The 115,343-nt window shown below is 40.8% G+C and carries 124 protein-coding genes and 1 other RNA gene (2 of these 125 running past the window's edge); 107 read left to right on the top strand and 18 right to left on the bottom strand.

Translation table 11 applies throughout. The features are described 5' to 3' along the window. From LF817_RS04935 to LF817_RS05075, 29 genes are all read left to right on the top strand, one after another. On the top strand, positions 1-168 hold the 3' end of the coding sequence (locus LF817_RS04935; RefSeq protein WP_253934664.1) for a YphA family membrane protein. The gene continues 429 nt to the left of window position 1, outside the view; the window shows 168 of its 597 coding nt (coding positions 430-597); its start codon lies off the left edge, out of view; it ends in the stop codon at positions 166-168. A 341-nt stretch (positions 169-509) separates the two neighbouring features. After that, entirely contained in the window at positions 510-1,820 is a 1,311-nt protein-coding gene (der, locus tag LF817_RS04940) for a ribosome biogenesis GTPase Der (protein ID WP_253934665.1), read from the top strand. Between the two features lie 22 nt (positions 1,821-1,842). Continuing rightward, a complete protein-coding gene (locus tag LF817_RS04945) occupies positions 1,843-2,883 on the top strand; it encodes an NAD(P)H-dependent glycerol-3-phosphate dehydrogenase (protein WP_253934666.1) in 1,041 nt (346 codons plus the stop codon). A gap of 60 nt (positions 2,884-2,943) precedes the next feature. Then, the gene (locus tag LF817_RS04950) at positions 2,944-3,204 is read left to right on the top strand and encodes a stage VI sporulation protein F (RefSeq protein WP_253934667.1); all 261 of its coding nucleotides are present in this window, start codon (positions 2,944-2,946) and stop codon (positions 3,202-3,204) included. Between the two features lie 199 nt (positions 3,205-3,403). Next, a complete protein-coding gene (locus LF817_RS04955) occupies positions 3,404-3,601 on the top strand; it encodes a DUF2768 domain-containing protein (RefSeq protein WP_253934668.1) in 198 nt (65 codons plus the stop codon). Between the two features lie 16 nt (positions 3,602-3,617). Further along, positions 3,618-4,343, top strand: coding sequence for a hypothetical protein (locus tag LF817_RS04960; RefSeq protein ID WP_253934669.1), 726 nt, complete (start codon positions 3,618-3,620; stop codon positions 4,341-4,343). A gap of 428 nt (positions 4,344-4,771) precedes the next feature. Further along, on the top strand, positions 4,772-6,250 hold the full coding sequence (gene spoIVA, locus LF817_RS04965) for a stage IV sporulation protein A (RefSeq protein WP_253934670.1): 1,479 nt from the start codon (positions 4,772-4,774) through the stop codon (positions 6,248-6,250). A 357-nt stretch (positions 6,251-6,607) separates the two neighbouring features. Next, entirely contained in the window at positions 6,608-6,880 is a 273-nt protein-coding gene (locus LF817_RS04970) for an HU family DNA-binding protein (RefSeq protein WP_082233987.1), read from the top strand. A 122-nt stretch (positions 6,881-7,002) separates the two neighbouring features. After that, positions 7,003-7,227 (top strand): trp RNA-binding attenuation protein MtrB, encoded by a 225-nt coding sequence (gene mtrB, locus LF817_RS04975; RefSeq protein WP_253934671.1) that lies wholly within the window; start codon positions 7,003-7,005, stop codon positions 7,225-7,227. A 90-nt stretch (positions 7,228-7,317) separates the two neighbouring features. Further along, on the top strand, positions 7,318-8,118 hold the full coding sequence (locus tag LF817_RS04980) for a heptaprenyl diphosphate synthase component 1 (protein ID WP_253934672.1): 801 nt from the start codon (positions 7,318-7,320) through the stop codon (positions 8,116-8,118). Positions 8,119-8,121: 3 nt separating this feature from the next. Beyond that, positions 8,122-8,835, top strand: a complete 714-nt coding sequence (gene menG / locus LF817_RS04985; RefSeq protein WP_253934673.1) for a demethylmenaquinone methyltransferase — start codon at positions 8,122-8,124, stop codon at positions 8,833-8,835. A 15-nt stretch (positions 8,836-8,850) separates the two neighbouring features. After that, positions 8,851-9,819 (top strand): heptaprenyl diphosphate synthase component II, encoded by a 969-nt coding sequence (hepT, locus tag LF817_RS04990; protein WP_253934674.1) that lies wholly within the window; start codon positions 8,851-8,853, stop codon positions 9,817-9,819. A gap of 92 nt (positions 9,820-9,911) precedes the next feature. Then, complete coding sequence (ndk, locus tag LF817_RS04995) at positions 9,912-10,358, top strand: nucleoside-diphosphate kinase (protein WP_253934675.1); 447 nt, start codon at positions 9,912-9,914, stop codon at positions 10,356-10,358. Positions 10,359-10,496: 138 nt separating this feature from the next. After that, positions 10,497-11,276, top strand: coding sequence for a CheR family methyltransferase (locus LF817_RS05000; RefSeq protein ID WP_253934676.1), 780 nt, complete (start codon positions 10,497-10,499; stop codon positions 11,274-11,276). Between the two features lie 221 nt (positions 11,277-11,497). Beyond that, a complete protein-coding gene (aroC, locus tag LF817_RS05005) occupies positions 11,498-12,664 on the top strand; it encodes a chorismate synthase (RefSeq protein WP_253934677.1) in 1,167 nt (388 codons plus the stop codon). Further along, positions 12,664-13,755 carry a 3-dehydroquinate synthase gene (gene aroB, locus LF817_RS05010; RefSeq protein ID WP_253934678.1) on the top strand — a complete coding sequence of 364 codons (1,092 nt, stop codon included), beginning with the start codon at positions 12,664-12,666 and terminating at the stop codon, positions 13,753-13,755. Before aroC ends, aroB begins: the two co-directional genes overlap by 1 nt. Beyond that, positions 13,739-14,101, top strand: coding sequence for a chorismate mutase (gene aroH / locus LF817_RS05015; protein ID WP_253934679.1), 363 nt, complete (start codon positions 13,739-13,741; stop codon positions 14,099-14,101). Before aroB ends, aroH begins: the two co-directional genes overlap by 17 nt. Before the next feature lie 14 nt (positions 14,102-14,115). Beyond that, positions 14,116-15,210 (top strand): histidinol-phosphate transaminase, encoded by a 1,095-nt coding sequence (gene hisC, locus LF817_RS05020; RefSeq protein ID WP_253934680.1) that lies wholly within the window; start codon positions 14,116-14,118, stop codon positions 15,208-15,210. Continuing rightward, the gene (locus tag LF817_RS05025) at positions 15,207-16,307 is read left to right on the top strand and encodes a prephenate dehydrogenase (RefSeq protein WP_253934681.1); all 1,101 of its coding nucleotides are present in this window, start codon (positions 15,207-15,209) and stop codon (positions 16,305-16,307) included. The genes hisC and LF817_RS05025 overlap by 4 nt, the downstream gene beginning before the upstream one ends. Before the next feature lie 11 nt (positions 16,308-16,318). After that, positions 16,319-17,608 carry a 3-phosphoshikimate 1-carboxyvinyltransferase gene (aroA, locus tag LF817_RS05030; protein ID WP_253934682.1) on the top strand — a complete coding sequence of 430 codons (1,290 nt, stop codon included), beginning with the start codon at positions 16,319-16,321 and terminating at the stop codon, positions 17,606-17,608. A 799-nt stretch (positions 17,609-18,407) separates the two neighbouring features. After that, positions 18,408-19,661: a tetratricopeptide repeat protein gene (locus tag LF817_RS05035; protein WP_253934683.1), complete on the top strand. Its 1,254-nt coding sequence runs from the start codon at positions 18,408-18,410 to the stop codon at positions 19,659-19,661. Between the two features lie 19 nt (positions 19,662-19,680). Continuing rightward, positions 19,681-20,247, top strand: coding sequence for a ReoY family proteolytic degradation factor (locus LF817_RS05040; protein ID WP_253934684.1), 567 nt, complete (start codon positions 19,681-19,683; stop codon positions 20,245-20,247). A gap of 82 nt (positions 20,248-20,329) precedes the next feature. Then, entirely contained in the window at positions 20,330-20,785 is a 456-nt protein-coding gene (locus LF817_RS05045; RefSeq protein ID WP_253934685.1) for a DUF2487 family protein, read from the top strand. Positions 20,786-20,916: 131 nt separating this feature from the next. Further along, the gene (locus LF817_RS05050; protein WP_253934686.1) at positions 20,917-21,414 is read left to right on the top strand and encodes a QcrA and Rieske domain-containing protein; all 498 of its coding nucleotides are present in this window, start codon (positions 20,917-20,919) and stop codon (positions 21,412-21,414) included. Between the two features lie 12 nt (positions 21,415-21,426). Then, positions 21,427-22,101, top strand: a complete 675-nt coding sequence (qcrB, locus tag LF817_RS05055) for a menaquinol-cytochrome c reductase cytochrome b subunit (protein WP_253934687.1) — start codon at positions 21,427-21,429, stop codon at positions 22,099-22,101. Positions 22,102-22,130: 29 nt separating this feature from the next. Further along, positions 22,131-23,009 (top strand): menaquinol-cytochrome c reductase cytochrome b/c subunit, encoded by an 879-nt coding sequence (locus tag LF817_RS05060; RefSeq protein WP_253934688.1) that lies wholly within the window; start codon positions 22,131-22,133, stop codon positions 23,007-23,009. Positions 23,010-23,095: 86 nt separating this feature from the next. Further along, a complete protein-coding gene (gene lhaT, locus LF817_RS05065) occupies positions 23,096-23,671 on the top strand; it encodes a lipoprotein heptaprenylglyceryl N-acetyltransferase LhaT (RefSeq protein ID WP_483867075.1) in 576 nt (191 codons plus the stop codon). Between the two features lie 57 nt (positions 23,672-23,728). Next, a complete protein-coding gene (locus LF817_RS05070) occupies positions 23,729-24,427 on the top strand; it encodes a sporulation protein YpjB (RefSeq protein ID WP_253934690.1) in 699 nt (232 codons plus the stop codon). Between the two features lie 67 nt (positions 24,428-24,494). Then, positions 24,495-25,163: a zinc metallopeptidase gene (locus LF817_RS05075; protein ID WP_253934691.1), complete on the top strand. Its 669-nt coding sequence runs from the start codon at positions 24,495-24,497 to the stop codon at positions 25,161-25,163. 204 nt (positions 25,164-25,367) lie between these two features. Here the strand turns inward: LF817_RS05075 and LF817_RS05080 are convergent, their stop codons facing one another. Further along, positions 25,368-26,243: a YitT family protein gene (locus LF817_RS05080; protein WP_253934692.1), complete on the bottom strand. Its 876-nt coding sequence runs from the start codon at positions 26,241-26,243 to the stop codon at positions 25,368-25,370. Between the two features lie 148 nt (positions 26,244-26,391). Between LF817_RS05080 and LF817_RS05085 the strand changes: the two genes are divergently transcribed. The 16 genes from LF817_RS05085 to nth all read left to right on the top strand — a co-directional run bounded on the left by LF817_RS05085 (position 26,392) and on the right by nth (position 41,235). After that, positions 26,392-26,739, top strand: a complete 348-nt coding sequence (locus LF817_RS05085; protein WP_253934693.1) for a nucleotide pyrophosphohydrolase — start codon at positions 26,392-26,394, stop codon at positions 26,737-26,739. Further along, positions 26,732-27,532 (top strand): 4-hydroxy-tetrahydrodipicolinate reductase, encoded by an 801-nt coding sequence (dapB, locus tag LF817_RS05090; protein ID WP_253934694.1) that lies wholly within the window; start codon positions 26,732-26,734, stop codon positions 27,530-27,532. The genes LF817_RS05085 and dapB overlap by 8 nt, the downstream gene beginning before the upstream one ends. Before the next feature lie 234 nt (positions 27,533-27,766). Next, a complete protein-coding gene (mgsA, locus tag LF817_RS05095) occupies positions 27,767-28,183 on the top strand; it encodes a methylglyoxal synthase (protein ID WP_253934695.1) in 417 nt (138 codons plus the stop codon). Positions 28,184-28,185: 2 nt separating this feature from the next. Continuing rightward, positions 28,186-29,319, top strand: coding sequence for an N-acetyl-alpha-D-glucosaminyl L-malate synthase BshA (gene bshA / locus LF817_RS05100; RefSeq protein ID WP_253934696.1), 1,134 nt, complete (start codon positions 28,186-28,188; stop codon positions 29,317-29,319). Further along, positions 29,306-30,505: a CCA tRNA nucleotidyltransferase gene (locus tag LF817_RS05105; RefSeq protein WP_253934697.1), complete on the top strand. Its 1,200-nt coding sequence runs from the start codon at positions 29,306-29,308 to the stop codon at positions 30,503-30,505. The genes bshA and LF817_RS05105 overlap by 14 nt, the downstream gene beginning before the upstream one ends. Continuing rightward, complete coding sequence (locus tag LF817_RS05110) at positions 30,478-31,473, top strand: biotin--[acetyl-CoA-carboxylase] ligase (RefSeq protein WP_253934698.1); 996 nt, start codon at positions 30,478-30,480, stop codon at positions 31,471-31,473. The genes LF817_RS05105 and LF817_RS05110 overlap by 28 nt, the downstream gene beginning before the upstream one ends. Beyond that, positions 31,463-32,281, top strand: a complete 819-nt coding sequence (gene panB, locus LF817_RS05115) for a 3-methyl-2-oxobutanoate hydroxymethyltransferase (protein ID WP_253934813.1) — start codon at positions 31,463-31,465, stop codon at positions 32,279-32,281. The genes LF817_RS05110 and panB overlap by 11 nt, the downstream gene beginning before the upstream one ends. Positions 32,282-32,297: 16 nt before the next feature. Then, positions 32,298-33,164 carry a pantoate--beta-alanine ligase gene (gene panC, locus LF817_RS05120; protein ID WP_253934699.1) on the top strand — a complete coding sequence of 289 codons (867 nt, stop codon included), beginning with the start codon at positions 32,298-32,300 and terminating at the stop codon, positions 33,162-33,164. 16 nt (positions 33,165-33,180) lie between these two features. Further along, entirely contained in the window at positions 33,181-33,570 is a 390-nt protein-coding gene (gene panD / locus LF817_RS05125; RefSeq protein WP_253934700.1) for an aspartate 1-decarboxylase, read from the top strand. Positions 33,571-33,722: 152 nt separating this feature from the next. Beyond that, a complete protein-coding gene (gene dinG, locus LF817_RS05130; RefSeq protein WP_253934701.1) occupies positions 33,723-36,518 on the top strand; it encodes an ATP-dependent DNA helicase DinG in 2,796 nt (931 codons plus the stop codon). A 96-nt stretch (positions 36,519-36,614) separates the two neighbouring features. Continuing rightward, on the top strand, positions 36,615-36,785 hold the full coding sequence (locus LF817_RS05135) for a YpmA family protein (protein ID WP_253934702.1): 171 nt from the start codon (positions 36,615-36,617) through the stop codon (positions 36,783-36,785). Next, the gene (locus tag LF817_RS05140) at positions 36,739-37,269 is read left to right on the top strand and encodes a cell wall elongation regulator TseB-like domain-containing protein (protein ID WP_253934703.1); all 531 of its coding nucleotides are present in this window, start codon (positions 36,739-36,741) and stop codon (positions 37,267-37,269) included. Before LF817_RS05135 ends, LF817_RS05140 begins: the two co-directional genes overlap by 47 nt. Positions 37,270-37,290: 21 nt before the next feature. Next, positions 37,291-38,475 (top strand): pyridoxal phosphate-dependent aminotransferase, encoded by a 1,185-nt coding sequence (locus LF817_RS05145; RefSeq protein ID WP_253934704.1) that lies wholly within the window; start codon positions 37,291-37,293, stop codon positions 38,473-38,475. 22 nt (positions 38,476-38,497) lie between these two features. Continuing rightward, entirely contained in the window at positions 38,498-39,790 is a 1,293-nt protein-coding gene (gene asnS, locus LF817_RS05150; protein WP_253934705.1) for an asparagine--tRNA ligase, read from the top strand. 114 nt (positions 39,791-39,904) lie between these two features. After that, positions 39,905-40,561, top strand: coding sequence for a DnaD domain-containing protein (locus LF817_RS05155; protein ID WP_253934706.1), 657 nt, complete (start codon positions 39,905-39,907; stop codon positions 40,559-40,561). A 14-nt stretch (positions 40,562-40,575) separates the two neighbouring features. Beyond that, on the top strand, positions 40,576-41,235 hold the full coding sequence (gene nth / locus LF817_RS05160; protein WP_253934707.1) for an endonuclease III: 660 nt from the start codon (positions 40,576-40,578) through the stop codon (positions 41,233-41,235). Between the two features lie 35 nt (positions 41,236-41,270). Here the strand turns inward: nth and LF817_RS05165 are convergent, their stop codons facing one another. Together LF817_RS05165 and recU are read right to left on the bottom strand one after the other, a co-directional pair. Next, positions 41,271-43,988 (bottom strand): PBP1A family penicillin-binding protein, encoded by a 2,718-nt coding sequence (locus LF817_RS05165; RefSeq protein WP_253934708.1) that lies wholly within the window; start codon positions 43,986-43,988, stop codon positions 41,271-41,273. A 16-nt stretch (positions 43,989-44,004) separates the two neighbouring features. Further along, the gene (gene recU, locus LF817_RS05170; protein WP_253934709.1) at positions 44,005-44,589 is read right to left on the bottom strand and encodes a Holliday junction resolvase RecU; all 585 of its coding nucleotides are present in this window, start codon (positions 44,587-44,589) and stop codon (positions 44,005-44,007) included. Between the two features lie 510 nt (positions 44,590-45,099). Between recU and LF817_RS05175 the strand changes: the two genes are divergently transcribed. Together LF817_RS05175 and LF817_RS05180 are read left to right on the top strand one after the other, a co-directional pair. Beyond that, positions 45,100-45,366, top strand: a complete 267-nt coding sequence (locus tag LF817_RS05175) for a hypothetical protein (protein WP_253934710.1) — start codon at positions 45,100-45,102, stop codon at positions 45,364-45,366. A 60-nt stretch (positions 45,367-45,426) separates the two neighbouring features. Beyond that, on the top strand, positions 45,427-45,795 hold the full coding sequence (locus tag LF817_RS05180; RefSeq protein WP_253934711.1) for a YppE family protein: 369 nt from the start codon (positions 45,427-45,429) through the stop codon (positions 45,793-45,795). 316 nt (positions 45,796-46,111) lie between these two features. Here the strand turns inward: LF817_RS05180 and LF817_RS05185 are convergent, their stop codons facing one another. Continuing rightward, positions 46,112-49,180 (bottom strand): efflux RND transporter permease subunit, encoded by a 3,069-nt coding sequence (locus tag LF817_RS05185; protein WP_253934712.1) that lies wholly within the window; start codon positions 49,178-49,180, stop codon positions 46,112-46,114. A gap of 187 nt (positions 49,181-49,367) precedes the next feature. On the opposite strand from LF817_RS05185, the gene LF817_RS05190 reads away from it, so the two are divergent. The 6 genes from LF817_RS05190 to LF817_RS05215 all read left to right on the top strand — a co-directional run bounded on the left by LF817_RS05190 (position 49,368) and on the right by LF817_RS05215 (position 54,066). Beyond that, positions 49,368-49,769, top strand: a complete 402-nt coding sequence (locus tag LF817_RS05190; protein ID WP_253934713.1) for a cytidine deaminase — start codon at positions 49,368-49,370, stop codon at positions 49,767-49,769. An 82-nt stretch (positions 49,770-49,851) separates the two neighbouring features. Continuing rightward, the gene (locus tag LF817_RS05195; RefSeq protein ID WP_253934714.1) at positions 49,852-50,415 is read left to right on the top strand and encodes an SLOG family protein; all 564 of its coding nucleotides are present in this window, start codon (positions 49,852-49,854) and stop codon (positions 50,413-50,415) included. A gap of 80 nt (positions 50,416-50,495) precedes the next feature. Continuing rightward, entirely contained in the window at positions 50,496-50,816 is a 321-nt protein-coding gene (gene gpsB, locus LF817_RS05200) for a cell division regulator GpsB (RefSeq protein WP_253934715.1), read from the top strand. 95 nt (positions 50,817-50,911) lie between these two features. Beyond that, positions 50,912-51,290: RNase P RNA component class B (rnpB, locus tag LF817_RS05205), an RNA gene on the top strand. A gap of 114 nt (positions 51,291-51,404) precedes the next feature. Further along, positions 51,405-52,541 carry a THUMP domain-containing class I SAM-dependent RNA methyltransferase gene (locus LF817_RS05210; protein ID WP_253934716.1) on the top strand — a complete coding sequence of 379 codons (1,137 nt, stop codon included), beginning with the start codon at positions 51,405-51,407 and terminating at the stop codon, positions 52,539-52,541. A gap of 31 nt (positions 52,542-52,572) precedes the next feature. Further along, positions 52,573-54,066, top strand: a complete 1,494-nt coding sequence (locus LF817_RS05215; RefSeq protein WP_253934717.1) for a carboxypeptidase M32 — start codon at positions 52,573-52,575, stop codon at positions 54,064-54,066. A gap of 45 nt (positions 54,067-54,111) precedes the next feature. Here the strand turns inward: LF817_RS05215 and LF817_RS05220 are convergent, their stop codons facing one another. Beyond that, complete coding sequence (locus LF817_RS05220; RefSeq protein ID WP_253934718.1) at positions 54,112-54,654, bottom strand: hypothetical protein; 543 nt, start codon at positions 54,652-54,654, stop codon at positions 54,112-54,114. Between the two features lie 264 nt (positions 54,655-54,918). Here LF817_RS05220 and LF817_RS05225 point away from each other — a divergent pair, with 264 nt between their 5' ends. The 4 genes from LF817_RS05225 (at position 54,919) to LF817_RS05240 (ending at position 57,131) form a co-directional block, all read left to right on the top strand. Continuing rightward, positions 54,919-56,004 (top strand): type III polyketide synthase, encoded by a 1,086-nt coding sequence (locus LF817_RS05225; RefSeq protein ID WP_253934719.1) that lies wholly within the window; start codon positions 54,919-54,921, stop codon positions 56,002-56,004. A gap of 1 nt (position 56,005) precedes the next feature. Continuing rightward, positions 56,006-56,500 carry an isoprenylcysteine carboxyl methyltransferase family protein gene (locus LF817_RS05230; protein ID WP_253934720.1) on the top strand — a complete coding sequence of 165 codons (495 nt, stop codon included), beginning with the start codon at positions 56,006-56,008 and terminating at the stop codon, positions 56,498-56,500. Between the two features lie 81 nt (positions 56,501-56,581). Further along, a complete protein-coding gene (locus LF817_RS05235; protein WP_253934721.1) occupies positions 56,582-56,758 on the top strand; it encodes a hypothetical protein in 177 nt (58 codons plus the stop codon). Positions 56,759-56,849: 91 nt separating this feature from the next. Beyond that, positions 56,850-57,131: a DUF6123 family protein gene (locus tag LF817_RS05240; RefSeq protein WP_253934722.1), complete on the top strand. Its 282-nt coding sequence runs from the start codon at positions 56,850-56,852 to the stop codon at positions 57,129-57,131. A 24-nt stretch (positions 57,132-57,155) separates the two neighbouring features. Here the strand turns inward: LF817_RS05240 and LF817_RS05245 are convergent, their stop codons facing one another. Both LF817_RS05245 and LF817_RS05250 read right to left on the bottom strand, forming a co-directional pair. Then, on the bottom strand, positions 57,156-57,548 hold the full coding sequence (locus LF817_RS05245; protein WP_253934723.1) for a ribonuclease HI family protein: 393 nt from the start codon (positions 57,546-57,548) through the stop codon (positions 57,156-57,158). A 126-nt stretch (positions 57,549-57,674) separates the two neighbouring features. Then, positions 57,675-58,343 carry a queuosine precursor transporter gene (locus LF817_RS05250; RefSeq protein WP_253934724.1) on the bottom strand — a complete coding sequence of 223 codons (669 nt, stop codon included), beginning with the start codon at positions 58,341-58,343 and terminating at the stop codon, positions 57,675-57,677. Between the two features lie 168 nt (positions 58,344-58,511). Between LF817_RS05250 and LF817_RS05255 the strand changes: the two genes are divergently transcribed. The 17 genes from LF817_RS05255 (at position 58,512) to LF817_RS05335 (ending at position 73,191) form a co-directional block, all read left to right on the top strand. Next, positions 58,512-60,182, top strand: coding sequence for a formate--tetrahydrofolate ligase (locus tag LF817_RS05255; RefSeq protein WP_253934725.1), 1,671 nt, complete (start codon positions 58,512-58,514; stop codon positions 60,180-60,182). 50 nt (positions 60,183-60,232) lie between these two features. Beyond that, positions 60,233-61,087, top strand: a complete 855-nt coding sequence (locus LF817_RS05260; protein ID WP_253934726.1) for a DUF72 domain-containing protein — start codon at positions 60,233-60,235, stop codon at positions 61,085-61,087. 10 nt (positions 61,088-61,097) lie between these two features. Beyond that, positions 61,098-61,697, top strand: a complete 600-nt coding sequence (locus LF817_RS05265) for an HD domain-containing protein (RefSeq protein ID WP_253934727.1) — start codon at positions 61,098-61,100, stop codon at positions 61,695-61,697. A 19-nt stretch (positions 61,698-61,716) separates the two neighbouring features. Beyond that, positions 61,717-62,673, top strand: a complete 957-nt coding sequence (locus tag LF817_RS05270; RefSeq protein ID WP_253934728.1) for a thymidylate synthase — start codon at positions 61,717-61,719, stop codon at positions 62,671-62,673. A gap of 42 nt (positions 62,674-62,715) precedes the next feature. Then, on the top strand, positions 62,716-63,210 hold the full coding sequence (locus tag LF817_RS05275) for a dihydrofolate reductase (RefSeq protein ID WP_253934729.1): 495 nt from the start codon (positions 62,716-62,718) through the stop codon (positions 63,208-63,210). Then, positions 63,207-63,839: a molybdenum cofactor guanylyltransferase gene (gene mobA, locus LF817_RS05280; protein ID WP_253934730.1), complete on the top strand. Its 633-nt coding sequence runs from the start codon at positions 63,207-63,209 to the stop codon at positions 63,837-63,839. Before LF817_RS05275 ends, mobA begins: the two co-directional genes overlap by 4 nt. Before the next feature lie 73 nt (positions 63,840-63,912). Next, on the top strand, positions 63,913-64,128 hold the full coding sequence (locus tag LF817_RS05285) for a twin-arginine translocase TatA/TatE family subunit (RefSeq protein ID WP_253934731.1): 216 nt from the start codon (positions 63,913-63,915) through the stop codon (positions 64,126-64,128). A gap of 23 nt (positions 64,129-64,151) precedes the next feature. Then, complete coding sequence (locus tag LF817_RS05290; RefSeq protein ID WP_253934732.1) at positions 64,152-64,340, top strand: twin-arginine translocase TatA/TatE family subunit; 189 nt, start codon at positions 64,152-64,154, stop codon at positions 64,338-64,340. A gap of 73 nt (positions 64,341-64,413) precedes the next feature. Then, on the top strand, positions 64,414-65,175 hold the full coding sequence (gene tatC, locus LF817_RS05295; RefSeq protein ID WP_253934733.1) for a twin-arginine translocase subunit TatC: 762 nt from the start codon (positions 64,414-64,416) through the stop codon (positions 65,173-65,175). An 85-nt stretch (positions 65,176-65,260) separates the two neighbouring features. Continuing rightward, the gene (locus LF817_RS05300; protein ID WP_253934734.1) at positions 65,261-65,479 is read left to right on the top strand and encodes a YozE family protein; all 219 of its coding nucleotides are present in this window, start codon (positions 65,261-65,263) and stop codon (positions 65,477-65,479) included. A gap of 100 nt (positions 65,480-65,579) precedes the next feature. Beyond that, positions 65,580-66,734 carry an exonuclease SbcCD subunit D gene (locus LF817_RS05305; protein WP_253934735.1) on the top strand — a complete coding sequence of 385 codons (1,155 nt, stop codon included), beginning with the start codon at positions 65,580-65,582 and terminating at the stop codon, positions 66,732-66,734. 1 nt (position 66,735) lies between these two features. Then, a complete protein-coding gene (locus LF817_RS05310) occupies positions 66,736-69,849 on the top strand; it encodes an AAA family ATPase (RefSeq protein ID WP_253934736.1) in 3,114 nt (1,037 codons plus the stop codon). A 24-nt stretch (positions 69,850-69,873) separates the two neighbouring features. Then, positions 69,874-70,122: a DUF2584 family protein gene (locus LF817_RS05315; RefSeq protein ID WP_253934737.1), complete on the top strand. Its 249-nt coding sequence runs from the start codon at positions 69,874-69,876 to the stop codon at positions 70,120-70,122. 79 nt (positions 70,123-70,201) lie between these two features. Beyond that, positions 70,202-70,873, top strand: a complete 672-nt coding sequence (locus LF817_RS05320; protein ID WP_253934738.1) for a uracil-DNA glycosylase — start codon at positions 70,202-70,204, stop codon at positions 70,871-70,873. An 80-nt stretch (positions 70,874-70,953) separates the two neighbouring features. Further along, positions 70,954-71,475: a VrrA/YqfQ family protein gene (gene vrrA, locus LF817_RS05325; protein WP_253934739.1), complete on the top strand. Its 522-nt coding sequence runs from the start codon at positions 70,954-70,956 to the stop codon at positions 71,473-71,475. Positions 71,476-71,559: 84 nt separating this feature from the next. After that, positions 71,560-72,519, top strand: coding sequence for a peptide-methionine (R)-S-oxide reductase MsrB (gene msrB / locus LF817_RS05330; protein WP_253934740.1), 960 nt, complete (start codon positions 71,560-71,562; stop codon positions 72,517-72,519). A gap of 87 nt (positions 72,520-72,606) precedes the next feature. Beyond that, the gene (locus LF817_RS05335; RefSeq protein ID WP_253934741.1) at positions 72,607-73,191 is read left to right on the top strand and encodes a TetR/AcrR family transcriptional regulator; all 585 of its coding nucleotides are present in this window, start codon (positions 72,607-72,609) and stop codon (positions 73,189-73,191) included. 32 nt (positions 73,192-73,223) lie between these two features. Here the strand turns inward: LF817_RS05335 and LF817_RS05340 are convergent, their stop codons facing one another. Continuing rightward, positions 73,224-73,886: a GNAT family N-acetyltransferase gene (locus tag LF817_RS05340; RefSeq protein WP_253934742.1), complete on the bottom strand. Its 663-nt coding sequence runs from the start codon at positions 73,884-73,886 to the stop codon at positions 73,224-73,226. Between the two features lie 180 nt (positions 73,887-74,066). Here LF817_RS05340 and LF817_RS05345 point away from each other — a divergent pair, with 180 nt between their 5' ends. The 5 genes from LF817_RS05345 to LF817_RS05365 all read left to right on the top strand — a co-directional run bounded on the left by LF817_RS05345 (position 74,067) and on the right by LF817_RS05365 (position 77,175). Continuing rightward, entirely contained in the window at positions 74,067-74,672 is a 606-nt protein-coding gene (locus LF817_RS05345; protein ID WP_253934814.1) for an alpha/beta hydrolase, read from the top strand. A 55-nt stretch (positions 74,673-74,727) separates the two neighbouring features. After that, the gene (locus LF817_RS05350) at positions 74,728-74,931 is read left to right on the top strand and encodes a DUF6501 family protein (protein ID WP_253934743.1); all 204 of its coding nucleotides are present in this window, start codon (positions 74,728-74,730) and stop codon (positions 74,929-74,931) included. Between the two features lie 450 nt (positions 74,932-75,381). Continuing rightward, positions 75,382-75,927, top strand: coding sequence for a histidine phosphatase family protein (locus LF817_RS05355; RefSeq protein WP_253934744.1), 546 nt, complete (start codon positions 75,382-75,384; stop codon positions 75,925-75,927). Positions 75,928-76,076: 149 nt separating this feature from the next. Next, positions 76,077-76,316 carry a ferredoxin family protein gene (locus LF817_RS05360; RefSeq protein WP_253934745.1) on the top strand — a complete coding sequence of 80 codons (240 nt, stop codon included), beginning with the start codon at positions 76,077-76,079 and terminating at the stop codon, positions 76,314-76,316. A 118-nt stretch (positions 76,317-76,434) separates the two neighbouring features. Next, positions 76,435-77,175, top strand: coding sequence for an SDR family oxidoreductase (locus tag LF817_RS05365; protein ID WP_253934746.1), 741 nt, complete (start codon positions 76,435-76,437; stop codon positions 77,173-77,175). 44 nt (positions 77,176-77,219) lie between these two features. On the opposite strand, the gene LF817_RS05370 is transcribed toward LF817_RS05365, so the two are convergent. Further along, entirely contained in the window at positions 77,220-77,495 is a 276-nt protein-coding gene (locus tag LF817_RS05370; RefSeq protein ID WP_253934747.1) for an acylphosphatase, read from the bottom strand. Positions 77,496-77,560: 65 nt separating this feature from the next. Between LF817_RS05370 and LF817_RS05375 the strand changes: the two genes are divergently transcribed. The 4 genes from LF817_RS05375 to LF817_RS05390 all read left to right on the top strand — a co-directional run bounded on the left by LF817_RS05375 (position 77,561) and on the right by LF817_RS05390 (position 83,963). Beyond that, positions 77,561-78,535 carry a P1 family peptidase gene (locus LF817_RS05375; RefSeq protein WP_253934748.1) on the top strand — a complete coding sequence of 325 codons (975 nt, stop codon included), beginning with the start codon at positions 77,561-77,563 and terminating at the stop codon, positions 78,533-78,535. A 6-nt stretch (positions 78,536-78,541) separates the two neighbouring features. Next, the gene (locus LF817_RS05380; RefSeq protein WP_253934749.1) at positions 78,542-79,441 is read left to right on the top strand and encodes a gamma-glutamylcyclotransferase family protein; all 900 of its coding nucleotides are present in this window, start codon (positions 78,542-78,544) and stop codon (positions 79,439-79,441) included. Further along, a complete protein-coding gene (locus tag LF817_RS05385; protein WP_253934750.1) occupies positions 79,431-80,270 on the top strand; it encodes an alpha/beta hydrolase in 840 nt (279 codons plus the stop codon). The genes LF817_RS05380 and LF817_RS05385 overlap by 11 nt, the downstream gene beginning before the upstream one ends. A 75-nt stretch (positions 80,271-80,345) precedes the next feature. Next, the gene (locus tag LF817_RS05390; protein ID WP_253934751.1) at positions 80,346-83,963 is read left to right on the top strand and encodes a dynamin family protein; all 3,618 of its coding nucleotides are present in this window, start codon (positions 80,346-80,348) and stop codon (positions 83,961-83,963) included. 589 nt (positions 83,964-84,552) lie between these two features. Here the strand turns inward: LF817_RS05390 and LF817_RS05395 are convergent. Then, positions 84,553-85,260: a SurA N-terminal domain-containing protein gene (locus tag LF817_RS05395; protein ID WP_253934752.1), complete on the bottom strand. Its 708-nt coding sequence runs from the start codon at positions 85,258-85,260 to the stop codon at positions 84,553-84,555. 126 nt (positions 85,261-85,386) lie between these two features. On the opposite strand from LF817_RS05395, the gene LF817_RS05400 reads away from it, so the two are divergent. The 10 genes from LF817_RS05400 to LF817_RS05445 all read left to right on the top strand — a co-directional run bounded on the left by LF817_RS05400 (position 85,387) and on the right by LF817_RS05445 (position 94,405). Continuing rightward, entirely contained in the window at positions 85,387-85,878 is a 492-nt protein-coding gene (locus tag LF817_RS05400; protein ID WP_371924999.1) for a superoxide dismutase family protein, read from the top strand. Positions 85,879-86,117: 239 nt separating this feature from the next. After that, positions 86,118-86,318 carry a cold-shock protein gene (locus LF817_RS05405; protein WP_188375937.1) on the top strand — a complete coding sequence of 67 codons (201 nt, stop codon included), beginning with the start codon at positions 86,118-86,120 and terminating at the stop codon, positions 86,316-86,318. A 79-nt stretch (positions 86,319-86,397) separates the two neighbouring features. Then, the gene (locus LF817_RS05410) at positions 86,398-86,607 is read left to right on the top strand and encodes a cold-shock protein (protein ID WP_253934753.1); all 210 of its coding nucleotides are present in this window, start codon (positions 86,398-86,400) and stop codon (positions 86,605-86,607) included. A gap of 207 nt (positions 86,608-86,814) precedes the next feature. Next, positions 86,815-88,425 (top strand): ABC-F family ATP-binding cassette domain-containing protein, encoded by a 1,611-nt coding sequence (locus LF817_RS05415; protein WP_253934754.1) that lies wholly within the window; start codon positions 86,815-86,817, stop codon positions 88,423-88,425. Between the two features lie 674 nt (positions 88,426-89,099). Next, a complete protein-coding gene (locus LF817_RS05420; protein WP_253934755.1) occupies positions 89,100-89,933 on the top strand; it encodes a 3D domain-containing protein in 834 nt (277 codons plus the stop codon). Positions 89,934-90,107: 174 nt separating this feature from the next. Further along, positions 90,108-90,620, top strand: a complete 513-nt coding sequence (locus tag LF817_RS05425; RefSeq protein ID WP_253934756.1) for a P-loop NTPase family protein — start codon at positions 90,108-90,110, stop codon at positions 90,618-90,620. Between the two features lie 124 nt (positions 90,621-90,744). After that, positions 90,745-91,125: a helix-turn-helix domain-containing protein gene (locus LF817_RS05430; RefSeq protein WP_253934757.1), complete on the top strand. Its 381-nt coding sequence runs from the start codon at positions 90,745-90,747 to the stop codon at positions 91,123-91,125. A 25-nt stretch (positions 91,126-91,150) separates the two neighbouring features. Continuing rightward, entirely contained in the window at positions 91,151-92,176 is a 1,026-nt protein-coding gene (locus LF817_RS05435; RefSeq protein ID WP_253934758.1) for an LLM class flavin-dependent oxidoreductase, read from the top strand. Then, the gene (locus LF817_RS05440; RefSeq protein ID WP_253934759.1) at positions 92,173-93,045 is read left to right on the top strand and encodes a CvfB family protein; all 873 of its coding nucleotides are present in this window, start codon (positions 92,173-92,175) and stop codon (positions 93,043-93,045) included. The genes LF817_RS05435 and LF817_RS05440 overlap by 4 nt, the downstream gene beginning before the upstream one ends. Before the next feature lie 118 nt (positions 93,046-93,163). Further along, the gene (locus LF817_RS05445; RefSeq protein WP_253934760.1) at positions 93,164-94,405 is read left to right on the top strand and encodes an MFS transporter; all 1,242 of its coding nucleotides are present in this window, start codon (positions 93,164-93,166) and stop codon (positions 94,403-94,405) included. A gap of 18 nt (positions 94,406-94,423) precedes the next feature. Here LF817_RS05445 and LF817_RS05450 read toward each other — a convergent pair whose 3' ends face one another. Then, on the bottom strand, positions 94,424-94,984 hold the full coding sequence (locus LF817_RS05450; protein ID WP_253934761.1) for a C40 family peptidase: 561 nt from the start codon (positions 94,982-94,984) through the stop codon (positions 94,424-94,426). Between the two features lie 317 nt (positions 94,985-95,301). Here LF817_RS05450 and LF817_RS05455 point away from each other — a divergent pair, with 317 nt between their 5' ends. After that, complete coding sequence (locus tag LF817_RS05455; protein ID WP_253934762.1) at positions 95,302-95,745, top strand: cell wall hydrolase; 444 nt, start codon at positions 95,302-95,304, stop codon at positions 95,743-95,745. 144 nt (positions 95,746-95,889) lie between these two features. Here the strand turns inward: LF817_RS05455 and metA are convergent, their stop codons facing one another. Together metA and LF817_RS05465 are read right to left on the bottom strand one after the other, a co-directional pair. After that, positions 95,890-96,795, bottom strand: a complete 906-nt coding sequence (metA, locus tag LF817_RS05460) for a homoserine O-acetyltransferase MetA (RefSeq protein ID WP_253934763.1) — start codon at positions 96,793-96,795, stop codon at positions 95,890-95,892. Positions 96,796-97,776: 981 nt separating this feature from the next. Then, complete coding sequence (locus LF817_RS05465; protein ID WP_253934764.1) at positions 97,777-98,355, bottom strand: DNA-3-methyladenine glycosylase; 579 nt, start codon at positions 98,353-98,355, stop codon at positions 97,777-97,779. Positions 98,356-98,521: 166 nt separating this feature from the next. Between LF817_RS05465 and LF817_RS05470 the strand changes: the two genes are divergently transcribed. The 4 genes from LF817_RS05470 to LF817_RS05485 all read left to right on the top strand — a co-directional run bounded on the left by LF817_RS05470 (position 98,522) and on the right by LF817_RS05485 (position 103,262). Further along, positions 98,522-99,334 carry a hypothetical protein gene (locus LF817_RS05470; protein WP_253934765.1) on the top strand — a complete coding sequence of 271 codons (813 nt, stop codon included), beginning with the start codon at positions 98,522-98,524 and terminating at the stop codon, positions 99,332-99,334. Positions 99,335-99,486: 152 nt separating this feature from the next. Beyond that, on the top strand, positions 99,487-100,236 hold the full coding sequence (locus tag LF817_RS05475) for a hypothetical protein (RefSeq protein WP_253934766.1): 750 nt from the start codon (positions 99,487-99,489) through the stop codon (positions 100,234-100,236). 264 nt (positions 100,237-100,500) lie between these two features. Next, a complete protein-coding gene (locus LF817_RS05480; protein ID WP_253934767.1) occupies positions 100,501-101,967 on the top strand; it encodes a protein adenylyltransferase SelO in 1,467 nt (488 codons plus the stop codon). A 191-nt stretch (positions 101,968-102,158) separates the two neighbouring features. Further along, on the top strand, positions 102,159-103,262 hold the full coding sequence (locus LF817_RS05485) for an NADH:flavin oxidoreductase (RefSeq protein WP_253934768.1): 1,104 nt from the start codon (positions 102,159-102,161) through the stop codon (positions 103,260-103,262). Between the two features lie 837 nt (positions 103,263-104,099). On the opposite strand, the gene LF817_RS05490 is transcribed toward LF817_RS05485, so the two are convergent. Next, a complete protein-coding gene (locus tag LF817_RS05490; RefSeq protein ID WP_253934769.1) occupies positions 104,100-104,990 on the bottom strand; it encodes an alpha/beta hydrolase in 891 nt (296 codons plus the stop codon). 218 nt (positions 104,991-105,208) lie between these two features. Here LF817_RS05490 and LF817_RS05495 point away from each other — a divergent pair, with 218 nt between their 5' ends. From LF817_RS05495 to LF817_RS05510, 4 genes are all read left to right on the top strand, one after another. Continuing rightward, on the top strand, positions 105,209-106,279 hold the full coding sequence (locus tag LF817_RS05495; RefSeq protein ID WP_253934770.1) for a glycosyltransferase family 2 protein: 1,071 nt from the start codon (positions 105,209-105,211) through the stop codon (positions 106,277-106,279). 214 nt (positions 106,280-106,493) lie between these two features. Next, entirely contained in the window at positions 106,494-106,682 is a 189-nt protein-coding gene (locus tag LF817_RS05500; RefSeq protein ID WP_253934771.1) for a hypothetical protein, read from the top strand. 43 nt (positions 106,683-106,725) lie between these two features. Further along, positions 106,726-106,941 carry a hypothetical protein gene (locus LF817_RS05505; protein ID WP_253934772.1) on the top strand — a complete coding sequence of 72 codons (216 nt, stop codon included), beginning with the start codon at positions 106,726-106,728 and terminating at the stop codon, positions 106,939-106,941. An 85-nt stretch (positions 106,942-107,026) separates the two neighbouring features. Next, positions 107,027-107,869, top strand: a complete 843-nt coding sequence (locus tag LF817_RS05510; RefSeq protein WP_253934773.1) for an aldo/keto reductase — start codon at positions 107,027-107,029, stop codon at positions 107,867-107,869. Positions 107,870-108,073: 204 nt separating this feature from the next. Here LF817_RS05510 and LF817_RS05515 read toward each other — a convergent pair whose 3' ends face one another. Further along, on the bottom strand, positions 108,074-108,589 hold the full coding sequence (locus LF817_RS05515) for a hypothetical protein (protein WP_253934774.1): 516 nt from the start codon (positions 108,587-108,589) through the stop codon (positions 108,074-108,076). 309 nt (positions 108,590-108,898) lie between these two features. On the opposite strand from LF817_RS05515, the gene LF817_RS05520 reads away from it, so the two are divergent. The 3 genes from LF817_RS05520 (at position 108,899) to LF817_RS05530 (ending at position 109,994) form a co-directional block, all read left to right on the top strand. Continuing rightward, positions 108,899-109,117: a hypothetical protein gene (locus tag LF817_RS05520; protein ID WP_253934775.1), complete on the top strand. Its 219-nt coding sequence runs from the start codon at positions 108,899-108,901 to the stop codon at positions 109,115-109,117. A 124-nt stretch (positions 109,118-109,241) separates the two neighbouring features. Next, positions 109,242-109,775 carry a GNAT family N-acetyltransferase gene (locus LF817_RS05525; RefSeq protein ID WP_253934776.1) on the top strand — a complete coding sequence of 178 codons (534 nt, stop codon included), beginning with the start codon at positions 109,242-109,244 and terminating at the stop codon, positions 109,773-109,775. A gap of 69 nt (positions 109,776-109,844) precedes the next feature. Continuing rightward, positions 109,845-109,994 (top strand): hypothetical protein, encoded by a 150-nt coding sequence (locus LF817_RS05530; RefSeq protein ID WP_253934777.1) that lies wholly within the window; start codon positions 109,845-109,847, stop codon positions 109,992-109,994. 114 nt (positions 109,995-110,108) lie between these two features. Here the strand turns inward: LF817_RS05530 and LF817_RS05535 are convergent, their stop codons facing one another. The 3 genes from LF817_RS05535 to LF817_RS05545 form a co-directional block, all read right to left on the bottom strand. Then, complete coding sequence (locus tag LF817_RS05535) at positions 110,109-110,984, bottom strand: C40 family peptidase (protein WP_253934778.1); 876 nt, start codon at positions 110,982-110,984, stop codon at positions 110,109-110,111. 321 nt (positions 110,985-111,305) lie between these two features. Further along, entirely contained in the window at positions 111,306-112,493 is a 1,188-nt protein-coding gene (locus tag LF817_RS05540) for an acyl-CoA dehydrogenase family protein (protein WP_253934779.1), read from the bottom strand. A gap of 11 nt (positions 112,494-112,504) precedes the next feature. Then, positions 112,505-113,692, bottom strand: coding sequence for a CaiB/BaiF CoA transferase family protein (locus tag LF817_RS05545; RefSeq protein ID WP_253934780.1), 1,188 nt, complete (start codon positions 113,690-113,692; stop codon positions 112,505-112,507). A 285-nt stretch (positions 113,693-113,977) separates the two neighbouring features. Here LF817_RS05545 and LF817_RS05550 point away from each other — a divergent pair, with 285 nt between their 5' ends. Both LF817_RS05550 and LF817_RS05555 read left to right on the top strand, forming a co-directional pair. Then, positions 113,978-115,153, top strand: a complete 1,176-nt coding sequence (locus LF817_RS05550) for an aminotransferase class I/II-fold pyridoxal phosphate-dependent enzyme (RefSeq protein WP_253934781.1) — start codon at positions 113,978-113,980, stop codon at positions 115,151-115,153. After that, a protein-coding gene (locus tag LF817_RS05555) for a thiamine pyrophosphate-dependent enzyme (protein WP_253934782.1) crosses the window boundary here: on the top strand, positions 115,153-115,343 show its 5' portion. It continues 1,462 nt past the right edge of the window; only the first 191 of its 1,653 coding nucleotides appear in the window; the start codon lies at positions 115,153-115,155; its stop codon lies beyond the right edge, outside the window. Before LF817_RS05550 ends, LF817_RS05555 begins: the two co-directional genes overlap by 1 nt.

Here is a 115,343-nt window from a genome sequence, read left to right on the forward strand (position 1 = left end):
TTGAGGCATCCGCTGGGGATTGATAATTTTGTCGATCTGATGTCGCTTCACACCTCTCTCATTAAAGGAATTATCATCCTCATGGTATTAGAAGGTGTACAATATGTGAGGCGCTCAACATATAAAATCAGACGTAAGAAACGCAGACAAGTATTAAGTGGTTTATAATCTTAAGTCGATAAATTAGTAATTGTATATTAGAGTCTAATTTGCTAATATAATTAAGTTAGGCTATTTCTGCTATTCTATTGGAAGCAGGGCTCTTAAAGCCTCCATAGAACAGCAGTATTTTTTTGTGTGACTCAGAAAAGTTTGGAATTGATGAGTCTGCTGTGACGGTGGGATTACCTTTACTCTACACAATAGAAGAGTGTGGATAGAAAACCGTTTGTTTTCGGTGATGGAGGAATCAAGTCTCCACGCCATAATGTAACAGAGCCTTTATATAATTATGTTTAAAAAAATCAATAACAAAAATAATTCAGGATGTAAGAAAGGATGACCCTTTCATGAGAAAATCAGTAGTAGCAATCGTAGGGCGCCCGAATGTTGGGAAGTCTACAATTTTTAATCGTTTAGTGGGTGATCGTATCTCTATCGTAGAAGATACCCCTGGGGTGACGAGGGATAGAATTTATGCGGAAGCCGAATGGTTGACGACCACTTTTAACGTGATTGATACAGGAGGTATTGAATTAGGCGATGAGCCACTGCTTGTACAAATGAGAGCCCAAGCCCAGGTGGCTATCGATGAGGCTGATGTCATCATATTCATGGTAAATGGACGCGATGGCATCACCGGGGCGGATGAAGAGGTGGCGAAGATCCTCTTCAAATCCAATAAGCCAGTTGTACTTGCCGTAAATAAAGTGGATAACCCTGAAATGAGGGAAACCATTTATGAATTCTATTCTTTAGGGTTTGGTGAACCCTATCCTATTTCAGGTACCCATGGTCTAGGGCTTGGGGACCTGCTTGACGCAGCGGTCGAATATTTTCCGGAGAAGACGACGGAGCCAATTGATGACGATACCATTCGCTTTAGTTTGATAGGAAGACCGAATGTTGGTAAATCATCTTTAGTCAACAGTCTGCTCGGTCAAGAACGAGTGATTGTCAGCAGTATTGCAGGAACTACAAGAGATGCTATCGATACACCTTTTACCAAAGACGATCGCGATTTCGTCATCATCGATACTGCTGGCATGAGAAAACGCGGTAAGGTGTATGAATCAACTGAAAGATACAGCATTATGCGAGCTTTGAAAGCTATAGAACGTTCAGATGTCGTTCTAAGCTTGATTGATGCTGAGACAGGCATTCAGGAGCAGGATAAAAAGATTGCTGGTTACGCCCATGAGGCAGGTAAAGCTGTAATTATCGTTGTTAACAAGTGGGACACGGTGGATTCTAATGAAAAGGCTATGAAAGAGTTCGAAGATGACGTGCGGTCGAACTTCCGATTCTTAGATTACGCTCCGATCGCCTTCTTATCTGCTAAAACGAAGAAACGGACGCACACCTTGCTCCCTAAAGTAATTGAAGCTAGCGAAAATCATGCAAGAAGAGTTCAATCCAGTGTTCTCAACGAAGTGATCATGGACGCTTTGGCTATGAACCCGACACCTTCAATTAAAGGACAAAAGTTAAAAATCTTCTATGCGACTCAAGTAGCGGTTAAACCTCCTACATTTGTGGTATTTGTTAATGAACCAGAGTTGATGCACTTCACGTACGAACGATTCCTTGAAAACCGAATTCGTGAAGCGTTTGGCTTTGAAGGGACACCTATCAAGATTATTGCCAGAAAACGAAGTTAAGTTTGAAAGGAGAATGACTTGTATGGAAAAAGTCGCTGTATTAGGGGCAGGGAGCTGGGGTACAGCTCTTGCTATGGTATTAGCCGATAATGGGCATGATGTACATTTATGGTCACACCGCGAAGCACTTGCAGATGATATTAATCGTACTCATAAAAATGAAAGATATTTAAAAGGAATTACGCTGCCTGAAAATATTAAGGCCAGCTCTGATATGGGTGCTGTAGTAAGTGAAGTTGAACATATAATCCTCGTCGTACCTACAAAGGCGATGCGCGAAGTTTGCGGCCAACTGGTTCAGCATTTAAATCATAAGGTGACGATTACCCACGCTTCTAAAGGCATTGAGCCTGGGTCATATAAGCGTGTTTCAGAAGTCATCGCAGAGGAAATCCCTAAAAAGTATTATCATGATATTGTTGTATTGTCAGGCCCTAGTCATGCAGAGGAAGTCAGTCTGAACCACCCGACAACAGTGACGGTTTCCTCAGAAAATCTGGACGTTGCAGCTACTGTTCAGGACCTGTTTATCAATGAGCTATTCCGCGTGTATACGTCTCCAGACCTTGTAGGTGTAGAGCTAGGAGGAGCGTTAAAGAATATTATTGCTTTAGGTGCGGGCATTTCTGATGGATTAGGATTCGGAGATAACGCTAAAGCTGCTTTAATTACCCGCGGCCTAGCTGAAATCGCCCGACTGGGTACATCTATGGGAGCGAACCCCCTTACATTTTCGGGCCTAACTGGAATCGGTGATCTCATCGTAACCTGTACAAGTTCTCACAGTCGAAATTGGAGGGCTGGTAATCAATTAGGGAAAGGCTCCCATTTAGATGAAGTTCTAGAAGAGATGGGGATGGTAGTCGAAGGAATTCGTACGACAAAAGCTGCTTATCAACTATCAAATGAACGAGGAGTCGATATGCCGATCACAGCTGGTATTTATAAAATCCTGTTTGAAAATGCAGATCCTAAAGATGTGGTCACCCAGCTGATGACAAGGATCAGACGCCGGGAAATGGAGGATTTAACTAATATTCTCGATGACCAGATGAATAACTAACACATTACCTTCCTCGTGCATATACTACGAAGAAACAATTGCACGAGGAGGTCAACAGAGATGAGTAATTTTCAGAAGAATATTTTTGATCATTTGCAGAACAAAGCAAATATAAATCCAGAGGACGTTTATAAAGTAGCGGATTCTGTAAAAAATGCGGACTTCACGGATGAAAAAGTTGTACGTAGGCTGGTGAAGCAATTAGCTTATATAGCTAACAAGCCGGTATCAAAGCAAAAAGAGGATAAAATTGTCGAGGCGATCATCAAACAAAATATACCTCTTGATATGAATACGTTAGGTAAGTATTTTAAAGGGTAACGATATGTAGGCGTTTGAAGGATACCGTCCTCCATAATTCTGCATACTATAATCCGTAGCAGTTAATAAGTATGAGCTGTAAATGGGAATTATTTAGTCGGCCGGAGCGGAGAGCTCCGGATTTTTTTTGACTGCGAAAGACCGTTGACTGTGGTATAATACCAACGAGTTTAATGGGATTTTTAGGAGGAAATACTTCATGTCTGTAGCTCTATTAAAAATGTACATATCGTTTGCTGGAATTATTTCATTATTTTTGGCCACAGGGCTTATATACTTGAGCCGCTTTAAATTAACGGGACCTATCTCTATAATTGTAGCTGTATTCGCCTATTTGTTCATGATTTTCGGAGGCCTTATCATTCTATATATTGTATTCAGCGGGCCGACAGCCTAGAAGGAGGGTGGTTTTCATGAAATGGCTTAAATTATTGATCCTTCCTTTAGCGGGGGTTATACTTACTGGGTGTTTATATCCGGATTCAGAACTCAAAAAAAATGAGCCGACAAACCAGGAGCAGTTGGACTCTGTCCAACAGGCAGTCGAGCAGTATCAAGAACAGGAATCAGGTTTGCTGCCGATAAAAACAAGGGATGAAGACACCCCTGATTTTATTAAATACCAGTTGGATTTCAATTCCTTGCGTGAACGCGGATTAATGGGTGAATCACCTGGTAATTCTTTTGAGAACGGCGGATATTATCAATACGTAATTATCCGGCCAGACGACGACCCTACAGTAAAAATAGTAGATTTAAGAATGGCAGAATCATTACGGTCTTTACAGCTTAAAGTAGACTTTTACGAAGATGAAAATAAGTACCCACCTCTAAAAGATAAGATTGCAAAAAACGTATATGATGTAAAGCATGAAGAAATGGGACTTGATTCACCTCCGACTGTAGACAGCCCTTACAGCGAGAAATCGCTGCCGGTATATATAAATGAGCGTGGTGAACTATTAGTCGACTATCGAAAAGAATTGTACGACCTGATGAGAAAAGAAGATCACTCCTATGAAGAGGGGGATGATATCCGCTACTTGCTTACAGATCATACACCTTTTGCGCCTGCGCACTCCCCAGCTTATACAATTGAAGAAGGAGAACCCGTTTTCATGACGGAACCTCCTAGTTGAACACAAATGTGTGCTTCGCGCTGCCAAAAACGTTTGGCAGCGTTTTTTATATTAATATATGGAAGTGATAAACGAACACCTAGTATTGGAGAGTAAATTCCCTTAAGCAACCGCTTAGATGTTTCCGTTATCCTCACATACAAAAGAGGGATCAGTATATTGTAAGACTTCACAGGGCATTACCAGGAGGATGCTCACTATACGCCTGAGGGAAGAGGGTAATTTCCGGACTACAGGATCCATTATTAATAACTGTCGTTTAATTGGTAACTGGAAATGATGAAGCTTACATACTCTCCTTTTCTGGACATTTTAGAAATAGTTCATGGGTGACAAATTAATTTCAAGCATAATTCTATAGGGTCATGACATAGAATGAGAGTGTCCAAGCTTGTAATTTAGTGAAATTTTACCTGGGAGGGGATCCTTTGGAGAAGGTTGATATTTTCAGTGATATTTCCAAGCGAACGAACGGAGATATTTATCTGGGAGTCGTAGGTGCTGTACGTACAGGGAAATCTACATTCATAAAGAAATTCATGGAGCTTGTGGTTATTCCGAATATGGAGGATAGTTCGGAACGAGAAAGAGCTTTGGACGAATTGCCTCAAAGCTCTGCAGGAAAAACCATAATGACCACTGAGCCTAAGTTTGTTCCTAATCAGGCGGCTTCCATAAAGTTTGATGAACATTTAGACGTTCGAGTACGAATGGTGGATTGTGTGGGATATGCTGTTGAAGGTGCTGTCGGCTACGAGGATGAGAATGGACCAAGAATGATTCATACACCTTGGTATGAAGAGGCTATTCCATTTAATGAAGCTGCTGAAATAGGCACTCAAAAAGTAATCCAGGAACACTCCACAATAGGAATCGTAGTAACGACAGACGGAACGATTGGGGAAATCCCGCGTGAGGACTATGTACAGGCGGAAGAAAAAGTGGTGGAAGAGCTAAGGGAAGTAGGAAAACCATTTATTATGGTTGTTAACTCTGCCCAGCCTCATAGTGACCGTACGGAAAGATTAAAAAATGAATTAAAAGAAAAGTATGATATTCCGGTCCTTGCACTATCCGTTGAAAGCATGCGGGAACAGGATGTCCATAACGTCTTAAGAGAAGCGTTATTTGAATTCCCTGTTTTGGAAGTCAATGTCAACCTTCCGAGCTGGGTAATGGTGCTTGACTCACGACATTGGTTAAGGAAACATCTACAGTCAGCAATAGAGGATACTGTCCAGGATATCAAAAGGTTACGTGATGTAGATTACGTGATCGGAAACTTTGATCAATACGAGCATATTACAGGCGCTCATATATCAGGAATGGATCTTGGGGAAGGCATCGCCGAAATTGATTTGCAAGCTCCAGAACAATTGTATGATCATATCTTGAAAGAAATTGTCGGAGAAGAAATACGAGGCAAGGATCACCTGCTTGAAATCATGCAAGATTTTTCTCATGCGAAAAGAGAATACGATATAGTAGCTGATGCTCTGCAAATGGTTAAGCAGACAGGGTACGGGATTGCAGCACCAAGCCTTGAGGATATGGTGTTAGATGAGCCGGAAATTATTCGACAAGGTTCCAGGTTCGGTGTCAGGCTGAAAGCTGTCGCTCCATCCATTCATATGGTCAAAGTCGACGTTCAATCCGAATTTTCGCCGATCATCGGTACAGAAAAACAAAGTGAAGAACTTGTCCGCTATTTGATGCAGGATTTTGAAGAAGACCCGCTGTCGATTTGGAATTCTGATATATTCGGCAGATCGCTAAGTTCAATCGTCAGAGAGGGCATTCAAGCCAAACTGTCTTTGATGCCGGAAAATGCTCGATATAAATTAAAAGAAACATTAGAAAGAATCATCAATGAAGGGTCTGGCGGCATGATTGCCATTATCCTCTAACGGCTCCTCATCGGGCCGTTTTAGTTTTTTTATCGAAATGAATTAAAAAATTTTACAACAAGGATCCAAGAAAGTTTTTCCTAATATAATAAAAAACCACGAATGACTACAAACCCTTTCATATCAAGGGTTCTGTGGTTTTTTTGTGTGGGGAAAATATAACCATAAATTCCAAATCAACAGAAGAATAATCCGTAGAAACCGCTAGAAATAGGCATTCTAAAAGTATTTTCTATTGAATTTCAGTACAAACTCGTTTAATATAAGGCTTGTCATCAAATGTTGGTGATAAATGAGGCACTTTAAGTGATGTAGATTCATCTTAAAGAGCAACCTTCTTGGAAGGAGGTGAATGTCATGAACAAAACAGACCTAATCAATGCAGTTTCTGAGAAAGCCGAGCTTTCCAAAAAAGATGCGACTCAAGCAGTTGATTCTGTATTCGAATCTATCATGGATTCACTTAAAGATGGTGAGAAAGTGCAACTGATCGGATTCGGTAACTTTGAAGTACGTGAGCGCGCGGCTCGTAAAGGCCGTAACCCGCAAACTGGAGAAGAGATCGAAATTTCCGCAAGTAAAGTTCCAGCTTTCAAACCTGGTAAAGCCCTAAAAGATGCTGTTAAATAATAGCTACATAGGGCTAAGAAGGGGTGCTTTTATAGCACCCTTTTTTCAATGCTGAAAAGTTAGAATGATTGACATAATAAATCGAGTAAGAGATAGTAAGTTTAAAGAAGGGAGCACGTTAGATGGCGACTTCAGAAAATGATTTTTTTGTTATCAAAGCTTTAGAAGACGGGGTAAATGTCATTGGACTTACAAGGGGTACAGACACACGGTTTCATCACTCTGAGAAATTAGACCGCAATGAAGTCATGATTGCTCAATTCACTGAACATACATCAGCTGTTAAAGTCAGAGGAAAAGCAATCATTCAAACAAGTCATGGTGAAATGACAAACGATGCAGAGTAATCGGCTCTGCTGAGTACATAATAGAGATTGAGACTAAAGATTATGCTATAATGATTATGTTTTAACCGTATCTAAGAAAGGGATAAGGTGATGAAGGTGATTCCATCCGAAATGAAGATTGACCAATTAAAGAACCAAATAGCAAACCAGGTCCGCCATCCGTTTTTGGCTAAGTTCATTGCCGACCCGGTAATTGATGAGGACAAGCTTGCTATTTTGATTTCTATCATGGATCACACGACCCTTTCGCCTTTAAAAAAAGAGAAATACATTATAACGACTATGCTCGTTCAAATAGCTCTGGATACTCATGACTTAGTAACGTTAACGGAGGACGATGATGAACAAGACACCGTGCGTACTCGCCAGCTTACAGTGTTGGCAGGGGATTACTATAGTGGATTGTATTACTATGTCCTTTCCCAGCTGAATGACATCCCGATGATCCGTACTTTGGCGGGAGCGATAAAAGAAATCAATGAGTTGAAAATGGAGTTGTACTATAAAGATGTAGATTCTTTTCAGGAATTTCTTACTTCTTTAAAGAAAATCGAGTCCTTGCTTATTCAGCGTGTAGCGACATATGTCCAGAAAACCACAATTAACGATATGGCTGGGGATTGGTTGTTAGCTAAAAGGTTACTTCAAGAAAAAAACAGTTATCAGGAGGGGCGCTTCTCACCTGTAATGGATCTGTTAGTAAAGCGGCCGGATTCTACGGAAACTGGTGGACAGCTCGTTTTCAACATTGAGCAATTGCTCCATAAGCATATCTCAAATTTGGAAACGTCAGTATCCCAGCTGCCAATACACTTTAACTGGCTGAAAGCTTACATCCATTCCGCAATCTATCAAAAATTTTATAAAACGAATATTGCAGAGGAAGGGTAATATATGCAGCCACAGTCCAAGGAAGAACGCGTACACAGCGTATTCGAAAAAATATACAGCCGCTATGATTCAATGAATTCCATTATATCCTTTCAGCAGCATCGACTCTGGAGAAGAGATGTCATGAAGCGGATGAATGTCCAAAAAGGTGATCAAACTTTAGACGTCTGCTGCGGAACAGGGGATTGGACGATGTCACTTGCTGATCAGGTCGGCTCGTCAGGGAAAGTGATCGGTCTTGATTTCAGCGTAAATATGCTTTCTGTCGGTATTAAAAAGAAACTTGCGGCAAGAATGAAGCAAGTCGAATTCGAACATGGAAACGCTATGGATCTCCCCTTTGATGATAACCAGTTCGATTACGTAACAATTGGTTTCGGACTTAGAAACGTCCCTGATTATCTTCAAGTTTTAAAAGAAATGCAACGTGTCGTTAAGCCCGGTGGAAAGGTCGTCTGTCTAGAAACTTCTCAACCCACCAACCCGGTATTTAAACGGTTATATTACTTCTACTTTGGGAAAGTCATGCCTTTGTTCGGTAAGTTCTTTGCAAAAAGTTATGAAGAATACAGCTGGCTTCATGAATCTGCCAAAGATTTTCCCGGGAAAATGGAGCTCAAAGACATGTTTGAACAAGCGGGCTTGAAAAATGTGAAAATCAAGTCTTATACAGGCGGTGCAGCCGCAATGCATATGGGAGAAAAGCCACTGTCATAATTGAGGATGAACTATATGAAATTAGCAATGATCTATTCTTTCTTAAAGCAAGATTTGGCAGTAATTGAAGATGCTGTCAACGAAACGATCCAATCTAATAATCCTGTACTCAGAGAAGCCTCAAGCCAGCTTCTAAATGCAGGAGGTAAAAGGATCAGGCCTGTCTTCGTTCTGCTAGCAGGCAAATTTGGGAATTATGATATTGAACGGATGAAGTCAGTCGCCGTTTCTCTTGAGTTGATTCATACAGCTTCGTTAGTTCACGATGATGTAATAGATGAAGCTGAAATTAGACGCGGTGAGGAAACGATTAAGTCCAGATGGGATAATCGCATAGCTATGTACACAGGGGATTACATATTTGCTAGATCGTTAGAGAATCTATCAGCATTAAACGATCCCAAAGCCCATCAAATATTAGCGGAAACTATGGTCGAACTCTGTTTAGGTGAAATTGAACAAATAAAAGATAAATATAATATTGATCAAAATGTTCGAAGCTACCTAAGAAGAATCAAGCGCAAAACGGCAATATTAATTGCAGCGAGCTGCCGTATGGGAGCTATCGCTGCAGGCGTCGGTCTAGAAGAAGAAAAGGCATTATACCGTTATGGTTACTACGTAGGGATGTCCTATCAAATCATTGATGATGTACTGGATTTCACAGCATCCGAGAAAGAACTAGGAAAACCTGCAGGTAGTGATTTAATTCAAGGGAATATCACTCTCCCTGTACTATATTCGCTTGAAGATCACGAACTCAAAGATGAATTGCTTCAAGTATTTTTAAAAGAAAAAAGTACACCTGGTGATTTCTCCTGGATTATTCAAAGGATTAAAACAAACGGATCGATAGATAAGTCCTTAGAATTGAGTGACCGATACTTGAAAAAAGCATATGAAGCTTTAGAAATACTGCCGCAAAACCGTGCCAAGCAGACATTAAAAGGTATAGCGAAGTACATTGGAAAAAGAAGAACATAAAAGGTTTGCCACAATACTCAAATTTTGGTAAAATCTTTTATGGTGCTATTTAAAAGCGCTTTCATACATTACATAAACTGAGGTGTTTATCCATGGAAAAGACATTTTTAATGATTAAGCCAGATGGAGTGCAACGTAGTTTAATTGGTGAAGTTACTGCAAGATTTGAAAGAAAGGGTTTTAAGCTTGCTGGCGCTAAGCTTATGACAATCGACAGGTCCCTCGCTGAAGAGCATTATGGGGAGCATAAAGGCAAACCTTTTTTTGAGGAACTCGTCGATTTCATTACTTCCGGACCCGTATTCGCGATGGTATGGGAAGGGGAGAACGTCATCTCCACTGCCCGGAAACTAGTGGGAGCTACTAACCCTCAGGAAGCAGCACCTGGAACGATCCGAGGAGATTATGGTTTGATCGTAGGTAAGAATGTTATTCATGGATCTGACTCGAAAGAGAGCGCAGAGCGGGAAATCGGATTGTTTTTTAACAGCGAAGAAATTCAAGATTATACAAAAGACGGTCTTTCGTGGGTATATTAAAGAATAATAGAAGCTATCTCAGAAAGGTTCATGTACAATGGACCTTGAAGAGATAGCTTTTTCTATGTAAGAAACTTTACATCACTAATTTAATGCTTTACTCTGTAAAAGATAGCTGTTATAAGGAGCTTAGCGTTCATGAACGATGATTATGGAAACTTTGTAGAGCAATTCAAAAGAAAAACCGGTATCGACCTTCTCTTATATAAAGAAGCTCAGATGAAGCGGAGGTTAACATCTCTGCGTGATAAGAGAGGATATACTAGTTTCTCCTCTTACTTTGAAGATTTCCAGGACAACTCAACGCTATTTTATGAATTGCTCGATCGAATGACGATTAATGTGTCTGAGTTTTATAGAAATCGAAAGAGATGGGAAATACTAGAGAAAAAAGTTCTTACTCATCTACTGAAAGGCCAAACAAGATTAAAGGTCTGGAGTGCAGCTTGCTCTACAGGAGAAGAACCTTACACACTGGCTATGATCCTACAGAAGCATCTTCCTGCCCGCCAAATAGAGATTGTAGCTACAGATATTGATCGAAATGTGTTAAAACGCGCTGAAATGGGAGTTTATACAGACAGCGCATTAAAGGAACTTCCAGCGGAAATGAAGAAAAAACACTTTACGTATGAAGGTAATCAGATGTACAAGATAAGTGACAACATAAAAAAATGTGTTACTTTTAAACAGCATAATCTACTAGCTGACCAATATGAAAAGAATTGTGATCTCATAGTATGCAGAAACGTGCTCATATATTTCACAGAGCCGGCGAAAAAGTATGTCTATCATCGTTTTAATGAGTCTTTAAAGAGAGAAGGGGTCTTTTTTGTAGGGAGTACCGAGCAGATCTTCTCTCCTGACCAATATAACTTTGAATATTTCGATACATTTTTTTATAAAAAGGTCATCTGATGCTTCGATAGATTCAATATACGAAGAGTAAAGCTTTAGAAGAACTAATTCGCTGTAAGCACGTAAAATGTCAAGACCTATCCGGGCTATCTTTTAGTCCATTAAAGTAATAGACAGCTATTACTTAATGAATTTTACAGCGGATTGAATAGTTGTAGAACACAAAGAGAGAACCATATGATATAGTAGTACATAAATTTTAAAACTAGGGGGACTTAAACATGCGTTATTTAACAGCAGGAGAGTCACACGGAAAGCAATTGACCACGATTATCGAAGGAGTACCATCACATTTACCTCTGGTACCTGAACAAATAAATGAATCACTGATCCGCAGACAGGGAGGATACGGTCGAGGCCGCCGTATGCAGATCGAGAAAGATTTAGTAGATATTACAAGCGGAGTCCGTCACGGTTATACGTTAGGTTCCCCAATTTCTTTAGTTGTGCATAATGATGACTTTAAACACTGGGTAAATATCATGGGAGAAGATCCTCTGCCTGAAGACGCTCAAATCAAACGAACGATTTCTCGACCGCGTCCTGGCCATGCCGATTTGAACGGCGGAATGAAGTACGGTCACCGTGACATGAGAAACGTGCTTGAGAGGTCCTCAGCTCGTGAGACGGCGGCACGTGTTGGAGCGGGTGCTGTTGCCAAGGTCCTGTTGCGGGAACTGGGAATTGAAGTAGCTGGTTATGTCCGTGAAATCGCTGGTATTGTAAGTGACGTGGATGAAAGCTTAAGTGTAACTGAGCGTGCCCGTATATCTGAAGAATCTCCTGTGAGGACTTTTGATGAGAAGGCAGCCGACAAAATGATGGAAGCTATTGATGTGGCTAAGAAGGAAGGAGACTCTATTGGCGGAGTCTGTGAAGTTTATGTAGAAGGTATGCCGGCAGGAATGGGTTCTTACGTACAATATGATCGAAAACTGGATGCTAAGATCGCTGGGGCGGTCATGAGCATCAATGCTTTTAAAGGTGTAGAGTTCGGTATCGGTTTTGATGCGGCTCGTCGTAACGGAAGTAAGGTACATGACGAGATCTTATGGGATGAACAAAGAGGTTATTACCGCCGCACGAACAACCTTGGTGGATTTGAAGGCGGGATGACGTCCGGGATGCCGATCGTAGTCAAAGGTGTTATGAAACCTATCCCTACTCTGTATAAGCCTCTTCAAAGCATCGATATCGAAACGAAAGAGCCTTTTCAAGCAAGCATAGAACGATCCGATTCTTGTGCTGTCCCGGCTGCTTCCGTTGTTATGGAGCATATCGTCGCTTTTGAATTAGCAAAGGCTATAACAGAGGAGTTCCCTTCTGATTACTTCCCTAGATTAAAGAAAGCGGTCGAAGATTACAGAGAAGAAGTGCGTGAATTTTAATGAAACAGTTGACGATACAATCTTCTTCACATGCTTATGATGTAATTATAGGTGCTGGGCTGCGGAAGAAGTTCTCGCAAAAATTAGGCAAATCTTATAAAAAAATATTGATCATTACGGACAGCAAAGTTTCTTCTTTATACCTGGAGGATATAAAAGCCGGCTTGCCTGACCATGAGGATCTTTCCCATGTCATCGTTCCAGCTGGTGAAGCCTCAAAAAGTATGGACCAATACAGCCGGCTTCTGGATAAATGTATAGAGGAACAGCTGGATAGAAGCTCTCTTATTGTTGGATTAGGCGGAGGAATGGTCGGGGACCTTGCTGGGTTTGTTGCCTCAACTTATTTAAGAGGCGTGGACTTTTTGCAGATGCCAACGACAATTCTAGCTCATGACAGCAGTGTTGGTGGAAAAGTAGCGATCAACCATGAGCAGGGAAAAAATCTGATCGGCAGTTTCTACAGCCCTGTTCAAGTGATCTACGATACTGACACTTTAAGGACGCTGCCGGATTCAGAGGTTCGCTCAGGATACGGAGAAGTCGTTAAGCATGCGTTACTGAGTGATATGGACTGGGTTAAAGAAGTTCTGTCTGAAGACCTTTCTGAACTTTCTTATTCTCAATTGGGAAATCACTTACTGGCAGGAATTAAAGTAAAAGCTTCTATCGTTGAAGAAGATGAAAAAGAGCATGGAGTACGCCAGCATTTGAATTTAGGGCATACACTTGCCCATGCTCTAGAATCAGATTTAGGATATGGGGAAATCACACATGGAGAAGCTGTGGCCATCGGTATATTTTTTGCTATGAAAGTAAGCGAAAAAGTTCTCGAATCCACTTTACCTATCGGTGCTTATTCTGCGTGGCTTAAAACGAACGAATATCCTGTAGAAAAGTTGAGTAATTTAAATCCGGAACGCTTAGTTAATCGGATGAAATGGGATAAAAAAACGATTGAAGATCGTATTCATTTTGTTTTATTGAAGGGAGTAGGAAGTCCTGCCGTCGTACCTATCCCGGAAGATGATCTAGTAAATTATTTGAAAGAATTTATTGAAGAGGTGATCCAAATTGATGAGAGGGATTAGAGGGGCGACAACAGTCCAGGAAAATAAGGCAGAAGAGATTGTTTCCCACGCTTACGAACTCGTTGCCGATATGGTTCATCAAAACAACGTTGATGCAAATGATGTAGTTTCTATTCTGTTTACTGTTACGGAAGACTTGAACGCTGCATTTCCAGCCAAAGCGGTGAGAAAGATTGAAGGGTGGACATACGTTCCTGTCATGTGTATGCAGGAAATTCCTGTGCCAGGGAGTTTAGAGAAATGCATTCGAGTGATGATGACTGTAAATACGTCCGCTAAGCAGGAAGAAGTCCATCATGTTTATCATTACGGGGCAACTGTTTTACGACCTGATCTAAAAAAGTGAGAGGAGCAACTTCCATGAAGGCAAAAGATATATTAAAACAAATGACGCCATATAAACCAGGTAAACAAATTGAAGAGGTAAAAAAAGAATATGGTTTAAACCAAATCGTGAAGCTTGCCTCCAACGAAAACCCATTCGGCTTTTCGTCTCAAGTGAAAGATCAGCTACCAAAATTGATTGCTGAATTAGAAAAATATCCGGATGGCTATGCGGCAGCGTTAAGGACGAAAATGGCTGATTTTATTAACGTTGAGGAAAGTCAACTGATTTTCGGGAATGGATCTGATGAGATTGTCCAAATCATTTGCCGCACTTTTTTAGAAAAAGGTGCCAACACAATCATGGCCGCCCCGACCTTTCCGCAGTATAAGCATAATGCATTAATTGAAGGTGCTGAAGTGAGGGAAATACCACTGATAGATGGACACCATGACCTTGATGCAATGCTTGAACAAATTGATAAGAACACACGCGTACTTTGGTTGTGTACGCCAAATAACCCTACAGGTGTACATATTCCTAAAGATAAAGTGAAGAATGTGCTGGATCGATGTCCATCCCATGTATTAGTTGTAATGGATGAAGCTTACTATGAATATATGGAGGCGGATGATACGTTCCAGTCTATTCCTGCACTCGATCAGTATAAAAACTTATTGATATTAAGGACTTTTTCCAAGGCTTATGGACTTGCAGGATTAAGAATCGGTTATGGTGTGGCATCAAGTGAGGTCATATCGACGTTAGAACCGTCAAGGGAGCCCTTTAATACCTCCACGATCGCTCAAGCAGCAGCTATTCTCGCTCTTGATGATCAGACGTTCATTGAAGAGACGACGAACGAAAATATCAAGAATAAGCATGCGTTACTCAGTTTCCTTGAAGAGAACGAGCTAGGATATTATCCGTCCGAAGCGAACTTTGTACTCGTCCATTTACCGATCAGCGGGGATGAGATGTTTGAACACCTGTTGAGTAAGGGCTTTATAGTAAGATCCGGTGAAGCGCTGGGGATTCCTCATTCGATCCGTCTGACCATCGGAAAAAAAGAAGATATGGAAATTATCCAATCCGAAATTAAAGAAAGGCTTTTAGGTATTCCAAAATGACGCAAACTGTTTTTTTTGTAGGGCTGGGACTTATTGGCGGTTCCTTGGCAATGAATGTTGCGCAGCGAGAGGATTGTCACATAATTGGAATGGACCCCGACCCTAAAACAATCGAAATGGCAAAAGTACAGGGGGTCATCCATGAAGCTGCCGATGATTTTGAAGAAGGCTGCCTCAAGGCTGATATTCTTGTACTGGCTACTCCCATATCAATCACAATCGAATATTTACAGATGTTAAATGGTATTGATCTTGAAAAACCGCTTCTCGTTACAGATGTATCTTCTGTAAAAAATAAAGTGCTGGAAGCCGCTGAGAAGATTTCAAATTCTTTTGTCACTTTTGTCGGCGGCCATCCGATGGCGGGCTCCCATAAACAAGGCTATTCTGCGGCTAAGCCGCATTTGTTCGAAAACGCCATTTATGTGCTGACGCCGTCGGAATCAGCTAATGGGACTGAGTCTCAGCGACTGCAGGAACTTTTCAGCAAAACGAAAGCTCGTTTTCTCACTTTCAGCACTCAGGAACATGATGAAATGACCGCTGTCATTTCTCATTTTCCTCATCTGATCGCTTCCTCGCTAGTTCACCAGGCGAAAGAATGGCAGAAAACCCATCCTTTCCTGGAACATTTAGCGGCAGGAGGGTTTCGTGACATTACGAGGATCGCTTCAAGTAATCCAAGGCTATGGCAGGATATTTTCTTTCAAAATAGGACGCTCCTCTTGCAAATGCTGGAAGATTGGATTGATGAGATGCAAGACATTAAATCCTTATTAGAGCAAAAAGAAAAACAGTCCACTTATGAATATTTAGTTCAAGCTAAAAATTACAGGGACGGACTGCCAATCAAAGAAAAAGGAGCTATCCCTGCATTTTATGATTTGTATGTGGATATCCATGACCAGCCTGGAGCAATCTATAAGGTCATCCAGCAATTGGCCGAGATTGAGATCAGTATTAAGAACATAGAAATATTAGAAATAAGAGAAGGAATTACAGGTGTTTTGCGCATCAGTTTCTCTACAAGCAGCGAGCAGCACCAAAGCTATCAATTGCTGAACGGCAGAGGGTATGAAGTGATGATTGAAGATTAGGGGGTACACACATGAATGAAGTAGAATTACAACCTGTTCCTAACGGGATAAGCGGCAAGATATCTGTTCCAGGAGATAAATCGATTTCCCATAGATCGGTCATATTTTCATCTCTTGCAGAGGGGACGTCTCGAATATCCAACTTTTTGACAGGAGAAGATTGTCTGCGAACTATTCAGGCATTTAGAGAGTTCGGTGTGGAAATCGAGCAGGAAGAAACGGATGTGACAGTTTACGGTAATGGGTTATCTGCCTTAAAGGCTCCGACCAATCCGATTAATTTCGGTAATTCGGGCACGACTGCCCGTCTGATGAGCGGGGTTTTGTCTGCTCTGCCTCTGTTCAGCACTGCCTATGGAGATCCATCTCTTTCTAAACGTCCTATGGACAGAGTGGTCGTCCCATTATCTGCTATGGGCGCTGAAGTTTATGGCAGAGAGGACGCAAGACTTCTTCCTTTAGCCTTTAATGGGAAGAAGCTTATGGGCACAACTATTGAAATGAATGTAAAAAGTGCCCAAGTTAAATCTGCATTGCTCCTTGCGGGAATGCTTGCGGACGGTGAAACTACGGTCATTGAAAAAGGTACGACACGCAATCACACCGAAATGCTCATGTCCCAATATGGAGTGGAGCTTAATCAATCAGGTAACAATCTGACTATTCCAGGTAACCAACAGCCAAAAGCCTCTGACCTGCGAGTACCGGGGGATATTTCTTCTGCTGCATTCTTTATTGTAGCTGCTGCTATCACACCAAATAGCGAATTAACCATTGAAAACGTTGGTTTGAACCCGACCAGAAATGGGATTTTGACGGCGCTTGAACAAATGGGGGCATCAATCGAAGTGAAGGAGACCGAAAAAATCGGTGATGAGCCTGTAGGTGAAGTGAAAATCAGCTTCAGTGCATTGAAAGCTGTAACCATCGAAGGTGACCTCGTCCCTAATTTAATTGATGAAATTCCTATTTTAGCTTTAGCGGCTACTCAAGCTGAAGGAACTACGGTGATCAAGGATGCAAAAGAGCTGAAAGTCAAGGAAACTGACCGAATAGAAGCTGTAGTAAACAATTTGAATGGAATCGGTGCTCAAGTAGAGGCGACAGAGGATGGAATGATCATTTACGGGCCTACACCATTGTCGGGCGGAGGTTTACATTCTTATGGAGATCATCGAATCGGTATGATGGGCGCTATCGCCTCCTTAATCGCCGAGGCCCCCGTAACAATCAAAGATAAGGATTGTATAAATATTTCCTACCCTAACTTTTTTGAACATTTAGAAGAAGTTTGTAAATAACGAATCATACATTAAATTGAGCTCTCATACCATGTAAAAAGCCTTTCAGGAGGTCATCGGTATGGGAGCTTATTCGTTTGCCGAAAAAATTCTTTTTAAAGATAGAAAATTTCACTGTCATCTGTTCGTGCAATTAAACAAGTTAAGCAAGAAGACAAAATCATACGAGAAGGCTGCAAAGTATAACATGGACAGGTTCATAATCATATTAGGCCATGTTATTTCAGATACGCGCTTTCCCTTAAGCCGTTCCCCAACCTCAAATTAAAAGTCTATGTTAAAGATCGTTGTTGATGTTGATAAGTGAGTTATTCAACAATATGGCAGGATTGTTGAAGGCTTGATGTCGAGATAATTAGTGGATCAGGGTGGCGGGGAGTGGCTCGCTTTCTGTTGGAGCTTGGTGAGCTTTCTAGAGCGTTCACCATTCGTCGAATACCGTTATATCTTTCTGTCTAAACAAGTAGAAATAGTGAGATGAATAACGAAAGGTTTTGGACAATCTTAAGGAACAAGTATGGTATTATTAGGTTATAAATTCAGATGGAGGACGTCTTTTTTAACTAGCGTCCGATATAAGCATTGCCTACAATTCCCCTCTATTCATATTTATGAGTAATAGGTAGGCGAGTTAGTTGATGAAGTTGGGCTTTTCTTATATCATGGGGCTAGTTCAAATGTTCCTTGAGTTGAGAACTCATTTCTACGATTGAGGAATGGGATGATCACTCATCACAGGGCTGCATAATAAAAAAGTTCCATCGATAACAATTTGTTTAGATGTTGAAAGGAAGTCATTATGGAGGAAATTCATAGAGCGATCCAAGCAATGGAAGCAGATAAAACTGAGGAAGCCTTACAAATTTTACAACAATACTTGCCAGAAGCTGATGAAGAGGAACGCTTTACGATAACAGAGCTTTACATCCAGTGGGGGATGCTGGAAGAAGCTAAAATCATACTTCTTGAGTTGATGCAGCGTTACCCTAAAGAAGCAGAGCTTAAGGTCATGATGTCTGAGATTCACATCGATTTGAATGAAGACGAAGAGGCGATTAACCTCCTCAATGAGTTTACACCAGAAGATGAAGGTTATTTAGAATCCTTACTCCAACTGGCAGATTTATATCAATCACAAGGTCTGTTCGAAGTAGCTGAGCAAAAGCTGTTGACAGCTAAACAATTGGAGCCGAATGAAGCGGTTATAGATTTCGCTCTAGGCGAATTAGCATTTTCTAACGGGGAATACAATAAGTGCATTCCATTTTACGAGAATGCATTACATCACCAACCCGTCATCGCTGATATTGAAGTGGCCACCCGACTTGCGGAGGCTTATGCTGCTCATGGAGAATTCGAAAAGTCACTGGAGTACTTTGAGAAAGTAGAAGAAGACAATGCTGATGTCATGTTCCGATATGGGTTTGTAGCTTTTCAAGCTATGCGTAATGATATAGCAATTCATGTATGGGAGCGTTTAATTGATGATGACCCGTATTACCAATCGGTTTATCCTCTGTTAGCCCAAGCATATGAATCAGAGGGGATGCCTTCTGAAGCTCTTGAAATGGCAAAAAAAGGTCTGGCTAAAGATGAATATAATAAAGAGTTGTTCCATTTAGCGGGAACTTTATCCCATAAATCAGGTGATAAGGACTCAGGATATAAGTATATGAGAGAGGCTGTCGCCTTAGATCCCGGCTATAAGGAAGCTGTACTCTTTTTAATTGAAAATTATAAAAGTGATGGCGACCAAGAATCCATCATAGAATTAATTAATCAACTTCTATCATTGGGCGAAGAAGACCCTGACTATTTGTTTGAACTCGCCAAAGCGTACGAAGAAGAGGAAGACTACAATCAAGCATTGGTTCACTATCAGAATGCCTATCCTTCCTTAAGAAATGACGATGTCTTTTTGAAAGCTTATGGATATTTCCTTGTTGAAGAAGGAAGAATGGAAGAAGGAAAGAATGTCTTGAAAGAGTACTTGGCCATCGAACCGTCCAATACAGAAGTAGAAGAGTTTATCAGCCGATTAAGTGAAAAGTAATAGCGCAGGAGGGGCGCCTATGGAAACACCGATTTCTGTTAATGAAAAAAAAGAATTTGTCCGTTGGTTCTTAAATCATTATCAACTGAAAAAAAGAGAAAGTGTCTGGATTCTTAATTACTTAATGAATCACGAATCTTTGCTTTCGTACGTGTGTTTCGTGGAAGATGTCAAGTTATGTCCAAGAGGGATGGAGATAACAGCTCAAGGTGTCAAGGATCCGCCATTCCGCTTCTACAAAGGTCAGGTCATGACAAATGATGCGGAAAAGTCGTTCCATGACTTAAGAATGAACCAGGATGAACCGATATACATTCAAATGAATTTCGAGAATGCTCATCAGTGTTCTATGTATGCTTTAGTTCTTGAAGAAAACCCCTATTTACCTAAAGATCATTATGTGAATGATAACGACCGGCAAGAAGCAGACCAATTGCTGTCATCCAGCCTTTTGCTTTTCAAAAAACAGGAACTTGAAAAGCAAATTGATGAAAGTCTCCAGTCTGGAGATCAGCACCGATTCTGTGAACTGGCGAGCTCATTAGGCGAAGTAAATGAAGCGTTGAAGTGTTATCAACTTGAATAGCTAAGAGGAATTTTTCCCTCTTAGCTTTTTTTTTCGTTCAAATCTAGTAGAATAGAACATAAGGAAGGAGGAGGAAGACATCGTGCAATGGACGAGAAAAGATTTGAGCTTATATATCAAAGAAAAAGAATATATCGATACATTAATTATACCTCTCATCCCTTTTAATCCTGCTTCAGACTCGAATGTAACTAAAGAAGCTTTTCAAAGAGAATTGAATCAATTGTTTACACACTTACTAGAAAAAGAATATCGGGGAAGAATAATAGTGTCACCAGAATACGATTACATAACAGGGTCGAACGAAACAGAAGTTCATCGTATCAATCAATGGGTGGAAAGATTTCAATCGCAGCCTCTGTCCCATGTATTTCTGTTTACTTTTGATCCAAAATGGAAAAAATGGGAGCAGGCATTGAAGGGGCAGCTCCTTTGGGTTCCTAGTATGAATGAAAGGGACTTACATTCATCTGAAACGAAGTCGTTTGTAAAAGAGCAAGTGAGTCAAATTAGTGAACTAATAAAGGCTTACTGGTGACTAGGAAAACTTTACCGAGCCTTCTATATTTTATTGACCGCGCTTTAAGATTGCGCTATCATAGTAATGTCCTAGTAAACTGTATGTAATCATTCCATGAGCATGGATTTCAGCATAGAGGGGGGAAAAGAATGAGCGATAAACAAAGAGTATCCCGTCGTCAATTTTTAAACTACACACTCACTGGTGTAGGCGGTTTCATGGCTGCAGGTATGCTGGCGCCAATGGTCAGATTTGCCATTGATCCTGTTTTAAAGCCATCCGCTGCTGGAGATTTTCAATCTGTAGCATCAGTAGATGAAATTACGAATGAACCGCAGAGATTTGAATGGATCGTCGAACAAGTGGACGGTTGGTATGAATCAGAGGTCCAAAAAACGGCATGGGTATACCGTACAGAGGATGATGAAATCGTTGCCCTTTCACCAATCTGTACGCACTTGGGCTGTACCGTTGACTGGGCTTCTCAAGAAGAGTATCCTGATCAGTTTTATTGTCCATGCCATGCTGGTCGTTATACGAAAGATGGTGTTAATGTCCCGGGAACACCACCGACAGCACCTTTACCTTTGTTCGATCACAAGGTCGAAGAAGGGATGTTATACCTTGGACAAGAACAAGATAGATAGGGGGCGTAATTCATGCTACAAAAAATTTATGATTGGGTTGATGAGCGAGTAGACATCACTCCTTTATGGCGTGATATCGCTGACCACGAAGTACCTGAGCATGTCAATCCGGCCCACCATTTCTCAGCATTCGTTTACTGTTTTGGTGGTTTGACATTCTTCGTTACAGTGATTCAGATTTTATCAGGCATGTTCTTAACGATGTATTACGTACCTGATATTGAGAACGCTTGGGAATCGGTATACTACCTGCAAAGGGAAGTTGCCTATGGTCAGATCGTCCGCGGTATGCACCACTGGGGAGCAAGTTTAGTAATCGTCATGCTGTTTCTACATACTTTACGAGTCTTTTTCCAAGGCGCCTATAAAAAGCCTAGGGAATTGAATTGGATAGTAGGCGTATTATTATTCTTTGTAATGCTTGGCCTTGGTTTCACAGGGTACTTGCTCCCTTGGGATAACAAAGCTTATTTTGCTACACAAGTAGGACTTGAAATCGCAGCTGCTACGCCGATCATTGGTGACAGTATCCGATCACTGTTAGCAGGGGATCCGACTATAGTTGGAGCTCAAACACTGACTCGTTTCTTTGCGATTCACGTGTTTTTCTTACCTGCAGCATTATTCGGTCTGATGGGTGCTCACTTCGTTTTAATCCGTAAACAAGGAATTTCCGGTCCACTATAAGACGGGATTGATGTAAAGGAGGGAAAGCTGTGCATAGGGGAAAAGGTATGAAGTTTGTCGGTGATTCAAGGATTACTGCCGAACAAAAAGCCAATTTACCAAAAGATTACTCAGAATACCCTGGTCGGACGGAAGCATTTTGGCCGAACTTCCTGCTGAAAGAATGGCTGGTCGGATCGGTTTTCCTCATTGGTTTCTTAATTTTGACGGCCGCTCACCCTTCACCACTTGAGCAGCAGGCAGATCCAACTAATGCAGGGTACATTCCATTACCAGACTGGTATTTCTTATTTCTATACGAATTTCTAAAATATCAATATGCCGGCGGTGACTTCATCGTATTCGGTGCATTGGTAGCACCAGGTATCGCATTCGGAGCTCTTTTACTTGCGCCGTTTCTCGATCGAGGACCTGATCGTCGGCCAACTAAACGTCCAATCGCTGTTGGACTAATGTTGCTCGGTTTTTTCGCAACTTTCTGGCTAACTTACGAATCTGTCTCTGAAGTGGATTATGCACAACGTGGGGAAGATTATGGAGTCAGTATGGAAGCTGAAGAAGTGGAAATCGATACAGAGGCTGCAGGTTACGAAATTTATGAACAAAACTGTGCGAGCTGTCACGGAGGTAATCTTGAAGGTACTGGAAGCTATCCAGCTTTATTGGATACTCAATTACCGGCAGATCAAATTAAACAAATTGCACAAGAAGGTATCGGCGAAATGCCAGCTGGAATTTTCGAAGGATCCGAGGAAGAACTTGATGCCTTAGCCGCATTTGTAACTAACCCTACGGGAGAAGAAGAGGGTTCTGAAGGCGGAGAAGAAGAAGGTTCTAGCGATGAAGGATCCGAGGAAGAAGGTTCTGAAGAAGGCTCAAGTGAAGAGTCTGAAGAAGAATCCGAATAAGTATAACATGGAATTTTTATAATGAGCCGTGCTCTTCCTTTTAGAGCGCGGCTCATTTATTCTAGGGAGGCCTTTTTATGAAAACAATCATCCCTTACATACTGAATCATCGCATATTTTTAACCGTGCTTTTTATCGTCAATCTATTCGGTACAATATACGGGTATATTTGGTATGAGAGCCAGCTTTCTATTACAGAACCGATTTACTTGATTTTTGTACCCGACAGTCCGACAGCGAGTTTGTTTTTTACGATATTTTTAGGGTTTTACTTATATAAGAAAAACGTTCCCTATATCGAAGCGCTAGCTATGATTACTTTGTTGAAATACGGCATATGGGCTGTCGTTATGAATGGACTGACTTTTGTAGAATACGGCCAATTACCGTGGACTGGCTATATGCTTGTAATTTCACATGGAGCGATGGCAGTGCAGGGTTTACTGTATGCGCCTTACTACAAAATTCGAATGAGGCATATCGTGGTCGCAGCTATATGGACACTGCACAATGACGTCATAGATTATGTGTTTGAGCAAATGCCCATCTACTCAGCTATTATGGATAATATGAATGAAATCGGGTATTTCACTTTTTGGCTGAGTATCTTCTGTATCGGTGTTTGTTATTACCTTACGAGGAATAACAGCCATTCGGTCTAATCTCTACCTCTTTTTCATACACTATCTATAAGATAGAATTTGAAGGAGAGAGTGACCATGGGACGAGCTATTGTTGTTATTTTCCTATTGTTATCAGGACTTTTTTTCATAAGTAATAGTTGGATATTCGCCAGTGAAAAAAACGATACGTTAGATCCCTTCATCAGTCAATATGAATATTTGCTCCAAGATCAAAAGGTTGAGCTGGCTACAAAAATGCTGAATAATCGATATAGTGAATTGGAAAGCTATTTTGAAGGGGAGTCTGAAGCCCAGCTTGAAACCCTCAACCGGCTAGTACAGAATACGATCGAAGACCCTTATCACCATGCTGATACATTTATTCTTTTTGTAGAAGCAGGGGTAGATCCTGAACCTGAAAAATACCTATTGAGCAAAGTTGATGAACTGAAAGTTTTAGTGGAAAATGCTGAAACTTCTCCTTCTTTAGTTACGGAGAAATGGGCAAACCTAGAACCCGCGATGTCCCATTATTTTAAAGGAGAGTCTGTCAATAGCATCACTTCAACAATGGATCTGTACGTTAACAATCCAACTGCAGGTACACAGCAATCTCTAGTCAGAGACTTAGACCATTTAATACTCGAAGAAGACGAATCACTTACCTATGATGCTTTTATTTGGACAGCTATAATTATTGGCAGCACTATCCTTTTGACACTGGTGTATGTAGGATATAGAAAATATAGAGCAGAAAAAGAAGAAACTCAAGTTAAACAAAAACTAAATAGTTGATTTATTTTATTTTTTTGACTAAAATTGACCTATACACGTAGTACACATCTAAGATGGAGGAATGAAAATGGAATTACTTCTGTACTTTGCGATTATTTTGATTGTGCCTATATGGGCCTCGTCAAAAGTAAAAAGTACGTATAAGAAATATTCAAAAGTGGCGACTTCTTCTGGTATGACCGGGGCAGAAGTAGCTAGAAAAATACTGAATGATAATGGAATTTATGATGTTAAAATCGAAGAAACAAAAGGTATGCTTTCAGACCACTACGACCCGAGGAAAAAAGTCATTAGACTTTCTTCTGATAACTTCCATGGCCGTTCAATGGCTGCTGCAGCTGTTTCAGCTCACGAAGTGGGTCATGCGATTCAGGATGCTGAAGAGTATGCTTTCTTAAAATTCCGCAGTGCATTAGTACCGCTGGCAAGCTTTGGTTCTAACACGTCCATCTTTTTAATTATTGGCGGTATGCTTTTACAAATGTCCGGCTTACTGCTTCTTGGTATCGTGTTCTTCGCCTTTGCGGTATTATTCCAGTTTGTAACCCTTCCAGTGGAATTTGATGCTTCGAATCGAGCAATGGGGCAGCTTGTTTCTACCGGGGTCATTCGTAATGATGAAGAACGGAAAACTAAAAAAGTACTGAATGCTGCCGCATTGACATATGTAGCAGGTGCGCTTGTCGCATTAGCAGAACTAATGAGGTTCATCTTCATTTTTACTCAACAGGATTAAATACGTAAAATCCCTCTTGATGACAATCAAGAGGGATTTTTTTATCATTTGACTCTGTTAAATTAAATTGTACTTCCATATCAGTTACCTTATCTTGAAGACTCAAATTCGAGATCGTTTTTAAATTAAAGGTTTTATATGATGATAAAAAGTGAATTGTTCACCCTGGCTTGCCAACCACCCCTGCATCTCCAACAACTCTTTCTAGTCATCTAAAGGCATTTTATTTTCATCTAATGTAAAGCCTTCTCCTACTACATCATGGACATGGCTTATGGCCACGAATGCATGAGGATCTATCTGTTCAATGATATTCTTGAGTCGTACAATTTCATTTTTAGCGATAACGCAGTAAAGGACATCACGACTGCTACCGGTAAAGGAACCCCTTCCTTGTAATACTGTTACTCCACGATCCATTTCTTTCATGATCGAAGCGGAAATTTGTTCGCTTTTTTCAGATATAACCGTCGTTCCTCTTGCTGCATAAGCTCCTTCTTGGATGAAATCAATGACACGTGCTCCAATAAATACAGCAACTAGAGTATACATTCCCTTAATGTGGTCGAGGTATGTAATGATCGAAGTGAAAATAACGAGGGCATCAAATAAAAACATGGCACGTCCCATACTCCAGCCTAAATATTTATTCATTAGACGAGCTATAATATCTACGCCTCCGGTTGTTCCGCCATACCTGAATATGATGCCGAGACCTACCCCTATAAACACCCCGGCGAATAAGGAAGCTAGCGTCAAATCCGAAGCCAAATCGATTTCTATCAAATATATTTGAGAAATACGAATAAAGACTGAAACCGCAAGAATACCGATAAGCGAATAATAAAACGTTGTGCGCCCTAAAGTCTTCCATCCGACAATTAGAACAGGTATGTTTAAGACGATGTTCATTAATGCAGGATCTAAATTGAATAAATAAAGAAGCAGCAAGGTGATTCCTGTAAAGCCGCCTTCACCTAACTCATTTTGAATGTTAAAGTGGACAAGACCGAATGAAAAAATAGCAGAACCTACAAGAATGAAAAAGATATTTTTGATTTTTAAATTAAACACTTTCAAACTTTGTCACCTCCGTAATTAATATCACGACTTCCATTATAAAGTTTCACCTATGAACCCACAATGTGTATAGTTCTAATAATTTGTCAAATAGCCGCCTTTTGGCTACCATTACAATAGGAGAAGCTAATTGCGAGGAGTTTTGATAATGAATTACAATACGAAAGACATTCAAAAAAGAGTGGATCGATACATATCACAATTTAAAGAAGGGTATTTCTCCCCTTTAAGTATGCAGGCGCGGTTAACGGAAGAGGTTGGAGAGCTAGCCAGAGAAATTAACCACAGGTACGGAGAAAAGCCTAAAAAATCCACTGAAGCGGATAAAGCTTTGGAAGAAGAATTGGGAGACGTGCTTTTTGTGCTAACCTGCTTCGCAAACTCACTAAATTTGGATTTATCAGAGGCATTTGAACAATCTATGAGTAAAATTGAAACAAGAGATAAAAATCGCTGGACACGAAAAGGAAAAGAAGGAGAGAAAGACGATGAATAAAATTAGTTGTATCGTAGCAGGACCAAGAGGGAAAATGGGAAGCGAAGCTCTTCGAATGATAGAAAAGGACGATACGCTCGAGCTCGCAGCATGTATCGATCGGAAACACGAAGGAGAACGCGTACAGGACATCGGTGGGCTGCCTTCAATGGAAGCTATAATATATACGGACGCTGAAATATGTATGCAAGAAGTTGAGGCTGATGTTTTAATTGACCTTACAACTCCGGAATATGGCTATAAGCATACTAAGCTAGCTCTTGAAAATGGAATAAGGCCAGTTGTAGGTACGACAGGTTTTTCTGATGATCAACTATCTGAGCTTAGACAGCTGGCAGAAACGAAACAGCTTGGCGCAGTTATCGCACCTAATTTTGCTGTAGGTGCCGTATTGATGATGCAATTTTCCAAATGGGCAGCCAAACATTTCCCTGACGTTGAGATCATTGAAAAACATCATGATCAGAAACTGGACGCTCCCTCAGGTACAGCTGCTAAAACCGCGCAGCTGATTCAGGAAGAGAGAGACGGACATAAGCAAGGTCATGAAAATGAAAAAGAGACTATAGAAGGCGCGAGAGGTGCTGATTATGATGGGATGAGAATCCACAGTGTTCGTCTCCCTGGTCTTGTCGCGCATCAGGAAGTGATTTTCGGTGGTCTTGGGCAGACTTTAACGATCAAACATGATTCTTATCATAGAGAGTCATTCATGTCAGGCGTGAAATTGGCTGCAACAGAAGTAATGAACCTCGACGTATTAGTATATGGACTTGAACATTTATTGGATTAGGAAGGTTATAGGGTGTTATTGAATTTTCATAAGAGAGTGACCCATTAATTTTGCAGGATTGGTAAAGACTTGATTCTAAGATGTTTTGTAAGAGGAAGCTTACCGTCTTCCTTGCGGTAAGGGAGCTTTATTCAAGACCCCATTCTCCAAGCACAATTAACGAAACCGATCTTAACGATAAGGAAGCTATGAACTTGGAAATTTAACAGAGCTATTGGATTAAGGAGGATCTCAATGAATATCGCTTTAATTGCGCACGATAAGAAAAAGCCGGAAATCATAACGTTCACGACCGCGTATCAAAATATACTGGAAAAACACCAGTTGTTTGCAACAGGAACGACAGGCAAAAAAATAGCCGATGCGACGGGACTATCGATTGTACGTTTTCAATCTGGACCTTTGGGCGGCGACCAGCAAATTGGTTCTAAAATTGCTGATGATCAAATGGATATGGTGATTTTTTTCCGTGATCCATTGACCGCTCAGCCGCATGAGCCGGATATTACAGCTTTGTTAAGGCTGTGTGATGTTCATCAAATCCCTGTTGCCACCAATTTGGCAGGTGCAGAAATCATGATCCGTGCCCTGGACCGCGGAGATTTTAATTGGAGAAAAGTTGCAAAAGATGAGAGAAATCAGGTGGAATAGGTATGGCTAAAATTGGAATCACATGTTACCCGACTGTCGGCGGTTCGGGGGTCATCGCGACAGAACTTGGAAAGCTTTTAGCTGAGAAAGGTCACGAGATACATTTTATCACCACTCAGTTACCCTTCCGGTTGAACCGGGTATATCCCAATATCTTTTATCATGAAGTAGAGGTCAGTAATTACCCAGTGTTCCAGCATCCTCCTTACGACCTCTCACTGGCTAATAAAATGGCTGAAGTGATTAATCGGGAAGAGCTAGATATCCTGCATGTGCACTATGCTATGCCCCATGCAGTATTAGCGATTCTTGCTAAACAGATGAGTGACAGGGATATAAAAATTGTCACGACTTTACATGGAACAGATATTACGGTGCTTGGAATCGATTCGAGTTTGAAGCAGATGATCAAATTCGCAATAGATCAGTCCGACCGGGTGACGGCTGTTTCTGAAAGTTTAGTGAGCCAAACAAGAGAACAGTTGGAAACGGTAAAACCAATTGACGTCATATATAATTTTGTAGACGAACGTCAATATTTTCGAAACCCCAATGCTCAATTAAAAAAGGAATATAAAATCAAAGAAGAAGAAAAAGTGATCATTCATGTGTCCAACTTCAGAAGAGTCAAACGTGTCACGGATGTCATTCAAGTGTTTGCCAAAGTCAGGGAGGAGGTACCAAGTAAACTCCTGTTGATAGGCGACGGACCTGAGTATTCTATGTGTTATCAGCTTGTAAAAACGTTGAATTTAGAAAACCACGTTCTTTTTTTAGGAAAACAAGAAAATGTCAACGAGCTTCTTGCGATATCCGATCTGAAGCTTCTTTTATCTGAGAAAGAAAGCTTTGGATTAGTGCTATTAGAAGCGATGGCCTGTGGTGTACCTTGTATCGGTACTAGAGTCGGAGGTATTCCTGAGGTCATCGATCACGGGGAGACAGGATATATAGCTGAGCTTGGAGATATCGATGAAATTTCAAACTACGCTATTTCTCTGCTCAGTGATGAAAAAGTCTTGCATCAGTTTTCTATACAAGCAGAGCAGGTCGTAAAGGAAAAATTCGCTTCACAAACGATATTACGTCAATATGAACAACTTTATGATCAGGTGATCCAATATGATGAAGCCTAATCTCAAACATGCTTTTGAAATCATCCATAATATCGAGCAAAAGGGAGGAAGAGCTCATATTGTAGGCGGTGCCGTTCGGGATTCTTTTCTAGACCGACCATTAGGGGACATTGACTTAGCTAGTTCTTTTTCTCCTGACCAAGTGATGCAAGCATTTGATAAAGTGATTCCTGTGGGAGCAGAGCATGGTACAGTGATTATCCGCTATAAAGGTGTATCCTATGAAATTACTACTTATCGTTCGGAGACTGCTTATGCCGATTATCGTCACCCTGACCAAGTGGAGTTTATAGATAGTATAGAGGATGACCTGGCGAGAAGAGACTTTACGATCAACGCTATGGCTTTTAATTCCGCTGCTGAGCTCATTGATCCATATGGCGGGAAAATGGACTTGGAGCGTAAGATCATACGTGCTGTGGGAGTTCCAGAAGAGCGTTTTGAGGAGGACCCTTTACGCATTTTGAGGGCATTACGTTTCGCGAGTCAGCTTCGGTTCAATTTAGACAATCCTCTTGTACAGGCTATCAGGGTGTGCGCTCCTTTGTTACGACATATTTCAGTTGAACGGAAGGCCGTTGAATTTGAGAAGCTGTTAGCAGGGGAGGGTTATAAGCGTATATTACCCTTGTGCCTTTCTTTGAAAATTGGCAGCTTCCTCCCCATGTTCAATAAAGAATTAAGCTTACTTAAAAAGCTACCGGCCTGTAACCTTAAAAACATGGCGGAAGTAATTACATTCTATCTAATGCAAGGATCTGCTTATACAGTGCATGATTGGGTCAAAGAATGGAAGTTATCCAATCGTGTTAAACTCGAAGCTCTTCATCTGTATGACGCTGTCAAAGCATTCAGCTTTGAGACTGAGGATTACGATTGGATTTTATACCAGCTTCCAGCGCATTTGCAGGTTCATTTAATAAACGTAGCTAAAGCGCTTGATTGTAAAATAGACGGAAAACAGCTTGCATTGCGTTACGAAAAACTTCCGATCAAGTCAAAAAAAGAATTATCGTTTCAAGCGGAAGATCTTATTCAGGCTTTTCCTGGTAGTGAAAAAGGGAGATGGATAGGGGACAGTTTACAACGTATCGAAAAGGCGGTCGTTTTAAAGAAAATCGCTAATGAATATCAAGTCATAAAGGAATGGGTACACTCATGGAATCGACAAGAAACCGACTCATAAAACTATTGAATCAGGAAGATGATTATATTTCTGGGCAGCAGCTGTCTGATCACCTGAATATTTCTCGCACTGCGGTATGGAAGCATATGAAAGAATTGGAGAAAGACGGATATGAAGTGGAAGCAGTGCAAAGGAAAGGGTACAGGATCATCGCATCTCCTGATAAAACAAGTGAAAACACTATTCACTGGGGATTGAGGACGAGTTGGATCGGCCACCAGCTGCATCATTACGAAGAAGTCGATTCGACGCAGGATATCGTCCACCAGCTGGCGAAGCAAGGCAAACCGCACGGAACCGTTGTCGTTGCAGATGAGCAGATTAAAGGTAAAGGAAGAATGTCCAGGCCGTGGCACTCCCCTAAAGGCAAAGGAATTTGGATGAGTATTTTACTGCGTCCTGAATTATCGCCTGTACAAGCACCCCAAATTACCTTACTTGCAGCTACGGTTTTGGCAAAGGTAATTGCTTCTCAATCCCAGCTGATCCCCTTTATCAAATGGCCGAATGATATTTTGATTAATCATAAAAAGGTATCCGGAATTTTGACCGAAATGCAAGCCGAGCACGATCAAATTCAATATGTCGCCATTGGTATCGGAATAAATCTCAATCAATCTGCGGAAGAGATTCCAGTGGATATAAGGCATAAAGCCTCTTCCTTAAGGGCAGAATCAAAGGAAGAATGGAATATCACTTCAACGATCCAGGAGATATTGAAGCAGTTTGAATGCACCTATGATCAATATGCTGCTGAGGGTTTCAATTATGTAAAAGAAATCTGGGAAACATACGGGTACAAAATTGGAGAAAAGGTTACCATATCAACGATGAGACGGACATGGGAGGCGACCCTTGTAGGGATCGAGCCTGATGGTGCTTTAATAGCAAGAGACAGTGAAGGGAAGAGCGAGAAATTGTATTCTGCTGAGATTCAGTGGGGAGAAGGAGGATATGATGCTAAATAAGACGAAGCTCAGCCAAATGAAAGCTGATGGGGATAAAATCACAATGCTTACCGCATATGACTACCCTTCTGCTAAAATAGCTGAACAGGCAGGTACTGAGATGATATTAGTAGGAGATAGTCTAGGGATGGTCGTCCTTGGTTATGAGTCCACGATTCCTGTTACAGTAAGCGACATGATCCATCACGGTAAGGCAGTAAGAAGAGGTGCGAAGAATACGTTTGTCGTCGTGGATATGCCTTTTATGTCTTACCATATTTCGATAGAAGAATCTTTGAAAAATGCAAGGGAGATTTTCCAAGAAACCGAAGCACAAGCTCTGAAGGTAGAAGGAGCAGGTGAAGTTTTACATACGATCGAGAAACTGACGTATGCCGGCATTCCTGTAGTTGGACACCTGGGGTTGACTCCGCAATCTGTTCATGTATTGGGAGGGTATAAAGTTCAGGGCAAAGATGAAAGAGCTGCACAGCAGATGCTTGAAGATGCCAAAAGCATAGAAGAAGCTGGAGCTGTGGCTTTAGTACTTGAATGCATCCCTAAAGAGCTGGCTCAGCTAATTTCTGAACAACTCGAAATCCCGACCATTGGAATCGGTGCTGGAGCAGAAGTCGATGGACAGGTTCTCGTCTACCATGATATTTTAAAATATGGTGTAGACAGACTTCCTAAATTTGTGAAGTCTTACATGGATAGTCATTCCAATATGTTAGAAGCGGTGGAGTCTTACGTAAGTGAAGTGAAGTCTGGAGCATTCCCTGAAACGAAGCACACTTTTACGATGAACCCTGATTTCCTTCCTAAATAATGGGGGTACATGATTTATGGATGTTTTTAATTCTATCAATGATGTGAAAGCAACAATATCAAATAAAAAACTATCTGGACAAACGGTCGGCTTTGTACCGACCATGGGTTTTTTGCATGAAGGACATTTGAAACTCATTGACAAGGCAAAGGAAGAGAACGACATTGTAGTTCTAAGTATTTTTGTTAATCCCCTTCAGTTCGGTGAAAACGAGGACTTAGATGCCTATCCGAGAGATGAAGGACGAGATTTGGCTTTAGCAGAAAAGCATGGAGTCGATTTGGTTTTTTTTCCTACAACTGAAACGATGTATCCTCAGCCTTTATCTTTAAATATTTCCGTGGTAAGAAGAGGCAATGTATTATGTGGAAAAAGCAGACCGGGACATTTTGAAGGTGTCGTTACCATCCTTACGAAACTGTTCAACATCTGTCAGCCCGACCGCGCATATTTCGGCAGAAAAGATGCTCAGCAAGTAGCAGTAGTGGACGCTTTGATCGAGGATTTCAATTTTCCGATCGAGCTAGTCGCCGTCGATACAGTGCGTGAGGCTGACGGGCTTGCTAAAAGCAGCCGTAATGTAAACTTATCGGATAAGGAAAGAGAAGAGGCGCCGTCTATTCAGGAAGCGCTGCAATATGGAAAAGAGCTAATTGAACGAGGGGAAAACCTCCCTGCTGCCGTGCTGCACGAAACTAGACAGTTTCTTGAAAATAAGACTCGTGGTAAAATAGACTATATTGAGTTATTATCTTACCCTGAACTTGAACCATTAGAGAAAATCGATCGTCAAGTTATACTTGCTATTGCTGTTTTTTATGAGAGGGCAAGGCTGATAGACAATGTTATCTTAAATGAAGCAAGTCTCGATAAGGGTAATTGATCAAGGAGGATACATCATGTTTCGAACAATGATGAAAGCTAAGATCCATCGAGCTCGCGTAACAGAGGCCAATTTAAACTACGTGGGCAGTATTACGATTGATCAAGACTTATTAGAGATGGTAGACATTTTACCTCATGAAAAAGTACAGATTGTTAATAATAATAATGGAGCACGTCTAGAGACTTATGTGATTGCAGGAGAAAGAGGCAGTGGAGTAGTATGCCTCAATGGAGCCGCAGCCCGGCTTGTCCAGCCTGACGATGTCATTATCATCGTCTCCTATGCTATGGTGAGTAAAGAAGAGTTGGGAGAATTTAAGCCAAAGATCGCAATTATGGATGAGAATAATAAAGTAAGAGAAATTATAGAAGAAGAGCCTCCGCTGACTGCGATGACTCTATAAAGAAGTGACTCGTCTTTGAATTCAAGCTGTTCAATAATAATTCATCGCCGACAGCGTTTTGAATATGGTAGTGAGCAAGAGTGAGGATCTTTGCCAATGGTTAGGGCAAGGTCCTTGCTTTATGTTGGGGAAGTGTTAAAGGAGGGGAAGGCATGGCTACTTTTGCCGTAGTAGATTTAGAAACAACCGGAAACGCATCATCTAAAAAAGATCGTATTATAGAAATAGGTATAGTAGTGCTTAAAGATAGTCGGGTGGTGAAGGAATTCTCCAGTCTGGTCTACCCTGAAAGGGATATCCCTCCGTTTATCACATCTCTGACAGGAATAGACGATGAGGACGTTTCCCATGCTCCTCTGTTTTCGGAAATAGCTGAGGAAGTCTATGGGTTATTTAAGAATGCATACATAGTTGCACATAATATAGAATTCGATTTAGGCTTCTTAAACGCAGAGTTGAATGCTTGTGGATTTTCCTCCTTAAATAATCAAATAATCGATACAGTAGAATTGGCCAGAGTTCTGATACCGACATCTCCCAGCTTCAAATTGGGCAGGATTTCTGAGGCTCTTAACTTTGGTCATGATCGTCCGCACCGTGCGTTGTCAGACGCACAAGTGACTGGCGAATTGCTCATCTACCTACTGGATTCGCTTTACAAGTTACCGGAGCGGACACTTACCCATCTTTTAAAAGTCACGTCAAAGCTGAAGAGCGGTTTTCGGGAGTTTATCGAGGAAGCTTTAAACCGAGTGAGATACCGTGCAGATCAAGAGGAAGAGTACACTCTTTGGCATGGAATTGCTGTTAGAAAATTATCTTCCGCCCATTCCGACGGTTTTGAAATACCAGAGAATTATGAGGAGTGGCTGGAAAATCTGTACGAGGGGGAGGACGGACTAAAGCGCTCCATACTCGGTTTTGAACAAAGAGAAGGCCAACGGAAAATGTCCGATCTCGTCCATCAATCATTGACAGAAGGACGCCATGCTCTGCTTGAAGCGGGAGCAGGAACTGGAAAGTCGCTGGCATACTTGGTTTCTGCCTTGTACTACTCGATCAAAAACCAGCAGAGAATAGTGGTATCGACACATACGACTTCCCTGCAGAATCAATTGCTCAACGATGAGATACCTAAAATTGCCGAGGCTTTAGGTCAACCGGTGAAGGCTGAGTTGTTCAAGGGACGCAGTCACTACATTTCACTCGTTCATTTCAGTTTTGAGCTGGAAAATTCTGTACATGATAATTACGATGAAGCTTTGGCCAAATCAATGATTCTTGTTTGGCTTACACAGACGACGACAGGTGATATAGACGAAATCCAGCTCCCTTCTAATGGGCAGCAATTTTGGCACAAGGTTTCAGCAGAACAGTCCAAAAAAGCCGTACAACTGAAATCTGAATCATCTTATTTTGAATGGGCGGAGAAGAAGGCATCTCAAGCAAACATTATCATTACGAATCATTCCATGCTTTGTTTAGATCTGATTAGTTCAGAAAAACGCCTTCCGCCTTACGACAAAATCATCATTGATGAAGGGCACCAGTTAGAGTCTGTGGCCAGTCGATATTTCGGAATTCGTTTGAATTATAAGGAACTGCAAAGACAGCTTTCTCAAATGGGCGAACAGTTCTCTGAAAGATATTTCAAAGAGGGCAGGACGGCTTTCAAGCAGCTGCTCGATCGTCATCGTCAAGCAATTGATAAAGCTAAAGATGAGTTGAATCAATTGATGAGATACCTTTACCAGGGAATAAGAAAAAGCCGTCAGGCCGGCAAATCAAAAAGTGACATAGGAAGAATCCAGTATTCTTTAGAAGATGAAAAAGATAAGCGCCTCCTAGAAACAGCAGAAGAAATGACAAATCGATTTCTTTCTAACATTTCATCTATCAAAAGGTTGATGCTATCGATGAAGGACCAGCTCCTGCCAGATGCCAGAAGTTCCAGCAGTCAAGATCCTGCGATTCTTTTGAATCGTTTAGATCACTCCATCATGATTTGTGAAAAAATTGAAAATCAGCTGCATTCTTATTTTAGTCCATTAGAAGCAAATGAGAACGAAGCGAAGTGGATTGAAATCGAGGGGGAAGGACCTAATCATTCCTTATACATGTTCAGCGAACCTGTCCAATTGAATCAGATACTGAGAGAGCGTTTATTTTCAAGCAAACAAAGTGTGATCGTTACAAGCGCCACCTTGACTACGAATCGTTCTTTTAATTTTATAAAGGGCTCGCTCGGTATCACAAACGATAACAGACTGATCGAAGAGAACATTCCATCACCCTATTCTTTTGATCAAAATGTAAAGTTAATGGTACCGAATGATTTTCCTAATGTGAGAGATAACCAGGAGGAATTTATTTATTCAGTCAGTGAGGCTATTTACTCAATGGCCCATATCACAAAAGGCAGGATGCTCGTTTTATTCACTTCTTACGATATGCTGAAGAAAACTTACTATCTACTGAAGGAATTGATTAACCCTGAAGAGTATATGATATTTGGTCAAGGAGTCTCAAGCGGCAGCAGGGACCGGTTAAAAAAGAACTTCCAGGCATTTGACCAGTCGATTCTCCTTGGAACAAGCTCTTTCTGGGAAGGGGTAGATATTCCCGGAGATGATTTATCTTGTCTGGTCATCGTAAGGCTGCCGTTTCAGCCGCCTGGACAGCCTGTGCAGGCTAAGAGGGAGCAATTAGTAAGACAGCTAGGGAAAAATCCGTTCATGGAATACTCTCTACCTGAAGCAATTATCCGTTTCAGGCAGGGGTTCGGCCGTCTCATACGTTCAAGTACAGATCGTGGTATAGTGTTTATATGTGATCAGCGGATCATTGAATCCAGCTACGGTAAATATTTCCTCTCGTCGATACCGGATATACCTGTCACACATGAATCGACGAATAAATTGATAAAACAAATGGAAGATTGGCTGTAAAAGCAAAGTGAAGGATTAAATTTCTTTTCATTCCTGTTATAATAATACAAGTATTTACCGAGTAGGAGCCAAATCAATAGTTGGGAGAAATGTGCAATGGCAAATAAAATTGAAACTCTTTCTACCGTAAGGGTTCAGAAAACAGACGATCTTTATAAAATTGTAGATACTTTGAACCGTACGCTGAAGGAAGAAAACTTAATGTTTGGAATGGCTTTAGATGAAGATGATCGAGACACAGCCGTCTTCACGATTTACCGTACCTAAGTGGGTGCGGTGGGTTCTAGTTACCCTCGGTGTATTACTAATCATATTTATAGGTGTGTTGACCTGGATGTATCTCCATATAGAAGACAGCAGGACAAGTCAATTTGCCGAAGCAAGTGATTTTGCAGAATCAGAAGGGCTGTTGACCGATGTAAAAGAGGTGACGCGCTATCATGGGGAATTCCCTGTTTATATAGCTTTTGGAGAAAATTCCGACGGTGTAGAGACCTATGTATTCATCAATCTTGCTGAAAAAGAGGAGATGACGAGCATCCCGAAGGAAGATATGATTAGTGAAAGCACGGCCGTAGCCAATGGTGCTCAGTGTGCTGGCTGTGAATTCATTGATGTTCAATTGGCTTATGAAGAAAACCGCCCGGTATGGGAAGTAACGTATACAGATGAAAGCAGCCGCTATGTTTTTGAATACTTAGATGTTGAGAATGGTGAAGAAGTTCAACGATTCGCTTTTCGACAAACATAATCATGATAAGGAGTGACGAAATTGGATTTAGCACAGCGAGTAAAATCCCTAACCCCATCAAGTACGTTAGCAATCACAGCAAAAGCGAAAGAATTAAAAGCGGAAGGTCATGATGTTATTGGCCTGGGAGCTGGTGAACCCGATTTTAATACTCCCGCTCACATAATTGAAGCTGCAAAACGATCAATGGATGAAGGGCAGACGAAGTACACACCTGCTGGAGGTATTCCAGATTTGAAACAAGCGATTATTCGTAAAATGGACAGAGATCAAGGGTTGTCTTACGGTCAAGACCAGGTAATTGTGACGACCGGAGCAAAACATGCACTCTTTACCCTGTTTCAGGTTTTACTGAACAAAGACGATGAAGTCATCGTACCTGCTCCATACTGGGTGAGTTACCCTGAGCAAATCAAACTGGCTGAAGGCCGTCCGATCATTGTTGAAACTGAGGAAGAGCAGCAATTCAAATTAACACCGGAGAAGCTGAAGCAGTCCATTACGGAAAAGACAAAAGCGGTTATTATTAATTCGCCAAGCAATCCGACAGGGATGATGTACTCTAAAGAGGAACTGCAGGCAATAGGTGAAGTCTGTGTCGAACACGATCTGTTAATCGTTTCTGATGAAATTTATGAGAAGCTGATTTACACGAGTGAACCCCATGTTTCAATTGCACAGCTCTCTGATGAACTTTATGAGCAGACCGTCGTTATCAATGGTGTTTCCAAATCCCACTCAATGACAGGCTGGAGAATCGGTTATGCACTAGGGAGAAGGGATATTATTAAAGCTATGACGAACATGGCGTCCCATTCTACTTCGAATCCTACGTCCATCGCCCAATACGGAGCCCTGGCTGCCTATGAGGGCTCTAATGAACAGGTGGAAGAAATGAGAAACGCTTTTAAAGACCGCTTAAATCAGCTGCATGGCTGGTTAGTGGATATCCCTGGTGTTTATTGTGAAAAACCTAAGGGTGCTTTTTATCTTTTCCCGAACGTGAAAGAAGCCTCATCGTCTTGTGGATTCGACGAAGTAGATGGCTTTGTCACAGCTTTATTGGATGAAGAAAAAGTGGCTCTAGTTCCGGGTTCAGGATTTGGTTCTCCTGATAATGTGCGTCTTTCGTATGCCACGTCTTTAGATCAATTAGAAGAAGCATCGAAGCGGATCAAACGTTTTATCGAAAAACATCAATCTTAACGTTAAGTTGGAGGTAGAAACATTGAAGACAACGATTGCTGAAGTATCTAAACATGTAGGAGAAGAAGTAACGATAGGAGCCTGGCTCCAGAACAAGCGTTCCAGCGGAAAGATCGCTTTTCTACAATTACGAGACGGTACAGGATTCATGCAGGGAGTAGCTGTAAAAGCAGAATTGGGCGATGAAAAGTTTCAGGAAGCAAAAGCTCTTACCCAGGAATCATCTTTGTATGTAACAGGTGTGATCGTCGAAGACACTCGGTCTTCCTTTGGATACGAGATGCAGGTAAGCGGATTTGAAATCATACAGGAAGCAAAGGACTATCCGATTACACCGAAAGAACACGGAACAGAATTCCTGATGGACCATCGTCACTTATGGCTGCGTTCAAGAAAACAACATGCAGTAATGAAAATTAGAAATGAAATCATACGTGCAACCTACGAGTTTTTCAACGTGAATGGTTATGTGAAAATTGATCCGCCAATATTAACTGGCTCTTCTGCAGAAGGTTCTACCGAGCTTTTCCATACGAAGTATTTCGATGAAGATGCATACTTGTCTCAAAGCGGCCAGCTTTATATGGAAGCGGCTGCTATGGCTTTTGGGAAAGTATTCAGCTTCGGCCCAACATTTCGAGCCGAGAAATCCAAAACCCGACGTCATTTGATTGAGTTCTGGATGATTGAGCCGGAAATGGCATTCATGAATCATGAAGACAGTTTGGAAGTTCAAGAGCAATATGTATCTCATGTCGTACAAGCTGTTTTAGATCACTGCCGATTAGATTTAGAGGCACTTGAACGGGATACTTCGGTATTAGAAAAAATCAAAGCCCCTTTCCCTCGCATCAGCTATGATGATGCAGTGTCGTTTTTGAAAGAGAAAGGCTTTGATGATATAGAGTGGGGAGAAGACTTTGGTGCTCCTCATGAAACGGCGATTGCAGAAAGCTATGATAAGCCTGTATTCATTACGAATTATCCGGCTGAAATCAAGGCTTTTTATATGAAACCGGATCCTGACCGCCCCGAGGTCGTGCTCTGTGCTGACTTAATAGCACCAGAAGGGTATGGAGAAATTATCGGAGGTTCACAACGTATCGATGACCTTGAGTTGATGCGCCAAAGATACGAGGAGCATGGTTTGACTGGAGATGCCTATCAGTGGTACCTGCAGCTGCGTGAATATGGCAGCGTCCCTCACTCAGGTTTTGGGCTAGGTTTAGAACGAACGGTTGCCTGGCTCTCTGGAGTAGAGCATGTACGCGAAACTATTCCTTTCCCAAGGCTGTTAAACCGCTTATATCCATAATCATTTGATAGCTAGAGGGAAAACACCGATTCCAATTTTTATCGGTGTTTTCCTTATTTAACAACCAAGAATGAGGTGATCATTATCGCTGACTATCAAAAGTTTCAAACAATCATGGAAGGACAGATATCCATTCCTAAAACATTGATTACTGGGTATCGAAGCTTGGGGATAGCAGAAAAAGAATTAGTGACTATTCTGCAGCTGTTCCAATTTAATTCAGAAGGGAACACGTTTCCTACACCTGATGAAATTTCAGAGCGAACTTCATTTTCTGAGGAAGAATGCTCTAAGATACTAAGAAGTTTATTACAAAAACAGCTTTTGAAAATTGAACAAAAGGATCAGGAACAGAGGGTGGGCAATGAGTGCTACTCTTTAGAGCCTTTATGGGCTAAATTGTTCCGCGCGCCTGTCACAAAAAAACAGCCGCCAGAACAAGTGGATAACTTGTTTCCCCTTTTTGAACAAGAATTCGGCCGGCCGCTGTCACCATTTGAAATAGAGAACATTAATATATGGCTTGATCAAGAAGAACAGGAACCAGCTCTGATCAAAGCAGCTCTGCGAGAAGCTGTACTCATGGGGAAGCTCAATTTCAAATATATTGACCGAATTTTAAGGGAATGGAAGAAAAAAGGAATTCAGACGGTTGATCAGGCAAGACAGCACGGAAAGAAATTCAGGCAAGGTCAATCGAAAAATAATTCTGATAAGCCGAGAACGAAACGTGATGTATCTTTATACTATAATTGGCTTGAAGAAGATTAAATGAGGTTGTATGAATGCTGAATAAAACGCAAGTTAGATATTGTTTAGATACGTTTTGGGAAATGTACCCTGATGCAGAATGCGAATTGACTCATAAGAATCCCTTCGAATTACTGATAGCGGTAGTTCTCTCCGCTCAAGCAACGGATGCTCTCGTAAACAAAGTAACACCGGGTTTGTTTGAAAAATACAAAACACCTGAAGATTACATGGATGTGCCGCTTGAAGAGCTGGAACAGGATATTAGAAGAATCGGATTATATCGAAGTAAAGCAAAGAATATTCAAAAATTATGCAGAACAATGATCGACAGGTTCGATGGAAAAGTACCTGAGACGAAAGAAGAACTCGAAAGTTTAGCAGGGGTAGGCAGGAAAACAGCTAATGTCGTTGCTTCTGTTGCTTTTAATCAACCGGCGATTGCTGTAGATACTCACGTTGAGCGAGTTTCTAAAAGGTTAGGATTGTGCCGGTATAAAGATTCTGTAAAAGAAGTAGAACGTACGCTTATGAAAAAAATACCTGAAGACGAGTGGAGTGACACTCATCACCGAATGATTTTTTTCGGAAGGTATCACTGTAAAGCGAAAAACCCCAATTGCCCTGATTGCCCATTACTTTTTTTATGCAGAGAAGGTCAAAAAAGAAAACGTAAAGAAGAAAAAATGGCATAAAAAAATTCAGAACTCCACAGGAGTTCTGAATTTTTTTATTGTTCTTCTGAAGAAGGTTCTTCACTTTCACCTTCTTGTTCAGCACTGTCGTAAGACTGATCATCTCCGGAGGCATCTTCACTGTTTTCTTCTTCTGTCGTTCCGTCTTCATCTTCTTCAGGTGGAGCTTCTTCAGTTTCTGTTTCCGTATCTCCGCCTTCATCGCCAGTATCGTTTCCTGCATCTCCGTCGTTACTATCTTCATTTTCTCCGCCATTATTATCTCCATCACTTTCAGGCGGTGTCTCTTCTTCTTCATTTCCTGTCTCTTCTTCAGGTTCTTGTTCTGGTCCTTCTTCAGTTTCTTCGTCAGTTTCTTCCTCAATTTCATCTTCTTGTTCTTCTTCAGGAGCTTCTTCTTCACCGCCTGGCACTTGTACACTAGTGGTGGATGGATCACTACTTTCAGCCTCGCCGCTGTTATCTACAGCAACTACTGTAAATTCATAAGTGGAGCCCGGCTGTATTTGTGATATTTCCATACTTCTGCTTTCAGTTGTCGTAAGATCGCGTGCGGACTCACCGTTTGTAGAAACGGTTATATCGAATGTAACATCGTCCTCATTATGATCCCACGATAGGTCGATGGCTTCCGTATCTTCATTGTAATCTGCGGATAATCCTTCAACCGAATCAAGTTTTTCGAACTGTTCCGAAGTTTCGGTAGGCTGGTTATCTACATGAAATAACTCTGATACGATTTGGCTTTCCGGGGTATTGCTGCTTGGAAGTTCAGGAGGACGGGAACCATCTTCAATATCTACCCATTCCACTGAACCCGGTTTACTGAAATCAGCAGTTTCTTTTCCTTCTGAGATATGCCCCATCACCGATTTAAACATTTGACGAGGGATTTGCTGCGTATTGTTGGATAAGTTTTTGTTATTATCTCCATAACCTGTCCATATGGACACTGAATAATCTGTAGTATATCCACTGAACCAAACATCAGGAACGATGGATTCTACATTCCCATTTTCGTCCTCAATCTCTCTGTTTGTCGTTCCTGTCTTTCCTGCTTCAGTTAAACCGGATACATTCGCTCCAGTACCGGTTCCATCAGTCATAACTGTTTCTAACATAGATGTAATCATATAAGCTGTAGAATCACTCATGGCAGTGCTTGAATCAGGAGTCAAATCAGTAGAGCCGCCTTCAGTTGATTCTACTTTCCGCACGGTATAAGGCTCCGTATACGTACCTCCATTACCGAACGCTGCATAAGCTCCACTCATTTCAAGAGGGTTGGTTAGTACACCGCCCCCAATAGCGTCGGATAGATACAGGTTACCATTGCCCGCAATTTCGAACCCAAGCCCTTCAACGAATTCTTCAGCGTTATCCGTACCCGTCTCTTCCAGCATTTTTACGGCAGGAATGTTGAGGGATTTACTTAATGCCTCACGCATACTCACCCAGCCTCTGAACTCGTTATCATAGTTATTAGGGGAGTAGACTCCATCGGGTTGTTCTATTTCTATTTTCTCGTCATTGATCTGGTGATATGTTGATAATTTCTCATTCTCAATAGCGGGACCGTAGGCTGTGATTGGTTTAAATGTCGATCCTGGCTGTCTTTTAATATCTCCGGCAAAATTTAAGTTGCCTTTAACGTAGTTGCGGCCGCCGCCAATCGCCCGGATCGCACCGCTTTCCGTGTCGGTAACGGCAACCCCCGTCTGTAAGTCTTCATCCGGCCAGTCGATGGAACTATCTTCACTGAGCATCTGTTCTACGTACTCTTGAGCGTCAGGTTCAATAGTTGTATAAATATCCAGGCCGTCATTATAAATATCTGCTCCCATTTTTTCTTCAACTTCATCTTCTACCTGATCAATGAAAGCGCGGTAAGGTGTTGATTCATCTTCTGACTGTTCCGCTAGCATATCTTCAACATTTACTTGTCTTGCTTCTTCAGCTTCTTCTTCCGTGATTTTTTCATGCTGTACCATCAAGCTGAGAACCGTATTCATCCGCTGTTGGGCCAGATCAGGATTTACAGAAGGATCGTAAGCTGAAGGCCTTTGCGGCATACCGGCAAGAAGTGCGGATTCTGCAAGCGTAAGCTCATTGAGATCTTCTTTTCCAAAATAAGTATCTGCAGCTTCTAAAACTCCGTAAGCACCTTGACCGTAATATATTTTATTCAAGTACATTTCAAGGATTTCTTCTTTCGAATATTCCTGATCGAGTTTTATGGCCAGAAATTGCTCTTGTACTTTTCTTTCTAATGTTTTATCACTCGTTAAGTATGATCGTTTAACGACCTGCTGAGTAATCGTACTAGCCCCTTCAGAACCGAATCCGTTGGTTACATTAGACAGAAGGGCAGCTCCCATTCGTCTGGGATCAATACCGATATGATCAAAAAAGCGTACATCCTCCGTAGCTAAAACCGAGTCTACAAGCTGAGGAGGGAGATCGTTGTATTCAACTCTCGTGCGGCGTTCTTCACCTGCTACGTCGGTTATTAAGTTATCATCTTTATCGTAGATTTTTGAAGCATAAGGGTCTGATAATTTCTCAGCGTCTAGTGCTGGAGCCTGTGCAATGTAGTAGGCAAATAATGCACCTATACCTAACATAAGAACGATTCCAATTGTCAACAATGTCATGAATATTGTTTTGAAGGGAGGTAAACGTTTTTTCTTACCATTTCCCTTATTTTTAAGTTGATTTCTTCTTGCTGTTCTCGACTGACTATCATTTGCCATGTCGTCATTCCTCCATTCAAAAATAGAGCTTATCTAACACCTTTATATAATCGACTCTCGCTTGGTAGTGGAAGGGGAGAGCCTCACCTTTTGATTTAATATCAAGATAAGAGATCGACTTTCGCCCGCCTGAGAATTGAGCTTCCCAATAATGAAAGAGGTTTTCAGCAGGCAGGAGATAAGTTTCATCTCTCAAAGAGAATTTGATAATCAAAAAACAAATTCCACCGTGATGATGACAATCCTTCATATGGTCGATTTGGTGTTGGTGGATGTTACTTAGGGGAAAAGACGTCTTGTTTTTCGTTTCTTTTGCCTCAAAATCAATGTAACTTCCTCGATAAATTCCGTTAAAATCTGTTGTGGAAGCTTGCTTAAAATAGGCTTCCTTAATTACCGCTGCACTTCGTTTAGGATAATGGACGTCCACTATTTGAACGGGTGTTGGTTTTTTGTGTATGTTAGCTATATTGGCTATACGATAATATTCGTTCGTAACAGCTATATCTTCTTCGAGCGTCATCCCCCTGTTACTAAAATCAGGTTTTTCTTTTTTTCTAAGAGATTGACTGGAAGATTTCTTACCATTCGGGTAATTCACAATCTTTCCCTCCTATCTTCATGAGGGTATCATACCAAAAAACAGCTTCCAGGTATAACAAAAATTTCATTCTACAATCTCCCACTATATATAAACGAATAAGTTCAGAAAAGGTTTCACTTTATTATACGCCGTAAGACATGTAACGACAAATAAAATTAAAATAGTATGATCGACAACTAAAAAGTTCGAGGGATAGGATCGATTTATGGGTATATGTTAAGAAAACGCTGCTCATAAATACAAGCAGCGTTTTCTAAAGTTTCTGTTCTATTTAAGTTGAAGGTCTATTTTCTCCAGTCAGTTTAGGATTGTCCGTTTTTGCCGGCTCGGGCTTTTGTTGCTTTGGAGATTTTTTATTTTTAGCCATTACACACGCCTCCTTTTTCACAAATCAATCGGTGGTGTCTTTCTTTGTTGCATTACTTCTAGTTTTGTCATCCTTAAAGGAGTTATTCAGTGTATATAGAATTTGTTTTACAAGCAGCAATATATTAGGAGGCGATGACTATGAATAGAGACGATTCTATCGCAAAAGCCACTTATGAAAAGCAGCTCGTCCAGTTGAAGGAAAAGTTCGCTTTGCTGGATAAGCGGTTATCTTTAAAAGCGGATGAGATCGTTTTTACTATGGCAGTTTCCCACCGGAAAGAAATCGACCAATTAAAAGATGAAGTAATTAAGCTTAGAGAGCAATTGAAAGAAGTGAAGAGAGAGAAGAAAAGAGAGAGTGGAGGACACTTCGCTTTATCTTCTCGTAAAAAGTCAGCTGGATGACGATTTGTTTGCCTGCTTCCTTAGTCTAATGGTAAGGTTGGTAAAAAAGGTGTGTCCGAAATGTCCATAAAATCATTAACAATGAACTTGAAAGAATTAATAGATGAGCGAATGGAAACATATTTAATAACAGAAGGGCCCATTGATAAAAAAGATCATAATTTTTTTGAAAAAGTGAAGGCGGAGACGGCTCCTATGTTCTCTTTGGCTAACGATTGGCTTGATGAGGCAGAGCAATTCGTCAAAAATAGAGGAGTAAGCGTCCACCCAAACCAAGTGAAGTCCACCCATGAAAATATCGAAATGCTTGTATTGCATAGTTATTATTTGGATGTTGAAAAGAAGCGCTTTAAAGAATTACATCAATCTTCCCACTATGTTCTCGATATGATCTTAGATGATATAAAGAAGAAAGAGGCTGGGTTATAAGTATAAAAATATGATCTGGCGCTGGAAATAAAAAATGCGAGGCATCAATTTTCAAATTTGATGCCTCGCATTTTTTTCATATAGGTAAAGTTTTGTCCACCTTCTTCCTACAGATTGTTTAGTTATCACCTTGAGATCTCACATGGACTTTAGCTTTTATTAAGAATGTAATCTTTAATTACTAGAAGACAGGACCTCTAAACCCACCTCAAGTCAAACCAAAGGGATGATGGTCTGGAGTGTAGGTTTCGCACCTTGCACCACTTTTAAATAGACAGAAGAAAGCCCACTCTAACTTAAGGGTGGGCTTTCTAGATCAGTTATCAGCCCATTTGGACCTGATCCGATCCAGGATAATATAAAATACGGGTACGAGAATCAAGGTCAGCAGGGAAGAGAACATGAGGCCGAATACAATAGATACAGCAAGAGGTCTGAATAATACATCCCCTGTAAATATGATTGGCGTCAAAGCTGCGATTGAAGTTAGAGATGTTAATACGATAGGACGTATTCTTGCACGGCCTGCTTCAATCACACTCTCAACTGTAGATGAGTAATTCTGCTTGTTTTGTTCAATAAATTCGATAAGAATGACAGAGTTTCTTACGACGACACCGGAAAGAGATACAATCCCCAGTACAGCAAGGAAGCTGAGTGGTTCTCTTGAAATAAACAAGCCGATGATCGCCCCTGTAATGGCAATGAATACAGAGCTTGTAATGAGTAACGGCATCGTAAGTGAATTAAATTGCAGTGCAATCGTAATGTAAATCAAAAATAGTACGATAACAAATAGTTTAGAAACTTCAACAAAAAATTCGGACTGTGCGTCGGACTGACCCGTTTCAATCACAGTGTAACCCTGAGGAAGCTCTTCAGAGATGGACTCTCGCAGTTCTTCACCTTTTGGAGTGAAGTTCTCTTCCTCTCCTTCTTTAGGATACGCTTCAAGAGTAATAGTCCGTTCTCCATCTAAATGCGGAATAGTTCCAATTTGTTCAGATTCTTCTCTATCAATTACCTCGTCCAACTGGAGTATTTCAGGAGGGCCGTTATTACCTCCATTGGAACTTGTAACGCTAAGCTCACTTAAGTTAATCCCGTCTTGTTCACCATCATCGACAATGATTCTGACAGGAAGGCGCTCTTGACCATCATCAAAAGTTCCAAGTGGTACGCCTGTATTAGCTATTTGAAGCTGAGAAGTAACCGTGTCAACGGATATTTCGTTTTCAGCCAACAGTTCCCGGTCCGGGATGTAGTTGACGATGGGCTGTAACGTACCGATATCCAACGTAACAATTTCCGTTTCAGATAGTTCTTCGAATTGAGATTTGGCTTGTTCTGCTTGATTGGCCAATTCTTCAATGTCCGGACCTTGCAGCTTCAGTTCTACAGGTGGAGAAGGCGGGGGACCGGACACGATTGTATCAAGAAAGATTTCTGCTCCTGCATACTCTTCTCTTATTGGTTCCTCCCACTCACTGATGAACTCTGTGGCACTCGTAACCTCACGATCGATACGAACGAGCAGCTGACCGGTATTATCTCCGGCTTGGGATAAGGATTGGCTGAATAAGTTAGGAAGACCTTCCCCTGCATAGACAGCCGTCTCGGTAACGGAGTCTTCGTTATCCAGGATGAATTGCTCCATATTTTCTAATTCTTCTTTTGAATCTTCGAGTGTCGTTCCTTGTGGGAATTCTACTGATATTGTTACTTCCGGACGGTCAGCGGCTGGAAAGAATTCAAAGGGAATTCTTAAAACAAGCAGGGATAAAAGGATACAGGCGACAAGCCCGATCACTCCCGTTCTGATCGGCTTTTTAGTAACAGCGGGAAGCACTCGGTCGGCATAACCTTTTTCCATTCCGTCAAAAAGGTTTCCTAATAAACCTGTTTTTGGTTTATTTTTATTCTTTTTACTCACTTTCCGGGTGTATTGTACCGTTGGAATCAATGTCAGCGAAATAAAGGTAGAAGCAATAACTGTAAAAATAAGCACGCTAGGCAGCGCTCGTATGAATTCACCATTCGTCCCTGATATAAACGTAAGAGGGAAGAAGCTGAATATGATCATCAGGGTCGAAGTTATGATGGATTTCCTCACCTCCATCACCCCATTGATCGTCCCTTCGAGCGGGCGGTCTCCAAGCTGAAACCTTCTTTGGATGTTGTCGTTAATTACAATGGCATCATCGACTAAAATCCCTATAGCTATAATGATCCCTATAACTGAAATTTGATTCAAATCCACTCCGATATATGGAAGAGGGATAAGACCTATAATAATAGAAATAGGGATGGCGAATGCGACGAGAATGGCTGATGAAAGCGGCAGCCCCAGAATCATGATTACTACAACTGCTAGCAGCGATATCACAAAGGAAGAAATGAGATTAGAGTATACCTCTTCAATAACTGTACTTTGAGTATAAAATTGTTCTACAGTAATATTTGAGGGCAGCTCTGATTCAAGGGAAGATAGTTCTTCTGTAATATTTTCTTGTAGAGAAGATATGTTTACGCCTTTCTCAGCAAGTACGGTAAGTGATAATGCATTTTTACCTTCGTAAGAAATGTCATCACTTACTTCCTGCTCTTCCAATGTTACTTCACCTAAATCACTGATCGTTACAGGATTACCATCTTCATCCGTGGATACAGCGATCTCTTCCAATTGATCCAGGTCACTGTATTTCTCAAATGATAATTGGTAAATTGTCGAGTCCCTTTGTTCTGTTCCAATAGCGGCCGGAGACAATTCCGCATTAATGGACTCTATAACCTGCGGAGCAGCGATTTGATTCTCTTCCAATGCATCATTATCCAGATTGAATGTCACTTGCTGCTCAGGCAGCCCTTTGATAAGAAGTGAATCCACTCCTGCAATGGATGTAAGCTGTTCCTCCCATTCATCGAGTGTAGACCTTAAATCCGTCAAATCCTCCTGCTGCTCCGCTAGAATGTGATAGGAAGCTACGGCAGAAGTGGAGAGGTCTGTGTTGAGGGTGGGTTCCTCTACTTGATCTGGGAAACCACGGGAAACATCAGTGATCACTTGCTGAATTTCTCCATTGATCTTATCTGTATCTACATTACTTCCAAGAGTAGCCGTGACCGTACCGAAACCGGTCGTGGAAGAAGAAGTCAGTTCCTCGATTCCGTCTAATGAAAGCAATTCTTCTTCAAGTGGGTTTGTTACTGCTCGTTCAACTTCTTCAGGATTCGCTCCAGGGAAAGCTGTTGATATCGATGCTACATTCACATTGATTTCTGGTATCTCTCTTTTAGGGAGTTGAACATATGTAAATATCCCTGTGAAAATGAGAATGGCGACGAGCACCCATACCATTTTTCTGTATTCAATTAATTTTTTCATTGCATAAAGCACCTCCAGTAAATAATTTTTAAGATTCTATACCTTTATGAATACAGTATAAACTTATTTCTGACACTTGTGTCAAAAATAATGTTCTCCAATGTGCTGACCATTATCGATGAAACCGCTTTACATTTGGTCTGGATTCTTTTATAATAATCTTCCCAGTCATAGGGGGAGGATGAAAATGAATAGACAAAAATTAATTGAAGAAGCTAAACGAATTAGAAACGAAGCTTATACTCCTTATTCTAAGTTTAAAGTTGGCGCCGCATTACTTACAAAAGACGGAAGTCTTTATACAGGGTGTAATATTGAAAATGCGGCATACCCTGTAACTTGCTGTGCCGAAAGGGTGGCTATCTTTAAAGCGATTTCTGAAGGCCACCATGAATTTCAGGAGCTGGCAGTTGTTGCGGATACCGAAAGACCGGTGCCCCCATGCGGCTCCTGCCGTCAGGTGATGAGTGAATTTTTTCATTCAGGTCTGCAGATCCACCTTACAAATTTAAAAGATTCGGTTAAAACTGTGTCAATGGACGAGCTTCTGCCTTTTTCGTTCTCACCGGATGATTTAAACAAAGAGTAATAATAAAAAACTACCTGCTTCAGGTAGTTTTTTATTATTTATTTCCATATATCCCATATAATAAGGGTGGAGTGTGATAGAGATGAAAACGATGGTTGTTTCAGGATACAAACCCATGGAGTTAGGAATATTTAAAGAAGATGACCCAAAGGTACATATTATAAAATCCGCATTAAAGAAAAGATTGATATCTTTTATTGATGAAGGTTTAGAATGGGTCCTTATTTCTGGCCAAATGGGTGTCGAGTTATGGACGGGGGAAGTGGTATTGGATTTAAAAGAAGAGTACGACATTAAATTGGGCATTCTTCCTCCATTCATAAATCAACAGACCAGATGGCCGGAAATGTTGCAGCACTCCTATGAAATGCTCTGTGAGCAAGCCGACTTTTATAAGCCGATTTATGATAAAGAGTATGAAGGTCCTTTTCAATTCAGGGCAAAAGATCAATTCTTAGTCGAACATTCGGAAGGGTGTTTACTATTATATGATGAAGAGACGGACGGCTCCCCGAAATACTTTTTGAAATTAGTTGAATCCTATAGGGAGCATCATGATTATCCAATACTTTATATCACCCCGTTTGACTTGGAAGAAACCGCTGAAGAAATACGTATGTCAGACCCTGATTTTTGGAATCAATGAAAAATTTACTAGGAGAAAAATTGACATTCTCGCAATGATTTGAAAAAATATAGGTAATGTGCTGAACAGAGGTGATAAAAATGGGTGTAGAGAAGTACAAGTTGAATGGTAAAGATATTTTAGAAAAAGATTTCAAAACGTCTATGCGTGGGTACAATCAGGAAGAAGTAGATGAATTTTTGGACTTGATCATTCAAGATTATGAAACCTTTACAAAAGAAATAGAAAACCTTCAAAATGAAAATAGCCGCCTTAAAAAATTTCCGGCCCGGGATGATGCTCCCACACAAAGAATGAGACCTATTAATAATAATCAAAATCACCAGGTGAATTACGACATCATTAAGCGGGTGTCCAACTTGGAAAAAGCGGTATTTGGCAAAAAATATGCTGAAGAATAGTTTTCCACAAAATACCTGATGACAAGAGCTAGTATTTTTGCTATTATTAGTAGACTTGCTTTAGAGTAAGATTGTTGAAAACTGATTTCATTTGAATACTCGGGTAATCGCTGTATGAGTGAAATCATGCAGAGGAAAGTCCATGCTCGCACAAACTGAGATGTTTGTAGTGTTCGTGCTTGACGAAACCATAAGTCAAGGTAGCTATTAGCTAACGGCAGGGAAAATACCTACGTTCGTAAGAATATGGTATGAATACTTTGAAAGTGCCACAGTGACGAAGCTGGAATAGAAATATTTCAGGTGGAACGAGGTAAACCCCGCGAGCGAGCAACCCAAATTAAGGTAGGGGCACTTTTGGATGGGAATACAACCTGAAGAAAGGCCGCGTAAAGCGGCAGATAGATGATTACCACCGGAGTACGAGGTTGACCACCGCTGGCAGTACTATGGAACAGAACATGGCTTACAGAGTATTCAAAGGTCATTGATTCAACATGAGAATTCCCTTCTGAAAAGCCTTATGCTTTTTAGAAGGGTTTTTTATTTCCACAGAAATTCATGTACGAATACATAGGAGGATTCAGAATGACACAAAAGGTGACATTAATTGCAACAGCAGCTATGGGTATTGAAGCTTTCGTTGCCCGGGAAGTAAAAGCGTTAGGATATGAAAATGTACAAACAGAAAATGGCAGAGTGGTATTTGAGGCTCCCGTCTCAGCTATTCCCAGAGCGAATTTATGGCTGCGGACCGCCGATCGTGTCAAGCTGCTAGTAGGAAGATTTAAAGCATATAGTTTTGATGAGCTTTTTGAACAAACGAAGGCACTTCCATGGGAGGAATTTATTACAGAGGAGGGTGAGTTTCCCGTCGTAGGGAAGTCCGTTAAATCCAAACTTTATAGTGTTCCTGATTGTCAATCCATCGTTAAAAAAGCAGTAGTTGAACGATTGAAGAAAAAATACGGGGTGGCTTCCATTCTTAAAGAAACTGGAGCTTTTCACCGTATAGAAGTCGCTATCCATAAGGATGAAGTTCTTCTCACTATGGATACGTCAGGAAGCGGCCTGCATAAACGTGGCTATCGTGTTGGTCAGGGAGAGGCTCCGCTTAAAGAAACGCTTGCAGCAGCTCTTATCCAGACGACAAACTGGTCTCCTGATCAACCTTTTGTCGACCCATTTTGCGGGTCCGGAACAATTGCGATTGAAGCAGCTTTAATCGGACAAAACATCGCACCAGGCTTCAACCGGGAGTTCTCTTCAGAGAATTGGCATTTTATCAGTTCATCAAATTGGGAACGTGCATTCGAGGAAGCGGAAGACCATGCTAATTATGACCAGCCTCTTGACATTACTGGTTCTGACATCAGCCATGACATGATACAAATAGCTAAAAGCAATGCAATGGAAGCAGGTTTGGGTGACTTGATCCAGTGGAAACAAATGCAGGTGAAAGATTTTCATCCTAAAAAAGATAACGGTTATCTTGTAGCCAATCCTCCTTATGGAGAGCGGATGGGAGATAAGCCGGAAGTAGAGGAGATGTACAGGGATTTAGGTGTGATTATGCGTGATTATCCATCATGGAGTGTCTATATCCTTACATCAAACGAGAGTTTCGAGAGTCTTTACGGAAAAGAAGCGACCAAAAAACGTAAATTGTTCAACGGCTTCATCAAAACCGATTATTATCAGTATTTCGGAAAGCATGTAAAGTGATCAAATAGCCATAAAACAAGGGGAGCTTACTGTGAGTCTATCTACTGAGCAAAAATTTTGGAGTTTGTTGAAAGAGCAGTCATCTTTTCAAGAAGCTATTGGCCTGATGGCCTGGGATATGCGAACAAAAGCGCCGAGCAAAGGGATGGATAACCGTTCAGAAGTGCTAGGGGTTCTTTCACAGAAAGTACATGAAATCCAAACCTCTGATGTGCTGAAGGAGTATATTGAGGAACTTAAGAAAAAATCTTCAAGTAATCGGTTGACAGCTTCTCTGCAAGTCGCAGAAGAAACCTATGACCGCACGACAAAGATTCCTGCTTCTATGTATAGAGAGTATGTCACTCTTCAGTCGAGGGCGGAATCAAGGTGGGCTGAAGCTAAAGAAAATAATGACTTTAAAAGTTTTCAGCCGCACTTAGAAGAGTTAGTAAAATACAATCGTGAATTCGCCAATTTGTGGGGCTATGAACAACACATATACGATGCCCTGCTTTACAATTATGAACCAGGGATCACGGTCGAGCAGCTGGATTCAGTATTTCCTAAGGTTCGTGAATCCTTAACCAGTCTACTTAATGAAATTAAAAACGCGCCTGTGCAGCCGGATCCCGAAGTTTTAAAAGGCCATTTTCCTAAACAACAGCAGGAAAAGTTCAGTGAAGAAATTTTAAAGCGTATGAGTTATGATTTCGAAGCAGGGCGTTTAGACGAGACAATTCACCCCTTTGCCATCGGGTTGAATGTAAATGATGTTCGCGTAACTACGAAATATGATGAGGAAGATTTTCGCACGGCTGTGTTCGGGACGATTCATGAAGGAGGGCATGCGCTTTATGAACAAAATATCGATCCCAACCTGTCTTTTACTCCTCTCGCTACCGGAACGTCTATGGGAATCCATGAATCTCAATCGTTGTTCTGGGAAAATTTCATAGCTCGCAGCCGGCCATTTTGGGAGACGCACTATGAAGTCTTCCAGTCCTATGCTCCTCGGCGATTCGAAAAAATACCTTTAGAGGATTTTTTCCGTGCGGTAAATGAAGTGAAACCTTCACTTATAAGGATCGAAGCGGACGAACTGACCTATCCACTTCACATAATGGTCCGTTACGAATTAGAAAAAGCATTGATTCACGGCGATATTGAGGTGAAGCACTTGCCCGCGTTGTGGAACGAAAAAATGCACAGCTATCTAGGTGTTACTCCTCGCAAGGATTCTGAAGGGGTACTCCAGGATATCCACTGGGCAGGGGGAGACTTCGGTTATTTCCCTTCTTATGCTTTAGGTTACATGTACGCTGCCCAAATCCAGCATGCAATGAAGCAGGAGATTGACATAGATGAAACGATCAAGGCTGGGGATTTTCATCAAATCAAGCAGTGGTTGACGAAGAACATTCATCAATACGGTAAAATGAAAAAGCCGCTGTCTATTCTAAATGAGGTGACAGGCGAAGGACTGAACGCTGATTATTTAATTTCTTATTTGACGGATAAATATCGTGGCATCTATCAACTCTAGTTCGTATAAAAAACCAGCTGTTTAACACAACAGCTGGTTTTTTATTTATGAGAATTCATTTTTGAGATTAGTCGGGTTAAGATCGGCATCTTCATAAATTCCATTGATGGTTTCCTGGAATTTTTCGAATTCCTCATTTGCTGAAGTCAGATCTGCATCTGTAAGGCTTTCATCAAGAGCGGATTCTACTTCTTCAAAATATGATTTTAGAGATGGTAGAGCTTCTTCATATTGTTCAATGATGTCATCAGACAGATCTGCTTCAATCTCATACTCTTCAACTTTAGCTGCCGCGTCACTAGCTGCAGATTTAGCTGCTTCTCCTGCATCGCGGATGGTATCTTCGTCAGGTTCCTCTGCTCCGACAGCTGCTTCAAAATCAGCGATCTGGGATTGTTCTGGACGGAAAGTCGTAGCCATATCCTGCTGCACGTTTAAGATTTCTTTGTTAGCTGACGTGTCTTCACTGGCAGTTTCTTCTGTTGAGTCGTTATCATTTGAGTCTCCGTTATTGCTGTCCTCTTCATTCGAACAGCCAGCCACTGTAATTACAGTAGCTATTCCTAATGTAATCAACCATTTTTTCATTCTTATGTCCTCCTATGTATATACGTTTCACTGAGTAGTCTAAATACTCTATTTGTGCGTGTAAACTATTTAAAAAATTGTTATAATATGGAGAATTTTCTGAGAAAGATTGAACAGTATAAATTGATGGTAATGAAATGCACTCTACCCGTATTGTCCTGCTCTACCATAAGTTTTCTCGCATCCATGGTAATAGAGTGGAAAAAATTTATTAAGGATAATAATAAACTTATAAGGCACTCTAATTTAAAAAGGGGTGCGTTTATGGCTTTTATTCTTTCCTGCGCTCATCACGAAGCGGATTATAATTATAAACAAGAAGAGATTCAGAACTTCATACAGGAAACATTTCCGATGGATTCTGGACACAAGGAACGGCTGCTTCCAGTTTTTCAAAATACGGAGATAAATAATAGACAATTAGCATTTCCGCTGCAATGGTATCAAACTGAAAAAACATTAGAAGAAGTCAATGAGTTGTATTGCGAAAAGGCTATTGAATATAGTGAAAAAGCGATAATGAACTGTTTGAGAAATCAAGTATTATTGAACCGTCCCATTAGTGCATCTGAAATCGATCATATTATTTTTATCTCATCTACAGGGATTTCGACCCCGACGATCGACGCTTACTTAATGGACAAATTGGATTTCTCTGAACAAACAAAGCGCACCCCTTTATTCGGTCTTGGATGCGCTGGAGGAACAAGCGGAGTAGCGAAAGGGTATGATTATCTTAAAGGGGCTCCAGATAAAAACGTTTTAGTCGTATGTGTGGAACTGTGCAGCCTTACGTTCCAACACCGCGATAGTAGTGTAAGTAATTTTGTAGGTTCAGCTTTGTTCGCTGATGGAGCTTCTGCTGTTCTTATGGCAGGGGAAGAGTCTGAATTACTGAAAGAAAAGGCTGAAAACGCACCAAGAGTCTTAGGAGCCAGTACGAGAACAAAGCCTCACAGTCAATCGGTGATGGGGTGGAAAGTTGTGAATACAGGGTTTGAAGTTATTTTCAAAAAAAGCATTCCTAAATTAGTGCGTAGTTTCTGGAAAGACCATATGAAAGATTGTTTCCTAGAATACAATGTGGAGCCTTCTGAAATACCGTTTATAGTCGCTCACCCAGGAGGTAAAAAAGTTATAGAGGCTTATATCGAATCATTGGAGATTGATTCAAAGGCTTTGGATTATACGAAAGAAGTGTTAAGTAACCACGGAAATATGTCTTCTCCAACGGTTCATTTTGTTTTAGAACGTATCATGGTAAATAATCCTCCACAAGGGACGAAATCTTTTATGACTTCTCTTGGACCTGGATTCTCTTCAGAAATCGTAAGTTTGGAGTGGGCATGACATGTGGTTGTTTATTTTTTTAGTCGTTCAACGGGTAGCCGAGCTTATCGTCGCTCATTCTAATAAAAAGTGGATGTTCAGAAGAGGCGGTGTAGAAGTCGAAAGTCGTCATTATTTTCTGTTCATCGTTCTTCATATTTCATTCTTCACCATTTTGTTGTTTGAGTGGTTTTACTTCCGAGGGATGCAGATGTGGTTTACTCCTGTACTGATCGTTACATTTGTTCTGCTTCAAATACTGCGGATCTGGTGTATCCTTTCACTAGGCAGGCGGTGGAATACTAAAATTATCGTCATACCTGACGAACATCTGGTAGAAAGAGGTCCATACCGTTATGTTAGACACCCGAATTACATCATCGTCTTTTTAGAATTACTAATTATACCACTGATTTTTCAGGCTTACTTTACAGCTATTGTCTTTCCATTACTGCATCTACTGGTACTTACCGTCCGCATTCCTGCTGAAGAGAGAGCGCTTGAAGGTGAATTTTGAATATAAAAGATTGCTGTGATTTATTTGTTTTGCTATAATCTAATCATTAATGAAAATCATTATCAATTAGGAGTGGCAGATATGATGGTTTTTCTTTTATTATTCATTGTCGGGATTTATTGTATAGTGATCGTTCGGATGATGGCTAAAGGCGGGTCAGCAGCCGCCCAGTCTGTTATTCAAATCTTGGCAGCCTCAAAAGATAAACATCAGGAAATCCCGCAAAAACCTTCCAAAAAGACATTAACAGCCAAGTGATTCACACTTGGCTTTTTTATTTGTTATAATGAATATAAGAGAAATTACTCACAAGTTGTCGTTTAAAGTTCTGTTTACCAAGGAGCGTTCCATGAAGAAAACTCACTCACTAGCTTACTATTTAGAAGATTTATGGTCGAGAGGCTTCAAGCTCTCTGATGAAGATGTTCATTTTATTTATTTTGGTAAAAACTCAACGAATGTAGAAGAATGGAAAACGATTTTAGCTTTGAAGATGACTTTGAAACTACAGAAAAAATTCGACCCAAGTTTTTACATAAGTGTTTTAGAACATATTTCTTCATCATCAATTACCACAAGAAAGCAAGCTTACGAATCTTTAGAACGAAGGGGGCTGCCTTCGAACCAATAAAAAAAGGAATCAGTAACCTTTCAGTTACTGATTCCTTTTTAGTTCTGCTCGTGCCAGCCGATCCGCGTGTTTATTCTCTTTATCAGATATCCATTTATAAAATACATAAGAAAACTTATCGTGAAGTGCAAGAATTTGATTCAATAACGGAGTATAAACCGGGTTTTTGCAATAGGTTTTTTCAACGGATTGAATGACGATTTGGGAGTCACAGCGGATGGATATAATTTCACCAGGGAAATGCTTTTGACAATATTGCAAAGCGCGAATAACCGCGTGGAACTCAGCCTCATGATTTGAACAAACGCCCAAGTGTTCACTGAATTCATAACGGTTCTTGGCTTGTTTAATGTGGACACCGATGGAGCTGGGGCCTGGGTTTCCTGCGCTCGCGGCATCTGTATAGACCTCTATCATGGTTCCTCAGCTCCTTTCATGTTTTGGTATCTGTTATGATTACGGTATCAGCTAACATTTACGAAATAAAACCGTGAGTAGATTCGAACAAATTAATTAATTAAAGCTGATCTTATCAAAAGTGATTCATTTAAACGTTTTAGCCGCGTATAAAAACGGTGTATCCATAAAAGCTACGATAAATTTGATGATATAAGTCGTCAGGAATATTTCCAGCCAAATGTCAAAGGGATATAATCCGTAAAAGGCGATTCCACAGAAAATGGCGCTGTCCAATAACTGACTGATCATTGTACTGCCATTATTCCTTACCCACAACGTCTTGTCAGAAGTAAACACGTTTTTCAGTTTGGAATAAAGCCATACATCGAAATATTGACTGACAATGTAGGCTAGAAGACTTCCTGCAGCGATTTGTACGGTTACCCCAAACAGGGACTCCAAAGCAGGCTGAGCAATATCAGAGGATGCGGGAGTGAACAACATGGCCATCTGCATCATGATCGTCATGGCAATCAATGTCGAGAAGCCCATCCACACTGCTTTTTTAGCATCGTTTTTTCCATATTTTTCATTCAAGATATCCGTTGCGAGAAATGCTGTACCATACACGATATTTCCAAGGGTGGCGGTTAAGCCGAACAGTTCAATCGTCTTAACTACTTGAATGTTCGCCACAACAGTAGCCATTCCGATCCAAACGAACAATCCTGGTTTACCGAACAGTTTATAGACTCCTAATAATAAACTGAAATTTATAATGGCGAATATGATCCATATCCACTCGTTACTCATTTTTTTCCTCCTTAGTTTTGATAACGCGGGAGTTTACGAACCGCGTGACAACAGCCATTAATTATACGGGGATTTGTATTGACTTTCAATAGAATTATATAATCATACTAGAACGATGGTCATTTAGGTACAATAGTATTAACAGGATCGCTGAAGGAGCTGTTTGCATTGAAATCTGATATTGAAATCGCCTTAGAGGCACGTATTGAACCCATTAAAAACATCGCAGAGAACCTATCATTAACTCCAGATGAATGGGAGCCGTATGGTCATGATAAGGCCAAACTTTCACAACACATTTTGAATAAATTTCCTGATAAAAATGACGGGAAAATCATATTGACTACATCAATTAACCCGACTCCGGCGGGAGAAGGAAAATCTACAGTCACTGTAGGACTGGGGCAGGCTTTGAATTTATTAGATAAAAAAGCAGTAATTGCTCTGCGCGAGCCTTCTCTTGGACCTACGATGGGACTGAAGGGGGGAGCGGCTGGAGGTGGTTATGCCCAGGTTGTTCCTATGCAAGATATTAACTTGCATTTCACCGGTGATCTTCATGCGATAACAGCAGCCAACAATGCACTGGCAGCCTTCATCGATAATCACATCCATCAGGGAAACGACTTGAAAATTGATCCGCGTCGAGTGGAATGGAAGCGCGTACTGGATATGAACGACCGGGCACTGCGTGAAGTGGTCGTCGGCCTCGGGGGACCTGCGAAGGGGGTGCCGAGGGAGGATGGCTTCACTATTACTGTAGCTTCTGAAATTATGGCAGTCCTTTGTTTAGCCAGTGATTTGCAAGATTTAAAAGTTAGATTATCGCGCATCGTCATCGGCTACACCTACAATAAAGAACAGATAACGGTCAAACAGCTGGGGTTTGAAGGTGCACTTACTTTATTGCTTCACAAGGCCATGAAGCCTAATCTTGTTCAAACTCTGGAAAATACGCCAGCCATCATCCATGGCGGACCTTTTGCGAATATCGCTCATGGCTGCAATAGTCTGATCGCAACAAAAACAGCTGCGAGATTAGGGGACTATGTAGTTACAGAAGCAGGTTTTGGAGCAGATTTAGGGGCTGAGAAGTTTTTAAATATTAAAACACGCGCCGGTCAATTCGAACCGAGTGCCGTCGTCATCGTGGCTACTATTAGAGCCTTAAAGATGCATGGAGGTGTAGAAAAGAGTCAGCTGGACAACGAGGATTTAGACTCTCTTACTCGGGGAGTGGCCAATCTTAAGAAGCATATGGAAACGATAGATCAATTCAACCTTCCATACGTCATAGCTATCAATCGTTTTCCTACTGATACTCATAAGGAAATTCAGTGGTTGAAGGATTGGTGTGACGATCAAGGCGTCGCTTCTTCCTTAACCGAAGTCTTTACTAAAGGGGGAGAAGGCGGGGTTGATCTAGCTGAAAAAGTGATGAAGTGCTGCGATTCTAAATCGGGAAGGTTTACTTATACTTATGATCTACAAGATTCTACGGAAGAAAAAATTCATAAAGTGGCCGTGAAAATATATGGAGCCGGCCATGTAGAATATACCTCAAAGGCTAAGAGACAATTGGCACTGTTGAACAAGCACGGACATGATCAATTGCCTGTCTGTATGGCAAAAACACAGTACTCTCTTTCAGATGAGCCTGGACTGTATGGACGTCCTCAAGGATTTACAGTTACAGTGAGAGAATTAAAAGTGTCTGCAGGGGCAGGTTTCATCGTTGCTTTAACGGGGGAAGTGATGACTATGCCCGGCTTGCCGAAAAAGCCGGCTGCATTAAATATGGATGTAACAGAAGATGGCACGATAACCGGATTATTCTAGCCTCGTAAGCTGCTGTTTCACATCCTTTTTTCGGGAGAGGAGGATTACCATTGAGCATTCGTATCGGGTTAACGGGTTGGGGAGATCACGCTACTCTGTACCCTGACCAAACTAAACCAGATGAAAAACTATCCGTATATGCCTCTCATTTTCCAGTCGTTGAGGTAGATACTGCATTTTATGCTATCCAGCCGGTCACCCATTATGAAAAGTGGCTGAAACAAACGCCGGATAACTTCTCTTTTGTCATCAAAGCGTTCCAAAAGCTGACCGGCCATGACCGTGAAACGAGAACAGTCCAAGAAGCGAAGGATCTTATCAAAAGATATGAAGAATCAATCCAGCCTGTGGTGGAAGCGAATAAGGTACAGGCTCTTCTGTTTCAATTCCCGCCATGGTTTGATGTGCGAAAAGAACACATTCAAAAGCTGAGGCTGATTAAAGATTGGCTTGAACCTTATCCGCTTGCCTTAGAATTCCGCAACCGGTCTTGGTTTACCGATAAATATAAAAACCAAACGTTGGATTTCATGAAGGATCAGCAATGGATTCATACGATATGTGATGAACCTCAAGCAGGGGAAAGTTCTGTCCCATTAGTGGAGGTACCTACTCACCCTGCACAGACACTGGTGCGTTTTCATGGAAGAAATGTACATGGATGGAACAAGAATGGAAGAAAAGACTGGCGTAAAGTAAGGTTCTTATACAGGTATAACGAACAAGAACTGAAAGAATGGAAGGAAAGAGTAGATAGACTGCAGGCAATAACACCTGAAGTAACGCTGCTGTTCAATAATAATTCAGGAGGAGATGCGGCAGATAACGCTAAACAAATGCAAGAACTTCTCCAAATCGAATATGAAAATTTAAACCCGAGACAAATGGATCTTTTTCAATTTTAGAGGTGATAAAATGAATCAGGAACACGTCATCCAGTCTATAAAGAAACTAGTTCATGAGCACTTTGCTGAAGACCCTACCGGCCACGACTATTATCATATGGAACGTGTCGCCAAATGGTCGCTTGCTATTGCACACGATGAAGGAGCCGATCTTTTTGTAGCAGAGGCAGCAGGCTGGCTCCACGATATAGGTGATGCGAAATTGTTCGATCATCCTGAAACCGCCTTAGAAGAACTGAGGGACTTCCTTCTCACTCTTCAATTAAACGAACAGAAGATAGATGATATATTCACTGCCATTAAAGATGTTTCCTTCGCAAAAGGCACTGTACCAGAAACGCTAGAAGGAAAGATTGTCCAGGATGCCGACCGGCTTGACGCTCTCGGTGCAATCGGGATCGCCCGGACATTTGCTTATGGAGGTAGTCATAAACAGCTGTTACACAGTGATCAAAGCTCCACATCCATTCAGCATTTTTATGATAAACTGCTCACATTATCATCCAACGTGCACACTCCTTTTGCAAAGAAGGAAGCAGACAAACGGCACAAATATATGTTAAATTATTTAGAGCAATTTTTTGAAGAATGGAACACAGAGGGAATTTAGAGAAAGCTGGTGAAGCTCGATGAACAATGAACAAACATACTTAGAATTATGTAAAGAAGTGCTGAATAAAGGGTCGGTCAAAGGTGATCGCACGGGTACAGGAACGTATTCTTTGTTCGGATATCAAATGCGCTTTGATTTACAGGAAGGATTTCCTTTATTGACGACTAAAAGAGTACCTTTTCGCTTAATTGTGAGCGAACTTTTATGGTTTATCAAAGGAGATACGAATATCCGTTACCTGTTGGAGCACAACAATAACATATGGAATGAATGGGCCTTTCAATCTTATGTCGAAAGCTCGGAATACGAAGGACCGGACATGACCGATTTTGGCAGACGTAGTCAGCAGGATGAAGAATTCAAAGCTTCCTATGATAAAGAAATGGCTGAATTCAAAGAAAAAGTGTTGAACGATGACAGTTTCTGCGAGCGTTTTGGTGACCTGGGATCAGTCTATGGCAAACAGTGGAGAGCTTGGGAGACAACACGTGGTGACACTATCGATCAGCTTAAGGATGTCATTTACAACATTAAACATAACCCTGATTCGAGAAGGCACATTGTTACAGCCTGGAATCCAGAGGATGTCCCTTCCAATATGGCTTTACCTCCGTGTCATATGATGTTCCAGTTTTATGTAGCTGATGGAAAGTTGTCCTGTCAGTTGTACCAGCGAAGTGCTGATATTTTTCTAGGCGTACCTTTTAATATTGCAAGCTATGCTCTTCTTACTCATTTGATTGCGAAGGAATGTGGTTTGGAAGTAGGCGAATTCGTTCACACGCTAGGAGATGCCCACATCTACGCAAACCATATCGAACAAATAGAAAAACAGCTGTCAAGAACACCGAAAGAAGCTCCAGAATTATTGTTGAATAAAGAAATAGAGAGCTTGTTCGATTTTGAAGTGGGAGATATTAAATTGGAAGGCTATGATCCTCATCCCGGGATTAAAGCTCCAGTAGCCGTGTAAACTTTTTATTAAAAAAATAGATATCAGCGAAGAGGTGAGGTTATGATTTCTTTTGTATTTGCAATGGATAAGAATCGTTTAATAGGAAAAGACAATGATTTGCCTTGGCACATTCCCCGGGATTTTAAATTTTTTAAAGATACGACCTGGGGGCAGACGATTATCATGGGGAGAAAAACTTTCGAGTCGTTCGGGAAGCCTCTCCCGGAGCGGAAGCATATAATTTTGACTTCTGATGAAAACTATGAAGTGGAAGGCTGCGAAATCATTCATTCGATAGATGATATTATCCGCATGAATCAAACGTACCCTGACAAAGAGTGGTTTGTCATAGGAGGCAGTGTACTATTTGAGAAAATGCAGCCTTTCGCCGATCGGATGTATATGACGTATATTGATCATGAGTTCGAAGGAGATACTTTTTTCCCTGAATATGAGGAAGCGGATTGGCATTTAGTGGAGGAGAAGAAAGGCATCAAGGATGAGAAAAATCCTTATGATTATTATTTCCGCATTTACGACCGTGTGAGATTATGAGCGTTAACGATGTGAACATTTGTGGCGCGGTCCTTGCCGGCGGCGGCTCTACAAGGATGGGAACAGATAAATCTCAAATGACTCTTGGCGGTCAGAGGGTGCTTGATAGGATATTTAACACGTTGGAGAAGGTTGTCCCTCGTGTATTTGTAAATTGTAATTACACTGTAGAACCCTATCTATGCATAAAGGATCAGTACCCTGGCAACGGACCTCTAGGAGGAATCCATGCCGTCCTCGATGCGGCCGATGAAGGTTACGTCACGATTTCAGCCTGTGACACACCTTTTATCGACCCACAAATAATAGAAGCTATAAAGCAACACATAACCCCTTATACCGATGCGGTCATCCCTGTATATGGAGGCCGGGTTCAACCGCTGTCTGGCATATATCATCAAAGCCTGGCTCCACTCTGTGAGGAGTTGATTTCCCGTGGAGAACGAAAAGTGGTCTCTCTTTTAGAAGAAGAGAGGTGTCGAGTCACGTATGTACATGATTTTACCGGTATGTCAGAGGAAACGCTTGCCTGGCATTTTTTCAATATGAATACAAAAAAAGACTTTGAAGAAGCGCTGATTCATTTGGAAAAATCCAGTATCGATAAAGACAACCGCCATCAAACGTGATATGATAGACAAAGATTGATATATGGACCATGTAAACGTTTAAGCTTATGTTTATATAAAGGAAGGTGACTCTATGTTATCTAGCATCGGTATACCAGGATTAATTTTAATTCTTGTCATTGCACTAGTGATTTTCGGACCGAAAAAGCTCCCAGAAATAGGAAAAGCTACAGGAGAGACTTTGAGGGAATTCAAAAAATCTGCACGTGATTTGACCGAAGATGGAAAAGAAGAAGTGTCGGAACCTAAAAATATCATAGACGGTAATAACTCTAGCCAGCAAAAATAATCATCATACTGGAGTGTTGAAACATGCTATCGAGTATTGGCGTGCCAGGTCTTTTACTTATATTGATTACCGCTTTAGTCGTTTTCGGTCCCGCTAAACTTCCTGAGATCGGGAAGGCGTTCGGCAGTTCCTTAAAGGAATTTAAGAAAGCTACTGGTGATTTAATGTCGGATGAGCAGTCCTCTGCTAAAGAAGACAAAAAAGGTAAATAAAGAAGATGTAAGGGGCTTCCCTTACATCTTCTTTATGTCAGGCCGCTAACTATAGCCTGGGAGGATGTAGATCATGTCAGATAACAGTAATTCCAATCACGACCTGGAAATGAATATAACCGATCATTTAACCGAACTGAGAAGACGGATCATTTGGTCGCTTGCATCATTCATCATATTTTTTATCGCAGGGTTCGTCTACATTCGTGAAATCTACAGCTTTCTTGAATCGGACATCCCTATAAAACTCAGCGTGACAAGCCCTGGTGAAATCATTTGGATTTATTTCACGCTTGCAAGCATTATAGCTCTCATTGGCTCTCTGCCTATGTTAAGTTTGCAGCTATGGTTATTTATCAAGCCGGCCCTCACTCCAAAAGAAACGAAAGTGTCACTGGCTTACATACCTGCCATATTTTTGTTGTTTGTGTCCGGGTTAGCTTTCGGTTACACCGTTTTTGTGCAGCTGATTTTACCCTTCTTACTTTCACTGAACGACGGCATGTTCAATGAACTGTTTACTGTGGAACGTTATTTCCGGTTCGTCTTTAGAGTGACCATTCCGTTTGCTCTACTCTTTGAAATCCCGATATTTGTCATGTTTCTGACAAGCCTCGGAATTCTGAATCCAGAGCTTCTTGTTAAAATACGAAAATATGCATATTTCGTATTGATCATTATTGGAACGATGATTTCACCGCCGGATTTCATTTTGCAGATCGTAGTTGCAATTCCACTCATTATCTTATACGAAGTAAGTATAATCCTTTCCCGTATCGTTTATCGTAAAAAACTTAAAGCGCACAGGGAATTCATGGAAGACAGTGAAAGCTAGATTTTATCTTGAAAGACTAACTTTTGCTATAACAACGTAAACATGTTAAAACTATACAAAAGAGACTGCAGGGAGGGGATCTGTAGTGAGATCGTTCTACCATTACATGATGAGATACAGGGGCAACAAACAAATAGATGATGAAAGACAGCTGGCGGATTGGATGTTTGAAGATCATAGTTTTCCTAAACAGGCAAAATCTTATGATGAAATCAGCAGCTATTTGGAGTGGAATGTGCCATTTCCTAATGCGCTTGCAGTATTTGATCGTTTATATGACGCTTACCAAATCGAAGAAAATTAACTATGAAGATACCTTCTCACAGGTATCTTTTATTTTTTCCAGGTGCCATAAAATCTAGTATAATGGTTAGTAAGAGTTTTATAGAGAAAGTAGGGTATTTATGAGAATTTTACATACAGCCGATTGGCACCTTGGTAAAATCGTCAATAACGTTTATATGACAGATGATCAAGCTTATATTCTGGATCAGTTTATAGATATAGTAAAAGACACACAGCCTGATGCAGTAGTGATAGCCGGTGACTTATATGACAGATCCATCCCTCCTAAGCAGGCCGTTGACTTATTGAATAAAACATTGACTAAGTTAATCAACGATTTACAAATTCCCGTTCTCGCGATTTCTGGGAATCACGACAGCCCAGACAGATTGGAGTTCGGTGCGCAGCTATTTCGCAAACAAGGGTTTTATTTGGATACGAAGCTATCTAGTAACTACGAACCCGTGACGTTTGAAGACGAATATGGTCCTGTTCACTTTCATCTAATTCCTTATGTGGAACCCGCAGAAGTCGCTTACATGCTGAAAGATGATTCTATAAAAAGTCATCAGCAGGCAGCGGAGCGGCTGATTGATTTCATTATGGAGAAATATGATAGAAACGAACGTCATATTTGGGTCGGACATGCCTTCATTGCCGGAGGAATGGAATCTGAATCTGAAGAACGTCTTTCGATGATAGGCGGAAGTCCATATGTGGATGCGTCATTGTTTGAAGACTTCTCTTATGTAGCTTTAGGTCATTTACATCAGGCCCAAAGAATCAAGAGAGAAGCCGTCAGATACAGTGGTTCAATCTTGAAATATTCCTTTTCGGAAGTGAACCATAACAAATCAGTGACTCTTGTAGAATTGAAAGATCGCGATGGTTTCACCTTCGAACAAATCCCTTTGCTGCCTAAGCGTGACTTTGAAGTGGTAGAGGGCTATTTTGATGATTTGATGTCAGGCGGCAGTGCAAAAAGTGACGAGAACTATTTGCACATACGTCTTCTAGATGATGGTCAAATCCTTGATCCAATGGGAAAACTGAGAAAAGTGTACCCTAACATCCTTCATTTGGAGAGGGCCTCTTTCACTGCATCAAATCAAAAAGAAAAGGTGCAGCAGCTTCAATCAAGACAGAAACTCAGTCCTCTCGAGTTATTTTCAGCTTTTTACGAAGATATTAAAGGAGATGAGCTGCCTGAACAAAGGAAGCAATTGATCCAGACCGCGATAGAAGATGTGCGAGCGGCAGAAAGGGGGAAATAGCATGAAAGCCATCCATTTGACGATGAATGCATTTGGCCCATACAAATATAAGCAAGTCGTGGATTTCACACAACTTGGAGAAGAATCTATATTTTTGGTGACCGGCCCTACCGGCGCTGGTAAAACTACGATTTTTGATGCGATGTGTTTTGCACTTTACGGAAGAGCAAGCGGAACCGATCGCGACCAGGATACACTGAAGAGTCATTTTGCAAAAGATGACGAGACAACTTATGTGAATTTCGTTTTTATGCTTCGCGGCAAACAATACCGTATTGAACGGATGCCGAAGCAGTGGAAGAAAAAGGAGCGGGGAGAAGGCTTGAAAGAAGAGCCGACACGTGCTCAGTTATATTTGATCCAAGACGAAGAAGAACGTCTCCTAGCTTCAAAAATCAAAGAGGTCAATGAAACGATTGAAGACCTGCTGCGCCTTGACTATGAGCAATTCAGAAAAATGATTATGATCCCTCAAGGTGAGTTTCGGAAGCTTATATCAGAGAATAGTAAGGAACGAGAAGATATTTTACAAAAAATATTTCACACTCATTTCTACTCCCAATTGACTGATCACTTCAAATCTCTAACTAAAAACTTAGAAGAACAAATGAAGCAGTTCGAATGGAAGCTGGAGCAGGAAACCGAAAAGATTCAATGGGACCGGGAAGAAGAAGTTACGGAAAACACACCTCATAAAATCGTCGAACGGTTGGAACGTACACTCACCCATCAAAGGTCTCAAAAAACAACGGAAGAAGAACAGCTTAAAGTTTTAAATAAAGCGACAGAAAAAGCCCAGGAAAATTTTCATCACTCAAAAAACATTGAAGATCTATTCGTCGAACAAGCTAAGCTTCGTGAAGAGAAACAATTATTGAATGAAGAACAAAAAACTATGGACCAAATAGATATATCAATCGAACTGGCAAAGCGCGCTGCAGAAGTCCACCCCTTCAAAAAACAAGTGGATGAACGACAGCAAGAAAAACAGCGTCTAGAGAAACAATTAGAAGCACAAAAGATACAAGTGGAACAGTCCGGAAAGAAGTTTGATAGTGCCAAACAGTTGTATGAAAAAGAAAAGTCTAATCAAGAACATAGAGAACGATTAAAAGAAGATATGAAAAGAAAACAAGAAATGCTTGATCGACTGGGGCAAGTGCTGACACTTGATCAATCGGTGCGTGAATTGGAGAACAAACAGGCAGGCCTTAAAAGGGAACAGAATGAAATAAATCATCATAAAACATCCAGTCTTGAGGAAAAAGAAAGGCTCAACAAATACGCTTCGATGGAGAGAGAAGTTACGACAACTTTATATGAGGCAAAAGAAAAAAACACAGAGATCTTTCGACAGCTTGACCACATCAATAAGTTAAGAAACGAATGGAAAAAGCTTCAGACTTTAAGAACGAAGTATCAAAATTTAAGGAATGAAACAAGAACGGTTCATACACAAAAAACAGACGCAAAGAAACATTATGATCATGCGATTGAAGAGCTGAAGCAGCACCGTGCTTACCATTTAGCTTTAGACCTCTCAGGCGATCAGCCTTGCCCTGTATGTGGGTCAAGCGAGCACCCATCGCTGGCCGAACAGCCTGAAGGTGTCAAATCAAATAAAGAAATCGATGAGTTGAAGTCGCAGTACGAAATGGCTGCACATAAGTATGAACAAAAATATGAAACAATGACAACGGCGAAAGCAGAAGGTGAGTCTCAAAAGCAGATCGTAGAAACATTGTGCAAGGAAATCTCTCACCTTAAAGTTGAGGAGCTTACGGATGAATTGATAGAAAAGTATCACCGCAAATCATTAGATGCTTCTAATGACCAAAAACGCCGGACCGAAGAAGCTGAGAAACAATTAAAGCAAGCTCAAGAAGCGGCTGACCTTCTTAAGAAAGTGGAAGAAAAGCTCCAGCGATGGCGTGAGCAGGAAGAAGCACTTATAAAACGCTCTCACCAATTGGAGCAGGAAAAGGTTCAAGTCGAAACTGAACTCCATCACCTTAAAAATACGTATGCGTTTGAAACATTTGATTCGAAAAGAATGGAAGAGCGTGCGAGCGAAGCTGCAAAAAGGTATGAACGGGTCGTCAATGAATGGGAAAAAATCCAGGAAGATTATCAAACGTTCCTTGAGCAATACCAGACGTCCATTACAAAAAAAGAAGAAACCAAGCGATACTTTATGGATTCGAAACAAGTTCTCCAGGAAAAAGAAGAGCAGTTCCACTTGAAGCTTGAACAATTTCAGTTCCAATCGGTCGAACACTATACATCAGCTTTAAAGCCGGCTGATGAAATCCAGCGCATGGAAGATCGCATTCAGTCATTTGAAAAGCGCAAGGCAATCGCAGATGAACGGTTACAGGAATTGAATACCAAATTGGCTGACCAGTCGCGCCCGGATCTTGATCAAGTACTTGAAGTTTGGGAAATGAAAAAAGCAGAAGTCGAAAAGCAACAACAAGTCGTTCACCATTTACAGGTTGTCTGCAGCCAAAACGAGACAGTCGCAGATACGATGAAAAATCTACTGGCAGAACAAGAGGATTTTTCCCGTCAATATTATGATTTAGCCGAGCTGTCCAACCTGGCAAGAGGGGATAATCCTTTAAAACTTTCCCTTGAACGATACGTTCTAGCCTCTTATCTGGATGAAATTCTGATTCAAGCCAACATTCGTCTTGATCAAATGAGCGACCACAGATACCAATTGACCCGCAGTGATGCTGTCGCAAAACGAGGAGCACAAAGCGGTCTGGACTTGGAGGTCATCGATCATCACACTGGTCAAAAACGTTCAGTCCGAACCCTGTCAGGAGGGGAGGGGTTCAAAGCAAGCTTAAGCCTGGCTTTAGGAATGTCAGACGTGGTGCAGTCTCATGCAGGGGGAGTACAGTTGGAAACGTTATTCATCGACGAAGGTTTCGGCACACTGGATGAGATTTCTCTAGAGCAAGCGATCGGATGCTTAAGAAGTCTTCAGGATGGGAATCGAATGTTAGGTATCATTTCACATGTCCCTCAATTGAAGGAAGAGATTCCTGCCAAGCTGCAAATCCACTCAGGCCCGGAAGGATCTACAGTAGAATTCACTTTTCAATGATCATTAAATAAAGGGGGAATTATTATGTCTACACCACTTTCCATGGAATGGACACTCATAACCGGTGGTAAAGAAAAGCGTGTCAATCCGGACGAAAATTTATTTGAGATCACGTTTGAAGGCTACAAGCTGTTTCCGATGAATGAAACGATTGAAATTAAGAGAAATATCCGAGCAGATCAAATCGGTTCAGGGGAAATCAAAGAACTTTTACTTAAAGATAATACAACTATTTGCAAGTATCGATTAATTTCCCTGCATTCCGTCAATTAAATAAAAAAGCTTATCACACGTCGTGTCACTTCCTGCGGTTGCCCGGGAAATAAAAACCTAGGAAATAAAGGAGATTGTTGTGCAAATATTCATCAATGATTGGGCAGAAATTTTATCTGAAGAGTTGAATAAAACATACTATCAAAAGTTGAGAGAGTTTCTAAAAAAAGAATACGCGACTGAACGAGTTTTTCCGCGAATGGAAGATATTTATGCGGCTTTCCATCATACGCCTTACGAACAGACAAAAGTTGTGATTATCGGACAGGATCCTTACCATGGCGAAGATCAAGCCCATGGGTTCAGCTTTTCTGTGCAAAAAGGAGTGGACATTCCTCCCTCTCTTCAAAACATATTCAAAGAGCTGAAAAGCGATACAGGAATAGAGCCGCCAAATCATGGCAATTTGGTATCGTGGGCTGAGCAGGGCGTCCTTTTACTGAATAGCGTGTTGACGGTACGTGCCCATCAAGCCAATTCCCATCGTAATCAGGGATGGGAAGTATTCACTGATCGAGTGATTGAAGCTCTTAATCAGAGAGAACGGCCAGCCGTATTTATTTTATGGGGGAAACCCGCACAGCGAAAAGCAGCTTCTGTCGATACGAGTAAACATCTAGTTTTGCAGGCGCCCCATCCAAGCCCATTAGCAGCCTACCGTGGTTTTTTCGGGAGTAGACCGTTTTCTAAAGCGAATGAATTCCTTGAAAGCAAAGGACAAGACCTGGTGAACTGGCGTATCCCCGATTAAATATCCATAAAGGCAAAGGCCCATACACCCTTTCTCCATCGAGCATAGGCTATGTTATGACGAGTTACGGAGGGGTCTTTATGTATCGTAATCAACCATTTTTCGGCCCTGCTAGAAATGTACCAGGCATACAACCTCAACAGTTTCAAAATATGAGAGGAATACTTCCTAATTTTTTAAGCGGGGGAGGTTCTGCTCCGGGAGCCGGAGGATTCGGACAAATGCCTTTCTTCAGTCCGCAGGCTCAAGTTCCAGCTGCCGGGGCCGGGGGGAATTGGCTTAATCAAATCCAGGGAGCCTTGAAAGCCATGCAGACTGCAGGTCCGATGATCAAACAGTATGGACCTATGGTGAAAAATATACCTGCTATGATTAATATGATGAAGCTGATGAACGAATCAGACGATGAAGAAGCTGAAGATGAGGAATCTGAAGAAAGCAGCGGAAGTAAGAAGGAAGAACCTAAAAGAAAACACACAAAAAAGGTCAATTCTAACCATAAGCAAAGGAAACGGAATAGTCCTGAAAAGGTGGAAAAGAAGAGAGAAAAGCAGAGGGAATCCTCTAATCAAGGAGTGTCGCAGCCTAAGTTATACATTTAGGCTGTGCATGTTACTTGATTTTTTCTTTTTTATTAGCAAAAATAGAAGATACGCATTGAACTTATCGATAATGGAGGTTCTCATATGAAGCAACAATATAAACAAGCAACGTTCGCTGGAGGGTGTTTCTGGTGCATGGTCGAGCCCTTTGAAGAACGCCCGGGTATCATTTCGGTGAAATCGGGTTATACGGGAGGTCACACTGACAACCCTACTTATATGTCCGTGATTACGGAAACGACAGGCCACCGTGAAGCGGTTCAAATCGTATATGATCCAAGCATATTCCCATATGAGAGGATAGTCGAGATTTTCTGGCAGCAAATCGATCCTACAGATGCTGGCGGTCAGTTTGCCGATCGAGGGGAATCGTATACGACAGCGATATACTATCATGATGATGAACAGAAAAAGATAGCTGAAGAAAGTAAGAAAAGTATTGAAGCATCTAATAAATTCAAAGGCGAGATCGTAACCGATATTTTGCCAGCGAAAACTTTTTACGAAGCTGAAGAGAAGCATCAGGAGTACCATAAAAAAAATGCCTATCATTATAAAAGATATAAAAAAGGTTCTGGCCGTGCAGATTTCATTAAGGATCACTGGCACGTAAATAAGGACCAAAAAGACCTTAAAGAGAAACTGTCTTCCATTCAATATCACGTAACGCAGGAAAACGGCACAGAGCGCCCTTTTCAGAATGAATATTATGATCATGAAGGTGAAGGAATTTACGTCGATATTGTATCTAAAGAGCCTTTATTCAGCTCAAAGGACAAGTATGACGCAGGCTGTGGATGGCCGAGCTTTACAAAACCGATTGAAAAACAACAAGTGAAAGAAAATGTCGATACCTCGCATGGCATGGTGCGTACAGAAGTGCGCAGCGATAAAGGAGACTCCCATCTCGGGCATATTTTTGAAGACGGCCCGTCAGATCGAGGAGGAATGCGCTACTGCATTAATTCGGCGGCTCTCGAGTTTATCCCTAAAGAGCAACTGGATGAGAGAGGTTACGGATTTTTGAACTACTTATTCGATTGAGTGAAAGCAGGCCGACTTAGTGCCTGCTTTTTTTACTTAGTTGGTTTGGTATACTGTATATATGCCTGACATAAGGAGATGAACGCTGTGGGTAGAAAAAAAGCACTTACAAAAGAAGAACTTTTCCAGACGACAGGACAACTGATCCGGACTGATGGCATTCATGGCGTTCATTTTAAAAAGCTGTCAGAAAAACTTGAAGTTGGCCGAAGTACACTTTACGAGTACTATCGGAACAAGGATCAGCTGTTGATCGCTTATTTGCGCGAAATTATGAATGAGATGAATGGACGCATTGAATCTATTCCTCATCATCTAAAAGCCAATGAAAAGCTTCGGAAATTTTTATTTATACTCCTAGACCATGCTCAAATCCATCAGGTCGAAAGAATGATCAGGGATATTCAAACGAGTGATCAGGAGCTTGCCGCGTATTATATGGAACAATTAGCCGAAGAACATCAAAAGGCTTATCAAATTATGATCGATTGGATTGAAGAGGCGAAGAGAGAGGGAATCTGGTCCGCGGAAGTAGATACGGGGATTATTGCCGACATTATTTTTCACGCGATTTTGTTTCCACATAAAAATAAAGTGGGGAATGAACAAATGGCAGATCAAATTTTGAATTTGATTGAACACGGTGTGGCTGCGCATAAATTGACAAAATAACCTCGCTTCCAACTCAGAAGCGAGGTTATTATTTATTTGAATGGATTTTTCCATTCAGTGAGAAGCCCGTAATTACAGGATTCCTTATCATCAATATACTCAGCGATCGGCCGCACAGGTGATCTTCCAGCTTTAAATAAAAAAGTGAGAACGGGATCATGAATTTCACTTTGAAGGATGAGGTTGACATATTCCTCCGGAGTGTATTCATTCTCGTATTTATGATAAGAAGGCATCCGTGCTCCTCCAATGAGTCGATCCAGCCCTAAGTGGACAACGGTTTCATACATAGCCTGAGTCAATTGGCTGCCTAAACCTAATGAACGATATTCAGGATCAACGCAAATATCTACAACATACAGCTCTGGACCGTTCTCATCATGTGTCCTCATAGTCCCATTTCCTGTGATTTCTTCCCACTTATGATCCTTTTGATCATCAACCGTACATCTCATAGCTGTCATTGATCCTGCGATGATTCCTTCGACTTCAATGCAAAGACATCCTTCTGGGAAAATGCTGATATGCTCTTGAAGCTGAGATTGATTCCACCACAAGTCTGAAGGGAAGGGAGGAGGGAAGGCTTTCTTTTGCACCTCAATCAGGCGTTCAAAATCGTTGTCATTGTAATTACGTATATGTAAGTGGTTCAGACGTTTACCTTTTGCATCATATCCATAAATCCATTTATCCATTATGTTTCACCTCTTCAACTGTTTGTAAATTAGTATAGCATGTCTCTTTATGAGAATGGTATTTCTCTGTTTTTGACATTATCTCGAATTAAAGATAAAATTCTAGAGTAGGTACTAATGAAGGGAACTATATTAATGTTATGTAAACTATATGATGTTCAGGAGGGGAAAGGTATGAAGATGAAACATATTTTTAAAGAAGGTCGTTCAAAAGATAGTCCCGTACTTCTTTTATTGCACGGTACTGGAGGTACAGAAGAAGATTTGATACCTCTCGCTCAAATGATCGATCCAGAAGCGGCTGTCCTATCTGTTCGGGGGAATGTGTCGGAGCAGGGGATGCCCAGGTTTTTCCGTCGGTTACGAGAAGGAGTATTTGATGAAGAGGATCTTGTATTCCGTACACAAGAATTGCATGAGTTTCTAGATGAAGCGGCTTCAGCGTACGAATTCAATAGAGATCAAGTCGTGGCGGTCGGCTATTCGAACGGTGCAAATATAGCCGGCAGCTTAATGTTCCATTATGAACAAAGCATAAAAACTGCTATATTGTTCCATCCTATGGTTCCTAGAAGAGGAAACGACCTCCCTGATTTAACTCAGACCCGTGTATTTATTGGAGCAGGGGAAAACGATCCAATTTGTCCTGCTCAAGAGACTGTGGACTTAAAGGAATTGCTCGAAAGTGCGGGAGCTGACGTTACGACCCACTGGGAACGGATGGGGCACCAATTGACAGAAGCAGAAGTGAATAAGTCTGCTGAGTGGTATGAGTCTAAATTATGAATTGAGTTGTAAGCCCATTCCTTGTATTATAGAGCTTGAAGGAGGCTGTTTTATAATGATTCATAAAACTTGGGACCAGACAGAACCGATTAAAAAAATTGAATGTGTTCATAATGAAGCGAAAAAGTTTGTCGTAAGCAATGTACTCACACCAGGAAAAGTTTACGACGTTCAAAACGAGAGTGAAGAGTTTTATTTCGTCATTGACAATTCAGGCCGTATCGGCGGTTTTTATAAAGAATATTTCAAAGAATTATAAAAACGATAGAAAGTTATAAGCTTCGCATCAGTCTGTCGAAAATTAATCGACAGACTGATTTTAAATTATATAGTTAAACCTCAGCAATCCTCACCTATCTCCCCAAGTTAGATTTATGCTTAGACCCGCCATCAACAATACTCTTTTGCTATCGAATGCTCATTTAAACTTCCTATAAAGGACAACAAAATTCTCCGGTTTAATTTTTTAAACTATCACTGGAATTTGATTTATAGTTAAATGTTCAATTCTGCAAGACATTTTTAACCTGGATGATCCATCTCATCTATTCTTTTATAAATCGGTGATGAATAGGTTGATAGAATTACGGTTACAATAGAATTGAGTATGTTTAATTTTAATTTAATGCTTTCGAAAGATCACTTCTTGTCAAGTCGTATTTCTTCATTGATAATAGAAGTAAGAGGTAAGAATAAAGGGGGAGTCATAATGGACAAACTTATTTTAGTACGCCACAGTGAGACAGAGGGTCAGCATGAAGACTCACCGTTAACAAAGTCAGGTGTCCGGCAAGCTCAAGTATTAGCCGCATTCCTGGACAATTCAGGATATGAAATCAGCCGCATCATCTCAAGTCCATTCCTGCGTGCAATCGAAACCATCAAACCGTATGCTATGGATAAAGGGATTGAAATTGAGCGGGACGAAAGACTGGAAGAACGGATTCTAAGTCACACTCCACTGGACGACTGGGAAGAAGTCCTTTATGACACATTCGAAGATCCAGAGATGAAAATGTCTGGAGGCGAATCCTCCATTGAAGCTAAGGAACGAGCGCTCTCGCTTATTGAAGAGCTTGAAGAAGAACAGGGAAATATCATTTTGGTCACTCACGGAAACCTATTAGCATTAATCATGCAAAAATATAAAAGAGAGTTCGGATTCAATGAATGGAAACGGCTATCACGCCCTGATATATTTCTAGTTCAGAAACAGGGAGGCGAATATACAGTCGAAAGGGTTTGGCAGGAATAGACGAATATCGCGGAATTTAGCTAACCGATTGCGAAATTCGTCTAAAATCGTTATCATAAGTAAAGTAGTCTTGTTTAACAATCCCGTAAATGGTGTATATGAATAGTGTGCATCCTTAATTTTTCTAGAGAAGGAAGGAGGAGATTCACGTGGCTTTTGTTATTACTTCCCCTTGTAAAGACGAGAAAGCTGGAGAATGTGTAGATGTTTGTCCAGTAGACTGTATAGAAGAGGGTAAAGATATGTTTTATATCGACCCATCAATCTGCATTGATTGTGGTGCTTGTGAAGCGGTATGTCCAGTTGAAGCAATTTATATTGAGGACGAAGTACCTGAAGAAGAAAACAAATACATCGAATTGAACCGCCAGTATTTTGAGCAGCAGTAATAGACACATATTAAAAAAGTCATCTCTATGTAGCATAGGGGTGACTTTTTTAATAGGTGAAAAGGAGTAACTTCTGTTCCGGAAGGGTATGGATTAGTTATAAAAGGGGGAAATTATCATGGGTAAACTTAAGAATAAATCAGCGATTATTACAGGTGCGAGCAGTGGTATAGGTAAAGCGATCGCCGAACACCTTGCACAAGAAGGGGCAAACGTCGTATTAGCTGCAAGACGTGCCCATAAACTGCAGCAATTGGCGGAAGATGTAGAAGATAAATATGGAGTCCGTGCAATCGTCAGTGAAACAGACGTTACGAAGCGTTCGGATGTTGAAGAATTAGTCAAACATACAACAGATAAGCTTGGCAGTGTCGATATATATGTAAATAACGCAGGTGTCATGTTATTGTCATTTCTTAAGAACGATCACGTCGATGAATGGGAGCAGATGGTCGACGTGAATATTAAGGGTGTGCTGTTTGGCATCCATGCCGCCTTGCCGCAAATGCTTAAACAAGAATCAGGGCATATCATCAATGTTGCATCTGTAGCAGGACACGAAGTTTTTCCTTCAAGTACAGTCTATAGTGCGACAAAGTACGCCGTTAAAGCTTTATCTATGGGCATGGAAAAAGAATTGTCCCGCTCTGGGGTCCGGGTTACAAATGTTTCCCCGGGAGCTGTTGATACAGAATTGACCGAACACATTACAGACGGTGATGTCATTGATATGTTCAAAGATCGAGATATGACTCCTTTGGATTCAGAGGATATTGCAAGCGCAGTGGCTTATGCTGTCACTCAGCCTGCGTCCGTAAATGTCAACGAACTTATTGTACGTCCTATGCATAAGAAATAAGAAATAAGAAAACACACCGCAGAGAACTGTGGTGTGCTGGATGATCAATAGACAATCTTAAACTTTTTATGGCCTTCTTCTTCTTCAAAAGCCCGTTCATCTATTTTATCAATTTTTATGAACGGGCTGGGGCCATCCTTGATTTCTTGAAGAAAGGCTTCGAGATCATCACCTTTTCCTTCGGCCTCAATTTCTACAGAACCATCTTCTTTATTTCTGACCCATCCGGTCAGCTCCTGTTGTCTGGCGATGGATTGCGCGGTGGCCCGAAAGCCTACTCCCTGGACTCGACCGTGAAAGACCCATTGTTTTCTTGGCATATCAACACCTCCATAGTACTTTACCTTTTTTAATGAAACTAAAAACGTAAGTGAGTTGATTTATTTTGCATGAAATCCATATACAGCAAATTGAAGGGTTTGAACTCGGGCATGCTCAGTCTACAGAAGCAGGGACAGGGTGCACTGTCATCTTATCAAAAAGCGGGACTGTTGCAGGGGTAGACGTACGAGGCGGGGCTCCCGGGACGAGAGAAACAGACCTTCTAAAATCAGAAAACCTTGTCCAGGAGGTCCACGGGGTTTTTCTTTCTGGAGGAAGTGCTTATGGGCTTGCTGTGGGCCAAGGTGTTATGAACGTGTTAGAACAGGAAGGAGCAGGTTTCAATGTTGGAGTCGCTAAAGTGCCGATCGTTCCAGGAGCTATTTTATTCGATTTGGCAGTAGGCGCTTCCGATATACGCCCGGATGAAAAGATGGGGGAGCAAGCGGCTCTGAATGCGCTCGGACACCATTTCTTTGAATCAGGAAACTACGGAGCCGGGACAGGAGCTTCGGTAGGCAAAATCCTTGGTTTTGAAAAAGCTATGAAAGGCGGATTAGGGCATTTCGCCGTGCAGGTTGGTGAGCTGAAAGTAGGGGCTGTCATAGCAGTCAACAGCTTTGGAGATATTGTTGATCCCACTTCAGGTGAAAGATTAGCCGGAGCCTATAGCAGAGTAAAGCAGGAATTTTTATATACGGAATCCATATTACTGAATAATTTGAACGGCAGCCATGCGAATCGTTTTAGTGAAAATACGACTATTGGTACAATTATTACTAATGCTTCAATGACCAAGGCTGAAGCAAATAAACTGGCGTCGATGGCACATGATGGGCTGGCCGTAACAATGAAGCCTTCCCACACGTTTGTTGACGGAGATACTTTATTTACGATGAGCACGAACGAGAAAAAAGTTGATTTAAATACATTAGGTTATTTATTTACGTATGTCGTGGAGCGGGCGGTCATTAATGCTGTACAATCGTCTGAAAGCGCCTATGGGCTCCTCTCATACAAAGAATTACAGTTGAGGTGAAAAAAAGTGCTGGTTTTTGTCTATGGTACTCTTTGTCGCGGAGAGTTGAATCACAATGTTTTGAAAAATTCTAAATTAATAAGTGAGCAAGCATGGGTGAAAGCAAAAATGTATAAAAGCCCATCGTATTATCCATTCATAAAAGAAGATGAGCATTCACTTGTTTATGGAGAGATATATGAAATCAAGGAGGAGTTATTGCCGGCTGTCGACCGCTTGGAAGGTTATCGTGAAGATGATCCTAACTCTCTCTTCCTCCGGAAAAAAGTGACGGCTTACACGGAGGCCGGTGATTATGAAGTCGAAACGTATATAGGTGGTGACCGTTTTGAGACCGAACACTTTATTGAAGGTGGAGATTGGAAAGTCGATCAAGCTTTAAAACAGAATCATTTGAATTATTTTGCGTACGGATCTTGTATGGATAATGAACGATTTATTCATGCTGGAGTCGATCATTTATTCGAAGAAGTGAAAGGACGATCGGTACTTGAAAATTATCAAATGATGTTCACTCACCATCTTGAGGACGGAGCGCGAGCAGATATTGGGGAATCGCGCGGCGAACAAGTAGAAGGTGTACTCTATAAAATAGACGCGGATGCGCTGAATTATTTGTACTACCGGGAAGGAGTATACTCCAGTTCATACAGGCCAACCGTTGTTTATCCTTATCATAATGGGGAATATGAACGAGCAATAACGTTTACTGTGATTACAAAAGAAGAGGAGATTGCTGCTCCGCTTCATTATGCAGTTGAAATTTATAGAGGAGCCAAACAATATCTATCACCAGGATATATAAACAATATCGTTACTAAATTTACTAAAAAACTTCCCGTACAGGGTTTCAGGGATTATATGGAGAGCGAAAAAAGGAAGAAGGGAAAAATGAATGAAGACTGAATGGAAGAAATATGTTACCAGGGACTTCACTCATCTTCATTACGCGCACTTCTCTAAGCCGAGTAATGCGGAGCACCGTGCTTTCATAATGATTCACGGTGTGACAGCTGAGGTCGATCATCATAAGGAGCTGGCGGCATCTTATCATGCCGGCGGTGATGTTTTCCTTCCGATCCTGAGAGGTTACGATAGTGAAAATGAACGTGGAGACCTTTCCTATCTCGGACAGTACGACGAAGACCTTATGGACTTTATCCATTACGTACGAAATAAGGGTTTTTCTGAGATTATATTGGCTGGTCATTCCATGGGGTGCGCCAACATTCTACGTTTGATTAATAATAATAAAACACTGGCTGATTTTTATGTGTTTATAGCACCGTATTTTCATCCGAGGCTTCCAGTATATCAAAACGATGCGAATGACCAATTCAAGCCGGAAACCGATGTCGATTTCGAAGTTTACTCTAAAAAGGCAACCGCCCTTGCTGTGCTTCATCGCTTAGGGTTGAACTTTTGGGATAAGAGTACAGTAGCCCTCATTCCTGATGAGTTCGGGGCAGAGGGAGGTACACTGGAATTGACCTTCCGATTAATCATGTCCAGATTTTTAGAGAAGGTACCGGAGAATCTATTGAAAGAAAAAGATAATTTTATCACATTTGTCGGGGAAAAAGATGAGGTGATCTTGCCAGAAAAACTAAAAAAATGGCATCAAGAACAATTTCAAAAAGAGGTCATTTTAATTCCAGGCGAAGATCACAACCATATCCTTCATCATTCCACTGTTCATGACAAAATAGCTTCCACGATGAATAAACAGGTTTAGCGGGTGGTCGAAATGAAGCTTTCTGATATAATATAGGCAAAAGAGGAACGAGTCAGTCAAAAGGGGAAATTGAAGATGTCTGTATCCACCAAAGAGAGTCATAGCTCAGTATTAGCTCAGATTGCTGCCCTGCATGGCGAAGTTGATAAACACAACCCTTCATCAGCAGAGAAATTATTAGAAATCATTGCGAAATTAAAAAACGAGGAAGTGATGATCGGATTTGCCGGTCATTTTTCTGCGGGTAAATCGACGATGATCAATCGTCTCTCCGAATTTGAAATTTTACCCTCAAGTCCTATACCTACTAGTGCAAATATAGTGAAGCTATTCTCAGGCGACCCTTCTACGACGGTCCATTATACTAAAGCGAATCCTGAGAAGTTCATCGGGGATATCGGGCTTGAGACCATCAAAAAACTTTGTAAAGACGGAGAAGCGATTGAGGCGATTGAAATAAGTCGTCCCCTGCCAGGCATCCCCTCCCACGTTAAACTGCTGGACACCCCGGGGGTGGATTCGACGAATGATGCCGATCGTCTGATTACGGAATCTTCTCTGCACCTCATGGATTTTATGTATTACGTCATGGACTATAACCATGTGCAGTCTGAGGTGAATTTGAGCTTCCTATTAGAAATGCAGAAAAGACAAACGCCATTTTCAATCATTATTAACCAAGTCGACAAACATAATGAAGATGAACTTACCTTTGACGAATTCAAGCAAAGCGTTCAGGAATCTTTGTCTTTATGGGGTATAGAGCCAGAGTCCATTTATTATACCTCTTTAAAAGATACAGAGCACCAATATAGTAATCTAGACATATTAAAAGAAGACTTTCAGCATAAGTTCTCCAAACAACCCATTAAAGAACAAGCACTTTTACATGCCGAAGCGATTATTCATGAAAGCCAGCAATATATCGTCGATCGATATTCAACCGATCTGGAGGATTTAGAAAACAGGCTGGAGGAAGTCAACCTGACGATACAGAAAGAAGAAGAAAGACTGCAAGGATCAGACTACACAGTCGTGACCGAAGAAGATCGAGTTTCTGCAGCTGAGAAGCAATTTCAGAATCGAATTAAAAAATTCATCACGAATGCATACCTTATGCCAAGTAGTTTGAGAGAAAGTGCACGGACATACTTAGAGTCTCAGCAATCAGGCTTCAAAGCAGGCCTATTGTTTGCGAAGAAAAAAACAGAGGAAGAAAAAAAGATTCGTCATGATAAATTTATAGAAGAACTTCAAGAAACCATTGAAAAGAACATGCTTTGGCCTTTAAGAGAGCGTTTAACTTCTTTTTTAGATACGCAAGAGATTACTGATTCTTCCTTGTTAAATGAGGCACAAAAACTTAATATCCACTATCCGGCTGCACGTGTGGAGGAGCTGATTGAGCCGGGAGCTGAAGTCACTGGAGAGTATGTACTTCGGTATACGGACCAGCTTTCAAAAGACATCCAAAAGTATTTCAATGCGGAAATGAACGAGTGGTGGAAAGAGATCGAGGGTGAGTTGAAGAATCTCGCTTATGAGGAATACAACGTCCACCGCACATTGTTTGAATCGAAAGAAGAAAAACAGGAAATTTTAGAAAAAGCAGAAAAAATCGAGGCAATAACTGACCAATTCAAAGAAATGTTAAACGAGGCGCTTTACCAGTCCCAACCTTCCAAAAAAGAAGTTGACAATCTGCTGGATACGATAGAAAAAAAGAACGAAAAGATTGCAGAGAAACAACCGGCCGAATTAAAGCTGGCTGAAGTAAATTCAACAGCGATAACAAAGGAGGAAGAGGGTTCCCCTTCCATACAAGCAGCAAGTTCACCAAAAGAGGAAATTTCTCCATCAATAGACCGAGCTGTTGAAACGATACAGGATGTTCCTGGTTTAGAAGGTTTACGAGCACAACTGCTTGATAAAAAGGAAAGGTTGCTGCACAGAGAATACACAATTGCTCTTTTCGGCGCGTTCAGTGCTGGGAAATCTTCCTTTGCAAATGCTGTACTGGGAGACCGCGTGCTGCCCGTTTCTCCTAATCCGACGACGGCTGCTATCAATAAAATTGTCCCCCCTACTGAAAAGCATCCTCACCGAACAGTGGTCGTAAAGGTGAAGTCTGAAAAAGAACTGCTGGAAGATGTGACGCACGCCTCAGAACAGAACTTGCCTTCAAGTCTCGATGACGCGTATGAACGTGTTGCAGCTTTTGATGAGAAATTCTTGAATCAGTTAGATCATAAAAAAAGAGCTTTTCTACAAGCTTTTATCGCCGGTTATGGTCGAATGAAAGGCTACGCGGGGGAACGTATGACAATTGCATGGGAGGACTTATCCTCTTACGTCTCAGAGGAGAAAATTTCCTGCTTCATCGAGTGGGCAGAAATCTACTATGATTGTGAGTGGACGAGAAAAGGAATACGCCTTGTAGATACGCCAGGAGCGGATTCAGTTAATGCAAGACATACGAATGTTTCATTTGAATATATAAAAAATGCAGATGCCATTCTTTTTGTCACTTATTATAACCATCCCTTTTCTAAAGCGGATCAATCTTTCTTAACTCAGCTTGGGAGGGTTAAGGATGCATTCTCGATGGATAAAATGTTCTTCATAATCAATGCGGCCGACTTAGCAGATTCCGAAGAAGAAAAGCTGCTCGTTGAAGAATACCTTCAAGATCAACTACAGCAATTCAAAATCCGTAACCCGAGGATATTTTCTTTGTCTAGTCTCCAAGGACTGAAAGAAAAGCAAAAGGAAGTAAACCCAGTCCATTCCGGTTTAGAACATTTTGAAACCAGGTTTGATCGTTTCTTAGAAGAAGAACTCTCAGAAATGCTCTACCATTCGATTCATCACGATATCGAAGAAGCAGAAAAAACTCTTGAATCATTTATACGAAATGCTTCCTTGGACGAACAGCAGAAAAATGATCAGTTGAATCAATTGAAAGAAGAAAAGCAAAGGTCTATAAATGTTTTACCGCGGCACTTGACGGAGAGAGAGCATGAAGCCCTTCAACAAAAGATGGATAAGCAGCTTCATTATGTCCATGAAAGATTGATGCTTAATTTTAACGATTATTTCAAAAATCATATCAACCCTGCTGTTGTAAAAGGGGATAAAGCTGAAGCGAGAGAGCGGCTATGGTTCGCTTCTAAAGAATTGCTCGCTGAGGTAGAGTATGAAATGAATCAGGAGATTAGAGCCGTAGCCATCAGAATGGAAGCTTTCGTTAAAGAAAGAATAGATCAAATGAAAAAGGAATTGACGTCGCAACTCAAACTCATCAAACCTTCGATAGAGCTGCAGCCTTTTGAATTTGGCCGGACAGAAGCGATCACGATAAACCAAACGATTTCAATTTCCTATGAGCAATTTGTAAAACCAGTTAAACTGTTCAAGGGTACACAGTCCTTTTTTGAAAATAATGAAAAAGAAAAGATGAAGGATCAAATGGCTGACCTCATCTCTCAACCATTACAAAAAGCTATTAATGATAAGAATCACCTTTTAGTGAATCATTTCACAGAGCTTATGAACATAAAGGCGCAGGAAGCATTTGACCAATGGTACAACGAAATTGAAGCCGCTTTTGACAGGCAAATGTACAGCCTGGAGAACAAAGTGGACATTACTGATTTGAAACGTCGTCATGAAACCATTAAAAGTCTGGTATAAATTGAACTGACAGTAGAAAGGTAGAAGACACCTAAAAATAGTAGGTGAGCTTCTACCTTTTTTGATGTTGTAAGTTTTAAAAAGAACTGAGAAACATAACGGGAATTTATAAGGTGGCTGCATCGTCAAGTGGATTTTAAGTATTAACTGCGACTACACGACGAACAGTGCGGAATTTTGAATTGATTGATCAATTATGTCGAAAAAAATTTAGTAAGGGTGGTGTTTAGTTAGTAAAGACACAGATGAAAGGAGATTAATAAATTGATTACTTGTCAAAGATGTAAGAATGGTCTTGCTCTTAAAGCCGCACTGAGTTTAACAACTCCATTTTTTATTGAAAAAACATCTGATTTTCATAGTTTCTGAGTTTACCGTGAAAAAGTAACGGATGTACTATATGAGAAATTGTTAGCTCTATAAAAATCAGATGTTGATGAAGCTGACGTTATTAGTACACGTATGACCTGTTAATAAAAATAAAAAGTTTGAAAAGTGTAATGAAAAAAACCTTCCTCATTGAGGAAGGTTTTTTTCATGAATATAAATCTAAATGATTATAAGCACATTTCCAATGATCAACTTATGATTAGATAAGCACTTCCACATCAGCCTCTTCACGCAGTTCATCAATTAACTTAGTAATTTGTTCATTTTCTTTCGAAGTAATAAGCTGCTGCTCGATTTGATCTCTAGATTCGTCAAGACTGGGAGCATTTTCACCTTGCTCTTCGCTGATCACTTCGTACTGTTCTTCGATTTCTTCGTCAGTCACTTCAACTTCTTCTGTATTTTCTTCGACATATTTATTAATCACTAAGCTGCGCTCGAGTTCTTCTCTTACTGTTTCTTCATCGAGGTCGTTCGCTTCGTAAGCTTCTTGCTTAGCTTCTTCACTTTCGAATTGTGATGAGAATTCTTCGTAGCGTTCGTCTACCTCGTCTGGTGAAACCTCGTGTCCTTCAGCTTCAGCTTCTTGTGATAATAATTCGAGACCGATCATTTCTTCAATTACGCTTTGCTCAATTTGTTCCTGCTGGCCTTCTACATCCATACCCATTTGCTCATATTGTTGTTTGGCACCATTGTATTGGGTATTAAAATCTTCTCTTGAAAGTTCTTCTCCATTTACAGTTGCTACTGGCCCGCTATCGTCACCCTCTTCAGACGAGGACTGTTCAGTTTGAGGATCAGCTTCGTTATTTTCACCTTCACTGCTATCATCTTCACTGGAACAAGCAGCAAGTATCATCAGAGCTAGGATGGAAATCCATATTGCTATCCATTTATCTTTCATAAGATCTCTCCTTTTCCTGTTCAATCAATATTCGGAGTGTAGCACACCCCTTTACCTCAAGTAAAACTGAATGGTTATATTTCCACATATTTCACATAAAATGAAGGTACAGGGAGGGGGATGAAGATGGATCCAGTCTTGTACTATCCTAGAAATATGTATGGTCAGTCGGCGACGGTAGAGTTCCATGCCAGTCCGTTAGCTCCGAAACTTAAAGGAATGATGAATTTTGTTCAGCAGCCATACGGTGTAGAGGTGATTGTCCAAGTAGAAGGCCTTCCTTCTTTTGAAAAAAAGAACGGCACACAAATAGGTCCTCACGGATTTCATATACATGAGAAGGGAGTTTGTGAAGTAGGAAATGGCGAAATGCCCTTTGAATCAGCCGGCGGGCATTGGAACCCCGATGACCAGCCACACGGAAATCATGCCGGGGATTTCCCCGTATTATTTTCTAACAGCGGCAGGGCGAGAATGCTCTTTTTTACTGATAGATTTACAGTTGATGAGATCATTGGCAAATCTGTCATCATCCATCAAGGTCCTGATGACTACCAAACACAGCCTACAGGTAATTCAGGACTTAGAATAGCTTGCGGTATAATAGAACAGAATTAATGGAATACGCTAAGGACTCTTAGCGTATGAAGGCGGGGTATTTCTTACAACTCTTGACACATGTAGTGAAATCGTGTATATTTATATATGTATATGAAAGGCACCAACCCATGCATAACTCCTAAATCACTTATTATAAAGGGTTATCAATTCTGTTTGGTACTTTTTGTAATATGTGATTTTTTTCATGATGCATGGAACACATATTAATTTTTAGAAATATTGGAGGACCCATTTTTATGAAAACTGGTACAGTAAAATGGTTTAACGCAGAAAAAGGATTTGGATTTATTGAAGTTGAAGGTGGAGACGATGTATTCGTACACTTCAGCGCTATTCAAGAAGAAGGATTCAAATCACTTGAAGAAGGTCAAAGTGTAGAATTTGAAATTACAGAAGGCGATCGCGGACCACAGGCTGCTAATGTAACTAAATTATAAGAAATATAAAAGAGACTGACTCCATGTAAGTCAGTCTCTTTTACATAAACTGGACATGTCCAAAGGAGGTTTCAATACGATGGCATTTGGTAAAAAGAACCAGGCTGAAATAGTTGAAGAAGAAACAAAAATTTGGGTGTGTAAATCTGAAGATTGCAACTGTTGGATGCGGGATAATTTCCGCACAGAGGAAGAAGCTATTTGTCCTATTTGCGGCAGTGAAATGGAAACTGAAAGCAAAGTGATGCAAGTAGTAGATAACAACAGTTTATACTATAAACAGAAATAAAAGAGCCCTTTACGGGTTCTTTTTTTAGGTGCCGGTTTCTCGGGGAATATAGGGCAGAAGATGAATATAGGGTTAATCATTACCGACTTCTTCCCATAAGAAGTCTTTTTTTATTCTTCAGGCTGTTTATAATACAAAAGCCTATTCTAGTAACGTAATGAATGATATAATTTGAATGCTAAACACTTATGTACGGGAGGATTTCAAATGTTAAACGTAACGGACGTCAGTCTTCGCTTCGGAGATCAGAAGCTATTTGAAGACGTCAATATAAAATTCACGCCAGGGAATTGCTACGGACTTATCGGGGCAAACGGTGCTGGTAAGTCTACTTTTCTTAAAGTATTAAGCGGGGAAATTGAACCGCAGACAGGGGACGTTTCACTTAAGAACGATCAAAGACTTGCCGTACTGAAACAGAACCAATTCGAGTACGATGAGTATCAAGTTCTTGAGACGGTCATTATGGGTCACACCAGATTATATGAAGTCATGCAGGAAAAAGACGCTATCTATATGAAAGGTGATTTCACAGAAGAAGATGGTATGAGAGCTGCTGAACTAGAAGGTGAATTCGCCGAAATGAACGGCTGGGAAGCTGAATCAGAAGCTGCCAGACTTTTAACTGGGCTGGGCGTTAGCGACGATCTTCATGATAAGAAAATGACTGAAATAGCCGGATCCGATAAAGTAAAAGTTTTGCTTGCTCAAGCTCTCTTTGGTAGTCCTGATGTGTTATTACTAGATGAGCCGACCAACCACCTGGATATTAAAGCAATACAGTGGCTTGAAGATTTCCTGATTGATTTCGAAAACACGGTTATTGTTGTTTCGCACGACCGACATTTTTTGAATAATGTTTGTACTCACATTGCCGACCTGGACTTCGGTAAAATTCAGATTTACGTGGGTAACTACGATTTCTGGTATGAATCCAGTCAGTTAGCTCAACGATTGGCTAGTGAGCAAAATAAGAAAAAAGAAGAAAAAATTAAAGATTTAAAAGAATTCGTTGCTCGGTTCAGTGCCAATGCTTCTAAATCCAAACAAGCGACCTCCAGAAAGAAACTATTGGATAAAATAACGTTAGACGATATTCAGCCGTCTTCGAGGAAATATCCTTATATTGCGTTTAAAGCAGACCGTGAAATAGGAAATGATTTGCTGACAGTTAAAAACTTATCAAAAACGATTGACGGAGTTAAAGTACTCAACAATGTCAGCTTTACAATGAATAAAGATGACAAAATTGCACTTGTAGGTAGCCATGAAGTTGCGAAGACTACACTTTTTCAAATTCTTATGGGCGAAATAGAACCAGATGAAGGAACGTTTAAGTGGGGCGTAACTACTTCACAAAGTTACTTCCCGAAAGATAACTCGAAATTCTTCAATCGCTCTGACATCAATCTGGTGGAATGGCTGCGCCAATATTCACCGGAGGATCAGACAGAAACGTTCCTAAGAAGTTTCTTAGGAAGAATGTTGTTCTCTGGCGAAGAAGCTCTGAAAAGACCTGATGTACTATCAGGGGGGGAAAAAGTACGTGGTATGCTGTCTAAGATGATGCTCTCAGGCGCTAACGTACTCTTACTGGATGAACCGACGAACCACTTGGACTTAGAATCAATCACATCATTAAATAAAGGGTTGATTAATTTTAAAGGTTCTATCATTTTCGCTTCCCATGACCACGAATTCATCCAGACTATTGCTAACCGTATCATCGAATTCACACCAAACGGCATAGTAGATAAAGAAATGTCTTATGATGAATACTTGAATGATCCAGAAGTTCAAAAGCAGGTTTCCATTTAAACTAAAACTGTAATGCTGATTTTAATTGCTTAACAAAATAAGTATGTTAAGTAATATGGAGAAACCATATAACTACAAGAGATCGAGTATGAAACCGTTAAGGTTTCATACTCGATCTTTTTATTGCTGGGATAGGAACTCTTCTATTGTCTAAAGAAATCGGTGAAACAGCGGGGTAGGTAGGCTGCCTGGCGAACCTTCGTAAAATTACAGAAAACAAGTCATTATACCGAACTCTAAATTTCTACATAACAACGAAATGAAGCTTTCAATAAAAAACCTCATAGCATACATAATGGATCGTATTATTTTGCTGTTTCTACTAAAATTGTTCTTTATTAGTTTTGCTGTTAAGATTTCTGAGCGATTTGTTAATAAATGGCCTCAATTAATAGATAAAAGTCTATAAAATTATTTTATTTTTACTATTGCATTCACTGAAAAATTACGCACAAAACGATTAATGCAAGGAAAAATATGCAAATATAGCATAAAAGTAGTCATATATACCCATTTTGTAAACTCTTTGCAATTTAAGCGTCATAGTTGCAAAGAAACTGTTAGCTGTTTGTTCTTAATTTTTATAGAGAATCTGTTAATCTTGTAATTGTGGTTAAAACAAAAGATTTTAATTAAATTAAATATTTGAAGAAATATATAGGAGGACTCTACAAATGAAAAAAACAGCTTTCTCATTAGTAGCAACAGCAGCATTAACAGGTGCATTCGCAACTGGCGTAAGTGCTGAAGAATATAAAGTAAACAAAGGTGATACACTTTGGAGCATTTCAGAAGAAAAAGGTGTATCTGTAGACAGCCTAAAAGAAAACAACAAACTTGATTCCAATGTAATTTACCCTGATCAAACTCTTTCTGTTTCTGGCGAGCAGAAATCAGAAGAAGTGAAATCTGAGAGCAGCTATACAGTGAAATCAGGCGACACTCTTTACGGGATTTCTAAAGAATATGGAGTAAGTGTTGATGACTTGAAAGGGTGGAACGATCTTTCAAACGACACGATTTATCCAGACGATAAGTTGACAGTGTCTGGTGATTCTGAGAAAGAAACTTCTGAACCTAAAGAAGAATCTTCTGAGCCTAAAGAAGAAAAAGAAGAACCAGCTGAAGAAGAAACTTCTGAACCAAAAGAAGAATCTGCCCCAGCTGAAGAATCCAGCAATGATTCAAGTGAGCAAGATAATAGTAACGATGTAGTTAAAGAAGTAGAAGCAGAAGCAACTGCTTATACTGCGAACTGCGAAGGTTGCACAGGTGTAACTGCAACAGGTATTGACTTGAATAACAATCCTGATCAAAAAGTGATCGCAGTAGACCCTGATGTTATCCCACTAGGATCTAAAGTATATGTTGAAGGATACGGAACTGCTATTGCTGGTGATACTGGCGGCGCTATCCAGGGTAACCGCATAGATCTTTATATGCAAGACCGTGGCGATGCATTAGACTTCGGTAGACAAAATGTTACTGTACAAGTTCTAGCTGAATAATTAATAGCTTATAATAAAAAGCCCACTATTGCCCCCACAATAGTGGGCTTTTTAGTGTCACAAAATAGTCTACAGCCATGGGATACAGCTTCATAAAATAGATAATTCTTTCGGAATTTGTTGAATACTGCTAAACTGTCATAGAAGCAACTAAGGTGGTAAAGGGGTCTTAAAATGAATAGAGTAGCCATTCTCGGTTCTGCGGGTTCTGGAAAATCAACATTGGCCAAACAATTAGGTGGTCGTCACCACATTGAAGTTGTACATATGGATCGTTTGTTTTGGAAGCCCGGTTGGATCATGTCCACCCAGGCAGAACTTGCTGCTAAACAAAAAGTACATTTAGGAAAACCTTCCTGGATTATTGAAGGGAATTACAGTGGAGTATGGGATGAGAGGCTTGCTCTAGCTGATACTGTGATCATGCTGGATTTGAACCGCTATTTATGCTTATTGAGGATTTTGAAACGCTGGCTTTTGAACAAAGGCAAATCAAGAGAAGATATGGCACCAGGCTGTTCAGAGAGAATGTCGTTAGAATTCATTAAATATGTTTGGAACTATCCCACCAAAAAAAGAAGCCATGTCATGTCGTCCGCTTTAGAACAAGCAAACCACGCTCAAATCGTCATCTTACCATCAAAAAAATCTGTCAAAAAATTCTTGTGTCAAAACATTTGCACTTGAAACTTAGTAGCAACTCCGAGAATTGTTTTAAAACCAATCATTAAAACCGAACAAATGTACTTATTATTAGACAAAACCACTCCCCTTTATTGTAAAATAAAAGAAAAGCAGGGGAGTGGATGATATGTCTCATAAAAATAATCCGAAACGATTTGCATTGAACATGAGTGCTGCTCAATTTACAAAATTTTATATTATGCATTTGCTTCAAGTAAGTGAACCTTTAATCAGTGAACATTTCAAAGCCGAGTTCCACAAGCTTACAAAAAATTGGATACCTGCACCTTCTACATTGCTTGATACCCTGCATGAGATGACTGAAGAAGGGTTACTCTATCGAAAAGAAGATTATAAATCACATGAAAAGAAACGTCAAAAAGTGTATTGGTACTACCTCACTGACCAGGGAAAAGAAGAATTTGACGTTCTTAAGAAGCGGTATAAGATTTTATTTGAAGAGCAGCTGAAGATACTCAACCAAATTATGAAAGATGTTTACAAATAGTTCGAAAAGGAAGGATCCTGTAATTATGATCTTAAGTGTATTAGATCAGAGCCCTATATCAAAAGGAGACTCTGCAGAGACCGCCCTTATGAATTCATTATCTTTAGCGAAATATACCGAAAAGCTAGGCTACTATAGATACTGGGTCGCAGAGCATCATAACACGAATGGACTGGCTGGCAGTTCTCCAGAAATCCTTGTGGGCAGAATTGCTTCTGTGACAACGTCCATACGAGTAGGCTCTGGAGGGGTATTGCTGCCACAATACAGCCCTTTAAAGGTTGCCGAGAACTTTAAAGTTCTGCAAGCACTGTTCCCTAATCGAATTGATCTAGGTGTAGGCAGGTCACCTGGCGGCGGCAAAAAGACGAGAGCCGCACTGACAGATGGGTATGAAAAGCCTTTAAGCTCTTTTTCGAGACAAGTCAAAGAAGTTCAGCAATTTTTGCTTGGTGATATTCCAAAAGACCACCCATACTACGGTGTAGCTGCTAAACCTAAAACGGAGTATAATCCAGAAATGTGGATTTTAGGGCTTACAGAACGGGGGGCGAAGCATGCTGCGGTTAACGGTACGGGGTTTACGTTCGGCCATTTCATTAATCCGGACAATGCTATAGAATCGATCACTACGTACAAAGATAAATTCAAACCGTCTATAAGCCTTGCTGCACCTAAGGTAAACGCATGTGTATTCGTCATATGCGCAAGCACGGATGAGGAAGCCGAAGAACTGGCGTTGAGCCAGGATAAGTGGCTTCTGCAAGTTGAAAAAGGATTGGATACTACAGTACCTTCAATAACAGAGGTCAAATCCTCTCCGTTTACAGAAAAAGAACGTGAAAAAATTAAAAACAATAGGAAGAGATGCATCATCGGCAGTCCGGAAAAGGTATATGCTCAGCTTGAAAAATTAAGCGAAGCTTACGGGACAGATGAATTTTTGCTGATCACTAATATTTTTGATTTTGAAGCAAAAAAAGAATCTTATCGGTTGATCGCCGAATATGCGAATAAAGTAAAATCAACAAAGAGAGCAGGGAATATATGATAAACTCAAGCAAGATTGGAACTATACAAACCTTACAAGTATCTAAAAAGACGGCAGATGGATTCATGTTAAGTGACGGGGAAACTGATTACCCTTTACCAGCTGATCAAATACATGAAGAAATCACCGAGATCGGCCAGACTGTATCAGCATTTATTTATAAGAACCGGGAAAAAGAAATCATCGCTACAACAGTTATTCCTGAAGTCACTCTTGACTCTTATGGCTGGGCAGAGGTGGAGGAGGTTGTACTTAACCTCGGTGTGTTCGTGAATATAGGAGTAGATAAAGCTTTCTTAGTGTCTAAAGACCATCTGCCTCTTGTAAAGGAAGTTTGGCCGGAAGAAGGAGATTGGCTGTTCGTCAGCCTTGAAAAAGATAAAAAAGACAGGGTTTTTGCGGAGCCTATTTCAGAAGGGGAAGTAATAGAAGATCTGGAACAAGCTCCTGCGTCACTTTTGCATGAGACAGTTATCGGAAGAGTTTATCGTTCGACGAAAGCGGGATCTTTTGTATTGACTGGAGAGGGCTATCGCGGATTCATTCACCCATTTGAAAGGAAAACAGAGCCGCGACTTGGAGAAACTATCGAAGGTCGCGTCATTGATGTAAAAGATGACGGAACGATTAATATCTCTCTTCGTCCTTTGAAGCAGGAAGTGATGGGAGATGACGCTGAGCAAGTCTATCAGTTCCTTAAAGACAATGATGGAGTAATGAATTTAACTGATAAGAGCAGCCCCGATGAAATTCGTGATACTTTTCACATAAGCAAAGCCGCGTTCAAACGAGCACTTGGGAAATTGTTGAAAGAAAGAAAAATTATTCAGCAAGACGGAAAAACGATAATCAATCACCAGGAAGAATAAGTATTCATCACCCGGCTCCTTAAAAACAGCCGGGATTTTTATTTGAAGCAACCCTGCATAATAATCAGCTCTTATTCGCACATTAAATTCAGATAGAAATTTGAATGAGGTGTAAAGAATGGCTGACGAGGAGAAAGAACAAAAAGTTAGCAGATGGTGTCTTGTAAGTATGGCATCCATCCCTCTAGTAATGACGTTAGGAAATTCGATGCTGATTCCCGTGCTTCCCATATTTGAAAAGAAAGTAGGGATCACTTCTTTTCAATCCAGTATGATTATAACCAGTTATTCTCTGGCTGCCATATTCCTAATCCCTGTCGCTGGCTATTTATCTGATCGGTTCGGAAGAAAAATCGTTATCCTTCCCAGCTTGATCTTAGCCTTAATTGGAGGAATTATAGCCGGGTTTGCCTCTTGGAAAATGAACGATCCCTTTACGTGGATTGTAATTGGACGTGTTCTACAAGGAGTCGGAGCTGCAGGTGCGACTCCGATCATCTTACCGTTAGTCGGAGATCTTTATAAAGACGACGATGAAAAAACGAGCAGCTGTTTAGGTATCATTGAAACCTCCAATACATTCGGCAAAGTTTTGAGTCCGATATTAGGCGCCGCATTTGCTGCTTTCTTGTGGTTTCTACCGTTCTTTTCGATATCTTTTTTCAGCTTGATTTCAATTGTACTCGTCATTTTATTTATTAAAGTACCTAAAAAGAAAGAAGATCCACCCAAGTTCAAACAATTCATCCATAAAACGAAGGATATTTTTAAAAAAGAAGGCAAGTGGCTTTACACGGTTTTTGTTATCGGTATATATTTAATGCTCATTTTATTTGGTGTATTGTTCTTCCTTTCAGACATATTTGAAAAAGTGCATGATCTATTTGGTGTGAAAAAGGGATTTGTATTAGCTATTCCATTGTTTGGCTTATGTGTCTCCTCATTCATTACAGGGAAAATGATCAAAGGCGACATCTCAACTATGAAGAAAGTTGTCATATTCAGCTTAATACTGGCTTCTTCTTCCGTTGTGTTTGTGGGATTCATTAGTGAGAAATTGTTATGGCTTCTTGTTGTCACTTCTCTTTTAGGTATTGCAATAGGAGCTATTCTACCTACTTTAGACGCGATGATTACGGAAGGTATAGAAAAAGAAGAGAGGGGTACGATCACCTCATTTTACAGTTCCTCAAGGTTTATAGGCGTAGCGCTCGGCCCTCCCGTTATGTCCATGGTTATGAAAAATTATTTGAATATCAGCTATATAGCTGCAGGTGGTGTAGGGATTATATTATTGCTGCTGGCTATGCGTTTAATTAAAACAGATAAATCTAATAAAACGGAAGAAGTACCGGTATAAGAAAAAGGATCCACTTATTCACAAAGTGGATCCTTTTTCTTGCATGATTCTCTTATCTTTTAACAGGGAGGGGTGGATCGCTTTCGCCTGGCCTTTAAGGTTGCTCAAATTCACTCCAGCACCATGGTAGTAAGCTTGCCAGACCATCTTAGTACAGTATTGTTCCTCATATATGTCATTAAGAGGAGTTAAAACCCGATAAGACGCTTCAGGATACTTAGTAAACAAAAGCTCAAGATGATGAGCGGCTTTCACACCAAGAGAGGGATTGTTAGGGCCATACACCCGTATCCCACGAAATTTACTGTAATATTCCACGACTGGATCTTGCACAAGGCCTGCAGGTACAGAATGTACGACTTGAAGGTTATTGTTAACCATCCCTACGTGTCCAACATATTTTGATTCGCTTTTTCCGATCGGCGAAAACAGTAAATCTCCAGGTTCTATTTTGACAGTGGTACCCGGATAACATTCTTCATCACTCTGTATCACTGGAGCGATAACTTTTTTGGGGCGAAGGAAGAAAACGAACACCCCTGTAAGTAAACCGAGGATAATAGACTTATTTTTCATCATGTACTACACCCTTACTGGTAAATTGACGTTACTCTCCTATCGTAGAAGATTATATTAAGAAATACAATGATATAGGCTGGTGAGTTCATTTGTTAAATTGGGGATAATTAGTATTATTAATGATTTTCACTAGAACAGATGGCTGATTGATTAAGCATACTTTCTTGCTTGAAACAGGAGGTTTTACAGACTTTAAAAGTATTTTGCTGTGAAGAACTACAGGAGAGCCAGCGATTTGAGCTACCGATGTACAATTGATTTATAAATTAATGACATCAAACTAGGCTTTTTTCATACAATATTTTTGGGGTGAAAATATGCCGAGAGTAAAATATACAGATTCAGATGTCGCCTTAATGGCCAGAATGATGAGAGCGGAAGCCGAAGGTGAAGGAAAACAAGGCATGTTATACGTCGGGAACGTAATTGTAAACCGCGCTAAAGCAGATTGTTTAGATTTCAGAGATGTGAGGACAATTCGGCAAGTCATTTTTCAAGTGCAAGGAGGCAATTATTCTTTTGAAGCTGTACAAAAGGGTAATCTTTTTTATAACAGAGCGAGATCTGTAGAGAAAAGATTAGCAAGACAGAATTTAGAATTTTGGAGAGAACATCCAGCCAAATACTCTCTCTGGTATTTCAATCCATATGCTGATTGTCCTCCTACATGGTACGGTCAACCTTTTTCCGGTCAATTTAAGAATCATTGTTATTATGAACCAGCCGCAGACACATGTGCCAGCGTATATACTGGAGGGTAAGCCTGCTAGCAGCACTAAATTTATTTAGTAATATCTGTTATCACAAGCTTAAGAAGATGACTTCTGCATAGTCATCTTCTTAGTTTTGGTTTTAAAAGCTCAATATGGCTTTAATGCAACTTTAAACCATGTTAATTACACATATTACCATGAATATGGAGTCTGCTGATAAACGTAATAATTGAGCCAGTTAGAAAACATAAGATAGGCATGCGAGCGCCACCTATTCGCTGGTTTTTGTTCTGGATCGTCAGCTGGAAAATAATCAGTAGGAATATTCGGATCAAGTCCTTTTTCCATGTCCCTGTGATACTCGAGGCCCAGAGTAGCTGCATCATATTCCAAGTGTCCTGTAATCATCACATGCTTTCGGTCTTTTGAAACGATCGTAAATGGGCCGGCATGCTCTGAACTTGATACGAGTATCAAATCCTCATGATCTTGTATTTCTTTCTCTGAGACACTCGTATAACGAGAATGGGGGGCTAAAAATTCATCATCACATCCTCTGACCAGTTCTACTTCAGCATGAACCAAATGGTGGTTGAACACCCCTGTGCTTTTTTGAGGCAGATGATACTTGTCGATACCATAATGGTAATAAAGAGCCGCCTGAGCTCCCCAGCAAATATGCATCACCGAAGTTACGTTGGTTTTTGACCATTCCATAATCTCTGTAAGCTCATTCCAGTAAGCAACATGCTCATATTGAAGCTGTTCTACAGGTGCCCCAGTAATAATCATCCCGTCGTATCGAAGATCTTTGATTTGTTGAAAACTTTTATAAAATTGATCCAGGTGAGATTTGCTTACATTTTTAGATGCATAACTTGCTGTATGAAGAAATTCCACATTCACCTGCAGCGGTGAATTACTCAAAAGTCTTAACAGCTGCGTTTCTGTACGTTGTTTTTCAGGCATTAGATTTAACACTAATATTTTTAAAGGACGAATATCCTGGGTGACAGCCTGCTGTTCGTCCATAATGAAAATTTTTTCGTTAGCTAAAATGTCTCCGGCTGGCAGATTTTTAGGAATCTTAATAGGCAAATCACTATTCCTCCTTAGAAAATGTTACTAGTTCCATTATAGAGAGGTAAATTTAACGGTGCAACGGGATAAAGGATATTGGGTTTCATTTATCATCAGTCCGTTGATTCTATGGAGATTTTCAGTCTAAATTTAATGAGGCTGAAGAGAAAAATTCTCGCTATTCTGTTACGACTACATATGGTTAAGACATCTGATTAAGTAAACCACTTTTAAACTCTTCAAGACTTCAATATTTAGTTTCAGCTGCTCGCTTCATGACAAAAAAACCAACAGAGATCACTTAAAGTCTTCAAGAACCGTCTCTTTAAACCACGTTCATGAAACTTTACCAAGACGAAAACGTTGTATCAGTAAGAAAGTGGTCAATCGGCGTACTAAAAGGACAGATTGATGGGTATGTACAGTTCAAATCGAAGAGACTTTATTAATAAATAGGGGAGAGTTGCTGATATGAAAGAAAAAATGCCATATATCATCTATTGGCTTATTTTTATAGTTGGACTGCATTCCTACGTTTATTTGACTATGAATTATGGTATTATCTATACCATTATTTTAACGTTTGTTTGTGGGTTTTTTTCGGGTTTGCTGGCGCTTGTTATGAGTAATCGAACATTCATTCTGTTGAGTACCTTACTTTTCATTAGCCCCTATATAATTTTATTTATCATTAACCTCGTTTAAAATTTTGTAAGGAAACTGCAGTGGATATATAGAGACAGAAGAATACGTGTGTCATCATGACGTCACTATAGAGGCTTATCAACTTCTTAAGTTTATCCAGAGAGGATTATTAAATATAACAGCAGCCTATCTCTAAATTTAAGGAGCTGGCTGCTGTTATTCAGATGGAGTATGGTTGTCGTCTTGCGCAGGAGTGTCTCTTTCACAGGCAACAGTTACTATTATTCTAAGTTTAACCTTCCCATTTACGGTGCTGCCTAAAGGATCAGTCGCATGTATACAACCATCGGTTTATCACCTCGAAACGAACTTATTTCCTGTTACCCAGAAGCGCCACGGATAAGTTCTGGCTTCTCCAGAGTTACCGATTCCTATCCTTTCACCTTGAGAAATCTTATCAGGTTGATAGCCACTCGTAATATACAATGGAGGGGCATCCAGAGGACGTCCGTAATCGTCTTTCATTATGCCCAGGGCCTTTGTCAGCTTTCCGGGTCCATTCGTGAGGTCTTTTTCTTTTTTATCACCTCTACGCTTATACATCAAATCAATCCCTGTTACAGGCTCGACAGCCCGAATCAACACCGCTTCCGGATCACCTGTATACCCACTCACTACATTTACTAGACAGTGGGTATGCATAACGTATGTGTAGACATATCCTGCTGGTCCGAACATGACTTCTGTCCGCTTCGTTCTGAGATTATTGAAACTGTGAGCAGCTCGATCCATGGGTCCCATATAAGCTTCTGTTTCAACTATATATCCTGAAGCAGTGCCTTCATCTGTATCTTTAACTAATTGACACCCTAATAGAGAGCGAGCCAAGTCTAACGTAGGCTGAGTGTAGAAATCTTTATGTAGTATGTTCATTTTAGTCAACACCTTTCTAGTGGCGAATATTCCTGCTGTAAAGCTTTTTAAAACTATGTTGATTTATTTTATAGAGCATTTCTACAATCTAACAGAGAAATTCCATGAAACGAAATACGTGAATGCTGCGTATGACTAGAGAGGTTCAATTTATGGAGGTGCATCTATGATAGCTGAAATGTATAAACGCAGGGAAAAGCTCGCTTATATTTATTTAACGATTCTCTTACTCGTATTCGGAGGATACATAACTTGGAATATACCCGCTGACCGAAGTGAATGGCTGGAAACATTATTTTTCCTTGGGCCAGTATTATTGATCATATTTATAGCAGTTTCTAGTCGAAACCATTATAACAAGGTAAAAGACTTATCTATACCCCATTCGAAAAAACCCATAATAGATCTTGACCATATTGTACTTAAACAAGATTCTTCTGCCATTACCCGTTTACTTGCATTTGAAAACAGCGGCGAATTCATTGGCAAATACCAACCGGTTCAACTTCCGAAATGGCTTTACCCAGTAGCGGTTTTTAAACCATCCTTATTAACCTTGTTCCCTTTCAAGACATCCTTCGTTTCAAGTGACGGGAATACGTTATTTATGTTTGAACGAAAAGGCTTTAAAAAAAGTTTGATAACCGTGTATGACCAAAAAGGTGAAGTTCTTGGAGTTTATCAACAAGAAGAATTTAAAGGCTTGTTTCACATCAAAGGGGAACTCAAAGATGAAAACGACCAACCTATACTTCCTGTTAAAGTTTCAGGTACTTCTGGGGATTTTACATTAAAAGACCATGCAAACCGACGCTGGGCTTATTTCTACAATGGCAGGTTCCCTCATGAATATACAAAAATATTTCGTGATACAGATAACGCGATTGTGGAAATTTCCAATGCAATTACTTTAAAAGAGAAGAAACTGTTACTGGCTTTGATCGGTTATTTATTTCTTGAAAGAAGCAATCGAAAATAAAAAGGGAAGTTAACTGCAAAGTTCGTATTATTAAAAATGGGTTTTGCCAACCATCCTTTGGGAATGCCTTCAACGATCAAAAAGTGTTGTAAAAACTTTTCTGAGACTCCGAAATAAATTACTAACTATACCAATTAGCAGGTGGTCAGAATATGAAACAAATATTTGCATTCGAAAATAAAAAAGACTATGAGAAGAATCAAGCTACCGTAGAGAATTTTTATGAAAAATTAAAGAATTACCAAATATTTCTGGAAGTGAAATATGCTTTGAAAAATAAACCTAAAGCTATAGTTTGGACTTCGCAGGAACTAGCTACGACTGTTTTTTCTCAAATCCCTATCCCCGCTTTTACGAATAAGAATTTAATCTACTTTTCTCCTGAGTTAACACAGTGGAGAAAGTTATTTCTACAGCAATTAGAAGGTCACCTTCACACTAAAATAGAAAGTTTTTATGAGAATTTGTCGGAAAATCATATATTGAGCATACTTGGCCACGAATTAACTCATCACTCAGATTTATTTGTAGATGAATTCGATGAGGAAAGAGTAGATAGTATTTGGTTTGAAGAAGGAATGTGTGATTATATTTCAAGAAAAAATATATTAGATGAAAAGGAATATAGCGAAATCACAAACGTAGAGACAGAATTAGTAGAAATATTTAAACATAAATATGGCGCTCATTCATTGGATGAATTCGGACAGGAATCCTATCAGAGTAATCTAACAAGTATTATGTTTGATTACTGGCGCAGCTTTCTCGCGGTGAAGCATTTAGTAGAGGTACGTGCAAATAATGACATTATGGAAATATTTAATCAATATCATCAATGGCATAGAGAAGGCAGGAAAGTACCATTAATGGACCATTTTAAAATGACAAATTTCTTTACCTGATTTTTACCCAGAGAAGATTAAAATGGAGTAACAAAGTGATGTTCAGTTTAAAACGTACAAAAGATTGAATAATAGTCAATAAATTTTCTGAAATGAATGGGAGAGCTGCGAAAGTATGAGCTTCTTACCCTGTATCGTCCGCTTAAATAGTTGAGTTCAGTAAATGGATTTGAAATAATTACAATAAGATAAACTGAAAGAATAATCATACGTTTTGTTGTAAATACAAAAGAGTAGAAGGACAAAACGATTAAAGGAGATATTATGATACAGAGTAAAACGATAGGTTGGAATTTTGACAACAGTTATGCCCGTTTGCCCGACATCTTTTTCAAGAAGACTGAACCCACCCCTGTAGCTTCTCCGGAGTTGGTCGTATTTAATTCTTCTTTGGCTGAGTCCTTAGGTCTTGACGCAGATAAACTGAAATGGGGAGAAGAGGCAGGCGTTCTTTCTGGCAACGTGATTCCAGATGGGGCTCTTCCTATATCTCAGGCATACGCAGGCCATCAGTTTGGCCAGTTCACTATGTTAGGAGATGGCCGGGCGGTGCTGATCGGTGAACAGACGACGCCTTCAGGGAAGCGTTATGACATACAGCTTAAAGGAGCGGGAAGAACACCTTTTTCACGTCGAGGGGACGGGCGGGCGAGTCTAGGTCCGATGCTTAGAGAATATATCATGAGTGAAGCTATGCATGGGCTTCATATTCCTACAAACCGAAGCCTTTCTGTTATGAGAAGCGGGCAGTCTGTCCTGCGTGAAACTGAACTTCCAGGGGCGATCCTAACCCGTGTAGCTTCCAGTCATTTACGGATAGGAACGTTTGAATATGCTGCGCAGTGGGGCAGTGAAGAAGACCTTGTTACGCTGGCTGATTATGCTATAAATCGTCATTACCCAGAATTGAAGGCTAGCGACAACAAATACCTCGAACTATTTGATAAGGTGATGGAACGCCAGGCCTTACTGATTGCCAATTGGCAGCTCGTCGGCTTCATTCACGGAGTAATGAACACGGATAATATGACAATCAGCGGGGAGACAATCGATTATGGACCTTGCGCGTTTATAGACGAATACAACCCGAAAACGGTGTTCAGTTCCATTGATGTGCAGGGAAGATATGCTTATCAGAATCAGCCGCCGATTGCCCAGTGGAACCTCGCTCGTTTTGCTGAATCGCTTCTGCCGTTATTTCATGAAGATCAAGATCGTGCTGTTGAAATAGCCCAGCAAGCACTCGCTAAATTTGAAAAATTATTCTACTCCCATTGGCTGACTGGGATGAGACAGAAACTTGGTATGCATAATGCTGAAGAGCAGGATAAGCCTTTGATTGAAGACTTTCTAAGCATATTAGAAAAGCATGAGGCTGACTTTACTAACTCTTTCCGTGCTTTAACGCTTGAGAAGCCAGAGGAGACACCTATGTATGGTGCGACAGAATTTACTCATTGGTATGAGCAATGGCAGGCCAGACTTGAGAGGCAGGAAGAATCAAAAGATTCCTCTCTTTTATTAATGAAGAAATCTAATCCGTCCGTTATTCCTCGCAATCACAGAGTTGAAGAGGCACTTGAAGCTGCGGTTGAAAAAGAAGATTATCAAGTCATGAACTCCCTGCTCCAAGTCCTATCTAACCCTTACGCTTATTCCCCTGAGCAGGAAGAATATGCTGTAATGCCTGAAGAATCATGCGGAACTTATAGAACTTATTGTGGAACGTAATGCCACCTGGAAAATGGTATGTCTAACACGAAAAAAGCGCCGAATTTAATTTCGGTGCTTTTTTCATGGGAAGCACAAAGATATTTCTGTCGTCAGCTAGTTTTTAATAACTTCCCAAAAACAGAATTCTTTTCATTTATTTCGGATTCTGAAATAATACAATTTGTGATATCGATAAAGGAGGAAGTATATTGACACAAACTAATATTTCTACTGAACCAATATTTAAATCTTTTAATAGTGAGAAATTAAGCTTATCCAACCGTACAGTTATGGCACCTATGACACGCGGGTTTTCACCTGGAGGGGTGCCTGGTGAAGACGTAGCCGCCTATTACCGTCGTCGAGCTGAAAATGAAGTTGGTTTGATTGTTACTGAAGGAACTGGAATTAACCATCCGAGTTCGGTATCAGGTGACAGTATTCCATTATTCCATGGAGAAGAATCCCTGAAAGGATGGGAAGAGGTCGTAAAACAAGTACATCAGGCTGGCGGAAAAATTGTCCCTCAGCTATGGCACGTTGGAATGACTCGCAGCGAGGGCGATCTGCCAAATGAAGAAGCTTCGCCGGTTGGCCCGTCGGGATTGACGCTAGATGGTGAAAAAGTAACAGAACCTTTGCCCGAAGAAGAAGTGGTGGCTTTGGTAGACGCTTACGCACAAGCCGCTGCAGATGCTAAACTTTTAGGTTTTGACGGAATAGAGATTCACGGTGCCCACGGTTATTTGATTGATCAATTCCTATGGGAAAACACGAACCATAGAACAGATCGTTATGGCGGTGACCTTGCAGGAAGAACACAATTTGCTGTTGAAATTGTTGAAGCTTGCAGGCGGGAAGTAGGACCGGACTTTCCAATCATCTTCCGTTTCTCCCAGTGGAAAATGAATGATTTCCAAGCCAAACTTGCTCATAATCCGGATGAATTAAATCTTATGCTGCAGCCGCTTGTTAAAGCAGGTGTTGATATTTTTCACTGCTCTACACGCCGATTCTGGGAACCGGAGTTTGAAGGCTCAGACCTGAATTTAGCCGGATGGACAAAGAAGCTGACGGGAAAACCTGTTATTTCCGTAGGCTCAGTTGGACTCGACGGCGAATTCACAAGCTTTTCTGGCGCCAATACGACTAGCCTGGATGGATTGATTAAGAAACTGGATAATGGAGAATTCGACCTGGTCGCTATCGGACGTTCACTGTTGATGGACCCTGAATGGGTTAAGAAAGTCCATGGCGGAAGAGCGGATGACTTACTCCCTTTTAATAAAGAAGCTCTTCAAAAATTATATTAAAACCCGGAAGCTTTCTCTAAAGACGGCAGGGAAGAATACGCAGAATGGCGTTTATCTTTTAAAAGATAAACGCTATTCTTAATTTATTGGCTATGTTAAAGGTGATTGTTGATATTTATAAGTGAGTTATTCAACAATATGGAAGGATTGTGGAAGACTCGAATTCGAGATAGTCTAAGTCCGTTGCCTTATTGAGAGTCAGGGGTGGTTGGAATGAACGAACCCTCTGGCACTGGAAAAGACTTCTGACCTCTCATCAAAGCTGCGTGTAAGCTCCAGCGATTAGCGACTAACGATTTTGGAAGTCAAGATCGAATCACTATGGTCTTCTTGTTTCCTTTATCTCTGGCAGCTCATTCCAGTTCATACTCCGCTAAGCGAAGCGCTTTCGCATTTAAAAAGGAGCATCGCAGTTCCCATTCCTCCATGCGAAGTAAGCGATAAAAAACGCTTTTACTCAGAAGAAGTGTTTTTCATTCCTCTGTTCTTTCGGATTATAGAAATTTATAGCAAGGTTTTGCAGCCTGAGACACTTGGATCGAGAAACTGCGTACTAACAGAAATGTTTGCTTTTGTTGAAGCGGTTTCGAGAAACTTAAATGGCAGAGGGGCGGAGGGAAACGGTGAGACTCCTGGGGGAGGAGCGGGACAGGTGAGACCCCGGAGAGCGAAGCTCGAGGAGGCTCAGCGCCCGCCCCCCGGAAAGCGATCCGTTTCCCGGAGCCCCTGGAGTCTCATTATGTCTCGAAACTGAGTCTTCCACTATAGGAAGCTTATATGAATATCAACACGGAACTTTAACAAAGTCAATTTATTATAAAATTAGCGACTGTTCGTCTAAAGAATCTCTTCATATTTGAATACCTTAGTAAGTTCCTGCTCAATCAATAACCAGGCTTGTTCTGCTTTATGCTCAGGCCCCAAATGAGTGAAGGCATGATAACATCCATCAAACTGTTCGTATATAACCTCGACTCCTGATTCTATTAATTTTTGAGCGTACTCCTTCGCCTCGGGGTTAAAGGCGTCGTGTTCCGCTACAATGAACAACGCATTGGCTATTCCGTTCGTGTTTTCTGCTAGTACGGGTGATGCGAGAGGGTCTGTCGCTTGATCTTGTTGTGGAACATAGCACTTGTTAAGAAAATTAGCAGCCTGAGGGAACTTTGCACGTCTAGGATCAGGCTCAGGTTTGTCGGCGTGAGGCGTGACAAAATCCAGCATCGGGCAGGATAGTACCTGAAGCAAAGGCTGAGGTTCACGACGTTCCTTAAGTAATAGGCAGAGGGCCGCAGCTATATTAGCACCGGAACTTTGTCCTCCGAGTGCTATCTGTTCTGCTTGAACGTTCAAAAAATCAGCGTTTTCTTTAATCCATTGCAAGATTTCATAACTCTGCTCAACGGCATTGGGAAAAGGATATTCAGGCGCTTTCGCATAATCAATATTAATAACTGCACACCCTGCTTGATTAGCGATATGGCGGCAATAGGGATCATCCATTTCTTTAGAATTCATGATAAATGCGCCCCCATGTAAGTTGATGTATACCGGGAGTTTTCTGCGCCCTGCTGTTTTCGGATAATAAATAGTGACAAGCGTAGGCTTCACTGTTGTTTCTATTAATACTTCTTTTATTTCTTTTACTGACTGTGTAGTAACCATTGATGATTTTTTTTCCTCGTTGGGTAACGTTCGTAGTAATTTTGCACCAATATGAGTAAACATGGACGGCCACCTTTTTTTACCTGTGTGTACCCGATTGATCCGTAAATTAATCGGCTTGCATAAACATGGGTCTATAATATCCTGACTAATAAAATATTAAAAAGGGTACATGAAAAATACCATTCCGAACCTGAATCATATGAATAGGCTCTAAGACGACTCTCTCTTAACTCTATTTATAATTGGATCACTAAACTGTAAAGCAAGAGGTGAATGAGATGTGGATCACGGTTATAGCTGTCGCAGTTACAGTCTTGCTGTTTTGGCAGAAGATATCTTTACCTGAAATCAACAAAAAAACGACAAGATCTTATTCAATAATTATCCCTGCTCGTAATGAAGAAAAGAACTTGAAGAAGTTACTTCCATCTATACTCACAACCAAAAGCAGTCTTAGAGAAGTCATAGTAGTGGATGATGAATCAGAGGACCGCACACGGGAAACAGCTGTTGAGTATGGGGCGAAAGTTATTAGTAATCCTCCTTTACCAGAAGGGTGGATAGGAAAATCATGGGCTTGCTATAATGGGGCGAAGGAAGCTAGGGGGAGGAAATTAATATTCCTCGACGCTGATACATGGCTTTCACCAAATGGTTCAGAAAGAATGATAAATTACTTAGAATCAAAAGGTAAAGATACATTAGTTACGGTTCATCCTTATCACTATATGCAATCCTTTTGGGAAAAGCTCTCTGCAGTGTTTCATATGGTCGTTTTTGCTTCATCGGGCACGACATCTATTTTTAAAAACAAAGCAGGCACACAAGGTGGATTTGGCCCCTGTTTACTCATTGATTCAGATACCTACTGGCATTTACAGGGGCATTATGCAATACGGAGTGAAATAGTAGAGCATCTTGCACTGGCCAGGCGAGCTGAAAAGAAAGGAGTGAAGACCTTTGCGTTCAGCGGCAAAGATGTTCTGAACATGAGGATGTATGAAGCTAACCTCAGGGCTGTGATAGAAGGTTGGTCTAAAAGTTTCGCATCAGGGGCAAAAACGGCCTCACCCTGGATGACAGTTGCAGCTGTATTATGGATTACAGCCGTTGTATCTTTTCTAATCAATATCCCCAATATAGGATGGTGGAGCGCAGCCGGTTATGTGATTTTGTCGTTTTGGCTCTACCGGACTTTAAAGGAGATGGGAAATTTCAATGTATATGATGCGTTGCTTTTCCCGCTTCATTTTCTCTTTTTTGTATTGCTCTTTGTTTATTCCCTTCTTAAAACTTTTTTGTTTAAACAGTCGTCTTGGAAAGGACGAAATATAGCGGGGAAGAAGTAAAGGGCTTATTGCTGTATTGTTGGACTCTAAACTATTTAAATGGAAGTTGGACGACGTTGTTACAAGGCAGATGAAAATGGAGGACTATGATGATTTCATCGTTTAATGTATGAAAGCTAGAAATTCAGCAGGGTAATCGGCAGCTAGAGCAGCCTTCCCTGCTGAAACCAGTCCCGGTGACGAAACGTTAAAAATGGGTAAGGGAGGGAATAAGATGAGCGCGAAATATATCAGATATTCATTCATCACAGGAAACATAGCATTTGGTCTATGCCTCATTTTATTATTGTTGATCGAGGCTCCCTCTCCCTATTTAGGCAGTCTTATTGTTGCTTTCCTCATCTTTGAAATCAGTTTCTATCATCTATTTGATAAAGAAAAACAGAAGAGTAAATGGTTGTGAGGAATTTATCTCTTTAACTGTTTATTTAACAAGGGGGGGTTAGATGATCAAAAAAGATTTGATAAAAAATAATAAGCGCTTAACTTTAGTAATTTCTCAAATTATTATGGTGGGATTAATATTTGTGGATTTGATTATAATCTTACGCAATGATGCTATCGCTGCCAAGTTGCTGGCACTCTTCTCATTTGTCCTTATCGCTTTATTTTTAGCTTTTACTTTCAAAAATCGTCCAACGTTGAAAAAGAATTATAAATAAACACTTCGGTTACCGATTCAAAAATTTGGGTTCTTCTTGATGAAAATGGTAATCTGGACATATTAATAGAGAGGAGTGGTTAGCGATGTATTCATCAATCCCGGAAATCACGCTTCATGACGGTTTAACACTGCCGGCTATAGGTTTTGGTACATATAAGTTGAATGGTAATGAAGGGGCGAATGCGATCAGCAGCGCTGTTGATGTAGGTTATCGACTGATTGATACGGCTTACAACTACGAGAATGAAGGGACTGTCGGAGAAGCTGTACGACGCAGTTCTATCCGAAGGGAGAATTTAAAAATTACTTCGAAACTCCCGGGGCGTTACCAGGCATACGATAAAGCTGTTCCGGCCATTCAAGAATCATTGTACCGAGCGGGACTGGATTATTATGATTTGTACCTTATTCATTGGCCGAACCCTGACCAGGGGAATTATTTAGAAGCATGGCAAGCACTATTAGATGCGAAAAAATGGGGATTGATCCGATCTGCCGGAGTGTGTAATTTCCTTCCTGAGCATTTAGAATACTTAGAAGAGGAAACCGGGGAAAAACCAAGTATCAATCAAATAGAATTACATCCATTTTTTAACCAGGAAAAGCAAAGAATCTGGCACGAAAATAACAATATAAAAACTCAATCATGGAGCCCGCTTGCAAGAGCTAATGAAGTTATGCAAAATGAAACGCTTAAGAAAATCGCCAGACAGCACAATAAAACAATTTCTCAAGTAATTTTACGCTGGCACTACCAGCTCGGTTCCATTCCAATTCCTAAATCCTCTTCGCCTGAACGTCAACTCGAAAATATTTCAATTTTTGATTTTACTTTACATGAAGAAGAGATGGGTATGATTGCACGTTTAACGCAATCGAATGGCAGAATCAATGATCAGGACCCTGCGACTTATGAAGAATTTTAAATAATTGCGGCGCAATTCTGAAGGGAAGAATTGCGCCATTAACATACCTTACAAACGTATGGAGAAGGTCCAGGGAAGTGCTGTTACTCCTTTAAGTATTGCTGGCACAATAGAAATTAGGTGTGATTTATACTTTATCGCAGGAATAACTTAAAAGCTTGCAAAGAATCTGCAAGCTTTATGTATTCGATAGAGGCAGTTAAATCACCTGCGCTGCGAACGAGGAATGTGCTGGTTTTGTTCAAAGTCCCTGAGAGCTGACTCTTGATCAAAAGGTACAAACTCTTCCTCTCTTCCATATTCCGAATAACTTTGACGGCCTGACGACTTGTATCTTATATGGAATTCCTCTTCATAATCAGATGGTTCTTGATCTAAAGGGTGATGTTTCATACCAGAGATCCACGTTTCAAAATTATATGTCCCTCTATTAATGATTTCACACAAATCTTCCAGGGATTGAGCCAACTCATTTAAACAATCCAGTCCATTCCTTAAAATGATGCCGCGTTTTCTTGCACTGTCAATAGAATGCTCTAAACGATAAGATTTCTCCTGATAAGTGAATTCAATAAAACAGCTGCTGCGATCCCAGTTGAAATGGAAATCATCGATATTTAGACGCTTGATTACCTTTATAAGCTTTCTTTCGCATAAAGTTTGTTCCTTGTGCGGCATCCATTTGAAAAGGACATTCTTAAACGTACTGGTTTTAAACATACGATCTACCCTCTTTCTATAGATTACGATTGTCATGCATTTCTCTTATACTGTTAATTTCTTCAAAAGGTAACCAGTTTCCTGCTGGAATCGTTTTGCAATTTCCGCGTTCCCATAACAAAATATCGGGGAATACGACTCGTTTTTGCCACTAAGTCCCTTGGTGTGCCAGCAATTGACATATAGTTTGAAATTATTACCAAAAAATAGTTTACTACCAAAAGGAGTTTGAGAGATTTGGTGGACTCCTGCTTTAATCACCTGGGCCGTCCATGTCCGCAGAAGTACTAACTATTTAGGAGGAATGAGATGATGAAGTGGTTTGCTTTCATAGTTATTTCTCTATCTATTTTTGGGCTTTTAACTGGGAGTGAACACTTACTTCCTTATGTCCTCCTAGCATCAGGTATCATTATGTTGATCACCGGCTTTAGCGACTGGATCCGGAAAGAAAAATTGATAGGACTGGTTTTAGTTGCCCATTCCCTTATAGAATTCATCTGGGCAGGTTATATCGTATTTTTGTAGAACTTCTTTCTGTAGACTTGGACTAGTGTAGATTGAAAGGGTTAAGCGTTTGAAAAGCTCATCAATGTTAAAGGCTATTGTATCATCGGGCGTAGAATAATTAGTTTTAAAAAGGAGTGTATTGATGTTTACGAGCGATAGGATTCATTTAAGAAAGATGAATGAAGATGATTTCCACATTTATCATAATTGGAGAAGTAATATAGAAGTCATGCAATACACAAATCCTGAGTTGGATGTTTATTCGCTAAGGGAAACAGAACAATTTATTAAAAGCATCTGTAATTCAAATACAACTAAAAACTATATCATTGAATTAAACGAATCGGATAAACCGATTGGAATCGCTTCATTAGTTCATATGGACCTGAAGAACCGTAATGCGGAATGTATAATCGATATTGGTCATCAAAGTTATTGGGGGAGCGGATACGGCAAAGAAGTGATGAATATTCTATTGGACTACAGTTTTTCAGAAATGAATTTACATAAGCTATATTTGAGAGTCTTTTCTTTTAATGAAAGAGCGATTAAACTGTATGAAAGTTTAGGGTTTTTAAAAGAAGGGGAGCAAAAAGAACACATATTCAGAAACGGTAAGTGGCATGGAATCATCACTATGGCAATCTTCCAATCTACTTATATACGACAACGTTAAGACTTGAAATCGAATATAGCCTGTCCAATCATGATATTTTTTAAAAAAAGCGGAGAGGATGGTTCGATAATGAAATGGATGTTTATTTTATCAGCTGCCAGCGCTCCATTATTTTCATTAGTCGATAAGGGAGCCACAGGCATTCTTTTATCGCTGATGTTCTTATTTCTCGCCGCTTTTTTCAGTAAACCAAGATTGTCAAATAAGGATAAGTTCTAGTACATGGTTGTCGCAAGGGTGGGAATAAACTTATCAATCAAATAGCTGAAGCCACTCTGTAAAATACAAAAAGCCAGTGCTTAAGCACTGGCTTACATAACTTCATACCTTTAATTATTGAAATGATTTGACCCCTAGATAATGATCCTGCCAATAGTCGATATTTAAATCAGCTACTTCAACACCATTACTTCCTGAGTGGATCATTTGGTCATCGCCAATATAAACGCCACTGTGAGAAGCACCTTCCGTATCATAAGTTCCTTCAAAGAAGACAACATCCCCTATGCTTGGTGATTCGACTCTCTCCCCGTCATATAACCACATATCGCTCTCTTTTCTATTTAAATCCACCCCGACTTCATCAAAGACGTGAAGAATAAATCCGCTGCTGTCAAAGCCTTCAGGAGTCGTTCCTCCCCATACGTAAGGCGTGCCGATCTGGTCTTCAGCAATCGATACTACGTCAGATTGAGAAGCTGATGTTTCGTTAGTTGTTTCTTCCACAGAAGAATCTTCTTCTGCGCTGGTCGTTTCTTCCTCAGAAGAAGATTCTTCTGAGCTTGTTGGCTCTTCCGTAGAAGAGGAGTCATCTGATTCTGTATCTTCAGATGACTGCTCATCGTCATTGCTAGAGTCTTCAGAAGAACCGGATAATTTATTTTCTGTATTCTGACCGACTAATCCGTCGACGGATAAACCATTATCCGCTTGGAATTCTTCGACTGCTGCTTCAGTAAGAGGACCGAAAATACCGTCCAGGCTCGATGTATAGTAACCTTTGGATTCAAGATCTGACTGCAAGGACTTTACGTCTTCTCCGCGATCTCCGTCACTTAAAATAGAAGAATCGGAAGAGCTGCTTTCATCCGCAGCTGACGGATCTGCCTTAGCAAATACACTTTCGCTTACTACAGGTGTGAATGCTAGAGATGTGACTAAAGCAGAAGAAATCACATACTTTCGCATAGACTGAGATGACTTGACCATTTAAATTCCTCCTTGAATAATTTACCCGTGTTCAATGGGTAATGACTAATCCGTTTGAAAAAAGTGAAATATTTAGTCTGACTTCTTTCGGGCTATGTATACCCTGTGTGCTGAAGGACCTATATTAAATCACAGGGTTTTTTCAAACTAGTTCTCAGTCTATCAGATATAGATACGCTGCAGGTTTCAAACTCTTTAAGCCTGGATGTTAATCGTATTACAGTACATTACACTTTTAACAAAAAATACTAAGAAGAGCACCGTCTGCCTAAGAGGATGGCGCTCTTCTCCTTAAAGAAGCTATATAGGAAGAGGTATAGGTCACTCTTTCCATGGTGGAAGCATTTTATTAAGGGGCCGATCTTTACGGTAACCGAGCACATATTCAGCCTGCATGATTGTATGAATTTCTCTTGTGCCTTCGTATATAACGGGAGCCTTTGAGTTTCGTAAATATCTTTCTACGGGATACTCATTGGAATACCCGTAAGCGCCATGAATTTGAACAGCATCATCTGCTGCTTGATTGGCAAAATCACAAGCCTGCCATTTGGCTAAAGATGTTTCTCTAGTATTACGCACACCGTTGTTTTTTAATTCGCCAGCACGGTAAACGAGGAGACGGCTCATTTGTAAGCCGGCTTCCATTTTGGCGATCATCTGCTGGACAAGCTGGTGTTTTCCGATCTCTTTACCGAAGGTTTTCCTATCATGACAATAAGAGACACTAGCCTCGAGACAGGCCATAATCTGCCCGCAAGCTCCTGCGGCAACAGTGAAGCGGCCATTGTCTAAAGCAGCCATCGCAATTTTAAACCCGTCACCTTCTTCTCCGAGTCTATTTTCTGCCGGAACGTCGATGTGGTCAAAAAATAATTCGCCAGTATTGCCGGCACGAATACCAAGCTTGCCCCTGGTAGCTTTTGAAGAGAATCCTTTCATCGTCCGTTCCACGATAAAAGCGGAAATGCCATGATGTTTTTTACTTTTATCCGTGTAGGCGAACACAAGGAAATGGTCGGCCGTATCACAAAGTGAAATCCACGTTTTCTGCCCATTGAGGATATATGAATCTCCTTTACGGACGGCGGTCGTCTGCAAAGCAGCAACGTCGGACCCTGCATTCGGTTCAGTTAAGCCGAACGCACCTAATTTTTCCCCCTTTGCCTGGGGGAGGAGGTACTTCTTTTTTTGCTGGTCGGTGCCGAACTGCAGGAGGGTCATGCTGTTTAGTCCTGTATGGACGGAAACCGCTGTACGAAACGCTGTATCTCCCCGTTCTAATTCCTCACACACGATCGCAAGTGAATTATAATCCATACCGCTCCCACCGTACTTTTCTGGTATGCATACGCCCATCAATCCTAACCGGGCAAGCTTCTGCAATACACCCTTATCGAAATGACCGTTTGCATCCCATTCTCCTATATACGGCATCACTTCTTTATCGACAAAATCCCTAACAGTTTTACGCAGCATATTCTGTTCGTCACTAAAATCAAAATTCATAGAATCCCTCCTTAAATCGTACGACTGTTCTTTAACTCTTCAATAGTTTTCTGGTCATATCCGAGAGCCTGTAAGATTTCCTCGTTATGCTCACCCGGTTCGGGGGGATGACGATTGAAACCAACAGGGGTTCTTGACAGTTTCAAAGGGCTTCCGATCATTTTTATAGTTCCTGCTTTCGGATGGTCGGCGGTCATGAACATATGACGGGCATGAAGTTGTTTATCTGATACGAGATCCTCCAAAGTTTGAATCGCGCCAAATGGCACGTTACCGTCCTGGCATTTCTCCTTCCAATATAGGGTTGTTTGTTGTTCAAATGCACACTGAAGAATCGCTGAGAGTTCCTTACGGTTGGTTACTCGATCCGCATTCGTTTGAAATCGGGGATCAGATGATAAATGCGGCTGTTCAATCAAGTGACAAAGGGAAACAAATTGATGGTTATTCCCAATGGCGATAACCATTTCGCCGTCCCGGGAACGGAATGTCTGATAGGGGACGATGTTCGCGTGATGATTGCCTAGTCTTTCAGGATTTTTTCCCGACATCAAATAGTTGCTTCCAATATTGATAAGTGAGCTCACCGCGGAATCATATAAGGATAAGTCAATTTTCTGCCCTTTACCTGATTGCGTTTTTTCCAGTAATGCCGACTGAATCGCTATGCACGCGTACAGACCCGTCAAAATATCCGAAATGGCAACACCCATCTTTTGTGGTCCTGATGACTCACTGCCTGTAATACTCATCAAACCGCTCATGGCCTGGACAATAAAATCATACCCAGGCAAATGCTTATACGGACCCGTTTCGCCAAAACCCGTAATAGAACAGTAAATGATACGTGGATTGATCTTACGTAATGCCGAGTAATCAAGACCTAACCGCTCCATCGTACCTGTCTTGAAATTGTGGAGGACGACATCACACTCAGCGGTTAATTTTTCAATAATTTCTTTACCGTTTTTCGTTTTCAAGTCAACTGTGAGGCTTCTCTTATTTCGGTTCGCACATAAGTAATAAGCACTTACCCCTTGTTGAAAGGGTGGACCCCATTGTCTCGTTTCGTCGCTGCCGCCCGGTGCTTCCACTTTAATGACGTCGGCCCCGAGATCTCCTAGAATCATCGAACAATAAGGACCGGCGAGTACTCGTGTTAAATCAAGTATCTTAATGCCATGTAAAGCTGCATTCAAATCCATCACATCCTTTCTGCATAAGGAAAAAGCCAGCCGAACCCATACTGTGTATGAATCCAACTGGCTTGGGATCAACTAGGTTTTATGAACGGTCAGAACAAAAATGAAGATGAGCACGTCTTACACTACACTGTATGTCCTTTTGGCTGAAAATATGTCTTAGAATCCATCTCCTCCATAAAAACATCTATCATGAAACGATTGTTCGCTTAATAAGATAGAACAGTGGGACAAATCGTCCGCTTATATTAGGGGGGATATTACGCAGCTGGGGGGAGAATGATGGCTTTTGGGTCAGAACGAGTAAATAGTTTGCCTCCTTATTTGTTTTCTGTGTTTCATCAAAAAAAGAAGGAATTACAAGAGCAGGGAGTAGATGTGATTGATTTAGGAATAGGTGCTCCTGATCTGCCGACGCCTGCTTTTATTATTGATGCGTTAACTATTGAAGCAAGTGATCCGAAGAACCATAGCTATTCACCGTACGGGGGTTGTACGGAATTCAAGAAAGCCGTTGCCGATTTTTATAAAAGACATTATGGCGTCGACGTAAATCCTGTATCGGAAGTCCTCGCGCTGATTGGTTCAAAGGAAGGGATTGCCCACTTGATTCAAGCAGTTGTTGATCCGGGGGATGGTGTCCTTGTACCGGATCCTGGTTATCCCGTTTATTCATCAGCTGTACACCTGGCTCAAGGGAGAGTTATTCCTCTTCCTTTGTATGAGGAAAACCATTTCGCACCTCAGTTTCATTCGCTTACTCCTGCAGATGTAGACCGGGCGAAGATGATGTTATTGAACTATCCGAGCAATCCGACAGGTGCTACGGTCGAACTCGGTACATTTGGGGAAGCAATTAGTTTCGCAGAGAATCATAATCTGTGTATCGCACATGATTCAGCTTATGACCTTGTGACATTCGACGGCTATCGTGCCCCAAGTATTCTTCAAGTCCCTGGAGCAAAGGAAAGGACTGTTGAATTTGGTTCCTTATCGAAAAGCTTCAATATGACGGGATGGAGAATCGGCTACGTCGTCGGGAACGAGGAGCTCATCCACGCTTTATCGATTGTAAAAAGCAATACAGATACTTCACAGTTTCTGCCGATTCAAAAAGCAGGAGCGGCTGCATTGAACAGTGACTTTTCCACGATAAAAACAAATAATCGAATTTATGAAAAGCGAATGGAAATCATGCTTGATGCCATTAAAGAACTTGATCTAAAAGCGGACAAGCCGAAGGGGACTTTTTTTATTTGGGCAAAGGTTCCTAAAGGGTACACCTCTCAAATGTTTGCTGAAAAAATGCTTGCGGAAGCCGGGGTGATTGTTACGCCGGGGATTGCGTTTGGCGTAAACGGAGAAGGTTTCATTCGCATCTCGCTGTCTGCGCCGGAACATCGTTTGCATGAAGCAGTGAATCGAATGAAGAAATGGAAGACAAGGGGGCTTTCCTAATGGGGGATGGACAGCACCAGTCTATGTCAAGTTCCCGTGCCATTGTGGAGTGCCTGAAGCTGGAAGAGGTAGAGAAGGTTTTTTGTGTGCCGGGAGAGAGTTACCTCCCTCTTCTTGATGCCATTTATGATGAACCTGCACTTACTCTCATTTCAGCGAGACATGAGGGAGGGGCTTCTTTCATGGGAGA

This window comes from Halobacillus sp. A1, from assembly GCF_024189295.1.
In the GTDB taxonomy this organism is placed as follows: domain Bacteria; phylum Bacillota; class Bacilli; order Bacillales; family Halobacillaceae; genus Halobacillus_A.

What these genes read in the sequence shown, in the direction of transcription:
- der (WP_253934665.1), top strand. Translation starts at nt 510, where the DNA reads ATGAGAAAATCAGTAGTAGCAATCGTAGGGCGCCCGAATGTTGGGAAG.
- hepT (WP_253934674.1), top strand. Translation starts at nt 8,851, where the DNA reads ATGAAATTAGCAATGATCTATTCTTTCTTAAAGCAAGATTTGGCAGTA.
- LF817_RS05370 (WP_253934747.1), bottom strand. Translation starts at nt 77,495, where the DNA reads ATGCCAAGAAAACAATGGGTCTTTCACGGTCGAGTCCAGGGAGTAGGC.
- aroC (WP_253934677.1), top strand. Translation starts at nt 11,498, where the DNA reads ATGCGTTATTTAACAGCAGGAGAGTCACACGGAAAGCAATTGACCACG.
- LF817_RS05365 (WP_253934746.1), top strand. Translation starts at nt 76,435, where the DNA reads ATGGGTAAACTTAAGAATAAATCAGCGATTATTACAGGTGCGAGCAGT.
- LF817_RS05050 (WP_253934686.1), top strand. Translation starts at nt 20,917, where the DNA reads ATGAGCGATAAACAAAGAGTATCCCGTCGTCAATTTTTAAACTACACA.
- LF817_RS05440 (WP_253934759.1), top strand. Translation starts at nt 92,173, where the DNA reads ATGATAAACTCAAGCAAGATTGGAACTATACAAACCTTACAAGTATCT.
- LF817_RS05105 (WP_253934697.1), top strand. Translation starts at nt 29,306, where the DNA reads ATGATGAAGCCTAATCTCAAACATGCTTTTGAAATCATCCATAATATC.
- LF817_RS05515 (WP_253934774.1), bottom strand. Translation starts at nt 108,589, where the DNA reads ATGTTTAAAACCAGTACGTTTAAGAATGTCCTTTTCAAATGGATGCCG.
- LF817_RS05075 (WP_253934691.1), top strand. Translation starts at nt 24,495, where the DNA reads ATGGAATTACTTCTGTACTTTGCGATTATTTTGATTGTGCCTATATGG.
- LF817_RS05240 (WP_253934722.1), top strand. Translation starts at nt 56,850, where the DNA reads ATGAAGAAAACTCACTCACTAGCTTACTATTTAGAAGATTTATGGTCG.
- LF817_RS05250 (WP_253934724.1), bottom strand. Translation starts at nt 58,343, where the DNA reads ATGAGTAACGAGTGGATATGGATCATATTCGCCATTATAAATTTCAGT.
- LF817_RS05500 (WP_253934771.1), top strand. Translation starts at nt 106,494, where the DNA reads ATGAGCGCGAAATATATCAGATATTCATTCATCACAGGAAACATAGCA.
- panD (WP_253934700.1), top strand. Translation starts at nt 33,181, where the DNA reads ATGTTTCGAACAATGATGAAAGCTAAGATCCATCGAGCTCGCGTAACA.
- LF817_RS05550 (WP_253934781.1), top strand. Translation starts at nt 113,978, where the DNA reads ATGGCTTTTGGGTCAGAACGAGTAAATAGTTTGCCTCCTTATTTGTTT.
- LF817_RS05535 (WP_253934778.1), bottom strand. Translation starts at nt 110,984, where the DNA reads ATGGTCAAGTCATCTCAGTCTATGCGAAAGTATGTGATTTCTTCTGCT.
- LF817_RS05285 (WP_253934731.1), top strand. Translation starts at nt 63,913, where the DNA reads ATGTTATCTAGCATCGGTATACCAGGATTAATTTTAATTCTTGTCATT.
- LF817_RS05245 (WP_253934723.1), bottom strand. Translation starts at nt 57,548, where the DNA reads ATGATAGAGGTCTATACAGATGCCGCGAGCGCAGGAAACCCAGGCCCC.
- LF817_RS05230 (WP_253934720.1), top strand. Translation starts at nt 56,006, where the DNA reads ATGTGGTTGTTTATTTTTTTAGTCGTTCAACGGGTAGCCGAGCTTATC.
- ndk (WP_253934675.1), top strand. Translation starts at nt 9,912, where the DNA reads ATGGAAAAGACATTTTTAATGATTAAGCCAGATGGAGTGCAACGTAGT.
- LF817_RS05400 (WP_371924999.1), top strand. Translation starts at nt 85,387, where the DNA reads ATGGATCCAGTCTTGTACTATCCTAGAAATATGTATGGTCAGTCGGCG.
- tatC (WP_253934733.1), top strand. Translation starts at nt 64,414, where the DNA reads ATGTCAGATAACAGTAATTCCAATCACGACCTGGAAATGAATATAACC.
- LF817_RS05505 (WP_253934772.1), top strand. Translation starts at nt 106,726, where the DNA reads ATGATCAAAAAAGATTTGATAAAAAATAATAAGCGCTTAACTTTAGTA.
- LF817_RS05345 (WP_253934814.1), top strand. Translation starts at nt 74,067, where the DNA reads ATGAAACATATTTTTAAAGAAGGTCGTTCAAAAGATAGTCCCGTACTT.
- LF817_RS05000 (WP_253934676.1), top strand. Translation starts at nt 10,497, where the DNA reads ATGAACGATGATTATGGAAACTTTGTAGAGCAATTCAAAAGAAAAACC.
- LF817_RS04950 (WP_253934667.1), top strand. Translation starts at nt 2,944, where the DNA reads ATGAGTAATTTTCAGAAGAATATTTTTGATCATTTGCAGAACAAAGCA.
- LF817_RS05425 (WP_253934756.1), top strand. Translation starts at nt 90,108, where the DNA reads ATGAATAGAGTAGCCATTCTCGGTTCTGCGGGTTCTGGAAAATCAACA.
- LF817_RS05395 (WP_253934752.1), bottom strand. Translation starts at nt 85,260, where the DNA reads ATGAAAGATAAATGGATAGCAATATGGATTTCCATCCTAGCTCTGATG.
- LF817_RS05040 (WP_253934684.1), top strand. Translation starts at nt 19,681, where the DNA reads ATGGAAACACCGATTTCTGTTAATGAAAAAAAAGAATTTGTCCGTTGG.
- LF817_RS05355 (WP_253934744.1), top strand. Translation starts at nt 75,382, where the DNA reads ATGGACAAACTTATTTTAGTACGCCACAGTGAGACAGAGGGTCAGCAT.
- LF817_RS05135 (WP_253934702.1), top strand. Translation starts at nt 36,615, where the DNA reads ATGGCAAATAAAATTGAAACTCTTTCTACCGTAAGGGTTCAGAAAACA.
- mtrB (WP_253934671.1), top strand. Translation starts at nt 7,003, where the DNA reads ATGGCGACTTCAGAAAATGATTTTTTTGTTATCAAAGCTTTAGAAGAC.
- vrrA (WP_253934739.1), top strand. Translation starts at nt 70,954, where the DNA reads ATGTATCGTAATCAACCATTTTTCGGCCCTGCTAGAAATGTACCAGGC.
- aroA (WP_253934682.1), top strand. Translation starts at nt 16,319, where the DNA reads ATGAATGAAGTAGAATTACAACCTGTTCCTAACGGGATAAGCGGCAAG.
- LF817_RS05275 (WP_253934729.1), top strand. Translation starts at nt 62,716, where the DNA reads ATGATTTCTTTTGTATTTGCAATGGATAAGAATCGTTTAATAGGAAAA.
- dapB (WP_253934694.1), top strand. Translation starts at nt 26,732, where the DNA reads ATGAATAAAATTAGTTGTATCGTAGCAGGACCAAGAGGGAAAATGGGA.
- LF817_RS04960 (WP_253934669.1), top strand. Translation starts at nt 3,618, where the DNA reads ATGAAATGGCTTAAATTATTGATCCTTCCTTTAGCGGGGGTTATACTT.
- LF817_RS05430 (WP_253934757.1), top strand. Translation starts at nt 90,745, where the DNA reads ATGTCTCATAAAAATAATCCGAAACGATTTGCATTGAACATGAGTGCT.
- LF817_RS05235 (WP_253934721.1), top strand. Translation starts at nt 56,582, where the DNA reads ATGATGGTTTTTCTTTTATTATTCATTGTCGGGATTTATTGTATAGTG.
- LF817_RS05195 (WP_253934714.1), top strand. Translation starts at nt 49,852, where the DNA reads ATGAAAACGATGGTTGTTTCAGGATACAAACCCATGGAGTTAGGAATA.
- panC (WP_253934699.1), top strand. Translation starts at nt 32,298, where the DNA reads ATGGATGTTTTTAATTCTATCAATGATGTGAAAGCAACAATATCAAAT.
- menG (WP_253934673.1), top strand. Translation starts at nt 8,122, where the DNA reads ATGCAGCCACAGTCCAAGGAAGAACGCGTACACAGCGTATTCGAAAAA.
- LF817_RS05405 (WP_188375937.1), top strand. Translation starts at nt 86,118, where the DNA reads ATGAAAACTGGTACAGTAAAATGGTTTAACGCAGAAAAAGGATTTGGA.
- LF817_RS05540 (WP_253934779.1), bottom strand. Translation starts at nt 112,493, where the DNA reads ATGAATTTTGATTTTAGTGACGAACAGAATATGCTGCGTAAAACTGTT.
- LF817_RS05350 (WP_253934743.1), top strand. Translation starts at nt 74,728, where the DNA reads ATGATTCATAAAACTTGGGACCAGACAGAACCGATTAAAAAAATTGAA.
- qcrB (WP_253934687.1), top strand. Translation starts at nt 21,427, where the DNA reads ATGCTACAAAAAATTTATGATTGGGTTGATGAGCGAGTAGACATCACT.
- LF817_RS05070 (WP_253934690.1), top strand. Translation starts at nt 23,729, where the DNA reads ATGGGACGAGCTATTGTTGTTATTTTCCTATTGTTATCAGGACTTTTT.
- LF817_RS05530 (WP_253934777.1), top strand. Translation starts at nt 109,845, where the DNA reads ATGAAATGGATGTTTATTTTATCAGCTGCCAGCGCTCCATTATTTTCA.
- LF817_RS04955 (WP_253934668.1), top strand. Translation starts at nt 3,404, where the DNA reads ATGTCTGTAGCTCTATTAAAAATGTACATATCGTTTGCTGGAATTATT.
- LF817_RS05420 (WP_253934755.1), top strand. Translation starts at nt 89,100, where the DNA reads ATGAAAAAAACAGCTTTCTCATTAGTAGCAACAGCAGCATTAACAGGT.
- LF817_RS05025 (WP_253934681.1), top strand. Translation starts at nt 15,207, where the DNA reads ATGACGCAAACTGTTTTTTTTGTAGGGCTGGGACTTATTGGCGGTTCC.
- LF817_RS05465 (WP_253934764.1), bottom strand. Translation starts at nt 98,355, where the DNA reads ATGAACATACTACATAAAGATTTCTACACTCAGCCTACGTTAGACTTG.
- LF817_RS05315 (WP_253934737.1), top strand. Translation starts at nt 69,874, where the DNA reads ATGTCTACACCACTTTCCATGGAATGGACACTCATAACCGGTGGTAAA.
- LF817_RS05265 (WP_253934727.1), top strand. Translation starts at nt 61,098, where the DNA reads ATGAATCAGGAACACGTCATCCAGTCTATAAAGAAACTAGTTCATGAG.
- LF817_RS05140 (WP_253934703.1), top strand. Translation starts at nt 36,739, where the DNA reads ATGAAGATGATCGAGACACAGCCGTCTTCACGATTTACCGTACCTAAG.
- LF817_RS05415 (WP_253934754.1), top strand. Translation starts at nt 86,815, where the DNA reads ATGTTAAACGTAACGGACGTCAGTCTTCGCTTCGGAGATCAGAAGCTA.
- LF817_RS05490 (WP_253934769.1), bottom strand. Translation starts at nt 104,990, where the DNA reads ATGTTTACTCATATTGGTGCAAAATTACTACGAACGTTACCCAACGAG.
- LF817_RS05340 (WP_253934742.1), bottom strand. Translation starts at nt 73,886, where the DNA reads ATGGATAAATGGATTTATGGATATGATGCAAAAGGTAAACGTCTGAAC.
- LF817_RS05225 (WP_253934719.1), top strand. Translation starts at nt 54,919, where the DNA reads ATGGCTTTTATTCTTTCCTGCGCTCATCACGAAGCGGATTATAATTAT.
- LF817_RS05270 (WP_253934728.1), top strand. Translation starts at nt 61,717, where the DNA reads ATGAACAATGAACAAACATACTTAGAATTATGTAAAGAAGTGCTGAAT.
- LF817_RS05495 (WP_253934770.1), top strand. Translation starts at nt 105,209, where the DNA reads ATGTGGATCACGGTTATAGCTGTCGCAGTTACAGTCTTGCTGTTTTGG.
- LF817_RS05525 (WP_253934776.1), top strand. Translation starts at nt 109,242, where the DNA reads ATGTTTACGAGCGATAGGATTCATTTAAGAAAGATGAATGAAGATGAT.
- LF817_RS05385 (WP_253934750.1), top strand. Translation starts at nt 79,431, where the DNA reads ATGAAGACTGAATGGAAGAAATATGTTACCAGGGACTTCACTCATCTT.
- LF817_RS05520 (WP_253934775.1), top strand. Translation starts at nt 108,899, where the DNA reads ATGATGAAGTGGTTTGCTTTCATAGTTATTTCTCTATCTATTTTTGGG.
- LF817_RS05155 (WP_253934706.1), top strand. Translation starts at nt 39,905, where the DNA reads ATGGAAGGACAGATATCCATTCCTAAAACATTGATTACTGGGTATCGA.
- LF817_RS05175 (WP_253934710.1), top strand. Translation starts at nt 45,100, where the DNA reads ATGAATAGAGACGATTCTATCGCAAAAGCCACTTATGAAAAGCAGCTC.
- LF817_RS05435 (WP_253934758.1), top strand. Translation starts at nt 91,151, where the DNA reads ATGATCTTAAGTGTATTAGATCAGAGCCCTATATCAAAAGGAGACTCT.
- nth (WP_253934707.1), top strand. Translation starts at nt 40,576, where the DNA reads ATGCTGAATAAAACGCAAGTTAGATATTGTTTAGATACGTTTTGGGAA.
- LF817_RS05455 (WP_253934762.1), top strand. Translation starts at nt 95,302, where the DNA reads ATGCCGAGAGTAAAATATACAGATTCAGATGTCGCCTTAATGGCCAGA.
- LF817_RS05165 (WP_253934708.1), bottom strand. Translation starts at nt 43,988, where the DNA reads ATGGCAAATGATAGTCAGTCGAGAACAGCAAGAAGAAATCAACTTAAA.
- LF817_RS05210 (WP_253934716.1), top strand. Translation starts at nt 51,405, where the DNA reads ATGACACAAAAGGTGACATTAATTGCAACAGCAGCTATGGGTATTGAA.
- LF817_RS05480 (WP_253934767.1), top strand. Translation starts at nt 100,501, where the DNA reads ATGATACAGAGTAAAACGATAGGTTGGAATTTTGACAACAGTTATGCC.
- mgsA (WP_253934695.1), top strand. Translation starts at nt 27,767, where the DNA reads ATGAATATCGCTTTAATTGCGCACGATAAGAAAAAGCCGGAAATCATA.
- LF817_RS05185 (WP_253934712.1), bottom strand. Translation starts at nt 49,180, where the DNA reads ATGAAAAAATTAATTGAATACAGAAAAATGGTATGGGTGCTCGTCGCC.
- LF817_RS05475 (WP_253934766.1), top strand. Translation starts at nt 99,487, where the DNA reads ATGAAACAAATATTTGCATTCGAAAATAAAAAAGACTATGAGAAGAAT.
- LF817_RS05410 (WP_253934753.1), top strand. Translation starts at nt 86,398, where the DNA reads ATGGCATTTGGTAAAAAGAACCAGGCTGAAATAGTTGAAGAAGAAACA.
- LF817_RS05180 (WP_253934711.1), top strand. Translation starts at nt 45,427, where the DNA reads ATGTCCATAAAATCATTAACAATGAACTTGAAAGAATTAATAGATGAG.
- LF817_RS05110 (WP_253934698.1), top strand. Translation starts at nt 30,478, where the DNA reads ATGGAATCGACAAGAAACCGACTCATAAAACTATTGAATCAGGAAGAT.
- LF817_RS05220 (WP_253934718.1), bottom strand. Translation starts at nt 54,654, where the DNA reads ATGAAAAAATGGTTGATTACATTAGGAATAGCTACTGTAATTACAGTG.
- LF817_RS05290 (WP_253934732.1), top strand. Translation starts at nt 64,152, where the DNA reads ATGCTATCGAGTATTGGCGTGCCAGGTCTTTTACTTATATTGATTACC.
- LF817_RS04980 (WP_253934672.1), top strand. Translation starts at nt 7,318, where the DNA reads ATGAAGGTGATTCCATCCGAAATGAAGATTGACCAATTAAAGAACCAA.
- LF817_RS05035 (WP_253934683.1), top strand. Translation starts at nt 18,408, where the DNA reads ATGGAGGAAATTCATAGAGCGATCCAAGCAATGGAAGCAGATAAAACT.
- LF817_RS05445 (WP_253934760.1), top strand. Translation starts at nt 93,164, where the DNA reads ATGGCTGACGAGGAGAAAGAACAAAAAGTTAGCAGATGGTGTCTTGTA.
- LF817_RS04945 (WP_253934666.1), top strand. Translation starts at nt 1,843, where the DNA reads ATGGAAAAAGTCGCTGTATTAGGGGCAGGGAGCTGGGGTACAGCTCTT.
- panB (WP_253934813.1), top strand. Translation starts at nt 31,463, where the DNA reads ATGCTAAATAAGACGAAGCTCAGCCAAATGAAAGCTGATGGGGATAAA.
- dinG (WP_253934701.1), top strand. Translation starts at nt 33,723, where the DNA reads ATGGCTACTTTTGCCGTAGTAGATTTAGAAACAACCGGAAACGCATCA.
- LF817_RS05310 (WP_253934736.1), top strand. Translation starts at nt 66,736, where the DNA reads ATGAAAGCCATCCATTTGACGATGAATGCATTTGGCCCATACAAATAT.
- hisC (WP_253934680.1), top strand. Translation starts at nt 14,116, where the DNA reads ATGAAGGCAAAAGATATATTAAAACAAATGACGCCATATAAACCAGGT.
- LF817_RS04970 (WP_082233987.1), top strand. Translation starts at nt 6,608, where the DNA reads ATGAACAAAACAGACCTAATCAATGCAGTTTCTGAGAAAGCCGAGCTT.
- LF817_RS05450 (WP_253934761.1), bottom strand. Translation starts at nt 94,984, where the DNA reads ATGATGAAAAATAAGTCTATTATCCTCGGTTTACTTACAGGGGTGTTC.
- LF817_RS05510 (WP_253934773.1), top strand. Translation starts at nt 107,027, where the DNA reads ATGTATTCATCAATCCCGGAAATCACGCTTCATGACGGTTTAACACTG.
- LF817_RS05190 (WP_253934713.1), top strand. Translation starts at nt 49,368, where the DNA reads ATGAATAGACAAAAATTAATTGAAGAAGCTAAACGAATTAGAAACGAA.
- bshA (WP_253934696.1), top strand. Translation starts at nt 28,186, where the DNA reads ATGGCTAAAATTGGAATCACATGTTACCCGACTGTCGGCGGTTCGGGG.
- mobA (WP_253934730.1), top strand. Translation starts at nt 63,207, where the DNA reads ATGAGCGTTAACGATGTGAACATTTGTGGCGCGGTCCTTGCCGGCGGC.
- aroB (WP_253934678.1), top strand. Translation starts at nt 12,664, where the DNA reads ATGAAACAGTTGACGATACAATCTTCTTCACATGCTTATGATGTAATT.
- LF817_RS05305 (WP_253934735.1), top strand. Translation starts at nt 65,580, where the DNA reads ATGAGAATTTTACATACAGCCGATTGGCACCTTGGTAAAATCGTCAAT.
- LF817_RS05390 (WP_253934751.1), top strand. Translation starts at nt 80,346, where the DNA reads ATGTCTGTATCCACCAAAGAGAGTCATAGCTCAGTATTAGCTCAGATT.
- gpsB (WP_253934715.1), top strand. Translation starts at nt 50,496, where the DNA reads ATGGGTGTAGAGAAGTACAAGTTGAATGGTAAAGATATTTTAGAAAAA.
- LF817_RS05085 (WP_253934693.1), top strand. Translation starts at nt 26,392, where the DNA reads ATGAATTACAATACGAAAGACATTCAAAAAAGAGTGGATCGATACATA.
- LF817_RS05470 (WP_253934765.1), top strand. Translation starts at nt 98,522, where the DNA reads ATGATAGCTGAAATGTATAAACGCAGGGAAAAGCTCGCTTATATTTAT.
- msrB (WP_253934740.1), top strand. Translation starts at nt 71,560, where the DNA reads ATGAAGCAACAATATAAACAAGCAACGTTCGCTGGAGGGTGTTTCTGG.